Annotated in this window: 97 protein-coding genes, 1 tRNA gene and 3 pseudogenes (1 of these 101 only partly in view); 55 read left to right on the forward strand and 46 right to left on the reverse strand. The window is 71.2% G+C overall.

Translation table 11 applies throughout. The features are described from left to right. Positions 1–176: 176 nt before the first annotated feature. The 5 genes from ACWCRJ_RS22290 to ACWCRJ_RS22310 all read left to right on the forward strand — a co-directional run bounded on the left by ACWCRJ_RS22290 (position 177) and on the right by ACWCRJ_RS22310 (position 4,557). Positions 177–1,019, forward strand: a complete 843-nt coding sequence (locus ACWCRJ_RS22290; protein WP_450940909.1) for an ECF transporter S component — start codon at positions 177–179, stop codon at positions 1,017–1,019. A 348-nt stretch (positions 1,020–1,367) separates the two neighbouring features. Further along, the gene (locus tag ACWCRJ_RS22295) at positions 1,368–1,778 is read left to right on the forward strand and encodes an aggregation-promoting factor C-terminal-like domain-containing protein (RefSeq protein ID WP_450940910.1); all 411 of its coding nucleotides are present in this window, start codon (positions 1,368–1,370) and stop codon (positions 1,776–1,778) included. Positions 1,779–2,001: 223 nt separating this feature from the next. Continuing rightward, on the forward strand, positions 2,002–2,583 hold the full coding sequence (locus ACWCRJ_RS22300; RefSeq protein ID WP_450940911.1) for a hypothetical protein: 582 nt from the start codon (positions 2,002–2,004) through the stop codon (positions 2,581–2,583). 211 nt (positions 2,584–2,794) lie between these two features. After that, positions 2,795–3,238: a hypothetical protein gene (locus ACWCRJ_RS22305; protein ID WP_450940912.1), complete on the forward strand. Its 444-nt coding sequence runs from the start codon at positions 2,795–2,797 to the stop codon at positions 3,236–3,238. Further along, on the forward strand, positions 3,235–4,557 hold the full coding sequence (locus ACWCRJ_RS22310; RefSeq protein WP_450940913.1) for a patatin-like phospholipase family protein: 1,323 nt from the start codon (positions 3,235–3,237) through the stop codon (positions 4,555–4,557). Before ACWCRJ_RS22305 ends, ACWCRJ_RS22310 begins: the two co-directional genes overlap by 4 nt. A gap of 57 nt (positions 4,558–4,614) precedes the next feature. Here the strand turns inward: ACWCRJ_RS22310 and ACWCRJ_RS22315 are convergent, their stop codons facing one another. Together ACWCRJ_RS22315 and ACWCRJ_RS22320 are read right to left on the reverse strand one after the other, a co-directional pair. Then, positions 4,615–8,412, reverse strand: coding sequence for an nSTAND1 domain-containing NTPase (locus ACWCRJ_RS22315; protein WP_450940914.1), 3,798 nt, complete (start codon positions 8,410–8,412; stop codon positions 4,615–4,617). A 797-nt stretch (positions 8,413–9,209) separates the two neighbouring features. Continuing rightward, entirely contained in the window at positions 9,210–10,379 is a 1,170-nt protein-coding gene (locus ACWCRJ_RS22320) for a steroid 3-ketoacyl-CoA thiolase (RefSeq protein WP_450940915.1), read from the reverse strand. A 236-nt stretch (positions 10,380–10,615) separates the two neighbouring features. Here ACWCRJ_RS22320 and ACWCRJ_RS22325 point away from each other — a divergent pair, with 236 nt between their 5' ends. Further along, complete coding sequence (locus ACWCRJ_RS22325) at positions 10,616–11,851, forward strand: cytochrome P450 (protein ID WP_450940916.1); 1,236 nt, start codon at positions 10,616–10,618, stop codon at positions 11,849–11,851. An 82-nt stretch (positions 11,852–11,933) separates the two neighbouring features. Here the strand turns inward: ACWCRJ_RS22325 and ACWCRJ_RS22330 are convergent, their stop codons facing one another. Beyond that, positions 11,934–13,976: a bifunctional glycosyltransferase 87/phosphatase PAP2 family protein gene (locus ACWCRJ_RS22330; protein ID WP_450940917.1), complete on the reverse strand. Its 2,043-nt coding sequence runs from the start codon at positions 13,974–13,976 to the stop codon at positions 11,934–11,936. A 268-nt stretch (positions 13,977–14,244) separates the two neighbouring features. On the opposite strand from ACWCRJ_RS22330, the gene ACWCRJ_RS22335 reads away from it, so the two are divergent. Both ACWCRJ_RS22335 and ACWCRJ_RS22340 read left to right on the forward strand, forming a co-directional pair. Beyond that, positions 14,245–15,558 (forward strand): DUF2330 domain-containing protein, encoded by a 1,314-nt coding sequence (locus tag ACWCRJ_RS22335; RefSeq protein WP_450940918.1) that lies wholly within the window; start codon positions 14,245–14,247, stop codon positions 15,556–15,558. A 114-nt stretch (positions 15,559–15,672) separates the two neighbouring features. Further along, a complete protein-coding gene (locus ACWCRJ_RS22340) occupies positions 15,673–16,344 on the forward strand; it encodes an O-methyltransferase (protein WP_450940919.1) in 672 nt (223 codons plus the stop codon). Between the two features lie 19 nt (positions 16,345–16,363). Here ACWCRJ_RS22340 and ACWCRJ_RS22345 read toward each other — a convergent pair whose 3' ends face one another. Then, the gene (locus tag ACWCRJ_RS22345; RefSeq protein ID WP_005478697.1) at positions 16,364–16,759 is read right to left on the reverse strand and encodes an FHA domain-containing protein; all 396 of its coding nucleotides are present in this window, start codon (positions 16,757–16,759) and stop codon (positions 16,364–16,366) included. Positions 16,760–16,877: 118 nt separating this feature from the next. On the opposite strand from ACWCRJ_RS22345, the gene ACWCRJ_RS22350 reads away from it, so the two are divergent. Beyond that, on the forward strand, positions 16,878–17,312 hold the full coding sequence (locus tag ACWCRJ_RS22350; RefSeq protein WP_450940920.1) for a DnaJ family domain-containing protein: 435 nt from the start codon (positions 16,878–16,880) through the stop codon (positions 17,310–17,312). Positions 17,313–17,393: 81 nt separating this feature from the next. Here the strand turns inward: ACWCRJ_RS22350 and ACWCRJ_RS22355 are convergent, their stop codons facing one another. Together ACWCRJ_RS22355 and ACWCRJ_RS22360 are read right to left on the reverse strand one after the other, a co-directional pair. Further along, a complete protein-coding gene (locus ACWCRJ_RS22355; protein ID WP_450940921.1) occupies positions 17,394–17,978 on the reverse strand; it encodes a hypothetical protein in 585 nt (194 codons plus the stop codon). Positions 17,979–17,983: 5 nt separating this feature from the next. Further along, the gene (locus tag ACWCRJ_RS22360; RefSeq protein WP_450940922.1) at positions 17,984–18,724 is read right to left on the reverse strand and encodes a hypothetical protein; all 741 of its coding nucleotides are present in this window, start codon (positions 18,722–18,724) and stop codon (positions 17,984–17,986) included. Between the two features lie 159 nt (positions 18,725–18,883). Here ACWCRJ_RS22360 and ACWCRJ_RS22365 point away from each other — a divergent pair, with 159 nt between their 5' ends. After that, on the forward strand, positions 18,884–19,426 hold the full coding sequence (locus ACWCRJ_RS22365; RefSeq protein ID WP_450940923.1) for a GNAT family N-acetyltransferase: 543 nt from the start codon (positions 18,884–18,886) through the stop codon (positions 19,424–19,426). Here ACWCRJ_RS22365 and ACWCRJ_RS22370 read toward each other — a convergent pair. Further along, entirely contained in the window at positions 19,407–21,647 is a 2,241-nt protein-coding gene (locus ACWCRJ_RS22370; RefSeq protein ID WP_450940924.1) for a DHA2 family efflux MFS transporter permease subunit, read from the reverse strand. The two genes, ACWCRJ_RS22365 and ACWCRJ_RS22370, sit on opposite strands and share 20 nt — an antisense overlap. A 209-nt stretch (positions 21,648–21,856) precedes the next feature. Here ACWCRJ_RS22370 and ACWCRJ_RS22375 point away from each other — a divergent pair, with 209 nt between their 5' ends. Next, positions 21,857–23,065, forward strand: coding sequence for a peptidoglycan-binding domain-containing protein (locus tag ACWCRJ_RS22375; RefSeq protein WP_450940925.1), 1,209 nt, complete (start codon positions 21,857–21,859; stop codon positions 23,063–23,065). Between the two features lie 118 nt (positions 23,066–23,183). Further along, positions 23,184–23,504, forward strand: coding sequence for an antibiotic biosynthesis monooxygenase family protein (locus ACWCRJ_RS22380; protein WP_450940926.1), 321 nt, complete (start codon positions 23,184–23,186; stop codon positions 23,502–23,504). A gap of 305 nt (positions 23,505–23,809) precedes the next feature. Here the strand turns inward: ACWCRJ_RS22380 and ACWCRJ_RS22385 are convergent, their stop codons facing one another. After that, the gene (locus ACWCRJ_RS22385) at positions 23,810–24,178 is read right to left on the reverse strand and encodes a winged helix-turn-helix transcriptional regulator (RefSeq protein WP_450940927.1); all 369 of its coding nucleotides are present in this window, start codon (positions 24,176–24,178) and stop codon (positions 23,810–23,812) included. 69 nt (positions 24,179–24,247) lie between these two features. On the opposite strand from ACWCRJ_RS22385, the gene ACWCRJ_RS22390 reads away from it, so the two are divergent. Further along, on the forward strand, positions 24,248–25,195 hold the full coding sequence (locus ACWCRJ_RS22390; protein ID WP_450940928.1) for an NAD(P)-dependent oxidoreductase: 948 nt from the start codon (positions 24,248–24,250) through the stop codon (positions 25,193–25,195). 80 nt (positions 25,196–25,275) lie between these two features. Here the strand turns inward: ACWCRJ_RS22390 and ACWCRJ_RS22395 are convergent. Together ACWCRJ_RS22395 and ACWCRJ_RS22400 are read right to left on the reverse strand one after the other, a co-directional pair. Next, positions 25,276–25,945: pseudogene (locus ACWCRJ_RS22395) on the reverse strand (HAD-IA family hydrolase). Positions 25,946–26,123: 178 nt separating this feature from the next. Next, a complete protein-coding gene (locus ACWCRJ_RS22400; RefSeq protein ID WP_450940929.1) occupies positions 26,124–26,711 on the reverse strand; it encodes a TMEM165/GDT1 family protein in 588 nt (195 codons plus the stop codon). A gap of 600 nt (positions 26,712–27,311) precedes the next feature. On the opposite strand from ACWCRJ_RS22400, the gene ACWCRJ_RS22405 reads away from it, so the two are divergent. From ACWCRJ_RS22405 to ACWCRJ_RS22425, 5 genes are all read left to right on the forward strand, one after another. Next, complete coding sequence (locus ACWCRJ_RS22405) at positions 27,312–27,956, forward strand: HNH endonuclease family protein (RefSeq protein ID WP_450940930.1); 645 nt, start codon at positions 27,312–27,314, stop codon at positions 27,954–27,956. A 136-nt stretch (positions 27,957–28,092) separates the two neighbouring features. Continuing rightward, complete coding sequence (locus tag ACWCRJ_RS22410; protein ID WP_450940931.1) at positions 28,093–29,757, forward strand: alkaline phosphatase D family protein; 1,665 nt, start codon at positions 28,093–28,095, stop codon at positions 29,755–29,757. 195 nt (positions 29,758–29,952) lie between these two features. Then, complete coding sequence (locus ACWCRJ_RS22415; protein ID WP_450940932.1) at positions 29,953–31,911, forward strand: FAD/NAD(P)-binding protein; 1,959 nt, start codon at positions 29,953–29,955, stop codon at positions 31,909–31,911. Between the two features lie 85 nt (positions 31,912–31,996). Then, the gene (locus tag ACWCRJ_RS22420; protein WP_450940933.1) at positions 31,997–32,452 is read left to right on the forward strand and encodes a DoxX family protein; all 456 of its coding nucleotides are present in this window, start codon (positions 31,997–31,999) and stop codon (positions 32,450–32,452) included. A gap of 218 nt (positions 32,453–32,670) precedes the next feature. After that, positions 32,671–33,282, forward strand: a complete 612-nt coding sequence (locus ACWCRJ_RS22425) for a DedA family protein (RefSeq protein WP_050398276.1) — start codon at positions 32,671–32,673, stop codon at positions 33,280–33,282. 286 nt (positions 33,283–33,568) lie between these two features. Here ACWCRJ_RS22425 and ACWCRJ_RS22430 read toward each other — a convergent pair whose 3' ends face one another. Continuing rightward, positions 33,569–33,796 carry a DUF2277 domain-containing protein gene (locus tag ACWCRJ_RS22430; protein WP_005478730.1) on the reverse strand — a complete coding sequence of 76 codons (228 nt, stop codon included), beginning with the start codon at positions 33,794–33,796 and terminating at the stop codon, positions 33,569–33,571. A 180-nt stretch (positions 33,797–33,976) separates the two neighbouring features. Here ACWCRJ_RS22430 and ACWCRJ_RS22435 point away from each other — a divergent pair, with 180 nt between their 5' ends. Then, a complete protein-coding gene (locus ACWCRJ_RS22435; protein ID WP_450940934.1) occupies positions 33,977–34,894 on the forward strand; it encodes a ketopantoate reductase family protein in 918 nt (305 codons plus the stop codon). Between the two features lie 39 nt (positions 34,895–34,933). Here ACWCRJ_RS22435 and ACWCRJ_RS22440 read toward each other — a convergent pair whose 3' ends face one another. Beyond that, positions 34,934–35,854: a LysR family transcriptional regulator gene (locus ACWCRJ_RS22440; RefSeq protein WP_450940935.1), complete on the reverse strand. Its 921-nt coding sequence runs from the start codon at positions 35,852–35,854 to the stop codon at positions 34,934–34,936. Between the two features lie 144 nt (positions 35,855–35,998). Between ACWCRJ_RS22440 and ACWCRJ_RS22445 the strand changes: the two genes are divergently transcribed. Further along, a complete protein-coding gene (locus ACWCRJ_RS22445) occupies positions 35,999–36,325 on the forward strand; it encodes a hypothetical protein (RefSeq protein WP_450940936.1) in 327 nt (108 codons plus the stop codon). A 120-nt stretch (positions 36,326–36,445) separates the two neighbouring features. Here the strand turns inward: ACWCRJ_RS22445 and ACWCRJ_RS22450 are convergent. Then, a tRNA-Val gene (locus ACWCRJ_RS22450) sits at positions 36,446–36,517 on the reverse strand. A 162-nt stretch (positions 36,518–36,679) separates the two neighbouring features. On the opposite strand from ACWCRJ_RS22450, the gene ACWCRJ_RS22455 reads away from it, so the two are divergent. After that, entirely contained in the window at positions 36,680–37,474 is a 795-nt protein-coding gene (locus ACWCRJ_RS22455) for a DUF4097 family beta strand repeat-containing protein (RefSeq protein WP_450940937.1), read from the forward strand. Positions 37,475–37,543: 69 nt separating this feature from the next. On the opposite strand, the gene ACWCRJ_RS22460 is transcribed toward ACWCRJ_RS22455, so the two are convergent. Continuing rightward, a complete protein-coding gene (locus tag ACWCRJ_RS22460; RefSeq protein WP_450941035.1) occupies positions 37,544–37,858 on the reverse strand; it encodes a zinc ribbon domain-containing protein in 315 nt (104 codons plus the stop codon). Positions 37,859–37,881: 23 nt separating this feature from the next. Continuing rightward, positions 37,882–38,916 (reverse strand): annotated as a pseudogene (locus ACWCRJ_RS22465) (RNA-guided endonuclease InsQ/TnpB family protein); the annotation flags it as partial. Between the two features lie 274 nt (positions 38,917–39,190). Here ACWCRJ_RS22465 and ACWCRJ_RS22470 point away from each other — a divergent pair. Then, complete coding sequence (locus ACWCRJ_RS22470) at positions 39,191–40,645, forward strand: hypothetical protein (RefSeq protein ID WP_450940938.1); 1,455 nt, start codon at positions 39,191–39,193, stop codon at positions 40,643–40,645. Between the two features lie 99 nt (positions 40,646–40,744). Then, entirely contained in the window at positions 40,745–41,395 is a 651-nt protein-coding gene (locus tag ACWCRJ_RS22475; protein WP_450940939.1) for a DUF4383 domain-containing protein, read from the forward strand. Between the two features lie 27 nt (positions 41,396–41,422). Here the strand turns inward: ACWCRJ_RS22475 and ACWCRJ_RS22480 are convergent, their stop codons facing one another. The 3 genes from ACWCRJ_RS22480 to ACWCRJ_RS22490 form a co-directional block, all read right to left on the reverse strand. Further along, positions 41,423–42,565 (reverse strand): amidase domain-containing protein, encoded by a 1,143-nt coding sequence (locus ACWCRJ_RS22480; protein ID WP_450940940.1) that lies wholly within the window; start codon positions 42,563–42,565, stop codon positions 41,423–41,425. A gap of 115 nt (positions 42,566–42,680) precedes the next feature. Next, positions 42,681–43,970 (reverse strand): hypothetical protein, encoded by a 1,290-nt coding sequence (locus ACWCRJ_RS22485; RefSeq protein ID WP_450940941.1) that lies wholly within the window; start codon positions 43,968–43,970, stop codon positions 42,681–42,683. A 47-nt stretch (positions 43,971–44,017) separates the two neighbouring features. Then, positions 44,018–46,144 carry a transglycosylase domain-containing protein gene (locus tag ACWCRJ_RS22490; RefSeq protein ID WP_450941036.1) on the reverse strand — a complete coding sequence of 709 codons (2,127 nt, stop codon included), beginning with the start codon at positions 46,142–46,144 and terminating at the stop codon, positions 44,018–44,020. A 470-nt stretch (positions 46,145–46,614) separates the two neighbouring features. Here ACWCRJ_RS22490 and ACWCRJ_RS22495 point away from each other — a divergent pair, with 470 nt between their 5' ends. After that, on the forward strand, positions 46,615–46,836 hold the full coding sequence (locus tag ACWCRJ_RS22495; RefSeq protein ID WP_005478746.1) for an FmdB family zinc ribbon protein: 222 nt from the start codon (positions 46,615–46,617) through the stop codon (positions 46,834–46,836). A gap of 156 nt (positions 46,837–46,992) precedes the next feature. Next, a complete protein-coding gene (locus ACWCRJ_RS22500) occupies positions 46,993–47,721 on the forward strand; it encodes a DedA family protein (protein WP_450941037.1) in 729 nt (242 codons plus the stop codon). Between the two features lie 18 nt (positions 47,722–47,739). Here ACWCRJ_RS22500 and ACWCRJ_RS22505 read toward each other — a convergent pair whose 3' ends face one another. Genes ACWCRJ_RS22505 through ACWCRJ_RS22515 form a run of 3 tightly spaced genes read right to left on the reverse strand, consistent with a single transcriptional unit; the run spans position 47,740 to position 52,522 of the window. Continuing rightward, entirely contained in the window at positions 47,740–48,558 is an 819-nt protein-coding gene (locus ACWCRJ_RS22505) for an HAD family hydrolase (RefSeq protein ID WP_450940942.1), read from the reverse strand. Further along, positions 48,558–51,335 carry a phosphoribosyltransferase domain-containing protein gene (locus ACWCRJ_RS22510; protein WP_450940943.1) on the reverse strand — a complete coding sequence of 926 codons (2,778 nt, stop codon included), beginning with the start codon at positions 51,333–51,335 and terminating at the stop codon, positions 48,558–48,560. Before ACWCRJ_RS22510 ends, ACWCRJ_RS22505 begins: the two co-directional genes overlap by 1 nt. A 20-nt stretch (positions 51,336–51,355) precedes the next feature. Beyond that, complete coding sequence (locus ACWCRJ_RS22515; protein ID WP_450940944.1) at positions 51,356–52,522, reverse strand: HpcH/HpaI aldolase/citrate lyase family protein; 1,167 nt, start codon at positions 52,520–52,522, stop codon at positions 51,356–51,358. A gap of 190 nt (positions 52,523–52,712) precedes the next feature. Between ACWCRJ_RS22515 and ACWCRJ_RS22520 the strand changes: the two genes are divergently transcribed. Beyond that, complete coding sequence (locus tag ACWCRJ_RS22520; protein ID WP_450940945.1) at positions 52,713–53,540, forward strand: TerD family protein; 828 nt, start codon at positions 52,713–52,715, stop codon at positions 53,538–53,540. A gap of 21 nt (positions 53,541–53,561) precedes the next feature. Here the strand turns inward: ACWCRJ_RS22520 and ACWCRJ_RS22525 are convergent, their stop codons facing one another. From ACWCRJ_RS22525 to ACWCRJ_RS22550, 6 genes are all read right to left on the reverse strand, one after another. Then, positions 53,562–54,302: a TerD family protein gene (locus tag ACWCRJ_RS22525; protein ID WP_450940946.1), complete on the reverse strand. Its 741-nt coding sequence runs from the start codon at positions 54,300–54,302 to the stop codon at positions 53,562–53,564. A 113-nt stretch (positions 54,303–54,415) separates the two neighbouring features. Continuing rightward, entirely contained in the window at positions 54,416–55,561 is a 1,146-nt protein-coding gene (locus tag ACWCRJ_RS22530) for a DUF475 domain-containing protein (RefSeq protein WP_450940947.1), read from the reverse strand. Between the two features lie 125 nt (positions 55,562–55,686). After that, the gene (locus tag ACWCRJ_RS22535; protein ID WP_005478759.1) at positions 55,687–56,262 is read right to left on the reverse strand and encodes a TerD family protein; all 576 of its coding nucleotides are present in this window, start codon (positions 56,260–56,262) and stop codon (positions 55,687–55,689) included. A 172-nt stretch (positions 56,263–56,434) separates the two neighbouring features. Continuing rightward, on the reverse strand, positions 56,435–57,010 hold the full coding sequence (locus ACWCRJ_RS22540; protein ID WP_152168395.1) for a calcium homeostasis/redox stress adaptation protein: 576 nt from the start codon (positions 57,008–57,010) through the stop codon (positions 56,435–56,437). 114 nt (positions 57,011–57,124) lie between these two features. After that, positions 57,125–57,583, reverse strand: coding sequence for a peroxiredoxin (locus tag ACWCRJ_RS22545; protein WP_046912576.1), 459 nt, complete (start codon positions 57,581–57,583; stop codon positions 57,125–57,127). Between the two features lie 120 nt (positions 57,584–57,703). Beyond that, positions 57,704–58,141: a DUF3052 domain-containing protein gene (locus ACWCRJ_RS22550; protein WP_020115348.1), complete on the reverse strand. Its 438-nt coding sequence runs from the start codon at positions 58,139–58,141 to the stop codon at positions 57,704–57,706. Positions 58,142–58,554: 413 nt separating this feature from the next. Here ACWCRJ_RS22550 and aceE point away from each other — a divergent pair, with 413 nt between their 5' ends. Then, positions 58,555–61,302: a pyruvate dehydrogenase (acetyl-transferring), homodimeric type gene (gene aceE / locus ACWCRJ_RS22555; protein WP_450940948.1), complete on the forward strand. Its 2,748-nt coding sequence runs from the start codon at positions 58,555–58,557 to the stop codon at positions 61,300–61,302. A 71-nt stretch (positions 61,303–61,373) separates the two neighbouring features. Further along, complete coding sequence (locus tag ACWCRJ_RS22560; RefSeq protein ID WP_450940949.1) at positions 61,374–62,135, forward strand: potassium channel family protein; 762 nt, start codon at positions 61,374–61,376, stop codon at positions 62,133–62,135. A gap of 123 nt (positions 62,136–62,258) precedes the next feature. Here ACWCRJ_RS22560 and ACWCRJ_RS22565 read toward each other — a convergent pair whose 3' ends face one another. Next, positions 62,259–62,564: a small hydrophobic protein gene (locus tag ACWCRJ_RS22565; RefSeq protein ID WP_450941038.1), complete on the reverse strand. Its 306-nt coding sequence runs from the start codon at positions 62,562–62,564 to the stop codon at positions 62,259–62,261. Positions 62,565–62,837: 273 nt separating this feature from the next. Beyond that, a pseudogene (locus ACWCRJ_RS22570) lies at positions 62,838–64,476 on the reverse strand (MFS transporter); the annotation flags it as partial. Between the two features lie 100 nt (positions 64,477–64,576). On the opposite strand from ACWCRJ_RS22570, the gene ACWCRJ_RS22575 reads away from it, so the two are divergent. The 3 genes from ACWCRJ_RS22575 (at position 64,577) to ACWCRJ_RS22585 (ending at position 67,502) form a co-directional block, all read left to right on the forward strand. After that, positions 64,577–65,248 (forward strand): TetR/AcrR family transcriptional regulator, encoded by a 672-nt coding sequence (locus tag ACWCRJ_RS22575; RefSeq protein ID WP_450940950.1) that lies wholly within the window; start codon positions 64,577–64,579, stop codon positions 65,246–65,248. 115 nt (positions 65,249–65,363) lie between these two features. Further along, positions 65,364–66,572 (forward strand): alpha/beta hydrolase, encoded by a 1,209-nt coding sequence (locus ACWCRJ_RS22580; protein WP_450940951.1) that lies wholly within the window; start codon positions 65,364–65,366, stop codon positions 66,570–66,572. Positions 66,573–66,647: 75 nt separating this feature from the next. Next, entirely contained in the window at positions 66,648–67,502 is an 855-nt protein-coding gene (locus tag ACWCRJ_RS22585) for a DUF4429 domain-containing protein (protein WP_450940952.1), read from the forward strand. 33 nt (positions 67,503–67,535) lie between these two features. Here the strand turns inward: ACWCRJ_RS22585 and ACWCRJ_RS22590 are convergent, their stop codons facing one another. Beyond that, entirely contained in the window at positions 67,536–68,552 is a 1,017-nt protein-coding gene (locus ACWCRJ_RS22590) for an aldo/keto reductase (protein ID WP_450940953.1), read from the reverse strand. Then, complete coding sequence (locus ACWCRJ_RS22595) at positions 68,549–69,043, reverse strand: MerR family transcriptional regulator (protein ID WP_450940954.1); 495 nt, start codon at positions 69,041–69,043, stop codon at positions 68,549–68,551. The genes ACWCRJ_RS22590 and ACWCRJ_RS22595 overlap by 4 nt, the downstream gene beginning before the upstream one ends. Positions 69,044–69,139: 96 nt before the next feature. On the opposite strand from ACWCRJ_RS22595, the gene ACWCRJ_RS22600 reads away from it, so the two are divergent. From ACWCRJ_RS22600 to ACWCRJ_RS22610, 3 genes are all read left to right on the forward strand, one after another. Beyond that, positions 69,140–69,610 (forward strand): GNAT family N-acetyltransferase, encoded by a 471-nt coding sequence (locus tag ACWCRJ_RS22600; protein WP_450940955.1) that lies wholly within the window; start codon positions 69,140–69,142, stop codon positions 69,608–69,610. Between the two features lie 19 nt (positions 69,611–69,629). Further along, positions 69,630–70,457: a serine hydrolase domain-containing protein gene (locus ACWCRJ_RS22605; RefSeq protein ID WP_450940956.1), complete on the forward strand. Its 828-nt coding sequence runs from the start codon at positions 69,630–69,632 to the stop codon at positions 70,455–70,457. Between the two features lie 125 nt (positions 70,458–70,582). After that, positions 70,583–72,433: a serine/threonine-protein kinase gene (locus tag ACWCRJ_RS22610; RefSeq protein ID WP_450940957.1), complete on the forward strand. Its 1,851-nt coding sequence runs from the start codon at positions 70,583–70,585 to the stop codon at positions 72,431–72,433. Between the two features lie 7 nt (positions 72,434–72,440). Here ACWCRJ_RS22610 and ACWCRJ_RS22615 read toward each other — a convergent pair whose 3' ends face one another. Further along, positions 72,441–73,100 carry a pirin family protein gene (locus ACWCRJ_RS22615; RefSeq protein ID WP_450940958.1) on the reverse strand — a complete coding sequence of 220 codons (660 nt, stop codon included), beginning with the start codon at positions 73,098–73,100 and terminating at the stop codon, positions 72,441–72,443. 479 nt (positions 73,101–73,579) lie between these two features. Between ACWCRJ_RS22615 and fasR the strand changes: the two genes are divergently transcribed. From fasR to fabF, 5 genes are all read left to right on the forward strand, one after another. Next, positions 73,580–74,782 (forward strand): fatty acid biosynthesis transcriptional regulator FasR, encoded by a 1,203-nt coding sequence (gene fasR / locus ACWCRJ_RS22620; protein ID WP_005478789.1) that lies wholly within the window; start codon positions 73,580–73,582, stop codon positions 74,780–74,782. Between the two features lie 89 nt (positions 74,783–74,871). Next, the gene (locus ACWCRJ_RS22625) at positions 74,872–75,801 is read left to right on the forward strand and encodes an ACP S-malonyltransferase (RefSeq protein WP_450940959.1); all 930 of its coding nucleotides are present in this window, start codon (positions 74,872–74,874) and stop codon (positions 75,799–75,801) included. Positions 75,802–75,814: 13 nt separating this feature from the next. Continuing rightward, entirely contained in the window at positions 75,815–76,846 is a 1,032-nt protein-coding gene (locus tag ACWCRJ_RS22630) for a beta-ketoacyl-ACP synthase 3 (RefSeq protein WP_450940960.1), read from the forward strand. A gap of 103 nt (positions 76,847–76,949) precedes the next feature. Continuing rightward, a complete protein-coding gene (locus ACWCRJ_RS22635; RefSeq protein WP_200307446.1) occupies positions 76,950–77,198 on the forward strand; it encodes an acyl carrier protein in 249 nt (82 codons plus the stop codon). Positions 77,199–77,295: 97 nt separating this feature from the next. Beyond that, a complete protein-coding gene (gene fabF, locus ACWCRJ_RS22640; RefSeq protein ID WP_020115354.1) occupies positions 77,296–78,567 on the forward strand; it encodes a beta-ketoacyl-ACP synthase II in 1,272 nt (423 codons plus the stop codon). Positions 78,568–78,665: 98 nt separating this feature from the next. Here the strand turns inward: fabF and ACWCRJ_RS22645 are convergent, their stop codons facing one another. After that, on the reverse strand, positions 78,666–79,160 hold the full coding sequence (locus ACWCRJ_RS22645; protein ID WP_037704450.1) for a DUF3145 domain-containing protein: 495 nt from the start codon (positions 79,158–79,160) through the stop codon (positions 78,666–78,668). A 276-nt stretch (positions 79,161–79,436) separates the two neighbouring features. Here ACWCRJ_RS22645 and ACWCRJ_RS22650 point away from each other — a divergent pair, with 276 nt between their 5' ends. Both ACWCRJ_RS22650 and ACWCRJ_RS22655 read left to right on the forward strand, forming a co-directional pair. Next, positions 79,437–80,336, forward strand: coding sequence for an SGNH/GDSL hydrolase family protein (locus ACWCRJ_RS22650; protein ID WP_450940961.1), 900 nt, complete (start codon positions 79,437–79,439; stop codon positions 80,334–80,336). A gap of 33 nt (positions 80,337–80,369) precedes the next feature. Next, positions 80,370–81,359, forward strand: coding sequence for an aldose epimerase family protein (locus tag ACWCRJ_RS22655; protein WP_450940962.1), 990 nt, complete (start codon positions 80,370–80,372; stop codon positions 81,357–81,359). On the opposite strand, the gene ACWCRJ_RS22660 is transcribed toward ACWCRJ_RS22655, so the two are convergent. Then, positions 81,335–83,806, reverse strand: a complete 2,472-nt coding sequence (locus tag ACWCRJ_RS22660) for a glycoside hydrolase family 3 protein (protein WP_450940963.1) — start codon at positions 83,804–83,806, stop codon at positions 81,335–81,337. The two genes, ACWCRJ_RS22655 and ACWCRJ_RS22660, sit on opposite strands and share 25 nt — an antisense overlap. Positions 83,807–83,930: 124 nt before the next feature. Between ACWCRJ_RS22660 and ACWCRJ_RS22665 the strand changes: the two genes are divergently transcribed. Both ACWCRJ_RS22665 and ACWCRJ_RS22670 read left to right on the forward strand, forming a co-directional pair. After that, complete coding sequence (locus tag ACWCRJ_RS22665) at positions 83,931–84,512, forward strand: TetR/AcrR family transcriptional regulator (protein WP_450940964.1); 582 nt, start codon at positions 83,931–83,933, stop codon at positions 84,510–84,512. Between the two features lie 168 nt (positions 84,513–84,680). After that, positions 84,681–86,027: a pyroglutamyl peptidase gene (locus tag ACWCRJ_RS22670; RefSeq protein WP_450940965.1), complete on the forward strand. Its 1,347-nt coding sequence runs from the start codon at positions 84,681–84,683 to the stop codon at positions 86,025–86,027. A 45-nt stretch (positions 86,028–86,072) separates the two neighbouring features. Here ACWCRJ_RS22670 and ACWCRJ_RS22675 read toward each other — a convergent pair whose 3' ends face one another. The 4 genes from ACWCRJ_RS22675 to ACWCRJ_RS22690 form a co-directional block, all read right to left on the reverse strand. Further along, positions 86,073–86,891: an EI24 domain-containing protein gene (locus ACWCRJ_RS22675; RefSeq protein WP_450940966.1), complete on the reverse strand. Its 819-nt coding sequence runs from the start codon at positions 86,889–86,891 to the stop codon at positions 86,073–86,075. Between the two features lie 44 nt (positions 86,892–86,935). After that, complete coding sequence (locus ACWCRJ_RS22680; protein WP_450940967.1) at positions 86,936–88,138, reverse strand: GDSL-type esterase/lipase family protein; 1,203 nt, start codon at positions 88,136–88,138, stop codon at positions 86,936–86,938. A 65-nt stretch (positions 88,139–88,203) separates the two neighbouring features. Beyond that, positions 88,204–88,782, reverse strand: coding sequence for a TetR/AcrR family transcriptional regulator (locus tag ACWCRJ_RS22685; RefSeq protein WP_450940968.1), 579 nt, complete (start codon positions 88,780–88,782; stop codon positions 88,204–88,206). Between the two features lie 79 nt (positions 88,783–88,861). Beyond that, the gene (locus ACWCRJ_RS22690; protein WP_450940969.1) at positions 88,862–89,917 is read right to left on the reverse strand and encodes a protein kinase family protein; all 1,056 of its coding nucleotides are present in this window, start codon (positions 89,915–89,917) and stop codon (positions 88,862–88,864) included. A 226-nt stretch (positions 89,918–90,143) separates the two neighbouring features. Between ACWCRJ_RS22690 and ACWCRJ_RS22695 the strand changes: the two genes are divergently transcribed. Then, positions 90,144–91,328, forward strand: coding sequence for a serine hydrolase domain-containing protein (locus ACWCRJ_RS22695; protein ID WP_450940970.1), 1,185 nt, complete (start codon positions 90,144–90,146; stop codon positions 91,326–91,328). A gap of 111 nt (positions 91,329–91,439) precedes the next feature. On the opposite strand, the gene ACWCRJ_RS22700 is transcribed toward ACWCRJ_RS22695, so the two are convergent. Further along, the gene (locus ACWCRJ_RS22700; RefSeq protein WP_450940971.1) at positions 91,440–92,462 is read right to left on the reverse strand and encodes an NADP-dependent oxidoreductase; all 1,023 of its coding nucleotides are present in this window, start codon (positions 92,460–92,462) and stop codon (positions 91,440–91,442) included. Between the two features lie 126 nt (positions 92,463–92,588). On the opposite strand from ACWCRJ_RS22700, the gene ACWCRJ_RS22705 reads away from it, so the two are divergent. Beyond that, complete coding sequence (locus ACWCRJ_RS22705; protein ID WP_450940972.1) at positions 92,589–93,026, forward strand: MarR family winged helix-turn-helix transcriptional regulator; 438 nt, start codon at positions 92,589–92,591, stop codon at positions 93,024–93,026. Positions 93,027–93,143: 117 nt separating this feature from the next. Then, positions 93,144–93,566 (forward strand): GNAT family N-acetyltransferase, encoded by a 423-nt coding sequence (locus ACWCRJ_RS22710; RefSeq protein ID WP_450940973.1) that lies wholly within the window; start codon positions 93,144–93,146, stop codon positions 93,564–93,566. Between the two features lie 70 nt (positions 93,567–93,636). Here the strand turns inward: ACWCRJ_RS22710 and yjfF are convergent, their stop codons facing one another. From yjfF to ACWCRJ_RS22740, 6 genes are all read right to left on the reverse strand, one after another. After that, positions 93,637–94,671, reverse strand: a complete 1,035-nt coding sequence (gene yjfF / locus ACWCRJ_RS22715) for a galactofuranose ABC transporter, permease protein YjfF (RefSeq protein WP_450940974.1) — start codon at positions 94,669–94,671, stop codon at positions 93,637–93,639. After that, positions 94,671–95,801, reverse strand: a complete 1,131-nt coding sequence (locus tag ACWCRJ_RS22720) for an ABC transporter permease (RefSeq protein WP_450941039.1) — start codon at positions 95,799–95,801, stop codon at positions 94,671–94,673. The genes yjfF and ACWCRJ_RS22720 overlap by 1 nt, the downstream gene beginning before the upstream one ends. Before the next feature lie 11 nt (positions 95,802–95,812). Further along, positions 95,813–97,345, reverse strand: a complete 1,533-nt coding sequence (locus ACWCRJ_RS22725) for a sugar ABC transporter ATP-binding protein (RefSeq protein WP_450940975.1) — start codon at positions 97,343–97,345, stop codon at positions 95,813–95,815. Positions 97,346–97,446: 101 nt separating this feature from the next. Continuing rightward, complete coding sequence (locus ACWCRJ_RS22730) at positions 97,447–98,457, reverse strand: ABC transporter substrate-binding protein (RefSeq protein WP_450940976.1); 1,011 nt, start codon at positions 98,455–98,457, stop codon at positions 97,447–97,449. A gap of 141 nt (positions 98,458–98,598) precedes the next feature. After that, complete coding sequence (locus ACWCRJ_RS22735) at positions 98,599–99,633, reverse strand: LacI family DNA-binding transcriptional regulator (protein ID WP_450940977.1); 1,035 nt, start codon at positions 99,631–99,633, stop codon at positions 98,599–98,601. 426 nt (positions 99,634–100,059) lie between these two features. After that, positions 100,060–100,908, reverse strand: coding sequence for an SCO2400 family protein (locus tag ACWCRJ_RS22740; protein WP_450940978.1), 849 nt, complete (start codon positions 100,906–100,908; stop codon positions 100,060–100,062). A 258-nt stretch (positions 100,909–101,166) separates the two neighbouring features. On the opposite strand from ACWCRJ_RS22740, the gene ACWCRJ_RS22745 reads away from it, so the two are divergent. The 8 genes from ACWCRJ_RS22745 (at position 101,167) to ACWCRJ_RS22780 (ending at position 111,538) form a co-directional block, all read left to right on the forward strand. Continuing rightward, positions 101,167–102,324: a mandelate racemase/muconate lactonizing enzyme family protein gene (locus tag ACWCRJ_RS22745; protein WP_450940979.1), complete on the forward strand. Its 1,158-nt coding sequence runs from the start codon at positions 101,167–101,169 to the stop codon at positions 102,322–102,324. Further along, a complete protein-coding gene (locus ACWCRJ_RS22750) occupies positions 102,321–103,361 on the forward strand; it encodes a zinc-dependent alcohol dehydrogenase (protein ID WP_450940980.1) in 1,041 nt (346 codons plus the stop codon). The genes ACWCRJ_RS22745 and ACWCRJ_RS22750 overlap by 4 nt, the downstream gene beginning before the upstream one ends. 122 nt (positions 103,362–103,483) lie before the next feature. Next, positions 103,484–104,452 (forward strand): hypothetical protein, encoded by a 969-nt coding sequence (locus tag ACWCRJ_RS22755; RefSeq protein WP_450940981.1) that lies wholly within the window; start codon positions 103,484–103,486, stop codon positions 104,450–104,452. Positions 104,453–104,588: 136 nt separating this feature from the next. Next, positions 104,589–105,701, forward strand: coding sequence for a multiple monosaccharide ABC transporter substrate-binding protein (gene chvE, locus ACWCRJ_RS22760; RefSeq protein WP_179860129.1), 1,113 nt, complete (start codon positions 104,589–104,591; stop codon positions 105,699–105,701). Between the two features lie 43 nt (positions 105,702–105,744). After that, positions 105,745–107,295 (forward strand): multiple monosaccharide ABC transporter ATP-binding protein, encoded by a 1,551-nt coding sequence (gene mmsA / locus ACWCRJ_RS22765; protein WP_450940982.1) that lies wholly within the window; start codon positions 105,745–105,747, stop codon positions 107,293–107,295. Then, the gene (gene mmsB / locus ACWCRJ_RS22770; RefSeq protein ID WP_450940983.1) at positions 107,292–108,536 is read left to right on the forward strand and encodes a multiple monosaccharide ABC transporter permease; all 1,245 of its coding nucleotides are present in this window, start codon (positions 107,292–107,294) and stop codon (positions 108,534–108,536) included. The genes mmsA and mmsB overlap by 4 nt, the downstream gene beginning before the upstream one ends. Continuing rightward, positions 108,533–109,651, forward strand: coding sequence for an aldose epimerase family protein (locus tag ACWCRJ_RS22775; RefSeq protein WP_450941040.1), 1,119 nt, complete (start codon positions 108,533–108,535; stop codon positions 109,649–109,651). Before mmsB ends, ACWCRJ_RS22775 begins: the two co-directional genes overlap by 4 nt. A 186-nt stretch (positions 109,652–109,837) precedes the next feature. After that, positions 109,838–111,538, forward strand: a complete 1,701-nt coding sequence (locus ACWCRJ_RS22780; protein ID WP_450940984.1) for a pyridoxal phosphate-dependent aminotransferase — start codon at positions 109,838–109,840, stop codon at positions 111,536–111,538. 182 nt (positions 111,539–111,720) lie between these two features. Here the strand turns inward: ACWCRJ_RS22780 and ACWCRJ_RS22785 are convergent, their stop codons facing one another. Beyond that, on the reverse strand, positions 111,721–112,632 hold the full coding sequence (locus tag ACWCRJ_RS22785; RefSeq protein ID WP_450940985.1) for a calcium-binding protein: 912 nt from the start codon (positions 112,630–112,632) through the stop codon (positions 111,721–111,723). Positions 112,633–113,119: 487 nt separating this feature from the next. Between ACWCRJ_RS22785 and ACWCRJ_RS22790 the strand changes: the two genes are divergently transcribed. Further along, on the forward strand, positions 113,120–113,469 hold the 5' portion of the coding sequence (locus tag ACWCRJ_RS22790) for an ABC transporter substrate-binding protein (protein ID WP_450940986.1). The gene runs 886 nt beyond the window's last position; 350 of the gene's 1,236 nt are visible here — the first part of the coding sequence; its start codon is at positions 113,120–113,122; the stop codon falls past the right edge of the window.

Here is a 113,469-nt window from a genome sequence, read left to right on the forward strand (position 1 = left end):
GCGCGCCCGGTGGGGTTCTCGCCCGGGCGGCGGGCGGGGGCGCGGGCGGGGGGGGCGGCCCGCGCGGGGGGGGGGGGCCCGCGCCGGCCGCCCGGGGGAGCCCGGCGGGCCGTCGCCGCACCGGAGAGCCTCGCCGCGCCCGGCGCCCCCGCCCCGCCCCACCCCGAGGAACGGCCATGAGCGACCCCTCCCCCGCGAACCCCAGGCGCCGCCCCCGCCCCGTCCCCCTCTCACCCCGCACCGTCGCCGCCCTCCTCCTCGTCGGCCTCGTCGGCGCGGCGGCCTTCGGCTGGCCCTTCTTCGCGGACCCCGGCTCGCAGGTCACCGCGCACGCGCAGGACGCGCCCTGGTTGTTCGCGGGGCTGCTCGTGCTGCTGGTCGGTGTGGTCGGCGCGACGCTGTCGGAGGCCGGGCTGGGCGCGAAGGCGGTGGCGATGCTGGGGGTGCTCGCGGCGACCGGTGCCGCGCTGCGCCCCGTCGGGGCCGGAACCGCCGGCATCGAGCCCATGTTCTTCCTCCTGGTGCTCAGCGGCCGGGTCCTCGGCCCCGGCTTCGGCTTCACCCTCGGCGCGGTGACGATGTTCTCGTCCGCGCTGCTCACGGGTGGTGTGGGGCCGTGGATGCCGTTCCAGATGCTGGCGATGGGATGGTTCGCGATGGGTGCCGGGCTGCTGCCGGGCGCGCACCGCCTGCGCGGCCGCGGCGAACTGGCCCTGCTCGCCGCCTACGGCTTCGTCGCCGCCTTCGCCTACGGCACGGTCATGAACCTCTACGGCTGGCCCTTCATCGACACGCTCGCCTCGGACATCGCCTTCGACGCGTCGGCGGCCCCGGCCGCGAACCTCGCCCGTTTCGTCGCGTACTGCCTGGCCACGTCCCTCGGCTGGGACCTGGGCCGCGCGGTCGTCACCGTCGTCCTGACCCTCACCCTCGGCACCCCGCTCCTGAAGGCGCTGCGCCGGGCCACCCGCAGGGCCGCCTTCGAGAGCGCCGTCACGTTCGAGCCGCCCTCGCGGTGAACCCCCTGTGAGGTCCGGGCCACCGTCCGTCGCGTGAGCCGTGAACCACCCCACAGGACCCACATCACATACGAACCGGGGTCGTAGATCGAAGTGCATGGCATGCACATGAAGAAACCCGCGCCGACCTGCGCATTGAGAGCCACGTCACAGACACGGCCTCGGGCACGGATACGACCACAACTAGCAAAAGGGGTCATTGCGGACGGCCGCTCGGGCTGTTTCTCTGGATGAGTCGCACGGCGCCGACGAGCCCACCCGGGCCTCGGCGCCGACGTACGCCCCCACCGCACACCCCGTGGTGAAGGCATGCCCGCGACGGCCCTGTCCCCGTAGAAAAGGATCCCCGTGACCCGCTCCGCTCTCCGCCGCATCGCCTCCCCGAAGAAGGCCCTCGCCGGTGTCACCCTGGCCGCTGCCGCCACCGGTGCCCTGCTCGTCGCCGCGCCCGCCCAGGCCGCGTCGGAGGCCTCTCAGGCGCAGGCTGTCGCGAAGAAGATGATCGCGGACTCGGCCCAGTACACGTGCTTCTCCCACATCGTCGACCACGAGAGCGACTGGAACATCCACGCGACGAACTCGTCCTCCGGCGCCTACGGCCTGGTCCAGGCCCTCCCCGGCTCGAAGATGTCCTCCGCGGGCTCCGACTGGAAGAACAACGCCGCCACCCAGATCAAGTGGGGCGTGGACTACATGAAGGACCGCTACGGCAGCCCCTGTGGCGCGTGGAACTTCTGGCAGGCCAACAACTGGTACTGATCCGGCGCGCCGGCACCACCCGCACCCCCGCGTCACCAGCACCACCAGCGTCACCGGCACCACTAGCACCACTAGCACCACCCAGAGCGAAGGCGGCGGCCCCCGATCCCCGGGGCCGCCGCCTTCTTCGTCGTCCCCGTCCCGGATGCGGTGGCCATGACCGGGGCGGAGAATGGAGGGAGTCCCCGAACTCCCTCCCACGCCACGCGCATCGGGAGCCGTGATGGACCGAACGGAACTCTTGACGGTGTTCTACGGCGAGGGACCCGTCCCTGTTCTCTGGGCGACCGACTGTCCCGTGCACTTCGACGTGTGGCTGGCGTTCGCCGAGTCTCCGCCGTCCTCGCATCCGCCGCCGCATCCGCACTCGTCGCCCTCGTCGTCGTACCGGCAGGATCTGATCCTCGCCGTACGTGAGGAGTACGGCGTCGAGCGGGCCCTCGAACGGTTGCAGGGGCTGCGGTTGACGGACGCGTGCCGTCCGGTCGCGGCCGGGAGCTTCGTCGTGGCGCAGGTGACGCTGGAGGAGTTGGTGACGGCGTTGCTGCCGCTGACCAGTCTCGCGGGAGTGGTGCGGGTCGCCCACGAACTCGCCGTCGAGAGCGGGGCGGAGGGGATCGAGGCGGCACTCGCGGGGCACATCCGGGCACCGGCGACCAGCGAGATCCACGACAACATGCAGCGCCGGCAGGAACGCGGCCGGCAACTCACCTGGTTCCTCAACCTGCTGGCCCACGTCGTGGCGGAGGCCGGCCCGCCCGCCGGCGAACAGGACGGTCACCGCCAGCTACAACCAGGGCCGTGACATCCGCAACGCGGCCGCCGCCCTGCACCTGGACGGCAACGCCCCCTTCCGGGGCCCCCTCACCGAGGGTGCCGAGGCGACCCTGCACGACCTGGACGTCACGGTCGTCGCGCCGGACGAGGGCGCGCTGGCCGAGCTGGCGGAGAAGTGGCGCGAGGCGAAGCGGCGCGGCGACCCGGAGGTCATCTCGGCGGCGTACGCGGACGATTCGGTGCCGAACCTCTCCAGCATCGTGCTGCTCCTGCGGCACGCGGAGGGCACCGCGCTGCTCACCGGCGACGCCCGCGGGGACCACGTCCTCGCCGGACTGCGCGCCCTCGACCTGCTCGACGACGCCCCGCTCCACGTGGACCTGCTGAAGCTCCCGCACCACGGCAGCGACCGGAACGTGGAGCCCGGCTTCTTCGAACGGATCCGGGCCGACCACTACGTCGTCTCGGCCGACGGCGTCCGTCACCACCACCCGGGCGAGGACACCCTGCGATGGCTCGTCGAGTCCCGCGCGCCCGAGGACGAGTACGTCGTCCACCTCACCAACCGCATCCCCTTCGCCGAGGAGGCGCTGGCGCGGCTGCGCACGGACAGGGCCTTCGAGGTCGAGGTCAGGGGGCCCGCCGACCAGGCTCTCGTCATCACGATCGGAGACCGGCCATGACCAAGTCCCGGCACGCGCAGGACACGTTCACCCGACCCGCCCCGGACCCCGCCCCACCGCTCGCCGACCCCTCCCGGGAGACGCGCACCGGCCCGCCCGACGGCCCGATGTGGGCCGTGGACTCCCCCGCCCTCGGCACCGGCCTGACCGTCCGGCCCTGCGGCGACCCGCTCCGCCCGGCCGAACCGCCGCCCGCCGCCGGCATCCCGGTCGCCCTCGCCCTCTCCGGCGGAGGCTTCCGCGCCACGCTCTCCGCCCTGGGCTTCGTCCGTCTGCTGGCCGGCACCGGGCTGCTCCGCCACCTGCGCTACTCGTCGTCCGTGTCCGGCGGCTCGCTGGCGAACGGATGCCTGGCCACCGCCTGGCCGGCGCTGCGCGAACGGGACTTCACCCCGCGGGCCGTGGACGAGCTGGTGATCGCCCCCTTCGTCGACCGCGTCTCCTCCCACTCCCTCAAGCGGACGCTCCTGCGCGACATCTGGCGCACCCTCGGCCCCACCACCCGCACGGACCTGCTGGCCCGCCGCCTCGACGACTGGCTCTACGACGGGACCGAGCTGGAGAACCTGGATCCCCAGGTCCGCTGGATCGTCAACGCCGCCAACCAGACCACCGGCGTCCGCTTCACCTTCGAACGCGACGTGTACGGCGACTACTCCATCGGCCTCGCCCGCACGAACGGCACGGGCCTGCGCCTCAGCCGGGCCGTCTCGGCCTCGGCGGCCGTCCCCGGCGCATTCCCGCCCGTGGTCCTCGACGCTTCACCCTTCCCCTGCGCCACGCACCGCCCCGCCCTTCTGGACGGCGGTACGTACGACAACACCGGCCTCGAAGCCATCGACGGCGACACCTACCGGCACACGTTCCTGTGCGCGCTCAACGCGGGGGGCCTGCTGCGTCCCGGCATGTACGGCCGTGTCCCGGTGATCCGGGACCTCGCGCGAGCCAACTCCCTCCTCTACCGCCAGAGCACGGCTCTGCGCACCCGGGCCACCGTCGAACGCTTCCGGCGCGCCGCGGCACTCGGCCCCGTCGGCGAACTCCCGCCCGGGGCCCGCCGGGGCATCCTGGTCCAGCTCGCCACCGACTTCCCGGCCGCGGACCCGCTCCCCCACGGCTGGCGCGCGACCTTCCCCGAACACCGCACGCACGACGGCCGCGACCTCGCCCTCGTCCCCACCGTCTTCGACCGTCTCAGCCCGTCGCTGTGCCGGGCCCTGGTCCACCGGGGCTGGTGGCTCGGCGGCGCCGCCCTCGCCGCCCACCACCCCGAACTGCTCCCCTCCGACCTGACGACCCTCGATCCCCCGGAGCTGTGAGCGTCACCGACGGCCACGGTCCTGGCCCCGCCCCCGCCCCCGCCCCCGCCCCCGCCTTCAGCAGACCCGGCCCGGTTCCCCGTCCGGCAGATACAGCGCCCGTTCCTGCTGGGTGAGGTCGCGGTGAATCGCTCGGCAGATGCCGGTGACCGCCTCGGCGGGGAGCGGCAGTTCCGCGTCCCACAGGCTCAGACGATCGCGGTGGTCACCGACCGCGAGGGTGCGGCCGTCGGGGCTGAACGCCAGCCTCGCCACGCCGTCCAGGCCGGGGAAACTCGCGCGCGCGTACCGCGTGGCGGTGTCCCACAGCCGCACCGCGCTGCCGCCGGCCGTGGCGAGGGTGCGGCCGTCGGGGCTGAACGCCAGCTCGATGGACCCCTCCGTGAGGCTGACGGTGAGCGTGGCGTCGAGGTGCCCCGTGTCGGTGTTCCACAGCCGTACCGTGCCGTCGAACTCGGCGGAGGCGAGAGTGCGGCCGTCGGGGCTGAACGCCATCGAGTCCACCTGCCGGTAGAACATGGGCAGGTCGCCCCTCGCCCCTTTCGGCGAGGCGCTGCCCTCGGGTTCGCCGAGCGTGGACCGCACCCGCCCGGTGACGGGATCACGGAGCCGGATGTCCCAGTTCCGGCCCCCGGTGGTGGCGAAGACCTCGCCCGTGGGACTGAACGCCAGCGGCGAGCCCTCTTCGGCCTTGGGGAGTTCGACGCGGGGCCGCCCGGTGCGGGCGTCCCACAGCACGAGGCCGTCGCCCACCGTGACCAGGGTCTTTCCGTCGGGACTGAACGCCATCCCGTTGACGAAACGAACGGGCAGAGTGGTCCGGGGCCGCCGGGTGGCGACGTCCCACAGCTGTCCTCTCGGGCTGTCGCTGATGGCCAGGGTCCTGCCGTCGGGGCTGAACAGAAGAGACCCTCCGCCGGTCAGCCCGTCGGCAAGGGTCGCTCGCGCACGGCGGGTGGCCGTGTCCCACAGCCGGACCACCCCGTCGGTCCTCGCGTCCCGGGCGGACATCCGGACACTGCTGGTGGCGATGGTGTCGCCGTCGGGGCTGAAGGCCACCGACTGCAGATCCCCGCCGGGCACGTCCAGCGTGGCGCGGGGGCGGTTCGTGCCCACCTTCCACAGCCGGACCCCGACATCGCCGCCGCCGGAGCCGTCGGCCTCGTCGCCCGTGGCCAGTTCCGTGCCGTCGGGGCTGAACGCCACCGACATCACGGGGCTGGTGTGGCCGGTGAGGGTGGTGGCGGCGCGGCCGGTGGCGAGGTCCCACAGGCGTACCGTGCCGTCGTAACTGCCGGCGGCCAGGGTCTTGCCGTCCGGGGCGAACGCCATGGACTCCACGCGGCTGCTGGCGCTGGTGAGGGTGGTCCGCTGCCTGCCGTCGGCCGTGTTCCACAGGTGGACGGTGCCGTCCTCGGTGCCGGTGGCGAGAGTCCTGCCGTCGTGGCTGAAGGCCAGTGAACTGACCACTCCCGTACGGCTCCTGAGGGTGAACAGCACACGTCCGGTGGCCAGGTCCCACAGGTGCGCGGTGTGGTCCCGGGTGCTGGTGGCGAGGGTGCGCCCGTCGGGACCGAACGCCACCGCCATCTCCAGGCCGGTGGGGCCCCTGAGGGTGGTCGTGACGCGGCCGTCGGCCACGTCCAGCACCTGCCCGCTCTCCGTGACGGCCAGCGCGCGCCCGTCGCGGTCGAAGCCGACCGCCGCCATGTTGTCGTCGTCGGGTTCACGGACGGCGACCGAGGCCCGGACGCGCCCGGTGTCCATGTTCCACAGCCGCGCGTCGTCGTTGCCGCTGGTGGCGATGGTCCTGCCGTCCGGGCCGAAGGCGAGGGAGCGTACGAAAGCGGGGTCGTCCTTGTCCTCGGGGCCGGCGACCGTCTTCCGGGTACGGCCGGTCGCCGGGTCCCACAGCCGTACCGTGCCGTCGAAACCGCCGCTGGCGAGGGTCTTCCCGTCGGGGCTGTAGGCCAGGGTCGACACGGTCGAGGTGTGTCCGGTCAGCCGGTGCCGCAGCGGGACGGCCGCGGCCGCGTACAGGCTCCGGGTGGCCTCGCGGGTGGGGCTCGTCCGGTAGGCCTTGATGGCCAGGAGCGAGGCGAGATCGGTGTCGCTCTCCAGCAGCGCGGCGGACTGGGCGGCCAACTGACGTGAGAGTCCGTCGCGTTGGGCGTCCAGGGCGCTCTGCCGCTGCCAGTAGGCGACGGCCGTCGCGGTGAGCGCGAGGGCGAGGAGACAGGCGAGGGAGCCGACGAGGACGCGCAGACGGCGGGTGGTCCGGGCGCGGGCGCGTTCCTCCTGGTCGAGGGCGGAGATGCCGGCGGTGAGGAACGCGGCCTCCCGGTCGGTCAGCTCGTCGGTGTGGCGCGGCCCCCCGAAGTACTCCCGTGCCGTGGCGAGCCGGCTTCCCCGGTACAGCGCGCCCGCGTCGCGGCCCAGCTCCTCCCAGGCGCGGGCCGCCTCGGTCAGCTGCCGGTGGGCGCGCAGGCGGTCCCGGTCCTCCTCGATCCAGCCGCGCAGCCGGGGCCAGGCCGTGATGAGCGCCTCGTGGGCGAGGTCGACGGTCGGGCCGTCGAGGGTGAGAAGGCGGGCCCCGGCCAGGGCCTCCAGGACCCGGGCGGCCTCCGCCCGGCCGGTGCCCGTGGTCTCCAGCTCGGCCCGGTCGGCGGGCCTGCGGGTGTCGGGCGTGCCGTCGCCGGGGGAGATCAGCCGCAGCAGGACCCGGCGGGCCGTCACCGCCTCACCCTCGGTGAACCGGCCGTACGCGTCCTCGGCGGTCTTGGCGATGGCCCCGTCCAGCCCGCCGGCCGCCTCGTACCCGGCGAGGGTCAGCGTCTTGCCCCTACGACGCCGCCATGTCTCCAGCAGGACGTGCGAGAGCAGCGGCAGCCCGCCGGGCGCGTCGGTGATCTCCTCGACCAGCCGTGTGGTCAGCGCCCGTTCCACGGTCAGTCCGGCGGCCGCGGCGGGCTTGACGACGACCTCGCGCAGCTCCGCCGGACTCATCGGCCCGGCCAGCAGATTGGCGTCCCCGAGCGCTCCGGCAAGTTCGCGGTGTTCGGCGCAACGGCCGTAGAAGTCCGCGCGCACGGCGACCAGGACCCGCAGCCGGCTCTCCGGGTCGCGTGCGGTCAGCAACAGGTCGATGAACCGGGTCCGTTCGGCCACGTCGTGGCAGAGGGTGAAGACCTCCTCGAACTGGTCGACGACGACGAGGGTGTCGCCGCCGGTGCCGTCGCCGGGCGCGATCGCCTCGCGCAGCAGTTCATGGGTGCGGGCGAGTTGGTCGCCGGGGGTCAGGATCCGGATCCCGGACAGCCGCGGGCCCTGTTCCGGGGATTCCCGCGGCTCCGGCGACTCCCGCGACTCCCGGAGAACGGGTATCAGGCCGGCGCGCAGCAGGGAGGACTTGCCGATCCCCGACGGACCGAAGACCGCCGCGAACCTTCGGCGGCGCAGCAGCCCGGCCAGCTCGGCGGTGAGGCGGTCCCGGCCGAAGAAGAGTCCGCTGTCGTCGGTCTCGAACCGGGCCAGCCCCCGGTACGGCGGCCGCGCGTCCCCGCCGTCGTTCTCCGGATCGAAGGCGGCGGCCTCCTCGACCGCCTGGTGCCAGCGACTCTCCCACTGCGCCAGGTCGCCGCCGCAGGCCCGTGCGAAGGCCAGGGCCACCGGCAGCGTGGGCAGCTGCTCGCCGCCGGCCGCCTGGGAGAGGGTGGTGATCGAGTAGCCCGCCCGCTCGGCCATCGCCCGGTAGGTGAGGCCGCCCGCCTCGGTCCGCAGCTTCCGCAACTCGAACGCGAACCGCTGCACCGGCCCGGCCCCCGGATCGACCGGCACCTCACGACGACCCGCCACCGCGCTGATTCCCCTCTCGCACCCGTACTGTCCCGGACACCCCACCGTACGCATCCGGCCACCTAAGCGGAGAGATCGCGTCCGGCCATTGTTTGGCAGGCCCGACCCCCCTGCCTGACAATGCTCGACCCGTTGGAATAGGTGCTGCGGGCGGTACGGCCACGGGGGACATGCCGCCCACGGGGGAACGGGGCGGCACGACCGGCCGCCACGGGGGAAAGAGGCGGCACGGGGGACTTGCCGCACGGGGGAAGGCCCTGCTGGTCGCGGGACGACCAGCGGGGCCACCTCTGTCTTCGGGCCCACCGGACGGCCGGCCGGCGAGGAGCGACAGCCGGGCGGGGCACGGACCCACTGCCGGGCGGGGCACGGGCCGTCGGCCGGACGGGGCACGGGCCGTCGGCCGGACGGCCCCGACTGGCCGGCCGGCCGAGGGCAACGACCCGCTACCGGACACCGGCAGGCACCGGACTGCCACGGGCCGACAAGCGGACGGCTACGGCCTCACAGCCGCGGGGGCAGCCGACGCGCAGCCGTACGGCCGTCGGCAACCGGGCGGCGGCCACGAGACATCGGCCGTCACGCACCGGCCGTCACGCACCGGCCGTCACGCACCGGCCGACACGCATCCGCCGTTGGGCGTCGGCCGGCAGCCGTGGGGCGGCACGTCGGCCATCAGCGACAAGGCACCAGCGGTGCACGGGGGCGAGGCGGACGGAAGCGGTGGAGCCTCCTCCGTGCCTCCCAGCCGTCACCCCGCACGCCACCCCACCTCACACCCTCTGGATCACCCCACCTCACAACCGCTGGATGATCGTCCCCGTCGCCAGCCCCCCACCCGCGCACATCGTCACCAGCGCGAACTCCTTGTCCGTCCGCTCCAGTTCGTGCAGGGCGGTCGTGATGAGCCGTGCGCCCGTCGCGCCCACCGGGTGGCCGAGGGCGATCGCCCCGCCGTTGACGTTCACCTTCGTCAGGTCCTGGTCGAAGACCCGCGCCCAGCTCAACACCACCGACGCGAAGGCCTCGTTGATCTCGACCAGGTCGATGTCCTTGAGGGACATCCCCGCCTTCCCCAGCACCGCCTTGGTCGCGTCGATCGGCCCGTCGAGGTGGAAGTGGGGGTCGGAGCCGACCAGCGCCTGGGCGACGATCCGCGCCCGGGGCCGCAGCTTCAGCGCACGCGCCATCCGCTTCGACGCCCACATGATCGCCGCCGCGCCGTCGCTGATCTGGGAGGAGTTGCCCGCCGTGTGGACCGCCGTCGGCATGATCGGTTTCAGTCGGGCCAGCGCCTCGAACGACGTGTCCCGCAGCCCCTCGTCGTGGTCGACGAGCCGCCACATGCCCTGCCCGGCCCCCTGTTCCGCCTCGGTCGTCGGCACCTGGACGGCGAACGTCTCCTTCTTGAACCGCTCCTCGGCCCACGCGGCGGCGGCCCGATCCTGGGAGAGCAGCCCGAGCCCGTCCACGTCCTGCCGGGTGAGCCCCCGGTGCCGCGCGATCCGCTCCGCCGCCTCGAACTGGTTGGGCAGGTCGACGTTCCACTCCTCCGGGAACGGCTTGCCGGGCCCGTGCTTGGACCCCGACCCGAGCGGCACCCGGGACATGGCCTCGACCCCGCAGCTGATGCCGACGTCGATGACACCGGCGGCGACCATGTTGGCCACCATGTGTGAGGCCTGCTGCGATGAGCCGCACTGGCAGTCGACCGTGGTCGCGGCCGTCTCGTAGGGCAGGCCCATGGTCAGCCAGGCCGTGCGCGCGGGGTTCATGGACTGTTCGCCGGCGTGGGTCACCGTGCCGCCGACGATCTGTTCGACGCAGTCGGCGGGGATGCCGGTGCGGCCGAGGAGTTCACGGTAGGTCTCGCCCAGCAGATAGGCGGGGTGCAGGTTGGCGAGCGCGCCACCGCGCCTGCCGATGGGGGTGCGTACGGCTTCGACGATCACGGGTTCCGCGGCCATGGGGATTCCTCTCAACGGTTACCCGCGCGGCGCGGGGCGTCCCGGCCCGGCCCGCCACGCAGAACTAGTACGCGTTCTAGTTCTCCTCAGCAGTCTGCTGAGCGCGACTCCGGGACCGCAAGGGGCGTGCGGCAACTGAAAAGCCGACCGAAAGCCCCGTACCCCTTGCTTGTTCTAGAACCCGTTACTACGGTCACCGCAATTCCCTCTATCTGATGGTCCGTCAGGAGTGGCCGATGCCCTGTCCAGCGCTGCCCGACGGGTTCGACTTCACCGACCCCGACCTGCTGCACCACCGTGTCCCCCTCCCGGAGTTCGCCGAACTGCGCCGCACGGAACCGGTCCACTGGATCCCGCAGGCACCCGGCATCGCGGGCTTCGCGGACGAGGGCTACTGGGCCGTCACCCGGCACGCGGACGTCAAGTACGTCTCCACGCACCCGGAGTTGTTCTCCTCGACGGTCAACACCGCGATCATCCGCTTCAATGAGCACATCGAGCGCGACGCGATCGACGCCCAGCGGCTGATCCTGCTCAACATGGACCCGCCGGAGCACACCCGGGTCCGGCAGATCGTGCAGCGCGTCTTCACCCCGCGGGCGATCCGCGCGCTGGAGGACAACCTGCGCCACCGCGCCCTCACCATCGCCCGGGAGGCGGGCGCCCACGCCGGGCCCTTCGACTTCGTCACCGAGGTCGCCTGCGAACTCCCGTTGCAGGCCATAGCCGAGCTGATCGGCATCCCGCAGGAGGACCGCATCCGGATCTTCGAATGGTCGAACCGGATGATCTCCTACGACGACCCGGAGTACGCGATCACCGAGGAGGTCGGCCAGCAGTCGGCGATGGAACTCATCGCCTACGCCATGAACATGGCCGCCGACCGCAAACAGTGCCCGGCGAAGGACATCGTCACCACGCTCGTGGCCGCCGAGGACGAGGGCAACCTCGCCTCCGACGAGTTCGGCTTCTTCGTGCTGATGCTGGCGGTCGCCGGCAACGAGACGACCCGCAACGCCATCACCCACGGCATGCACGCCTTCCTCACCCACCCCGACCAGTGGGACCTCTACAAGCGCGAACGCCCGGCGACGGCGGCCGAGGAGATCGTCCGCTGGGCCGCACCGGTCAACTCCTTCCAGCGCACCGCCACCCAGGACCTCGAACTCGGCGGCAAGCAGATCAGGAAGGGGGACCGCGTCGGCATCTTCTACGCCTCCGCCAACCACGACCCGGACGTCTTCACCGACCCCGACTCCTTCGACATCACCCGTGACCCCAACCCCCACCTCGGCTTCGGCGGCGGAGGCCCGCACTTCTGCCTCGGCAAGTCCCTGGCCGTCCTGGAGATCGACCTGATCTTCAACGCGATCGCCGACGCGATGCCCGGCCTCCGGCTGGCCGGCGAACCGAGCCGGCTGCGCTCGGCCTGGATCAACGGGGTCAAACACCTCCAGGTGACCACCGCCTGACCGCCCCACCCCCGCAGTGCTCGGGCCGACGGCCTCCCGGCGCCGTCGGCCCGTCCCGATGGAGGCAGGGGCGCACACCCCCCTACGCCCCGCCCCTGCCTCCGTCGTTCTGCCGGGAGGCCGGCGACAGGCCGCGGTCCGCCGGCGCCGGCCCGTCCGGTTCTCCGGGCACCTGCCGGGGCCCGGTCCTCGGTCCCGTCAGGAGGTACGTCAGGCCGAAGCCCGCGCCCACCACCGCCGCGCCGCCGACCGCGTCGAGAATCCAGTGGTTGCCCGTCGCCACGATCGCCAGGACCGTGAAGAAGGGATGCAGCAGGCCCAGCACCTTCATCCACATCCGGGGCGCGACCAGCGCGATCGTGAGCCCGCACCACAGCGACCAGCCGAAGTGCAGGGACGGCATCGCCGCGTACTGGTTGGCCAGTTCGGTGAGCCTGCCGTAGTCCGGCCGGGAGAAGTCCTGGACGCCGTGGATGGTGTCGATGATGCCGAGGCCGGGCATCAGGCGCGGCGGCGCCAGCGGGTAGAAGAAGAAGCCCACGAGCGCGAGGAGCGTGGTGAAGCCGATGGCCGTACGGGCCCAGCGGTAGTCGGCGGGGCGGCGCCAGTAGAGGACGCCGAGGACGGTCAGCGGGACCACGAAGTGGAACGACGTGTAGTAGAAGTCGAAGAAGTCCCGCAGCAGGGCGATCCCGACGACCGTGTGGTTGACCCAGTGCTCGATGTCGAGGAACAGCGCCTTCTCCACGGCGAGGATCTGCCCGGCGTGCTCCTCGGCGGCGGCCCGGCTGCCGGTGGCCTCCAGCCGGGTGCGCTGGTAGGCGGCGTACGTGACGCGGATCAGCAGCAGTTCCAGGAGCAGGTTGGGACGGGTCGCCACCCGGCGCAGCAGCGGGGCCCAGCTGAAGCGGGTCTCCGCCTTCGGGGCGTACTCCGTGGGGACCGGCGCCCGGTAGTACTCCGAGGTGCGGGACAGGAACGGCACGACGAGCGCGGCGGCGAGCGCGCCCAGCAGGACCACGTCGTCCCGGACCGGGTGGAGGACGTCGACGTTCGGCACCATCATCTTCGCGGGCAGCGTCGTCACCAGGACGACGGCGACCGGCCACACGTACCGCGACGAGGCCTTCCTGCCGACCCGGCCGACCGCCGCGAGCAGCACCCACAGAAGCTGGTGCTGCCAGGACGTCGGCGAGACGGCGACCACGACACAGCCGGTGAGGGCGACCGCGAGCAGCAGCTGACCGTCGCGGGCGTAGTGGACGGCCCGTCGCAGGCCGAGCACGGCGACGGCGGCGGCCAGCGCGAGCAGGACGGCGATCTCCAGCGGGCCTTCGAGGCCGAGCCGGAGCAGCGCGCCGTGCAGGGACTGGTTGGCGAGGCCGTCCGCCCGGCCGCCGAGGCCGACACCGGCGAGGTGGTGCACCCAATAGGTGTACGAGTCGTGCGGCATCGCGGCCCAGGCGAGGCCGGTGGCCCCGGCGAACGTGATGCCGGTGCCCGCGGCGGCGCGCCTGCGGCCGGTGAACCACAGCAGCGGCACGAACAGCAGCACGGTCGGCTGGAAGGCGGCGGCGAGCCCGACGCAGACGCCGCTGGCGCGCTCGCCCCGGACGACGAAGCAGCCCACGAGGACGAGCAGGACGGGGAGGACGCTGGTCTGGCCCAGATAGAGCGTGTTGCGCACCGGCAGCGACAGCATCAGCAGGGTGACGGCGACGGGGGCCGCGAGCAGGGCCGTCCGGCGGGTGACGGGCGGGGGCAGGGCGCGGGCGGCGACGAGGCCGAGGGCGACGACCAGCAGGAGGGTCCCGAAGGTCCAGCCCCAGCCGAGGGCCTGTTCAGCCGTTCGGGTGAGGGGCTTGAGGACGAGGCCGGCTAACGGGGTGCCGGTGAACTGTGTCGAGTCGTAGAGGGAGCCGTTCACATGCAGGACGCCGTCGGCCCCGACCCAGGTCTCCAGGTCCGTGAGCCGCTCGCCCCTGGGTGTGCGCAGCACGACGGCGATCTGGCGCGCCGCCAGGATCGCGGCGACCAGCCACAGCACGGCGCGTACCGTCCCCAGCCTGCCCGCCGTCGGGCCCGCTCCGGCGGCACCGCCCGGTCTGCTCCGCTCCGTCGCCACGCGCTGTCGTCCTCCCGACCCGTCGACGTCCCCGGGAGGCTCGCACCGCCCCCGTCGTAGGACACGGGCAACCCTCTCTTCACCTGAGAGCCGCCCCTGTTTTGTCCGGATGACGATAGTGCGCGGAGAGCCGCCCCCACGCTCAAGGGCGCGACGTGGATCACGGATGCGCATCACGGGCGGGGTCGTGACAGGGCACTGACAAACACCTGAAAGCATGGCCGTCGGCATGAACGCACGGCAGCGCACGGCGGGGGGAGCACGGGGGATGAACGGTCGCGTACGGGGGCGCGGACGGCTACTGGTCGTCGTACTCGCCCTGCTGGGCTTGCAGCTGGCGTCGCTCGTGGCACCGGCGTACGCCTGCGGCTGCGGTGCCATGGTGCCGGACGACCGGCGGAACGTGTACGTGAGCCGCGAGAGGTCCGTCGTGCGCTGGGACGGCCGCGCGGAACAGATCGTGATGAGCCTGACGGTCTCGGGTGACGCCCGCACGGCCGCCTGGATCATGCCTGTGCCGAACCGGGCGACGGTGAGGCTCGGTGACGCGGCCGTCTTCGAGCGGCTCGACGAGGAGACCGCGCCCGTGTACGAGAGGCGGGAGTACTTCTGGCCGCGCTCGGACGACTGGCCGTTCGACATGTTCGAGAGCGACGGTACGGCGGGGGACGCCGCGCCCCGGAGTCCGGGCGCCCCGGTGGATGTCGTCGGCCGCGAACGGCTCGGCCCGTTCGACGTGGCCCGGCTGACCGCCACCGACTCCGGCGCGCTCGGCGACTGGCTCGACGACAACGGCTTCGCGCTCCCGGACCGCCTGGACACGGCCCTGGAGCCGTACGTCCGCCAGGAGTGGGAGTACGTGGCCGTCCGGCTGGCCCCCGAGGACACCGCCGCCCGTCTGCCGCTCACGGGCACGCTGGACCCGCTCCACCTCACCTTCGCCAGCGACGAGTTGGTCTACCCGATGCGGCTGTCGCGGCTGGCCACCACCCCGCAGGCCCTCGACCTGTACGTACTCGCCGGGCACCGGATGGAGCCCGGCTCCTCGATCGGCGGGGACGAGCCGGTGGTGACGTTCGCCGGGCGCCTCGGCAGGCAGTCCGGCCCGCTCGGCGATCTCACCGGCGGCGGTACCGACTTCCTCACCGCCGTCGAGCAGGACTTTCCGCGGCCGGAGCTGATCTCCGGCGATCACACGCTGCGGCGGGCCGCGGCCGACGACACCTATCGAAAGGTCATCCACGTGGATGAGATGTGGACCGTGTGGGGCATCCCCGGCTGGCTGGTGTCGTTCGGCATCGGCATCGCCGTGCTGGCGATCAAGGCGGTGGCCGTCGCGTTCGTGCTCAGACGCAACGCGAAGCGGCAACTGCCGCCCGTGCCGCCGCCGGGCGCGGCCCTGTACCCGCCGGGCGCCCACCCGCAGGCCGCCGGCCCCTACCCGGCGGGAGCGCCCGGCCCTTACCCGCCGGGGGCACCGGGGCCGTACCCGCCGGGGCCGTACCGGCCGGAGGCGCCCGCCGCCCCGGCAGACCCGAAGCTCGGACCCCGCCCGGGACCGAACCCCGAACCGAACGGCTGAAACACGCCCCGGGAACCGCTGACAGGGAGGCCACCCCGCGCCTATATTCATTAGCGCACCTACTTAGCTGATCTAAGTAACTGTCCTGATGAAAGGCGCGGGAGGCACAGCTTCATGAGCGAGTCGCGGACCTGGGACGACGTCGACACCTACTTCACCACCCACCTCGCCCCGAACGACGAGGCCCTGGAGGCGGCGCTGCGCGACAACGAGGCGGCCGGGCTCCCGGCCATCGACGTCGCCGCCAACCAGGGCAAGTTCCTTCATCTCCTGGCCCGGATCCAGGGTGCCCGCCGCATCCTGGAGATCGGCACCCTCGGCGGCTACAGCACCATCTGGCTGGGCCGGGCGCTGCCCGCCGACGGCCGGCTGATCTCCCTGGAGTACAGCGCCCGGCACGCGGAGGTCGCCTGCCGCAACATCGCGCGCGCCGGACTGGAGGGCATCGTCGAGGTACGGGTCGGCCCCGCCCTGGAGTCGCTGCCCAAGCTGACCGACGAGAACCCCGAGCCGTTCGACCTGGTCTTCGTCGACGCGGACAAGGCCAACAACCCGCACTACGTGGAGTGGGCCCTGCGCCTCACCCGGGCCGGCAGCGTCATCGTCGTCGACAACGTCGTACGCGGCGGCCGGGTCGCCGACGCCGGCAGCACCGAGCCGGACGTGCGCGGCACCCGGGCCGCCATCGAACTCATCGCCACGCACCCGAGGTTGAGCGGCACGGCGATCCAGACGGTGGGCAGCAAGGGGTACGACGGGTTCGCGCTGGCCCGGGTGCTGGACTGACCTCGGCCGGGGGTCCCCGTCAGGCCTCGTGGTAGAAGCCCACGTTGACGCTGCGGGGGCCCGTACGGTCGTAGATGACGAGTTCGCCGGAGCTGCCGTGCGGGAGCTTCGCGGTACCGCCGTACGGGAGCGGCGAGGGCTGGTGGCCGAGCAGGGTCAGCCGCACCTCGGAGGAGGGGTCGGCGTGGGAGCCCCGCAGCCAGGTGACCTGCCAGCTCCCGTCGGGGGCGCACAGGAACTCCAGGTGCACGCGGGAGACGAAGAGCCAGTCGTCCGGTGTCGCGAGCCGGCACACCGCCCGATCGCGGCCCACCCGGAGCACGCCGCCCGGCTCGCTGGGCGCGTCGGCCATCTGCATGCCGGCCGTCGCCCCGGCGTCCGCCTCGGAGACCGAGGCCATGGTGAGTTCGAGCACGTACCGCTCCTAACGGGTCAAACTCCGATTGTCGCTGCGCACGGCGCGTTTGCGGTGCCGCCGCCGCATGATAATTCGCCGGATCGTCCTGTTGTGCGGGCTCCGGCACAATGGACGCATGACCGAGCGCAAGCCCCCCGGTGTCAGCTTCGAGTCCTTCGTCGACAAACAGATCCGCGACGCGGAGGCGCGCGGCGACTTCACGACCCTCCCCGGCGTCGGCCGTCCCCTGCCGGACGACAACACCACCTACGACGAACTCTGGTGGATCAAGCGGAAGATGGCCCGCGAGGGCCTCTCCGTCCTGCCCCCGACCCTGGCCCTGCGCAAGGAGGCGGAGGACGCCCTGGCGACCGCCGCCGACGCCCCTTCCGAACACGCCGTCCGCAAGATCATCACCGAGATCAACACCAAGATCCGCGACATGATGTTCAAACCGCCCCCGGGCCCACCGCTCGGCCTGAAGCCGTACGACGTGGAAGAGGTGGTACGGCAGTGGCGGGAGGGACGGGAGCGGCGCGAGGGACGTGACCCGGCGAACGCCGGTGAATGAGGGTCCCGCCCCCGCCCACGCAGGAGGCCGCGCCCCGGTGCACGAACCGGGGCGCGGCCTCGTCTGTCGCTGTCCGCGGTGTTACAGCCGCAGCAGCCGTTCGGTCAGCTCCCGGTAGTCGCGCAGGGCGAGGCGGAGCTGTTCGGTGTCGGTGGATCCGCGGTCGTCCGCCGTGGTCTCCCAGGAGGTGCGCAGGGTGCGGCGGCGCTGGGTCATCGCGTCGGTGAAGCGGGCGGTGACCTCTTCGAGGACATGGTCGGCCTCCTCGACGGCGGACCGGGGCTCGTCGACGAACCCGCCGACCGCGTGCTGCAGCCGCGTCGTCAGCTTGTCGGTCTCGTCGTGGGGCAGGAGATCGGCGCCCCCGGAGTGGGAGCCGCCGGAGGCGGTGCCCCTGGTGCGGTCCTCGCCGCGGTCCCGGCCGGGCTCGTCGTCGGCGCCCAGCGTCCGGCCGATACGGTCGTCGGTGCGGCCCTTGGTGGTGTCGTGCCCCGCGACGAGCGGGGCCCCGGTACCCGTGCCGGCCGCCGAGCCGGTCGCGTCGGCCGCCCGCGTGCCCGGCGAGATCCCGTTGCCCCGGACCCCGTCACGCCTCGGGTCCGTGCCCGGTGTCTCGCGCGCGGCGCGTTCCCGGATGTTGTCGCTCCTGGTCGTGTCGTCAGTCATCGTCCTCAACTCCCCTTCGCGTGGCGCCTGGTGAGCGCCCATGGCAGATGGGACCGGTGGTGGCCGTCGTCGGCCGCTCCGTCGCGCTCGTCGTGCCGCACCGCGCCGTCGCGGTGGGCCGGGTCCTGTCGCCCGGCGGTGTCGTGACGGTCCGCGCGCGTGTCCCGGCGGCCCGGTGTCACCAGGTCCTCGAACAGGGCGCGGGCCTCGATCATGGCCTCGCGCATCTCCTCGGTGCCGGTGCCGGCGACGTCCCCGGTACGGCCTTGGGTGCCGTCGCCGGTGGTGTGCGCCGCGAGGTGCACCCGGCGGTAGCCGTGCACATGGTGGGCGTGGTGGACGGACAGCGCCTCCACCTGGGTCTCGTACTGGCCGCCGTCCGGGAAACCGCGCGCCGCGGCCACCTCGGAGAGCAGCCGGTCGGCCTCGGCGACCGCCTCACGGGGCGAATCGACGAAGCGTTCCTGGGCGGCCGCCCAGCGGGACTCGTAGCGGTCGCGCTCCGCGCTCGGCAGCGCCCGCTTCTCCATCGAGCCGTGCCGCTTCACCCGCTCCGCGAGCTCCCGGGCGGCGGCCCGCTCGTCGCCGTCATGGCGGGTCACGGTCCGGTCGTACTCCGGTCCGAACCGCCGCTTCAGCGATCCGCCGCCACCGGTACCCGCACGGGCACGCCGGGCCAGGACGGCCGCCACAACGACCACGACCGCTACGATCACGATCAAAGCGATGATCAAGCCTGTGGACATGAATGCCTTCCAGAGTCCTCGGCCCGGGCGTCTCGCCCCGTCGGGCCGTTTCGGACCGGGTTGCCCGAACCCGTTCGTTCAAACGGCAAGCGCGTGGAAGGCGGACAACGGCGTAAATCGTTTGCGGACCACCCGCCCCCGCTTCCGACAATGACCGCCATGACCCACATCGCCCCCGTCCCCCACCTCGCTCGCACCGCCCCCACGCCGCCCGGCTGGTCCGTGGCCGAGGAGCCGTACGACTCCCCCGTCGCCGCCGCGCTCTGGCGGGCGTACTACACCGAGGTCAGCGACCGCTGGTACCTGCTGCACGAGGGGCACGCCACCGACCCGGACGAGCTGGAGCGGGAGATCGCGGCGGACACCGGGGAGTATCTGGCGCCGCCGGGCGGGCTGCTGCTGGTGGCGCGGTACGGGGGCGAGCCGGCCGGGACGGCCGGGGTGCGGCTGACGGACGCCGCGACGGCCGAGCTGAAGCGGGTCTTCCTGCTGCCGCGGGCGCGCGGCAGGGGCGGTGCCGCGCTCCTCGTGAGCGCGGCCGAGGACGCGGCCCGCGCGCTCGGCGCCGAGCGGATCGTCCTCGACACCCGCGGCGACCTGGTCGAGGCCCGCGCGCTGTACGCCCGGCTGGGTTACGAGGAGAGCGCCCCGCACAACGACCAGGCGTACGCGGAGCACTGGTTCACGAAGGCACTGACGTAGACGTGTCGGACGCGGGGGGCGGCGTGGGCGGCGTACCCGGGGTCGTCCCGCCCGACGGCCGTCGTGTGATCGCCCCGTCGTCGTGCGGGCGTTCCGCGTCCGAGCCGCACAGCTCGGCGTTGAGTTCCCCGACGAGGCGGACGAGGTCGGTGGGGCGGTCGGGCCCCCACCAGTCGCCGAGAAGTTCCGCGAGGGAGTCCTCGCGGGCCTGGGCGAGCCGGTCGGCGGCCTCGTGGCCGGCGTCGGTGAGGACGAGGTCGATGCCGTCACGGCGGGCGAGGCGGCGCTCCTCGACCTGCCGCGTCGCGGCCATGATCACATCGAGCGGCACGGTGCTGCGTTCCGCGAGCACGGCCGGTTCGGCCCAGCCGTACCGCCGGATCCGCAGCAGCAGCCAACTGGTGGCGGGCAGCAGGTCGTAGCCGGCCCGTGCGGTGATCTTCCGGTAGACCTCGCGGCGGCCCTCCCGCGACCCGAGCACCGACAGCGCCCGGCACACCTCGTCGTACGACGACCGCTCGACCGGGTTGCTGGCGAGCGTCTCCGTGGCGTCGGGCGCCGTCACGGAGGCCCGCAGCCGGTCCTCGCGCAGGAACCAGGCGAGGACGAAGCCGAGCAGGGCGACCGGGGCCGCGTAGACGAAGACGTCGGTGATGGAGGAGGCGTACGCGTCGAGGACGGAGGGGCGCAGCGAGGCCGGAAGCCGGCCGATCTCGCGCGGGTCGGCCTGCAGCCCGTCCACGCTCACGCCGGAGGGGAGCGCGGCCCCGTCGAGCGCGTCGGTGAGCTTGGCGCCGAGATGCCCGGCGAAGACCGTGCCGAAGACGGCGACGCCGAACGAGGCGCCGATGGACCGGAAGAAGGTCGCGCCGGAGGTGGCGACGCCGAGATCCTCGTACGGGACGGCGTTCTGCACGACCAGGACGAGGACCTGCATCACGAGCCCGAGCCCGAGCCCGAAGACGAAGAGGTACGCGCTCATCTCGCCGGTGCCGCTGTCCGCGTCGAGCTGGTGCAGGAGCAGCAGACCCAGCGTGGTGACGGCCGTGCCGGCCACGGGGAAGACCTTCCAGCGGCCCGTGCGGCTGACGATCTGCCCGGAGACCGTCGAGGACAGCAACAGCCCGAACACCATCGGCAGCATGTGCACACCCGACATGGTCGGTGACACGCCCTTCACGACCTGGAGGAACGTCGGAAGGTAGGTCATCGCGCCGAACATCGCGAAGCCGACGACGAAGCTGATCACGGCGGAGAGGGTGAAGGTGCGGACGCGGAACAGCTTGAGGGGCAGGACGGGTTCGGCGGCCCGCCGCTCGACGGCCACGAAGACGGCGACGAGCAGCACGGCCAGGACGGAGAGGCCGATGATCTGCGGTGAGTCCCAGTCCCAGGTGGTGCCGCCGAGGGAGGCGACCAGGACCAGACAGGTGGCCACGGAGGCGATGAGGAAGGTGCCGAGGTAGTCGATGACATGCCGTTCGGCCCGGCGCGGGATGCGCAGCACGGCGGCGATGACGAGCAACGCCACCGCTCCGACGGGCAGGTTGACGTAGAACACCCAACGCCAGCTCAGATGCTCGGTGAACAGCCCGCCGAGCAGCGGACCGAGCACACTCGTCGCGCCGAAGACCGCGCCGAACAGCCCCTGGTAGCGCCCGCGTTCGCGGGGCGGGACGAGATCGCCGACGATCGCCATCGACAACACCATCAGCCCGCCGCCGCCGAGCCCCTGCAGGGCCCGGAACCCGATCAGCTGCGGCATGTTCTGCGCCACCCCGCACAACGCCGACCCGATGAGAAAAATCACGATCGCCGTCTGGAAGAGCCGCTTGCGGCCGTACTGGTCGCCGAGCTTGCCCCACAGCGGGGTCGCCGCCGTCGCGGCCAGCATGTACGCCGTGACCACCCACGAGAGGTGCTCCAGCCCGCCCAGCTCGCTCACGATCGTGGGCAGCGCCGTCGAGACGATCGTCTGGTCCAGCGCCGCCAGCAGCATGCCCAGCAGCAGGGCCCCGATGGAGACCATCACCCCGCCGGGCACCCCCTCGGCGACGGGAACGCCCTGGCCACGGGGGCCGGGCGGAGGCGTGCCCCCGGCGGCGAGACCGGCGCCACCGGTGCCGTCACCGGTGCTCACGGAGCCGGCACGCGCGTCTGCGGCGGCGTGCGCGGGCTCGTCGCCGCCGTCGGCGGGGGCGTGGCTGGTGTCGTCGGTCATGCAGACCTCCCGTGGGGCCGAGGGTCTCCTGCGGCGTGCTCGTACAACGTCCTTGGGTTTCCTCTTCCTCCATGTCCATTCCATCGTGGTCGGTGTGACCGGTTATGGCCTGTCGAGCTGTTCCGGAACCCTTGATTCCAAGGGCATCTGGGAGATTCTGTGTCGGCCATTTGCTTAAACTCTGGAGTCTTCACGGGGAGGAACGACACGTGAGTGAACCGACCAGTCACATATGCCCGGAATGCTCCACCCCCCGGGCCTCGGACGGCACGCCGTCCTGCGCGTGCGGCCGCCGCGCGTCCGAGGCCCTGCTCGAAACCCGTACGGCCGAGGCGGCGGCCGCGGAGGACTTCGACCCCCTCCGGATTCGCCCCTACGTGGAACTGGGCGAGGAGCGCGACGCCTCGGCCGTCGCGGCGGGTGACGGACGGGGGCCCGACCGGACGTCGACGATCGCCATGCCGATGACCACGGCGGCGACGGCGTCGACGACTCCCCGGCTGGATCCGACCGACACACGGGCGTTCGGCCGACGGGGTGAGGGGGCGGGCGGGGCGGGATTCGGCGTGTGGGGCACGTCGAATACATCCGGCAGGCCCAGTGCCCCGGCGCCAGGTGCGCCGGGTACACCAGGTACGCCAGGCGCGTCGCACTCCGCCGCTTCGACCCGGGCGCCGTTCCCGGCACCGCCGCCGCAGCCATCGACGCACGCCTCCTCGCCGGACGCCGCCGCCGGGCACCCCGTACGTCGTCGGCGACGCCGCCGCCGTGCGGGGATCGCCGTCGTCCTGGCCGGGACCGCCGCCGCGGGGGTGATGGCCGCCGCCGGGTTCGCGAGCGGACTGTTCTCGTACAACGCCCCGGAGCGGGACCGCGCGCTGCCGGACGACCTGCGGGCGAGCGCACCGGACGCGTCGCCGGACGGGGAGGCGTCGCCGGCGGGGCCGTCCGGGGAGGGCGGGGGCGGCGCGCCCGCACCGGCGCCGCCGGGTGGTGGCGCGGGCACGGCGGTCACCCCGAGCCCTACGCGGAGCCCGTCCCCTTCGCCCTCGGCGTCGGAGGCGTCCGGCTCGCCGTCGCCGTCGGTCTCGGCCGACCCGACGCAGAGCGGCTCTCCCAGCGCCGGCGCCTCCACCGGCTCGTCGGCCACCGGCGCGGACGGGTCGAAGGACAGCCGCATGGTCGCGCCCAAGACGCTCCGCCCGGGTGACGACGACCCCGAGGTCACCGAACTCCAGCTGCGACTGCGTCAGTTGGGCCTCTACACCGGTGACATCGACGAGAACTACGACGACCAGGTCGAACAGGCCGTCCTCTTCTACCAGAGCAGCCGCGGCATCACGAAGGACCAGGACGAGCCGGGCGTCTACGGCCTGGTGACCCGGGAGCGACTGGAGTCCGAGACGAAGCAGCCGTGACCGAGGGGGCGGGGCGGAGCCGGGGGAGCGACGGGGGTGACGGGTGCCGAGCACGACCGACCGGGTGGCGCGGGGTTCGGCGGACGCTCTCTCGTCGTGGGTGATGCAGGATGAGGACATGAGCATCGTCAAGATCAATGTCCTCGCTGTTCCGGCGGAACAGCGCGAGGTGCTGGAGAAGCGGTTCGCCTCCCGCGCCGGAGTGGTCGAGAACTCCGACGGCTTCCAGTGGTTCGAGCTGCTGCGTCCCGTCGACGGCACCGACAACTACCTCGTCTACACCCGCTGGCGCGACGAGGCCGCCTTCCAGGCGTGGATGGACGGCCCCATGAAGCAGGCCCACCAGGGCGGCGGCGACCGTCCCCGGCCGGCCGCCTCCGACTCGTCCGTCTGGACGTTCGAGGTCATCCAGCAGGCGGGCGCGAAGGCCGCTTCCTGACGGACACCGTCACCGGTACCACCAGCCCTCCCCACACCCACCCCCTCGCCCCCGTCCGACGGCTGCGCAAGCGCCGCCGGACGGGGGCGAGCCGGTCCGTTGAGTACCCACCTTTTTGTGGGTACTTGGCGAGCGGAGCCCGTCGGGCGACCCTTGTGGAGAAGGCGCGGCCGAGAGGTCGCACGGCACGGACCAGGGGACCGAAGGCGAACGCGATGAACACGACGGCGACGGCGATGACGGCCACGACGGCGATGACGGCCATGACGGCGACGAGGCAACGACGATGACGACGGCGTGAGGCGTCATGAGGCCGGGCGGCACACGGTCTCGTCCTCGACCCCCGTGAGGGTCTCCAGGCGCCGGTGCCCCCAGTCCGACAACGGCCCCAGTGCCTCGGAGAGTTCACGGCCGAACGGGGTCAGGCTGTACACGGTCTTCAGCGGCAGCACGTCGTGCACCTCCCGGTGCACGAGCCCGTCGGTCTCCATCTCACGGAGTGCCTGAGTCAGCACCTTCTCGCTGAGGCCCGGCAGCATCCGGCGCAGTTCACCCGGGCGGTGCGGGCCGGACTCCATCAGCCAGAGCAGCGACGTCTTCCACTTGCCCTCGATCACGGCGATCGCCGCGGTCACCCCGCAGACATTCGGGTCCTCGGCACGCTTGCGCGACATTCTCGCTCCCCCTCGCCCCGTTCGTGGCGAATCGACAACCCACCTATTTTCCACAGGAGTTACCGAGTCATGCCCGCACACACCGTAGAGCCCACCAGCAGCGCCACCGGTACGGCCACCCCCGCCCCCAGCGTCACCGTACTCGGCCTGGGCCCGATGGGCCGTGCCCTCGCCGACGCGTTCCTCGACGCCGGGGTGCAGACGACGGTCTGGAACCGCACGCCGGGCCGGGACGCCGAACTGGTCGCGCGGGGCGCGGTCGGCGCCGGGTCGGCCGAGGAGGCGGTGGCGGCGAGCGCGCTGACCGTCGTCTGCGTCGTGAACTACGACGCCTCGGACGCGATACTGCGAAACCCGGCGGTCACCCGGGCGCTCAAGGGCCGCACGGTGGTCAACCTGACCGCCGACATCCCGGACCGGGCCCGCTCCACCGCCGGCTGGGCGGCCGAGCACGGCGTCGACTACCTGGACGGGGCGATCATGACGCCGACGCCGACCATCGGCACGCCGGACGGGGTGTTCCTCTACAGCGGGGCGGAGGACCTCTACAACGCCCACCGGCCCGTGCTGGACGCGCTCGACGGCACCCACACCCACCTCGGCGAGGAGGTCGGCCGGGCGGCGACGTACGACATCGCGCTGCTCGACCTCTTCTGGACCTCGATCGCGGGCTACACCCACGCCCTGGCGCTGGCCCGTGCGGAGGGGGTCGGCGCGCGGGAGCTGACCCCGTTCGCCCAGGGGATCGCCGCGATCCTCCCGGCACTGTTCGAGGCGGGTGCGGAGGAGGTCGACAGCGGCCGGCACTCCGGCGAGGGCAATCCGCTCACCTCGGCGGTATCGACCATGGCCCACATCGTCCAGGTCTCCGAGTCCCACGGCATCGACGCGAGCGTCATGCGGTCGGCCGAGGGCTTCGCCCGCCGAGCGATAGCCCGAGGCCACGGCACGGACGGCTTCACCCGCCTGACGGACGTCCTCGACGACCCCGAGCCGATCGCCCCCGGCCGGCACTGACGGGAACGGGCGGCGGCCGACGGCGTCCGGGGAGCCGGCACCGGCATCACCGACAGAGGCGCGGGCGCCCCACATCCACGTCAGCCGCGCACGTGCAGCCGTACCGCCCCGTCGCCCGCCGCCTCGACCCGCACCGCCGTCAGGTCGGGTGCCACCACGTCCGGGGCGTGGGGACCGTGCGCGCTCGCCGATGCCGACGACCCGCATCCCCGCGGCGCGCCCCGCCGCGATGCCGGCCTCGGAGTCCTCGAAGACGACGCAGTCCTCGGGCGCGACGCCCAGTTCGGCGGCCCCCTTGAGGAAACCCTCGGGGTCCGGCTTGCTCGCGCCCACCGACTCGGCGGTGACGCGCAGTTCGGGCAGCGGCAGCCCGGCCGCGGCCATCCGTGCCGTGGACAGCGGGACGTCAGCCGAGGTCACGAGGGCGTGCGGCACGCCTCCGGCGACGAGGGCGGCGAGGAACTCCGGCGCGCCGGGTATCGGGACGACACCGTCCACGTCGGCGGTCTCCTCGGCCAGCAGCCGCGCGTTGTCCGCGAGGTTCTCCGCCATGGGCCGGTCGGGCAGGAGGACGGCCATGGTGGCGTACCCCTGGCGGCCGTGGACCACCTTCATGATCTCGGTGCCGTCCAGCCCGTGCCGCTCGGCCCAGCGCCGCCAGACCCGCTCGACGGCGGCGTCCGAGTTGACGAGGGTGCCGTCCATGTCCAGCAGGAGGGCGCGGGCGGTCAGAACGGTCGTGGCCGTCATCAGCAGCTCCAAAACGCGAAAGGCGAGCGGGGGCCGCGGACGATCGGGCCCGGCGAGGCGGCCCGCAGGGACAAGGCGGCCCCGCCCACCGGTCAGGGAATGCGGGCGGGAGCCACTTTGTTCACCCACGGTACAAAACAAACGGGGTTCCCCGCCACCCCGTCACCCACCCGGCCCCTCATCCCGTCACGGCCTCCCACAGGCTCCACACGCCGAGCCCCAGCATCAGCACGGCCGCGACCTGCGTGATCAGCTTCAGCGGCACCCGCTTCATCAGCGCGTTGCCGCCCAGGATGCCGAGCCCCGCGACGGCCCACAGGGCGAACACCGCGCCGAGCCCGACGGACAGCGGGTCGTCGTACCGGGCGGCGAGGTTCGCCGTCATGATCTGTGTGAGATCGCCGAACTCGGCGACCAGGATGAGCATGAATCCCGCCCCCGAGACCTTCCAGAAGCTCTGGTCCTCGGGCCGCCGGACCTCCGCGTCGCCGTCGGCCCCGCCCTTCGTCCTGAGCAGCACCGCCGCGCCGCCCAGGAACAGCACGCCGGTCAGCGCGTGCACGATCTGTTGCGGCAGCAGGGTGAGGACGCTGCCCGCCGCCACCGCGAGCACCACGTGCACGGCGAAGGCGGCGGCGACACCGGCGAAGACGTACGAGGCGCGGTAGCGGGTACCGAGGACGAGACCGGCAAGCGCGGTCTTGTCGGGGAGTTCCGCCAGAAAGACGACGCCGAAGACGAGCGCCGTGACACTGAAGCTGATCAAGGTTCCTCAGACGGTCGGGCCACCCCACCGAGAGAAATCATCCGCTGACGCGACATCGACACCTCGGCACGGCAGCACACGGACGGCCCGTGCCGGGCGGCACGGACGGTGCACTGCTTGCCGAAGGTCTCGCTGGCCGGTTCCGGTCGACGGAACCTGCCTCCGGGCGCCGGCTCAGACGAGCTGAGCAGTATGTCGACGGTCCGGCGAAGAGCTACTCCCCTTCTGCGCCGTCCATGGTACGCCGGTCGCCCGGGGGGCGGGTGCGTCGGGGGTACGACGCAGCCGACCGCGGGCACGGTGGGGCTTCGAAAAGCACGGGGCGCAGCCCCTGCTTCTCAGGGGCGCGGGGAACTGCGCGACCAGCCCCCACCGGACCCGCACCCGCACGCCAACCACACGCCACCCGACGCCTCCCCCGCGCCCACGCCGGAGGCCCCGGCATCAAATCACCGCCGCACCCCTTGTCGTGTCATGCACACGTCACTAGCTTCTCACCAGACGCACATCCGCCGGTAACACAACGACGCGACCCTTCAATCGCTCGCACCCCCCACCGCCCCGCCCCGCTCAACATCCCCGGCCCCACAAGGAGTTCACATGCGCAGGTTCTACGCGCGTCGACGAGTCAGCATACTCGCGGCGCTCAGCGGATTGATAGCCTCCGTCGCGCTCTTCAACGCCCCCACCGCCTCCGCCGCGCTCCCCACCCCGGTCAGCGCCGCCACGGCCCGCTCCTACCTCGCCACCCTCACCGTGGCGACCGAGGACCGCACCGGGTACGACCGGGACCTGTTCAACCACTGGATCACCATCAGCGGCACCTGCAACACCCGCGAGACGGTCCTCAAGCGCGACGGTACGAACGTCGTCACCAGCTCCGCCTGCGCCGCCACCAGCGGCAGCTGGTACTCCCCCTACGACGGCGCCACCTGGACCGCCGCCGCCGACCTGGACATCGACCACCTCGTGCCGCTGGCCGAGGCCTGGGACTCCGGCGCCGACAGCTGGACGAGCACCCAGCGCCAGAACTTCGCCAACGACCTCACCCGCCCCCAGCTCATCGCCGTCACGGACAACGTGAACCAGTCCAAGAGCGACCAGGACCCGGCCGAATGGATGCCCTCGGTCACGTCCTACCGCTGCACCTACGTCCGCGCCTGGGTGCAGGTGAAGTACTACTACGACCTCTCGGTCGACTCCGCCGAGAAGAGCGCCCTCACCAGCTACCTGGCGAGCTGCTGACCCACCCGCCCGGCGGGCCGCCGTCCTGGGCGAGTCTCCGGATCCGGCGAACAATGTGGCCCGGAAACGGTCCGGAACCTCGCCGATCACCTCCGTCGTTCCGTACCGTACGGGGCGACGGAGGAAGGTGATCGCGATGACCGGGCTACGCCTGGGACCACTGCTTCGCTATGTGGACGGCTCGTCCGCGACCGTGTGGATCGAGGCGAGCCGTCCGTGCGTCGCCGAGGTGCGGTGCGCCGGCGGCGGGCGCGGCGAGGCCCGCACGTTCCAGATCGCCGGCCACCACTACGCGCTGATCACGGTGACGGGCCTCACGCCGGGCACGGCCTCGGCGTACGAGGTCCTCCTGGACCGCGCGCCGGTGTGGCCGCAGCCGGACTCCCCCTTCCCGCCCTCCGAGATCCGCACCCCGGCCGAGGGCGACACCGTCCGGGTCGCCTTCGGTTCCTGCCGCTGGGCCGCGCCGCCCGCCGGCGAGCCCGACCCGGTGGGCCCCGACGCGCTGGACACCCTGGCGGTCCGGCTGGCCGCCGCACCCGAGGCCGAGCGCCCCGACGTGCTCCTCCTCCTGGGCGACCAGGTCTACGCCGACGAGACCTCCAAGGCCACCCGCCGCTGGCTCGCCGCCCGCCGCGACCTGAAGGAGCCGCCGGGCGACCAGGTCGCGGACTACGAGGAGTACACCCACCTCTACTACGAGTCCTGGCTCGACCCGCAGATCCGCTGGCTGCTCTCCACGGTCCCCAGCTGCATGATCTTCGACGACCACGACGTCATCGACGACTGGAACACCAGCGAGTCCTGGCTCACCGACATGCGGGCCACCCCCTGGTGGCGCGAGCGGATCCTGAGCGGCCTGATGTCGTACTGGGTCCACCAGCACCTCGGCAACCTCTCCCCCGGCGAACTGGCCGCCGACCCCCTGTACGCCGCCGTACGCGCCACCCCGGACGGCACGGACGCGCTGCGCGCCCACGCCGCCACGGCCGACGAGGACCCCGCCTCGGTCCGCTGGAGCTACCGGCGGGACTTCGGACGCGTACGCGTGCTGATGCTCGACAGCCGGGCCGCCCGCGTCCTCGACGAGCGCGACCGCTCGATGCTCAACCCCGGCGAGGCGCAGTGGCTGCGTACCCAGGCCCTGGACGCGCGCGGCTCGTACGACCATCTGCTCATCGGCACTTCCCTGCCCTGGCTCCTCCCCCACCTCGTGCACGACGCCGAGGCGTGGAGCGCGGCGCTGTGCCGGGGCGAACGCGGGGAGCGCTGGGCGCGGTTCGGGGAGAAGCTGCGCCGGGGCGCCGATCTGGAGCACTGGGCGGCCTTCCCCTCCTCCTTCGAGGACCTGACCCGGCTGATCGCCGAGGCCGGTACGGGCGACGACGCCCCGGCGACGGTGCTCGTGCTCTCCGGGGACGTGCATCACGCGTACGTCGCCGAACCGTCGTGGCCGAAGGACGCCCCCGGCGGCGCCGGGCGTCCGGGAGCCCCCGACGCGCGGGTCCTCCAGCTCACCTGCTCCCCGGTGCACAACTCCATCCCGCTCTCGATAAAGCTCGGTTTCCGCTTCGGCTGGAGCGGGACGGGGCGGGCGCTCGGCCGGTGGTTCGGGCGGCACGGGCGGGGTGCACGGCCGTCGATCGACTGGCGCCGGACGGACGGCCCCTGGTTCGGCAACCACCTCATGACGCTGACGCTGCGGGGCCGTTCGGCACGGCTGCGGCTCGACCGCGCGCGGGCCCGGCGGGACGGCGGGGCGCGGCTGGAGACGGGATCCGACTCGATGCTCGCCCCTTGATCGACCCCTTGCGCGCGGTTGTCACCCCTGTTGTCCGAGATGCCCGTGAGGCATCCCACACCTGACGCGCCCAGGGGTTTCAGAGCTCTGTTCCCGTGACGTACGGCGGCATGATGAGGCGGACCGTCCGCTTCCCGGCGGGCGGTCCGCCGCGCCGCGCCCCACCATGCGCCCCACACGCACGGGAGTTGCCCCTTGCCGGACATTCCAGGTTCCCCAGGGACCAGTGACATCGGCGTCGCTCTCGTCGGCGCCGGCCCGCGCGGCACCAGCGTCCTGGAACGCCTCTGCGCCTCCGCCCCCGAACTGCTCCGTCCCGGCACCCGTCTGACCGTCCACGTCGTCGACCCCGCGCCGCCCGGCCCCGGCCAGGTCTGGCGCACCGACCAGTCCCCCCACCTGCTGATGAACACGGTGGCCTCCCAGGTCACCCTCTTCACCGACGACAGCGTGGACTGCTCGGGCCCGATACGGCCGGGCCCGAGCCTGTACGCGTGGGCGGCCGGCCGGGAGGGGGACACCCTGGGCCCCGACGACTATCCGACCCGGGCCCGGTACGGGCGTTATCTGGAGTGGGTCTTCGCCGAGGTGGTGCGCGGCGCGCCGCCCGGGGTCCGGGTCGAGGTGCACGGCACCCGCGCGGTCCGCCTCGACGACGATCCCGAGGACGCCGGCGGCGGCCAGCGACTCACCCTCGCCGACGGCCGCGTGCTCACCGGCCTCGCCGCGGTGGTCCTCGCCCAGGGCCACCTGCCCACCGTCCTGGACGGAGCCGAGGCGGACCTGGCCGCCCACGCCGCGCACCACGGCCTGCGCCACTTCCCGCCGGCCAACCCGGCCGACCTGGACCTCTCCCCCGTGGCCCCGGGGGAACCGGTCCTGTTGCGCGGCCTCGGCCTCAACTTCTTCGACCACATGGCCCTGTTGACGACCGGCCGGGGCGGCCGCTTCGTACACGATGCCTCGCAAGGGAGCCTGCGATACGTCCCCTCCGGCCGGGAGCCCCGTCTGTACGCAGGTTCCCGGCGCGGTATCCCGTACCAGGCACGCGGGGACAACGCCAAGGGTCCCTACGGCCGCCACACCCCGCTCGTCCTGACCCCCGAGGTCATCGCGGCCTTCCGCAAACGCGCCGACTCCGGCGAGGCGCCCGACTTCCTGGCGGAGATATGGCCGTTGGTGGCGAAGGAGGTCGAAACCGTCTACTACGAAGGGGTGTTGAGGGCGCACCGCTCCGGCGAGGTGCGGGGATCAGGAGCGGACCTCCCCTTCCGCGACCGTTTCCTCGCCACGCCCCACCGCTCCGCCCAGGAGTCCGCCGTTCTGGACGAGTGCGGGGTCGCGGAGGCGGACCGGTGGTCGTGGGACCGGATCGCGCGGCCGTACACGGGGCGGGAGTTCGCGGATGCGGCTGAGTGGCGGGAGTGGCTGCTGGAGTATCTGCGGCAGGACGCGGCGCACGCCGCGCTCGGGAACGTCGACGGGCCGGTGAAGGCCGCGCTGGACGTGCTGCGGGACCTGCGGAACGAGCTGCGGCTGATCGTGGACCACGGCGGGCTGGCGGGCGCGTCGCGCCGCGAGCATCTGGACCGCTGGTACACGCCGCTGAACGCCTTCCTGTCGATCGGCCCGCCCCGCAGCCGTGTCGAGGAGATGACCGCGCTGATCGAGGCCGGTGTGCTGACCGTGCTCGGCCCCCGGCTCGACGTACGGCCCGAGGGCGGGGCCTGGCTGGCGCGCTCGCCCGAGGTGCGGGGGTCGGCGGTCCAGGTGACGACGGTCGTCGAGGCCCGGCTCCCCGAAGCGGACCTCCGCAGGACCGCCGACGGTCTGCTCGCCGGACTGCTCGCGACGGGAGGGTGCCGACCGCACCGGACGAACGGGTACGAGACGGGTGGACTGGACGTGACCCCGCGCCCTTATCACCTGATAGACCGTCAAGGTCGGCTGCACGCACGGAGGTTCGCGTTCGGTGTGCCCACGGAGGGCGTGCACTGGGTGACGGCGGCGGGCGCGCGCCCGGGAGTTGATTCGGTCACACTTTCGGACGCCGACGCCGTGGCGCGAGCGGTTCTACGTGCGGCGACGCCTGGGACGACGCCCGGTGGGCAGGTGCAGAGCTGGCCAGATGTTGAACTTGTAAGCATCGATTAGGCCTGCCTACCGTGGGTGACTCACCGGTAAGAACCGTCCCCACTGGTCCCACAAGGACCGGGTCACTACCGAAGGAGTCCCCCACATGACCGGACGCCTCAACAGCGCCCAGCCATACGTCCTCGGGCTGTTCCGCATCGTCATCGGCCTGCTCTTTGCCTGCCACGGCGCCAAGAGTCTCTTCGGCATCCTCGGCGGCGTGGACGGACAGGGCGCGACCGCCGCCGCGGGCACCTGGCCCGGCTGGTACGCGGCCGTGATCGAACTCGTCGGCGGCACGCTGGTCCTCCTCGGCCTGGGCACCCGCGGTGCGGCGTTCATCGCCTCGGGCGCCATGGCCTACGCGTACTTCAAGGTCCACCAGCCGCAGGCCCTGTGGCCGGTCGAGAACGGCGGGGAGGGCGCGGCCCTGTACTGCTGGGCCATGTTCCTCCTGATCTTCACCGGCTCGGGCGCGTTCGGCCTCGACCAGCTCCTCGCCCGGCGCCAGGCCGCGTCCGCGGGCAGGGCCGACAGGAGCAAGGCCCCCGTGGCGGCCTGACCCGCCCCGGTCACCACCGGCACGAACGGGCCGCCGGGGGTACCACTCGCCCCCGGCAGCCCCACCCGCCCCCTCCCCCGCGCCCCCGATCCGAGCCGGTCCGATGAACACGGTGTGACGGACACATGAGCCCCAGCGGGCCTTCTGTGATACCCGGGGCGTACGCTGTTCGGCTGTCACGGGTTACGTGACGCCGGGGGAAAACAGGAGAGTGCGCGGTGCTTGAGAGTCTGGGCTGGCTGGCCGTCGGCCCATGGATCTATGCCGTCGTGGGCGTGTCCATCGTGCTGGACGTGTTCCTCCCGGTCCTGCCGAGCGGCGTGCTAGTCGTCACCGTGGCCACGGCGGCCGCGGCCGAGACGGCGGCGGGCGCGATGGCCCGCGAGGTCCCCGACATCCTGGTGCTTCTGCTCTCGGCGGCGACCGCGTCCGTGCTCGGTGACCTCGTGGCGTACCGGCTCGCCTGGCGGGGCAGTGCCTGGCTCGACCGTGCCATCGCCCGTTCCCGGCGCCTGACGACGGCGCAGGAACGTCTCGGCGCCGCGCTCGCCCGGGGTGGGGGCCTGCTGGTCGTCGTCGCCCGCTTCGCCCCGGCCGGCCGTTCCGTCGTCTCCCTCGGTGCCGGCGCCGCCCGCCATCGTGCCCGCGACTTCCTGCCCTGGTCCGCCGTCGCCGGTCTCGCCTGGGCCGCCTACAGCGTCGCCCTCGGCTACCTCGGCGCGCAGTGGCTCGGCCCGACCTGGCTCGCGACGGCGGTCTCCCTGGCGGCCCTCTTCGGCGCGGGCGCCGGCGCGGCGTACTTCATGCGCCACCCTCGCACCACGGACTGACGTCCGGGCGGGTGCGCGTACATCGCCGGGCGCGGGCCGGTGGGGGCTGATCGCGCAGTTCCCCGCGGCTCTGAAAGCAGGGCTGCCCCCACGCCCTCGGTACGTGCACGCGCCGAGGCCCCCGAGCCCCTCGCCACCCAGCCCCGCCCGACCCAACCGCCGGGCCCACAGGGCCTGAGCCTCCAGGGGCGCGGGGAACCGCGCGACCAGCCCCCGGCCCGCAGGCAAAGACCGCACCCGCCCCAGGGGCGGCCGAGCCCGCCAAGTCGAAGGCAGGGCCGGGGAGCTACCCGGCCCGCCGCGGAGCGCCCCGTACCTCCAGGCCGTCCAGCAACTCCGCCGTCGCCGCCGCGATCACCTCCACCGCGTGGTCGAAGACCTCACGGTTGTGGGCGGCGGGCGCGCGGAAGCCGGAGACCTTGCGGACGTACTGGAGGGCGGCGGCACGGATGTCGTCCTCGGTGGCCTCTTCGGGCAGGACGGGCGGACGAAGGGTCTTGATGCTGCGGCACATGCACCCAGTCTCGCGCGTACGACCACGCAACCCCAGCCCGACCGCCCAGGTCACCGCCACAACAAAGCGTTTCCTTGGGCATCGGCAAGTTTCCCCGAGGATTGACTCCACGATCCCCCCTTGTGATCATCACCGAGCCCGCCTCGACCCCACCCGGCGGCGGACAGAAACGAGGGGATCATGACGAACGAACGGCTCACGGTGGCGGTCCTGGGCCCCGGCGGCGTCGGCGGCCTGCTCGCCGCGCTGCTGGCCCGCGCCGGGAACCGGGTCATCTGCCTGGCCGGGGAGACCACCGCACAGGTCCTGCGGAGAGACGGCATCGAGGTCACAAGCGCCCGCTTCGGCGAGTTCACCGCCCGCGTCGAGACCGCGACGGAACTCGGCGAACCCGTCGACGCGGCCCTGATCGCGGTGAAGCACACCAGCTTGGCGACGGCCCTGGACCGGCTCCCGGCACCGGCCCTGGGCCCCGGCACCCTGGTCGTACCGTTCCTGAACGGCGTCGAGCACCCGGCACTCCTGCGCGCCCACTACGGCGACACCGTCCCCGTCGCCCCCGCCACCATCCGCGTCGAGTCCACCCGCGTCGCCCCCGGCGTCATCGAACACGGCAGCCCCTTCGCGGAGGTCGACCTGACCGGCGACTCGGTCCCCCGCGACCGCCTCAACTCCCTCGCCGGGGCCCTGGAATGGTCCGGCGTGGGCGTCCGTGTCCTCGCGGGCGCAACGGACGAGACGGCGGTGCTGTGGGCGAAGATGTCGTTCCTCGCCCCGTTCGCCCTGCTGACGACCCGCCACGGCCTGCCCCTGGGCGAGATCCGCACGCACCACCGTGCGCAACTGACCGCCCTGGTTCAGGAGACGGCGGCGGTCAGCGCGGCCGCCGGGGCCCCCGTGGACCCGGCCGAGGCCCTGCGCCGCTACGACGCCTTCCCGCCCGCCACCAAGTCCTCCATGCAGCGCGACGCCGAGGCCGGCAGGCCTCTCGAACTGGACGCGATCGGCGGCGCGTTGCTCCGCGCGGCCGAGCGGCACGGCGTCCCCGTACCCGCGACGGCCGAGGTGGTGGCGGAGCTGCGCGCGGCGGGTCACTGAACGACCACCGGACGACCAGCCGCGTCGGCCGGTGGCCGCCTACACCCCCCGCACCCCACCCCCCACCCGTACCGCGTGCCGGGCCACCGTGTCGGCGAAGGCGCGGGCCGGTGGTGACAGCGCGTCCCAGCGCCGTACGGCCCAGCCGACGGTGAGCGGGGGCAGATCGGGGACCGGGACGAAGCGCAGCCCGGGGCGGCCGGGGCCGGTCCAGCCCGGGAGCGCGGGGACGACGGCGGGTCCGACACCCAGTTCGGCGAGGAGGATCGCGGTGTCCCAGTCGGCGACACCGGCGCCGGAGGTACTGACGGAGATGCCCAACTCCCGGTAGGCGGAGTCGAGATGGGCGTACGAGGTGGAGTTCTCCGGCAGTCCGATGAGCCGCATCCCGTCCAGCTCCGCGCCCGCCACCCGCTCGCGCCCGGCGAGTTCGTCGTCGGCGCGGACCGCGAGCACCCAGGGCAGTTCCGCCACCGGCCGCTGCTCGATGCCGCGCACGGCGGGTCCGAGGGTCAGCCAGGACAGGTCGAGGTCGCGCGCCGGGTCGGCCAGGGCATCGCGGCACCCGGCGCTGGACCGTACGGTCTGGAACTCCAGACCGACGTCCGGGTACGCGCGCCGGAAGTCGACGATGCCCTGGGCCATGAAGTGCCGCACGGTCGTGCCGCCGGTGGCGATCCGTACGACACCGCCGTCGCCGCGCACCATTTCGGCCAGCCTGCGCAGCGCGAGGTCGAGGCCGGCGATGCCCTCGGCCGCCGCTTCCTGGAGCACGCGTCCGGCCCGGGTGGGCACGACCCCGCGGGCCTGCCGTTCCACGAGCCCGACGCCGGTCTCACGCTCCAGCCGCCGCACGTGCTGGCTCACCGCCGACTGGGTGCAGCCCAGGTCACGGGCCACCGCGCTGAGACTTCCGGCCCGGCAGACGGCGACGAAGACACGGAGATCGTCGAGGGTCACGCGGAGACGATATCCAAGGTCGAGCTTGGGCGAGAACCCCGATCCCCAGGGCCTCCTTCCCCGTCTCACCCGTTCGCATGAAGCGGAGCGCGAAGTGCCAGAAGGAACTCGCATCCCAAAATCGAACAGGCGTAGCATTGCCGTGTGGCTAAGACCTATGACTTCCCCAGCGACCTCCTCGCCGGTCAGGAGGAGCTGCATCAGGTCCGGGCCGAGCTCCTGGCACTGCTGAAGCGGCTGCCCTGGTCGGTCGAACCCCTGGACGGTTTCAGTGACGACAACGGCTGGCGGAAGATCGAGCGCCCCGCCTCCCCGGGCTGGACTCCCGACGAGCAGGCCGAGGTGGAGAAGCTCCGCGAGCGCGAGCGTGAACTGGCGGTCTTCGTGAGCTGCCACCGCTTCTGGGCCGAGGTCGCCACCGACGAGAAGGTCGACGCCCGGACCCGGCTGAAGCACACCCGCGAATCCTGAACCACAACCGCGCACGACCGATGACCGACGACCGACGACCGACGGAGAGCCGAACACGCCTCGGCACGCCCGGACATGACGAAGACCCCGGCCGATCGGCCGGGGTCTTCGTCTGCACGGTGGGCATGGACGGTTTCGAACCGCCGACATCCTGCTTGTAAGGCAGGCGCTCTACCCCTGAGCTACACGCCCGAGTACGAGTCGACAGCCTACATCGCGCGGGCCGGTGCCCGGCAAACCGATAGTCGGGGGTTACCCCCACCCTTGTTCCGGGAGCGGCCCGGATCCCCCTGCGGACCCCCACTCCGTACGGTCGCAAGGACAGCGCGGGACCAGGCCCAGGGGGAGATCGTCATGGCACGCACGGCACACACGGATCGTACGCATCGGAGCTCACGCAGGGGCGCGGTGGCCGTCGCCGGTCTCGCCGTCGCGCTCATGGCCTCCGTCGCCGCGTGCGGGGCGGACGCCGGGGAGGACAGGGACCCGGAGCACCGGAGCTTCGCCCTGGAGGGCCGCACGCTCACGGTCGACTCGGACGACTCCGCGCTCGAACTGGTCGCGGCGGACGTGGACGAGGTCGAGGTGACCCGGTGGTTCGAGGGCCGGGTCATGGTCGGCGGGAAGCCGCGGGTGACGTGGGAGATGAAGGACGACCGGCTGAAGCTGCGGCTGGAGTGCTCGGGCATGGTCGCCGACTGCGCGGCCAAGCACCGGATCGAGGTGCCGCGCGGGATCGCCGTCGCGGTGCGCAGCGACGACGGGAGTGTGACCGCGAAGGGCTTCGCGGAGCCGCTGGAGGTCCGGTCGGCCGACGGCGGTGTGCGGGTGAGCGACTCCACCGGTCCGCTGGAGCTGCACACCGACGACGGTTCGGTGCGGGCGCTCGGTGTCGCCTCGCGGAGCGTCAGGGTGAGCACGCAGGACGGCTCGGTCGCACTCGAACTCGGCGTCGTACCGGACCTGGTGGAGTCCCGCAGCGACGACGGCTCGATCAGCATCGCGCTGCCGCGTGACACGTCGTACCGGGTGGAGACCGGCAGCGACGACGGCTCCGTGGACGTGTCGGTGCCCCGTGACCGGGACAGCTCCCACGTGGTGAGCGCCCACACCCAGGACGGCTCGGTGAAGGTGCGGACCACGGACTGAACACCGCCCCGCCGAGCCCGAACCGATCGCCCCGTGTTTTCGTCCTTGACCGTTGGCATCCTCCTCCTCTTAATAGAGGGGGATTCCAACCCGTTTGGGTTGAGGTTCACGGACGCTCGCTCCCTTGCGGGGTGTCGTCCCTCCGGCACCGGCTGTTCGCCGGGGGCGGGGGATCCCGCCCTGTCCTGCCGCGACGTTGATACTCGCGTTGGTGTCCGCGTTGCAGGTGAAGCCGCAGGAGGAACAGCAGAACTCGGCTTGGCTCTTGCGCGAGTTCTTGTCGATCCATCCGCAGGCGCTGCACCGCAGACTCGTGTAGGGGCGGGTACATCCTCGACCCGGCCAGGGGCTTTGTGCTCGGTGCGCTGCCGCAGGAGGCCCCAGCCCTGGGCGAGGATCGCCCGGTTCAGCCCGGCCTTGGCTGCCCGTCCGTTGCTGAGGTACTGGCCGGGCAGGTCGGGATCGGGCTTCGCCTTGGCCCTGGCGGTCATCGTCTTGATGTTCAGCTTCTCGAACCGCACAAGGTCGCAGGTGCGGGCGAGCATGGTCGAGGTCTTCTCACACCAGTCCTTGCGCCGGTCGGCTTCGCGCGCCTTGAGTCTGGCGGCCTTGTCATACTCGGCGGTCTTCCGCTCGCTGCCCTTGGGCGCGCGTGCCGCGCGCCGCTGATGCTTGCGGATCTTCGCCCGCTCACGGGTGGTGAGCTGCGGGCAGTTCAGCCTGCGTCCGTCGGAGAGGGCGGCGGTGACGGTCACGCCCCGGTCGATGCCGATGACCTCACCTGTACCGGGCGCGTCGATAGGGTCGGGGATGACCGCGAAGGCGATGTGCCACCGCCCGTTCTTGAGGGTGACGCGGTACGTCTTCGCGGACGGCAGTCGGGCGCCTTTGCCCTTGGCACTGAGACGGAAGCGGACCCATCCACAGCCGGGTACCTTCACCTGCGCCCAGCGGCGGTTGAGTCTCTGCATCACGACCGAGCGACCCATGATCTGCTTGCCGGTCTTCGCGTTCAGCTTCGGGCTGCCGTCCGTCTCGTACTCGGGCACCCGGTCGTCGCCGATGACGCGAAAGCCTTCGTGCCTGAACTTCTTGCGCCAGGTCGGTTCACCGAACCCGGAGGTGAAGCGGGCGTTCTTGGCCCTGGCGAAGTCCTTGAGGGCCTGGGCCTGGACGGTCTGATTCCCGGCGCGCAGCCACTCGGACGCGGCGCGGGCTTCGGTGAGCTGTCGGCACTGCTCGGCGAACGACGGGGCCGCCCTGCGGCCCTTGCGCCAGTGCGCGTGCTGTTCGACGGCGAGGTTCCAGATGTACCGGGCGTGCGTGCAGTGCAGCAGCATCTGCTGTTCCTGCTCACGTGTCGGGTACATCCGGAAACGACTCATGGTCCCATAGTAGCTCCATCTTGGGTCCGGTGCCAGAATGGTCCCGTGACGAAGCATGTGAACCTCCGCCTCCCTGACGACGTACACGCCATGGCCGTGGCCGCTGCCTCCGCTGACGACCGCTCTCTGAACTCATGGCTGATCTCCGTAGTGCGACGCACTGTCGAGTCGAGCGGTACGCCGGATCGCCCTGGCGGCGATCCGGCTACCCCTGCCCCGCTACGCGGGAACGGTCATTCACCCCAGCCCTGAAGGACCGGCCACCCTGCCCGGCGAGACCGGTGGGAGAATGGCAACCCGGTCAGGGTCGATGACAGCACGGGAGAGGGAAGTGACGGCGACACCTGCACAGCCGTACACGCCGATGGTGCCGAGCGCACCGCAACCCCACAGCCGTGCACCGCAACCCCCCAGCCGTGCACCGCGACCAGAAAGCCGTCCCCCACGGCCGGCCGGAGCCCCCTCGGCCGGCCGGGACGCGCTCGCCCTGCTCGCTCTCCCCCTCCTCGCCCTTCTCGTCGTGCCCGGCGCCTTCGCCGGCGGGGGTACCCGGCGGTGGTTCGGGGGCCGGGCCGAGGGACAGCGGGCCGAGGCGCAGGCGGCCAAGGACGCGGCGGCGGCCGCGTTCTACGAGCTGGACACCGCGCAGCGCGACCTGCGGATCTCGATAGAGACGATCACGGCGGTGGACGACTCCCCCGGCGCCCGCCGGGCGGCCGACGGCTTCGAGGCGCTGGGGCGGCGCATCAACGAGGTCAGCCAGCAGTACATCAACGCCGTGGACGCCCACGACCTGGACCGGGACGACCTGGAGGCCTCCGTCGCCGCCCGCGCCCGGACCGAGCTGACCGCGGCCAAGGAGGAGCTGGGGCGGGTCAAGCAGGAGCTGGACCGGTTCGCCGAGGGGCTCGGGCCGCTGCTCGGCACGGCCGAGACCCAGCTGGCCCGGCTGGTCCCGGCGGTGGAGCGCGCCCGGCAGGGCCTGCTCGCCGCCTCCGACGCCCTGGACGCCGTACGGGCCTCCGAGCTGAAGGCGGACGACCTCGCCGCCCGGCTGGCGGCTCTCGCCCCGGAGCTGACCAAGCTCAACCAGGGCGCCGGGCAGCACGGCGTACGGGAGACGCTGGAGCGGGCCGACCGGGTGGTGCGCGAGGCGGAGGCGGTACGGGCGGACGCCGAGCGGCTGCCGGAGAGGGCCGCCGAGATCGATCACCGGCTGGTGTCGCTGCGCACCCGCGCGGAGGCACTGGGCACCCGGGCGGGCCAGGTGCCGCAGGTGCTGAGCGAGCTGCGGCGGCGGTTCGTGGCGGCCTGCTGGCAGGATCTCCAGCAGGTGCCGGACCAGGCCGCACAGGACGTCGAGCAGGCCCGGGTGAAGCTGCGCGAGGCGCGGGCCGCGCGGGACGCCCAGCGCTGGCCGGACGCGACCGCGCTGCTGTCGACGGTACGGGCGCTGCTGAACCACACCGACGAGGCGGTCTCGGCGGCCGGTGACCGGCTGCGGCGGCTGAACGCCGTGCAGAAGGACCCTCAGCAGGAGATCGACCGGACCCGGTTCGCGATCCGGGACGCCCAGCGCCTGGCCATGACCGGCCGCTCCACCCCGGATCCGCGTCACGCCCGCCCGCTGGACGACTCCGTGGGCCGGCTGGACCGTGCGATCGCCTCTCTGGAGGGGCGCCACCCCGACTACTGGCACTTCCTGACCGAGACCGAGGCCGTACGGCAGAACGTGGCCCGGGTCGTCGACCAGATCCGCAAGGAGCGCGGCGCGGGCGCCCCCTGAGACGTACCGCCACGCCCCGGCCGAGGTTGCCCGGCGGGATGCCCCGACGGATGCTGAAGGGGTACGCAGGCCTCCGCTCACACCCGATGGGAGGCGGACATGGCCACGCACGCCACGCACACGCCGCGTCCGAAGGGCCGGCACGCGGGTCCCCGGCGGCGGATCAGCATCGACGAGCATCTGCCCGTCGACCACCGGCTCAGCAGGGTCTACCGGTTCGGGGCGGGCCTGATGGGTCTGTTCCTGCTCGTCTTCGGCATCCTGGGCCTCATCGACAAGGTGGGCTGGTTCGACACCCGGGGAGACGAGGTCGTGGGGCTGAGCACCAACGGCACGCTGAGCGTGCTGTCGATCGCGGTGGGGCTGCTGCTGCTCGTCGGCATGGTGATCGGCGGCAACTTCGCCTCCACGCTGAACATGACCCTGGGCGTGCTGTTCATCCTGAGCGGCTTCGCCAACCTGGCCCTGCTGGACACCGACGGCAACTTCCTGGCGTTCCGCATCCAGAACGTCCTGTTCAGCTTTGTCGTCGGCGTCCTGCTGATGACGTTCGGAATGTACGGCAGGGTCGGCACGGCGCTGCCGCACGACAGCCCGTACTGGCGGGCCCGTCACCCGGAGGAGGCCGAGCGCGAGACGCGGCGCAGGGCCGCTGTGGGGATGGCGAAGCTGGAACGCGCCGACGCCCTCCCCGGGTCCGGGCCGGGATCCGCATCGGGATCCGGGTCGGACGGGAAGGGCGCCGGCTGACACCTGCGAGGGCCCGGAGACCGTGGATCAGGTGCGGTACGCGTAGTAGTACGAGTTCGGGTACGAGGCGATGATGCTCTGCACCGAACGGCGGTAGGTGTCCGCGTCGTGGTACGTCAGGTACGGCACACCGCTGGAGCTGCGGTAGGTCGTCATCATCGAGTGGTCCTTGTCGCCATCCCGGTTGAAGTCGACCTGCAGCACGTCACCGACGTCCATCTGGTAGACGTTCGCCAGCGGGGTGGTGCGCTTGGCGGTCTGGGTGAACCAGGACCACTCGTTGACGCCGATCCAGGCGTCGGCCGTACCGTTCGAGGCGTAGTACCAGGTGTCGTACTCCTCCGGCGTGACCTTGGATATCTGCGTCCAGCCGCCCGCCAGGAGGCCCTGGCTGAGGTAGTTGGTGCAGTCGCCGCCGAGCGAGTTGTACTTGCGGTACGCCGTGTTGTAGTTCTTCCAGTACTTCTCGGTGTACGCGGCCATCGCCGTGTAGTTGTACTTGCCGCCGTTGATCGTCTTCGGCGCGGCGGCCGCGGGCCGGCTGGTGGCCGCCTTCGGCGCCTGGTGCACGGCCATCGGCGTACGGCTCAGCTTGGTGTCCGCCGCCGGGACCACCGGGTCGTTGATGCGCGAGGCACCGCCGTCGGTGGAGCGCATGGCGGTCAGCTGCCACGTGCCACCGGCCTGGGCGGTGAAGACCAGCTCGTGGTGCGCGTCGAAGCCCGTGGAGGCGGGCTCGTCGCCACGTATCTTCTTGTACTTGAGGCTGGTGGTCTCGGTGATCTTGACCGTGGCCTTCTTGCCCTTGAGCTTGGCGCTGTCGACGCTGACCTTGGTGTCGGCCGAGCTGTAGGCCTCACCGAGGGCGTCGAGACGGGACTTGGTGCCCTTCAGGGCGGTCAGCTTGCCGTCCTCGGCCTTCTTCTGGCCGGACGACAGCGACACGCCACCGGTGGGCTTCAGCGCCTTGCGGGCGGCCTTGCCGCCGAGCAGCACGGCCGTGCGGTCGGTCAGCACGTTGTCCGCGACACGGCCGAAGGCGTCCTTGGTCGCCTTGGTGACCTTGGGCGTCGACGCGGCGGCGTTCGCGGCGGCGACGGGCAGCAGTGCGGAGGCCACCACGGCTGCCGCGAGGGTCGAGCCTGCGAGGCTCAACGTCCTTCTTCTCACTGGGAATCTCCTTGACCCCGAGTTGGTCGTACCCGGGAACGAATCTTTACATGACCTCCTCAAGCGAAGTGAGGTCAGGGGGTGTAACAAGTGAGCAACATGGGTATCTGTGGGGCTATTTCACGACCGATGCCCAGTCGGCCGGTGCCTGGGCGGGGTCGAGTCCGCGCAGGTTCGCCAGGGTCTGCGGCGACTGGACGTCCATCCAGTCGGCCAGCTCGTCGAAGGACACGCACTTGACGTCCTTCTTCACGCACACGTTCTTGATGACCTCGTCGACGGCGTTCATGTAGATGCCGCCGTTCCACTGCTCGAAGTGGTTGCCGATGAGCAGGGGTGCCCGGCTGCCGTAGTAGACGCGGTTGAAGCCGGCCATGTAGGTGTCGGTGGTCTTCTGCTGCCACGCCGGGTACTGGGCGGGGTCGCCCTCGGTGGAACCGCCCGACTGGTTGTGGAGGAAGTTGAAGTCCATCGACAGCGCCTGGTACTCGTCGTCGTACGGGAGCAGTTGCAGCGGGAAGTCCCAGATGCCGTTCTTCTTGCCGGGCCAGACCTGGTAGGCGCCCGGAGAACTGGCGTCGTAGCGGTAGCCGAAGTCCTTGATGGCCTTCAGCAGGTTGTCCTGGCCCTCCAGGCAAGGGGCCCGGCCGCCCTTGACGGCGTCGACGGTGAAGGGCAGCGGGTCGAGGTCGGTGTCCCCGGTGTTGGTCTTCCAGTTCGCGAGGAAGCCGTTGAACTCCTTGATCTCCTGCTTCCACTCCGCGACACTCCAGTCGCCGCCGCCCTTGGGGCCACAGAAGTGTCCGTTGAAGTGGGTGCCTATCTCGTTGCCCTCCTTCCAGGCCTTGCCCAGTTCGTCCAGCGTCGTGCGGATGTGCTCGTCGGTGGGGTAGCTGATCGCGGCGGCGCCCTTGTCGTGCTGGGGCGGGTCGTAGAGGTCCCGCTTCGCCTTGGGCAGCAGGTAGATGCCGGTCAGGAAGAACGTCATGTGGGCGTTGTACGTCTTCGCCATCTGCCGGTAGTGCTCGAAGAGGTTGTCGTCGCCCGCGAGGGCGCCGTCCCAGGAGAAGACGACGAACTGCGGGGGCTTCTCACCCTTCTTGAGCGGTACGGCCTTCAGCCGCCCCTTCTGCGGGCCCGTGTAGGAGGTCGAGCCGTCCCCGATGACCTTGGTCTTGCCGTCCCACACGGGCTCCTTCTTCGCGGACCCCTTGGTGTTCCCGCTGCCTGCCGAGGAGGCGGTCGGCGCGGTGTCGGCCGTGCGGTTCAGCACCATGTAGCCGCCGACCAGCGAGGCGACCACGAGGAGCGCGGCCAGGGTCAGGAACTGCGGGCGGGTGGTACGGCGACGCTGCGGGCGTGCCTTGCGACGGCGGCCCTTGTGCGGCTTGCTGCCAGGGTTCATGTGCGGCTCATTCTGCGAGGGTGGCGGGTGCGGGTGCTCATCGGTGGTCAGCCGATACGCATCGCACGGGACCAGATGTCGTAGGGGACCCCGGCATTGGGTGTTCCGGCGATCCCGTCGAGCCGCAGCGGCTCCAGGCTCTTGGTGAGGTCGATGCGGTAGACGACGACGGCGGTCGAGACGTCGTCGGCCGTTCCGACGTACCAGGCGGCCTTGTCGTCCTGGGTGGTGCCGCCCTTGGCGGCCACCTCGTAGGAGGCGGCGCCGGGCGAGGTGGGGTGGTCCGCGCGGAAGGCGTCCGTGAGCGCCGAGGTGACCTCGGCGGCCACCTTGGAGCCCACCGCGCGCCGGGGCTTCGGCGTGTTCAGGGGGACCCTGGACCCGTTGTGGGTCATCTTCCGCACGGAGTACGGCTCGGTGTGCTTGCCCAGGGCGGCGAAGGTGCTGTACCCGCTGGCCATACGGATCGCGCTGGGCGTGGCGCTGCCCACCGACAGCGCGGGCACCTGGGCCCCGAAGCTGGAGGAGAGCAGTCCGGCCGCCTCGGCGGTCCTGCGCACCTTGGCCAGTCCGGTGTCCATGCCGAGCTGCATGAAGGGCGTGTTCACCGATCCGGCGAGCGCGTCGTGCAGGCTGATCGGTCCCCAGGACTTCTTGCCGTCGTTGTGGGCGGAGACCCGGTCGCCGTCCCGGTCCCAGTACGGCCCCTCGGGCGTCGTCACCGGGACGCCGTCGTTGCCGTCGTAGACCGTCTGCGGGGTGACAGGTGTAGCCTCGCCGCCGCGCTCCTTGACGACGCCGTGTTCCAGGCCGGCGGCGTAGACGAACGGCAGGAAGGCCGAGCCGGACGGGACGGTGGTCGCGTTCGACTCGTTGTAGCCCTGTCTGCGGTGGTCGGGGCCGCCGTAGACGGCCAGGATCCGTCCCTCGGCGTCGACCGAGGAGGCGCCGAAGTGGGCGGCCTTCGCCTTCTTCGGGTTCTTCTTGGTCACTTCCTTGCGCGCCTTGGTGACGGCGTCGGTCAGCCCGCTCTGCCGGCCCTTGTCGAAGGTCGTGTAGATCTGATAACCGCCCCGGTCGAACTCCTGGGCGGTGACGTTCGCGGCCTTCTTCGCGTACTGGGAGGCCAGCTCCACCAGGTAGTCGCTCTGCTTGCCGGTGTCGTACTGGTTGGACTGGTCGAGCGGCTCGGGGAACTTCGTGTACTTGGCGCGCTCGGCCTTGGACAGCTTCCCGATGTCCACCATCCGGTCCAGGATCCAGTTCCAGCGCACGACCGTCCGCGCGTGGTTGGCCTTGCTGAGGGAGGGGTCGTAGAGGCCGGCGCCCTTGAGGAGGGAGGCGAGGACGGCGGCCTCGCTGACGTTCAGCTCGCTGACGTCCTTGCCGTAGTACGCCTGGGAGGCGCGCTGGATGCCGTAGGTGCCGCGGCCGAACCAGCTGGTGTTGAGGTAGCCCTCCAGGATCTGGTCCTTGCTCATCTTGTTGTCGAGCTTGAGGGCGATCATCGCCTCGTCGAACTTGCGTCCGAGCGAGCGGTCCTGGGAGAGGTACACGTTCTTGACGTACTGCTGGGTGATCGTCGAGCCACCCTGGGTGTCTCCCTCGCCGACGGTGCGGACCAGGGCGCGGGTGATACCGCTGACGGATATGCCGGGGTCGGAGTAGAAGCTCGCGTTCTCCGCCGCGAGGACCGCCCAGCGCACGTCCTCGGGGACGTCCTTCAGCGGCATCGCCTGGCGCCGCACCCAGCCGGTACGGGCCATGGGCGTACCGTCGGACCAGAAGTACACATTGTCCTGCTGTGTGGCAAAGGTGTTGAGGTCGGCCGGTATGTCCGTGGCGGCGTAGGCGACGGTGAGGAACATGCCGCTGGCGCCCACGGCCAGACCGGCGGCGCCCAGCGACTGCCGCCAGGACGGCACCCAGCGCCGCCAGTCCGCGCGGCCCGGGCGCGGGTACTGCGGGCGCATCCGGCTGACGAAGGGGGCGAACGGGGCGAGTCGCGCACCGGCGACGGCGGTGAATCTGGCCAGAACAGACGGCCTGGGCGCCTTGCGCCGACCGCGTCCGCCCGGTTTCGGCTCCTCCTGCGGAAGGTCGAACGAGCCGGGCTCGGGCAGCCGCAGCTGCATGGTCTCGTCCGCCGGGGCAGGGGGAAGTTTCAGCTGCATCGTGAGGTCGGACTCCCGGACCTCCTCCGACCGCCCCTCCCCCGGGGCACGCCGACGGCGCGCGCGGTCCTCGCCCTCGGAACCGCCCGGGTTCCTCCGGCTAGCCAAGGCGGACCCCCTCGTACCGGCGGCCCGAGCGATGCGCGGCAACAATTCGGCGGTGCGCGGCAACCTTTCGCCCGCGCACGGCAACTGTTCGACCGGGAGACGTGGCTCCCGACCGACAAAGGACAGCGGTCATGACTGTCCCCCCTCCCCATTTGGCATCGCCCGTGCGGTCGGTCACAGCCGCCACTCGCGCGACCATGAGCCCCCTGTCCCCCCAGCCTTCCGGCCTCCACACGGCGACCACAAATTATCAGTCACTTTCACAACTGCTTCTGTCAGAGGCGTGAAAATCTGGCCAGTGTGACCGACCAGCCATTGTGCAGGACCCTTGCCGCCGCGCGGACGCCGGTTAGCCTGAGCCCATGCCTCGCTACGAATACCGCTGCCGGACCTGCGGCGACACCTTCGAACTGAGCCGCCCGATGGCCGAGTCGTCCGCCCCCGCGGACTGCCCCGACGGCCACTCCGACACGGTCAAACTCCTGTCGACGGTCGCCGTCGGAGGGGCGGCCGCCCCGTCCGCACCCGCGCCCCGGGCGGGCGGTGGTGGCGGAGGCTGCTGCGGTGGCGGCTGCTGCGGTTGATCAACACACTCCGATCAACGGTCACCGCCCCGGGAGCGTTCACCGGTCCCCCGTGGCACTGACCGTTCAAGCATACTTTCAGCCAGGCTCCCTGGTGTTCACCGTCCCCTCAGGCTCTCTTCAGCTTCGCTCACCTAGCGTGCCCCCATGACAGCCATGCAAGAGGAGTCGATGAGCGGCGCGCCCCTGTGGATCATCGGTCTGATGGATCTGCTGGGCGCGCCGGGCGCGGGCATCGCCGTCGCGCTGGAGAACCTCTTCCCGCCGATCCCCAGCGAGGTGATCCTCCCCCTCGCCGGCTTCGCCGCGAGCACCGGGCAGATCGGCCTCCTGGCGGCCCTGCTGTGGACCACCGCGGGCTCCGTCGTGGGCGCTCTCGCCCTCTACGGCGTCGGCGCCCTCCTCGGCCGCGACCGCACGGTCGCCCTCGCCGCCCGGCTGCCCCTCGTCAAGGTCTCGGACATCGAGAGGACGGAGGCCTGGTTCCTCAGGCACGGCACCAAGGCGATCTTCTTCGGGCGCATGATCCCCGTCTTCCGCAGCCTGATCTCCGTACCGGCCGGCGTGGAGCGCATGCCCCTGCCCGTCTTCACCCTGCTCACCACCCTGGGCAGCGCCCTGTGGAACACGGCGTTCGTCCTGGCCGGCTACTTCCTCGGAGCCAACTGGACCGAGGTGACGGCGATCGCGTCGACGTACTCGAAGATCGTGCTGGCTGGGGCGGCCCTTGCGGTCCTGGCATTCGCACTGGTCCGCTTCCTGAGAAAGGACCGCGGCAGCCAGGGTCAAGGGGCGCGGGGCGCTGACATATGCGGCTCCGCCGCGCGGGCGCGACAAGCCACGGACGACCCGCGGCCCGAAACGCACCGCACCCCCACCCCCTGACCGGAACCGGAGAGAACCTCACCGCTCCCGTGACGCCCGCAGGAACTCCCGAAGAATCCGCTCCCCGGCCAGCACTCCCCGCTCGGGCAGCGCACTCACCCCGGGCCCCATGAACCCCTCGTCCGCCAGCTCCCCGTGCCCGGGCCGCCAGGCCCGGTCCGCCGCGAGCAGCAGATCCGCGTCGAGCAGCGAGTCACCCGCGGCCAGGGTCAGCTCCACCCCGGTCCGCCGCGCGACCTCCCGCATCGCCGCCGACTTGGTGAGCGGCTTCGGCACGGCGTAGATCTTGCGCCCCTGGAGGGACACGGTCCAGCCCCGGTTCTCGGCCCACACTGCGAGATCCTTCACCCATTCCTCGGGCAGCAGCTCACGCTCGACGACGAGGTAGACGAAGAGATCCTCCGCGACCCGGTGCTTGCGCACCCACAGCGGGTCCGCCGTGGCCTCCAGATGCGCCCGCACCTCGGCGAGCGGCGCGCACTCGTCCGCGAGCCGGGCGGTGACCCGCTCGTGCCAGGCGACGTCCGTGACGCCGTCCACGAGCAGATGCCCGCCGTTGGCGCAGATCGCGTACGCGGGCGGCGGTCCCGGCAGGTTGATCCGCTGGTACTGCTTGCGCGTGCGGGTGGTCGTCGGCACGAACACCGCCGCGTCCCCCAGCTCGGCGAGCAGCCCCGCGGCCGTCTCCGTCATGTACGACAGCGGTCTGCTCTCGTGCACCTCGACGGTGAGCAGCCGGGGCGCCCGCGCGTCCGGCATGGTCAGCGCGAGCGCGGCGGCCGAGTAGATGAGCGTACGGTCGAGATCGCTCGCGACGAGAACCCGAGGACCCGGCATCAGACCGCCACCGCCCTGCCGTCGGCGCCGGTCGCGCCCCGCGTGTACTGCGGGTGGATCAACCCCACGCATGTGTACGGCAGTTCGGCCACCTCTTCCACCGGAACCCCTCTCTGTTCGGCGAGCAGGCGTACGTGGTCGAGGTCCGCGCCCGCCCCGGCTCGCGCGAGGATCTTCCACGGTACCCGGCGCAACAGCACCCGAGTGGTCTCGCCGACGCCGGGCTTGACCAGGTTCACGTCGTGGATGCCGTACTCCTCGCTGATGCGCTCGACGGCCGCCCAGCCCTCCCAGGTGGGCGTGCGGTCGGCGGCGAGCAGCTCCTCGACGCGGGCGTCCACGGCGTCCCGGACGTCACCGAAGCGGTCGGAGACGGCGTCCAGGAAGGCCACCGACACATCCACACCGGCCAGCTCCCGGTAGAACTTGGCCCCGTGGAAGTCGTCGGGCCCGACGAGGTCCGCGCGCAGCACGGTCCGCGATATCAGCCCGGAGACGGTGGAGTTGAGGCAGGCGGACGGGATGAGGAAGTCCTCCCGTGTGCCGTACGTCCGCACGCACGACCCCGGGTCGGCGAGCACGGCGATCTCCGGGTCGAACCCGGTGACGCCGTCGGTCTTCTCGAACTCCAGCAGCGCGGCGGCGAGTTCGCGGGTGATCGCGCCCTTGCCGGTCCAGCCGTCGACGAACACGACGTCGGCGGGGTCGTGATGAGCCGCCAGCCAGCGCAGCGCGTTGGCGTCGATGCCGCGTCCCCGCACGATCGACACGGCGTAGTGCGGCACCTCGACGCCGTGCCGGTGGCGCGCCCACCGCCGCATCAGCACACCGACCGGCGTCCCGGCCCGGGCGAGCGACACGAGGACGGGCCGCGCGGACCGCTCGGCCAGCACGGTCTCGGTCACCACGCCGACGGCCGCCGCGATCCGCTCGGCGGAGGTGTCGAGGGCGCTGTGGAAGAGGGCCTGGTACTGCTCGCTCGGCTGGTACTCGACCGGCAGGGACTCCGCGTAGTGCGCGCCCCCGCTCTGGATGGCCTCCTCCCGCTCCTCGGTGGGTGCCTCCAGCGTCACGTCCGAGAGGTCCCGCAGCAGCCAGCCCACCTCGTCGGCCGCGTAGGAGGAGAAGTCGGGACCGCGCAGGGGGTCGGGCAGCATGGAGGGCCTTTCGGTGAGGTGCGGGTCGGCGGGCGCCGGCGCGGGGTGTCCGGTGGTACGGGTGGCCGGCGCCGGTGTCCGGCCGGGCGGCGCGGACCCGGGTGTTCCGGGCACGGCGGACGCTTTCGAGGTCGCCGCCCCGGCCGGCCCGATCGCGTCGGTGGACCCGCTCGCGCGGGCCTGCGCGTCCGGGAGCGCGGGCTCCCCGGCGTCCGCCGGCCCCCGGGCTCCGGCGTCCGCGGACCGCCACTGCCCCTCGCCCACCGCGCCGGTGCCCGGCAGGGGCCGGCTGCCGGGGCGGGGCCGGGACTGCGGGACGTACGACGGCACCACGGCGAGCAGCACGGCGGATGTGTGGGCGGCGAGGGTGGCCAGCAGGCCGTCGGCGGCGTGCAGGGCGGGGGTGTCGGCCGTCGAGTCGACGACGGCGACGACGGCGTCGAAGCCGCCACCGGCCACGTTGTAGGCGTACCGCTCCCCCGGCCCGTCCGCGGGGTCGTCGTGGGCGGGGAAGACGAGGCGGCTGCGTATCGCGTAGCCGGGGTCGTCGACGGCGAGGACGGGTGACCGCGTGGTGGTGGAGAACCGTATCTCCGTCCTGGCCGCCCGCCCCTCCACCAGCCGTTCCAGTTCGCGGGCCAGCGCCAGCGGCGCGTACATCAGCTCCTCGAAGCCGAGCACCAGCACGCGCCGGGCCCCCGGCGGCAGGGCCTCGGCGAGGCGGGCGGCCATGGCGGGCAGCGCGCCCTCCAGCCGGGCGCGGTGCGCCGGGGTGAAACCGTGCCGCCCACCGTCGGGCAGACCCTGCGGCCACCCCAGCTCGACCCGGGTGACCCGCGCGGCCCCGCCCCTCCCGGCCGGCCCGGCGGACGCGGTCTCGTACCGCTCGACCAGCGCCTGCCCCTTCTCCAGCACGCCCTCCGGCAGCCGCACGGTCCCCTTCGCCGCGGTCACCAGGTCCACCCGCGCCCCGATCTCCCGGGCGAACTCGGTGAGCCGCCCCTGGTCGGCGGCCGACCGCATGTCGACCAGCGCCACGACGACGTACCGCTCGCGGGGGTACCGGTCGTGCAAGGACCGGATGGTGTTGAGGACCGTGTTGCCGGTGGAGAACTCGTCGTCGACGAGCACCAGCGGGCCCCGCCCCGCGAGCAGGGTGGGGTCCTCGGGCAGCAGCAGATGGGAGGTCGCGTGCGAGTGGGACTCCTCGAAGCCGCCCGCCCGGTGGACGCCCTCGACCGGGCGGCGGGTGGAGTGGAGACAGGGCGCCTCGCCCAGCCCGTCCGCGACCGAGTGCCCGAGGCCGGTGGCCGTCTCGGCGTACCCGAGGACGACCGCGGTCCGCGCCCCGGCCTCCCCCAGCAGCTCCCGCACCCGGCGGCCGAGCGTGAACCCGTACCCGTGGACGACGGCCGGCGACTGCGGCACATGCTTGCCGAGGACGTTCGACACCAGCAGGTGCGCCCGCTTGGGGTTGCGCCGCAGCGCGAGCCCCAGCAGTCCGCTCAGCTCCGCGTCCCCGACCAGTTCGACCCCGAGCCGCGCGCGGACCCAGGTGCCGGACCAGACCCCGCCGGACGGGTCGGGCGTACCGGTCGTGTCGTTCGCTGCGTTGATCATCGATTCCTCAGTCGTGGCGGTCAGTCGGGCAGACCCGCGGCCAACAGGTCCACGAACCCGATGTCCTCGTTGGCGACACCGAACACCTCGGCGCGCTGCAGAACCCTTTCTGCCCAGGCGCGGTGCGGTTTCACCTCGTTCATCTTGTTGCGGGACGCGGAGCGCAGTACGCCACCGCCGTGGCGGTCGGGCCGCACGATGTCCTGGGCGTCACCGAACTCCTCGTGGCTGACCACGGACAGCGCGTGCACCGGCAGGACGTGCGAGGGGTGGATGCAGGTCTTGCCGAGCAGCCCGTTGGCCTGGTCCAGGGAGATCTCGCGCAGCAGGCCGTCCAGCGCGTGCTCGATGAGCGACTCGCGCAGCTGACCGGCCCGGTTCGCCAGGAAGGGGCTCGTGCGCAGCTGTGGCTTGAACATGCGCTCCTGGACCCGGAAGTACTCCCACACCGGCCCGGTCACCGTGAACCCGGTGCCGTCGGCCCGTCCGAGCACGTTCACCACGTCCGCGATCACGGAGGCGACGATCTGGACGTCGTAGGCGGTCATGTCGGGCGCCCGGCGCAGGGCGTAGGAGGAGCAGAAGTCGGTGACGCCGAGACGCAGTGCCAGGACCCGGTCGCGGTACTTGTCGACGGTGTGGGCAATGCCCTGGAGTGCCTCTACGCGCGTCTCCCTGTACATCAGTTCCGGCGACTCCAGCACCGGCATACCGAACAGCCGGCGCCCGCTCGCGGACTCGGCGGCGGTGAGCGCCTCCAGGAACGCCACACCCCGCTCCTCGGTGAACTTCGGGAACACGAACCCGGACAGCAGGCGTGCGGACGGGCCGAAACGGCGAACGAGGTCGGGGATCTGCTCGGGGAAGCGGACCCTGATGAACAGCAGCGGAAGCTCGGCGTCCGGCCGCTCGGCGAGGTCGGCGAACTGCCGGACGAGGTTCTCCTCGGCGTCCACGACCTCCTCGTCACCGATGGAGTCCTCCAGGCACAGCACCATGGAGACCACACCGCGTCCGGCCTGCTTGACGACGTCGTCGGCCAGCCGCTCCCGGGTGGCCGGGCTGTAGAGCGTGGCGCCGAGCGCGGCGGCGAGCACACGGGCCGGGGAGTCGGCGTCGAAGACTCCCGGCTCCCGGTAGAACAGACGCTGGCGCTGCTCAGGGGCGATGTGCCCGAAATGACGCATGTGGTTCCCCCGTGGCTGCTGGGCGTCCGGTCACGATCGTGGCCGGTAATAGTACGTACAAATGTGTGACATCAGTTTCCACCGGGCGTGAAGTTCTGGTAACCCGGCCATGTCGGGTGCTGAACGATTCCACCGGCGGTTCGCCGCCCCCGCGTTGTCGTGATCAGGACCGAGAGGGCAGGATGACCGCATGACGCACGCGATGCTGAAGGGGTCGAACATCCCGATCGAGGCCACGGCGGTCCGCGCCGTGCTGCGCTGGGCGCCCGGGCAGGGCGTCCCGGTGGTCGACGCCTCGGCGCTGCTCCTCGGCCCCGACGGCCGCGTACGGTCCGACGAGGACTTCGTCTTCTACAACCAGCCGCGCCACCCCTCCGGCAAGGTGTGGCGGCTCGGCCAGAAACGGGTGGCGGAGGGCCCCACGGACACGATCCAGACCGACCTGGCCGGTGTCGAGTCCGCTGTCAGCCAGATTCTCCTGGTCGCCTCCGCCGGGGACGTCGCCTTCGACCGCGTACCGTCCCTGCGCATCCTGCTGTACGACGCCACGGTCGCCGACGCCGAGCCGCTGGCGTACTTCGACGTCAAGCCCGAGACCGGCGAGGAGACCGCCCTGATCTGCGGCGAGCTGTACCGCCGCGGCGGCGGCTGGAAGTTCCGCGCCCTGGGCGAGGGGTACGTCAACGGCCTGGAGGGTCTCGCCACGAACTTCGGCATCATGGTCGACGAGACGACCGCCGCGGGGGCCGACCAGACCGCCGCCCGGCCCCCGTCCCCCGAGACCTCCGCCCCGCTGCCGCCCGAGCAGCCCCCGGCCGGCGTCCCGTCCCAGCCCGGGTACGGCTACCCTCCGGCGGCCCCCACGCAGCCCAGCCAGCCGGCCTATGGCTATCCGCACCCCCAGCCGACCCCGGCCACCACCAACGGCCCGGCGTACGGCTACCCCCAGCACACGGCGGCGGCATTGGACCCCGACTTCCGTCTGCCGCCGCAGGGACCGCAGTTCATCGGCCGCTGACGACGGGGGCGCCGGGATTCCCTAGGAGCGCTCGGCCTTGCTTTTGTACCCGCGCCCCCACTGCAGCCCCCACCCGTACAGCCGGTCCAGCTCGGCCTGGAAGCCGTAGACGAACTTCACCTCCCGGCGCACGGTGATCTCCCCCTTGACGTTCTCGATCATCACCACGGCGCACGACCGGGCCTGCGGGTGCCTCTCGTCCAGGCCTATCTCGATGCGCGGACCGTTGCTCGGGTACAGGGTGACCACCGCGTGCGTGCGGTCGAACGCCGGCGTCTGGTCGTAGATGTAGACGAACACCAGCATCCGCCGGAAGGCCTCGCGGTGGTCCAGGTTGATGTACATCGTCTCGCCGGACCCCGACCCGAACCGGTCGTCCCCGCTGAGGCGCATGTACGGCGGCTCGTTGATGTCACCGAGGAAGCCGCCCAGCGGCTGCACGACCCCCTTCGTCCCGTCGGCCAGCTCGTACAGACAGCCGAGGTCGAGGTCCACGTTCACCATGCTCTGGCTGTGCGCCTGGACCTCCTCCGGCCGCAGTGCCCTGAACGGGTGCCGCAGCACGCTCTGGCGCTTCGGTCCGCCGATGTCGGAGGTCCGCATCCGCCAGGACAGGTTGACGCGCAGATGGCCCGCCGCGGCGTTCTGTTTGGAGAGGGACACCTTCTGGTGCCGCTTGGTCAGCTCGATCGCGTTGGTCGCCGCGTTGCCCGCGTCGAACTCCGAGGCCCGCCCGCGCCACAGGTTGTCCAGGAAACTCATGCCCGCCCGCCCCACAACTGCCGTGTCGTCATGTCAACCACCAGCGGGGCGGCCGACGAGGACGAGTCCTCGTCGGCCGCCCCGCTCAGAGCCTGCCCTCACCCTGCGGGTGATCACACCCCGGAGGAGACCTCCGCCTTGTCGGCGGAGTCAGCTTTTCCCTCTTCGGCCGCAAGAGCCTTGTTCCGGCGGACGGAGGACCAGAAGGACCAGCCGATCAGGACGACACCGATGAGACCGGTGATGATCTCGTTGATCTCGTACTGGATGGTGATGAGGAGAATCGCCGCGAGGGCGCCGATCGCGTAGTGCGCGCCGTGCTCCAGGTAGACGTAGTCGTCGAGGGTGCCCTGACGGACCAGGTACACGGTCAGCGACCGGACGTACATCGCGCCGATGCCGAGGCCCAGCGCCATCAGGACGATGTCGTTGGTGATGGCGAAGGCGCCGATGACTCCGTCGAAGGAGAAGGAGGCGTCCAGGACCTCCAGGTAGAGGAACATGAAGAACGCGGCCTTGCCGGCGAGGGCGACGGCCGAGCGCGGCTTGCCGGTGCGCGCCGCCTCTTCCTCCTCCTCGTGCTCGCGCTCCTCTTCCTCCTCCAGCTTGTTCTCGAAGTAGCCGGAGAGGCCGCCCACGATGAGATAGGTGATGAGGCCCGCGAGTCCGGAGATCAGGACGGTCTGCGCCTTGTCGGCATGGGTGCCGCCGTGCTGGTGGGCCTGGGTCGCGAAGGTCATCGAGGTGATCAGCAGGACGATCATCGCGATGCAGGCCGACAGCATGTCGATCTTGCCGAGCTTGGACAGCGGGCGCTCCAGCCAGCCCAGCCACTTGATGTCCCGGTCCTCGAAGATGAAGTCCAGGAAGATCATCAGCAGGAACATACCGCCGAAGGCCGCGATCGACGGGTGGGCGTCGGTCACGTACTGCTGGTACTGGTCCTTGTCGGTGAGCGCCAGGTCGACGGCCTCGATCGGCCCCAGTTTGGCGCTGATGGCGACGATGACGACGGGGAAGACCAGCCGCATACCGAAGACGGCGATCAGGATGCCGATGGTGAGGAAGATCTTCTGCCAGAAGGCATTCATCTTCTTCAGGATCCCGGCGTTGACCACCGCGTTGTCGAACGACAGCGAGATCTCCAGGATCGACAGGATCGCGACGAGCCCGAGCGCCGTCCATCCGTCGTAGAGAACCGCTGCTACCAAGCCGAGCGCGGTGACCGCGAACGACCAGCCGAAGGTTTTCAGAACCACTGGCTACCCAATCGTGTGTGTACGGGGTTCCCCCGCGCCGCGCGCGGCTTTACGAAACTTTGAACCCGAAGTCTAGTCGGGTACCCCTCGCACCCCACACGGCCCCGGCTTTTGCGCATATAGCGCTACGAGACGTTCACACCGAAGTCGAGTGCGATGCCCCGCAGACCGGACGCGTACCCCTGCCCCACCGCTCGGAACTTCCACTCGCCGCCGTAGCGGTAGACCTCGCCGAAGATCATCGCGGTCTCGGTGGAGGCGTCCTCGGACAGGTCGTAGCGGGCCAGCTCCTGGCCGTCGGCCTGGTTGACGACCCGGATGAAGGCGTTGCTGACCTGGCCGAAGGCCTGGCCGCGGTTCTCGGCGTCATGGATGGAGACCGGAAAGACGATCTTGTCGACGGTGACCGGCACCCGGGAGAGGTCGATGATCAGCGACTCGTCGTCGCCGTCGCCCTCACCGGTGAGGTTGTCACCGGTGTGCTCGACCGAGCCGTCGGGGCTCTTGAGGTTGTTGTAGAAGACGAACCACTCATCGCCCAGCACCCGGCCGCCCTGGCACAGCAGAGCGCTGGCGTCGAGGTCGAAAGGGGCTCCGGTGGTGGTTCTGACGTCCCAGCCGAGTCCGACCAACACGTGAGTGAGGTTCGGCGCGGCTTTGGAGAGGGAGACATTGCCTCCCTTGGCGAGTGTGACGCCCATGGTGCTGGTCCTCCCCGATTTTCGAGCTTCAGTTGCTCAACTGTTCAGTTGTGTGCGTACGCGCGTGGACGGCCCGCCCCCGTCGTACGAGCGCGTCCGGCGCCGCCGTCGGTGACGACAGCGGCGCCGGACGTGGTGAGTCGGCAAGTCCAGGGGGGTACTCCCCCGCGACTCAGACGTTCACACCGAAGTCCTGGGCGATCCCGCGCAGACCCGAGGCGTAGCCCTGGCCGATGGCGCGGAACTTCCACTCGGCGCCGTGCCGGTACAGCTCGCCGAAGACCATGGCGGTCTCGGTGGAGGCGTCCTCGGAGAGGTCGTAGCGGGCGATCTCCGCCTCGCCGGCCTGGTTCACCACACGGATGAACGCGTTGCGGACCTGACCGAAGGACTGCTGGCGGTTCTCGGCGTCGTAGATCGAGACCGGGAAGACGATCTTCTCGATCTCGGCCGGGACGGTCGCGAGGCTGACCTTGATCTGCTCGTCGTCGCCCTCGCCCTCACCGGTGAGGTTGTCACCGGTGTGCTCGACCGAGCCGTCCGGGCTCTTCAGGTTGTTGAAGAAGATGAAGTTGGCGTCGCTGCTGACCTTGCCCGACGCGTCCAGCAGCAGGGCACTGGCGTCCAGGTCGAAGTCGGTGCCGGTCGTGGTGCGGATGTCCCACCCCAGTCCGATGATGACCGCGGTCAGGCCCGGCGCCTCCTTGGTCAGCGATACGTTGCCGCCCTTGCTGAGGCTGACTCCCACGAAGTCCTCCGTTTGGTTTCAGGGGCGGGGAGCCCCTGCGTTGCGTTGGTGTCGGATCAACGTGTCGATCCTAGTGACGGGTTCCCGATCCCCGTAGGTCCTGGAACCGAAGAATCACAGGGTGTCGAGGGCCGCGAGGTACTCGTTCAGGTCGCGCGCGTCCGGCAGGGCGTTGACGACCGACCAGCGGACGATGCCCTCCTTGTCGACGATGAACGTGCCGCGCACCGCGCAGCCCTTGTCCGCGTCGAACACGCCGTACGCCCGGGAGACCTCGCCGTGCGGCCAGAAGTCCGACAGCAGTGGGTACTCCAGGTTCTCCTGCTCGGCGAAGACCCGCAGCGTGTGGATCGAGTCGTTCGACACGGCCAGCAGCTGCACGTCGTCGTTGACGAACTTCGGCAGGTTGTCCCGCAGCTCGCACAGTTCGCCGGTGCAGACCCCGGTGAACGCGAACGGATAGAAGAGCACCACCACGTTCTTCTCGCCGCGGAAGTCCGCGAGCCGCACGGTGGCCCCGTGGTTGTCCTTCAGCTCGAAGTCGGGAGCCTTGTCGCCGACCTGGATCGCCATGATGTTCCTGAGTCCCTTCATGGGCCGTTCGGGTGGCCCAGCCTACGCAGGGGAAACGGCGCGCCCCTGGAGGGGTGGCCCCCGTGGGGGCCCTCACTCCAGGGGCGCGGGTTCACGTCACTACTTCTTCGACTTCGCCGCCTTCGGCGTCACCAGCCGGCTCCCACTCCAGTCCTTGCCGACGCTGACGCTCTTCGACGCGGACAGCCCCGCGGTCGTCGCGGCTTCGGAGATGTCGCTGGGCTCCACATAGCCGTCCCGCCCGGTCTTGGGCGTCAGCAGCAGGATCGAGCCACCTTCCTCGATGTACGTGGTGGCGTCCACCAGTACGTCGGTCAGGTCGCCGTCGTCGTCTCGGAACCACAGCACGACGGCATCGGCCACGTCGTCGTAGTCCTCGTCGACGAGCTCACTGCCCACGACTTCTTCGATGGACTCGCGGAGCTCCTGGTCGACGTCGTCGTCGTAGCCGATCTCCTGGACCACCTGCTCGGGCTGGAACCCCAGCCTTGCGGCAGGGTTCGTCCGCTCCTCCGCGTGGTCCGCGGTCGCGCTCACGGGTTGCCTCCTGATCATGTTCGGGTGGGGTCGCCCCCTGGGGAATGAGCCACGCGCGTGCGCGAAGCAATGGCCGTAGTCCACACGGGCGGGACCGATCGCGCAAGTACCCAGCCTTCCAGACCGCCGAAACGGTGACGATCCGGGCCGTGTCACCGCAACTCTCTGCGCCGATTCACCGCCTCACGTGACGCACGCCACACCGTTTTGCCCGTTTTGCGCATTCGGCAACCATCCGGGGGTACGAGCATCGAATACCTTTACTACCTTTGTCGAGCGGAAGACCGCCCTGGTTACCTCTCGGTAGAGGTGACGTTTACGTCCTTGAGGTACACGATGGGGGCGGTGCAGGCACCTAGAGAACACCCTTGCAGAACCCCTGAAGAGCGGCCCTCTGACAGCTAAGGAACAGCGTGGCTTCCGGATCCGATCGCAATCCGATCATCATTGGCGGCCTTCCGAGTCAGGTCCCTGACTTCGACCCCGAGGAGACCCAGGAGTGGCTCGACTCGCTCGACGCCGCCGTGGACGAGCGCGGCCGTGAGCGCGCGCGCTACCTGATGCTCCGGCTCATCGAGCGGGCCCGTGAGAAGCGCGTGGCCGTGCCCGAGATGCGCAGCACGGACTACGTCAACACCATCCCGACCAAGGCCGAGCCGTTCTTCCCGGGCAACGAGGAGATCGAGCGGAAGATCCTCAACGCGACCCGCTGGAACGCCGCCGTGATGGTGTCGCGCGCCCAGCGGCCCGGTATCGGCGTCGGCGGCCACATCGCGACCTTCGCGTCCTCCGCCTCCCTCTACGACGTGGGCTTCAACCACTTCTTCCGCGGCAAGGACGAGGGCGACGGCGGCGACCAGATCTTCTTCCAGGGCCACGCCTCCCCCGGCATCTACGCCCGCGCGTACCTGCTGGACCGGCTCGACGACCAGCAGCTGGACGCCTTCCGCCAGGAGAAGTCCAAGGCGCCCTACGGCCTGTCGAGCTACCCGCACCCGCGCCTGATGCCGGACTTCTGGGAGTTCCCGACCGTGTCCATGGGCCTCGGCCCGCTGGGCGCGATCTTCCAGGCGCGGATGAACCGGTACATGGAGGCCCGCGGCATCGCGGACACCTCCAAGTCCCATGTCTGGGCGTTCCTCGGCGACGGCGAGATGGACGAGCCGGAGTCGCTCGGCCAGCTCACGATCGCCGCCCGTGAGCACCTCGACAACCTGACCTTCGTGGTGAACTGCAACCTCCAGCGCCTCGACGGCCCGGTGCGCGGCAACGGCAAGGTCATCCAGGAGCTGGAGTCGGTCTTCCGGGGCGCCGGCTGGAACGTGATCAAGCTGGTCTGGGACCGCTCCTGGGACCCGCTGCTCGCCCAGGACCGCGACGGTGTGCTGGTCAACCGGATGAACACCACGCCGGACGGCCAGTACCAGACGTACGCCACCGAGACCGGCGCGTACATCCGGGACCACTTCTTCGGTGACGACCACCGGCTGCGCGCGATGGTCGAGAACATGACCGACGACCAGATCCTGCACCTGGGCCGTGGCGGTCACGACCACCGCAAGATCTACGCGGCGTACAAGGCCGCCTACGAGCACAAGGGCCAGCCGACGGTCATCCTGGCCAAGACGGTCAAGGGCTGGACGCTGGGCCCGAACTTCGAGGGCCGCAACGCCACGCACCAGATGAAGAAGCTGACGGTCGCCGACCTCAAGGGCTTCCGCGACCGCCTCCACCTGCCCATCTCCGACAAGGAGCTGGAGTCCGGCGCGCCGCCGTACTACCACCCGGGGCGGGACTCGGAGGAGATCCAGTACATGCACGACCGCCGCAAGGGGCTCGGCGGGTACGTCCCGACGCGTGTCGTGCGGGCGAAGCCTCTGCCGCTGCCCGAGGACAAGACGTACGCGAGTGTGAAGAAGGGCTCCGGTCAGCAGTCCATCGCCACGACCATGGCGTTCGTACGACTGCTGAAGGACCTCATGCGGGACAAGGGGATCGGCAAGCGGTTCGTGCTGATCGCCCCCGACGAGTACCGCACCTTCGGCATGGACTCGTTCTTCCCGAGCGCGAAGATCTACAACCCGCTCGGCCAGCAGTACGAGGCGGTCGACCGCGATCTGCTGCTCGCGTACAAGGAGTCGCCGACGGGTCAGATGCTGCACGACGGCATCTCCGAGGCGGGCTGCACGGCCTCCCTCATCGCGGCCGGTTCGGCGTACGCGACGCACGGCGAGCCGCTCATCCCGGTCTACGTCTTCTACTCGATGTTCGGTTTCCAGCGCACCGGCGACCAGTTCTGGCAGATGGCCGACCAGCTGGCACGCGGCTTCGTCCTGGGCGCGACCGCCGGGCGTACGACACTGACCGGCGAAGGTCTGCAGCACGCCGACGGGCACTCGCAGCTGCTCGCCTCGACGAACCCGGGCTGCGTCGCGTACGACCCGGCGTTCGGGTACGAGATCGCGCACATCGTGAAGGACGGTCTGCGCCGGATGTACGGCGAGAGTGCCGACGGCAAGCCGGGCGAGGACGTCTTCTACTACCTCACCGTCTACAACGAGCCGATCCAGCACCCGGCCGAGCCGGCGGACGTGGACGTCGACGGCATCCTCAAGGGCATCCACCGCTACCGGGCGGGCGAGGCGGGCTCGATCCCCGCGCAGATCATCGCCTCCGGCGTGGCCGTGCCGTGGGCGGTCGAGGCGCAGCGGATCCTCGCCGCCGACTGGAACGTGAAGGCGGACGTCTGGTCGGCGACCTCCTGGAACGAGCTGCGCCGCGAGGCCGTGGAGGTCGAGCGGCACAACCTGCTGCACCCCGAGGAGGAGCAGCGCGTTCCGTACGTGACGAAGAAGCTGAGCGGCGCCGAGGGGCCGTTCGTGGCCGTCTCCGACTGGATGCGGTCGGTGCCGGACCAGATCTCGCGGTGGGTGCCGGGCACCTACCAGTCCCTGGGCGCGGACGGCTTCGGCTTCGCGGACACCCGGGGCGCGGCCCGGCGCTTCTTCCACATCGACGCGCAGTCGATCGTGGTGGCCGTCCTGACGGAGCTGGCGCGTGAGGGCAAGGTCGACCGCTCTCTGCTGAAGCAGGCCATCGACCGCTATCAGCTGCTCGACGTAGCGGCGGCGGACCCGGGCGCCGCCGGAGGCGACGCATAGCATCCGTTTCGCGGTCAAGGGGTGGTGAACCGGTGGGTTCACCACCCCTGCACGTTTTCTACTATGCGCCCATGAAGCAGCGAGCGGTCTCGGCTCAGGTCCGGTGGGAGCAGCACACTCAGCGGCCGCTGTTCGTTCTGGCGGCCCTGTTCGCGGTGGCGTACGCCGTGCCGATCGTCCGGCCCGACGTGAGCACGGACGCGAGGTGGTGGTGCGATCTCGTCGAGTGGGGGGTGTGGGGCGCGTTCGCCCTCGACTACCTCGTGCGGCTCGCGCTCACCGACCGGCGCCGGGAGTTCGTGCGGACGCGGTGGCTGGACCTGGCGGCCGTGGTGCTGCCGATGATCCAGCCGCTGCGGCTGCTGCGGGTGGTGGCGACGCTGCTGCTGGTCGGGCAGCGGGCGCGGATGGCCTCGCAGATACGGCTCACGACGTATGTCGGCGGGGCGGTGATCGGGCTGCTGATGTTCGGCTCGCTGGCGGTGCTGTCCGTGGAACGGGACGCGCCCGGCGGGAACATCCACACGCTGGACGACGCGGTGTGGTGGTCGTTCACGACGATGACGACCGTGGGGTACGGGGACCACGCGCCGACGACCGGGCTGGGGCGGGTGCTGGCCGTCGGGCTGATGCTGTCCGGGATCGCCTTGCTGGGTGTGGTGACGGCGAACATCGCGGCGTGGTTCATAGCGCGGTTCGAGAAGGACGACGCGGAGGAGCGGCGACAGACGGCCGCGATAGCGGAACTGGCCGAGGAGGTGCGGCTGTTGCGGGCGGAGGTGGCGTCGTTGCGGCCCGTGGAGGTGGAGGGGGTGCCGGAGCAGCGCCGTTGAGTTCGGGGGTGCGTTGCCGGGTGCGGGTGCGTCGTGGCTGGTCGCGCAGTTCCCCGCGCCCCTGAGAAGCAGGGGCCGCGCCCGCCGCTTCTCAGGCCGAACGGCCCCCGCGTACCCGCACCGTCAGAACAGGCCGGTACCCGGCCCGGTGGCGCCGGCCAGCCAGATGACGGCCAGGAGGGTGTCGATGGCGCCGAGCACGACCGCGACGACCGCGGGGACGGGGCGGGTGCCGGACCAGGTGCGGTTCATCGCCAGCCAGCCGCAGAGGATCGCCACCGGGCCGAGGATGATGCCCAGCACGAAGAATCCCGCGACCGCGCAGATGACTCCGACGATCCCGAGGGTCGCGCGATCCGGCCCGGTCTGTGACCACGTCCGGCCACGTGCCCGGGGGTGCCTGCGCGTACCGTGTCCGAAGCCCGTCATCGTCAACAACTCCCTGAACCTCGCGGTCAGTTCGCGTACAGAAAGACGGGTACCCCTGCGGAGTGGTTGAAACCGGGGGGTGTTGGCGGAACCGGACCGGCGCGCCGCCCCCCTCCGGCGGCGCGCCGCAGATCCCCCGGGTCTCCCCGCCGGCAACGGCCATGCCGTGCGGAGGACTTGACCCACTGTGACCTGCGGCGCGTACCGGGTGGAAGCGAGCTTGAGCGTTGTCACCCTGATAGGCGAACGCGGGCGAAAACCCGCGCGTGAAGCGGCGGTGGAGCGGTCAGATGTGCGCCGCTCCGGCGCCCGCCTCCGCGTTCTCGCCGCGCTTGGTCAGGAACGCCACGAGGACGGCGACGGCCGCCACTCCGGCGGCCACGAGGGACGCCAGGCCCATGCCGGACATGAACGTGGCGTGCGCGACCGTGGCGATCTTCGCCGCGACCTCCGGCGGGGTGCCCTCGGCGACCGGCGGGACACCGACCTGGACGGCCTCGGAGGCCTTGCCGAGCTGGGCCTCGGTGAGCGGCGGGAGACCGGCGTCCGTCCAGTTGCCCGGAAGGTCGCCGTCGACCTTGGAGGCCATCACGGCACCGAGGACGGCGGTGCCGAGGCTGCCGCCGATCTGCATCGCGGCCTGCTGGAGACCGCCGGCGACACCGGACAGCTCCAGGGGCGCGTTGCCGACGATGACCTCGGTGGCGCCGACCATGACCGGGGCGAGGCCGAGGCCGAGGAGCGCGAACCAGAGGGACATCACGGCGCTGCCGGTGTCGGTCTCCAGCGTCGACATGCCGTACATGGCGATCGCGGTGAGGGCCATGCCGCCGGCCAGCGGGATGCGCGGCCCGGCCTTGGTGATGATCGCGCCCGCAAGCGGCGAGCCGACGATCATCATGCCGGTGAGCGGGAGGAGGTGCAGACCCGCGTCGACCGGGCTCATCCCGTGCACGTTCTGGAGGTAGAACGTCACGAAGAACAGGCCGCCCATGAAGGCGATGGCCATCAGGACCATCAGGACGACACCCGCGGACAGGGGTACGGAACGGAAGAGGCCCAGCGGGATCAGCGGTTCCCTCACCTTCGTCTCCCAGAGGGCGAAGAGGCCGAACCCGGCGACGGAGGCGGCGACGAAGGTCCACGTCAGACCGTCGCCCCAGCCCCACTCCGGGGCCTTGATGAGCGCCCAGACCAGGCAGAACATGGCTCCGGACAGCAGGGCTATGCCCAGGATGTCGAAGGAGCGCGGGGCGTTCTCGGCGCGGTGGTCCAGCAGGATCCAGGCACCGAGGACCAGGGCGAGGACACCGACGGGGACGTTGATCCAGAACACCGACTGCCAGCTGACGTTCTCCACCAGGAAGCCGCCGAGGATCGGGCCGCCCGCGGTGGAGGCGCCGATGACCATGCCCCAGATGCCGATCGCCATGTTCAGCTTCTCGGCGGGGAAGGTGGCGCGGAGCAGGCCGAGCGCGGCCGGCATCAGCAGCGCGCCGAACAGGCCCTGGAAGACGCGGAAGGTCACCACGAAGGCGACCGAGTCCGACAGGCCGATGGCGCCGGAGGCGGCGGCGAAGCCGACCACACCGATGAGGAAGGTCTGGCGGTGGCCGAAGCGGTCGCCCAGCTTGCCCGCGGTGATGAGGGTGACCGCCAGCGCGAGGAAGTACGCGTTGGTGATCCACTGGACCTCGGCGAAACTCGCCTTGAGGTCGTCCGCGATGACCGGGTTGGCGATCGCCACGATGGTGCCGTCGAGGGCGACCATCATGACGCCGACGGCCACGGTGAGGAGGGTGAACCAGGGATGGCCGCGCAGGCCCCGGCCCTGGTTCGTCGTCGGGTCCGACGGGACGCCTGGCGCCTTGTCCCCCGGTCCCGTCTTGTCGACAGTGGTCTGACTAGTCATACGCGCGAGACTAATGACAGCGACTGACAGTTGACAAACCAGTTCACAAGTCGGTAACTGTCACGTCACTCGCCGCAGGGGCGGGTGGAGACGAGGGTTCATGGAGACGGCTGCCACGGCGGCGACGGACCGGGAGCGGCCGGGGCTGCGCGAGCGCAAGAAGCAGCGCACCCGCGACGCGCTGCTGCGGGCGGCCCTGGAGCTGTTCACGACCCGGGGATACGAGACGACGACGGTCGACGAGATCGCCGAGGCCGTCGACGTCTCCCAGCGCACCTTCTTCCGCTACTTCGCGGGCAAGGAGGAGGCGGCCCTCGCGCTCATGGACCTCACCCAGGCGCACTTCCTGGCGGCCGTGCGCGCCCGCCCGGCGCACGAGGCGCCGCTGGAGGCGCTGCGCAACGCCGTGCTGGAGGGCTGGGACGCCATCGGCGAGGCCATCGACCGGGTCGTTCCCGTCGACCTCTATCTACGCGCCTACGGCATGGTCGAGTCGACGCCGGCGCTGCTGGCCGCCCATCTGCGCCGCTCGGACGAGGTCGCGCGGGAACTGGAGGGAATCGTCGCCGAGCGCGAGGGGCTCGACGTACGCACCGACCCCCGGCCGCGCGTGGCGGTGGCCCTCTTCGGCGGGGTGATGCGGGTGACCGAGCGCATGTGGGCCCAGGGCGGCGACCTCAGCAAGGACGCGATGCGCGCACTGACCGCCGCGCATCTGGACGCCGTACGACCGACGTTGGCCGAAAAGTGGCGCACTGACGGAAAAGCGTAAGGAACGGCATCATCGGGACCTTCTGTGCTTGGCACACGGAAGGTGTGTGATCGAAACGTGATCCCTCTCACTTGGTTAACGCGAGACCCTTCCGTTCTCTTAGTGTGTCCTTTCAGTGACTTCCTTCGACTCCTCCCCGCAACTGAACGTCTGGCGCGCACTGCTGGCGCTGGCCGTGGTTTTCGTGATGCTGGCGACCACCGGCTGGACCGCGATCCGCAGCCAGCGTGAGGAGTCGCCGCTGCAGGCGTCGCTCTCCGCGTGGCAGCGCGGACACCTCGACGGCCGCGAACTGCCGGACGCCGACACGGCCCCGCACCGCCTGACCGCCTTCTTCGCCTCGCTCACCGCGCACCAGCGCGGCAGGCTCGCCCACCGCTATCCACTCGCCGTGGGCAACATGGCCGGCGCTCCCGTGGAGCTGCGCTACCGGGCCAACCGCCTCGCGCTCAAGCAGCAGAGCGCGCGCGAACGCGAACGCATGCACGACCAGCGGCTCTCCGACACCGGCCGGTACGAGGCCGGCCGCCGGATGCACCGCTTCGACATGCTCGCCGTGCAGAAGCGGCGCATCCTCGCCTTCGACCCCGAGGGCGACGGCCGGGTCGCCGAGGTCTTCGGCAGTCTCGACAAGGCCGAGCGCGTCTCGGTCGTCGTCCCCGGCGTCGACACCAACATCATCAACTTCCAGCGCACCAACCGCCGGTTCTCCGCACCCGTCGGCATGGCCGAGTCGCTCTACGACGCCGAACGCTCGGCCGACCCCGCCACGCGCACGGCCGTGATCGCCTGGGCCGACTACACCGCGCCCACCGGCCTCGGCCTCGACTCGGCCACCGCGCTCCGCGCCGAACAGGGCTCGGTCCGGCTGAACGCGCTGGTGCGCAGCCTGCCCGGCTTCTCCACCGTCGCGCTGGTCTGCCACAGCTACGGCTCCGTCGTGTGCGGGGTCGCCGCGTCCTCGCTGCCGTCCCGGGTCACCGACATCGCGGTCGCCGGCAGCCCCGGCATGCGCGCCGAGACGGTCGGTCAGCTGCGGACGGGGGCCCGGGTGTGGGCCATGCGGGACGCCGACGACTGGATCCAGGACGTGCCCTACCTGGAGGTCGGCGGGCTCGGCCACGGCGCCGACCCGGTCTCCTCGGAGTTCGGGGCGCGCATCCTGTCGGCCGCCGACGCCCACGGGCACAGCGGCTATTTCGAGCCGGGCACGGAGAGTTTGTCCAACTTCGCCGAAATCGGCATCGGCGCCTACGCGTCGGTGCGCTGTGCGCGGGAGGACGACGCCTGTCTGGCGGGTCTGTCCGACAGCGCTGCGGCCTGACGCGCGTAGAGAGGGGTAGAAGTGCGCTTCGCCACGGTCGGGACTTCCCCGCGTCGCCCGCATACGATGAGCCGCATGGGTGACGTACTGGCCGGATTTCATGCCGCCTGGGAGTTCGAGTCCGACTCCGTGCTCATCCGCTTCGAACGGGGGATTCGCACGCCGAAGCTCTTCCAGGCGCTCGGTGAGCGGCGCGTCCCCCTGGAGGCGATCGCGGGGGTGACACTGACGCCCGGGAAGCGGGGCACCGTCGTCCTGCGTGCCGTGCCGCGACCGGGCGCCGATCCGCTGATGGAGGCGGCGGCCGACCAGCTCAAGGAGGGCTCCGACCCGTACCGGCTGGTGCTGCCGGCCGAGCGGGAGACGCTCGCGGAGTACTACGCCGACGAGCTGCGGGCCCGGTTGACCGGGTCGGGGCCGGCCGACCGGTTCCTGGTGGCGGCGCCCGAGGTGCCGCTGCAGTTCAAGGCGTACGACGGGAAGGCGTCGTTCGACGGGCGGTCGGTGTCGTTCCGGTGGTCCTGGACGGGTGCGTCCTCGGCGAAGTGGAAGGCCGGGGACCAGAGTTTTCCGGTGAGCGCGCTCAGCGGGGTGGAGTGGCGGTCGCCGGAGGTGTTCGAGGGGTATCTGCGGCTGCTGCGGCGCGATGCCGCCGGCGAGCGGGCGGCTCAGCCGGATCATGATCCGGCCGCCGTCGTGTTCGGGCTGGGATACGGGCCGGTGCACGAGTCGTTGCCGTTCGCCGCGGCGGTGCTGGCCGCGGTGCGGTCCCGCTCCGCGGGGGGTGCGGAGACGGTCGAGGCGGGGCCCCGGCGGGATCCGGCCGACATCGCCGACCGGATCCGGCATCTGGGGGAGTTGCACGAGGCGGGGCTGGTCACCGACGAGGAGTTCAGTGTGAAGAAGGCGGAGTTGCTGGCCGAGTTGTAGCCCGCGCTCCCCCTGCCCCGGCGGAGTTCGGCGCTACTCCCTGCCCGCGGAGGTGAACCGCATGTCCGCGTAGCGGTCGCCCGCCACCTGGGCCGCTATCGGTTCCAGCAGGGACATGTCGTCCTCGCCGAGGACGATCCGCGTGGCCGCCGTGTTCTCCTCCACCCGGCCCGGCTTGCGGGTGCCCGGGATGGGGACCACGGGAAGGCCGTGCAGGGGTGCCTGTCGCTGGACCCAGGCCAGGGCGATCTGGCCCGGGGTGGCGCCGTGGGCCTCCGCGACCTTGCGGACCGGGTCCAGCAGGGTCGCGTTGGCGGTGGCGTTGTCGCCGGTGAAGCGGGGCTGCTGACGGCGGAAGTCGTCCGCGGTGAGGTCCTCGGCCTTGGCGAAGGAACCGGTGAGGAAACCGCGGCCGAGGGGCGAGTAGGCGACGAGGGTGACGCCGAGGTCCCGGGCGGCGGGGACGACGCTCGCCTCGATGTCGCGGCTGAAGAGGGACCACTCGGACTGCAGGGCGGCGATGGGGTGCACGGCGTGGGCCGCGCGCAGTTCGGCGGCCGTGACCTCGCTGAGGCCCAACTGCCTGACCTTGCCCTCGCGGACCAGGTCGGCCATGACGCCGACGCTCTCCTCGATGGGCACCTCCACGTCACGGCGGTGCATGTAGTACAGGTCGATCACGTCGACGTCGAGGCGCCGCAGGCTGCCCTCGACGGACTCCCGTATGTGGGCCTCGTCGTTGCGGATGATCCGCCTCGCCGGGTTGTCGGGGTCGATCGCCAGACCGAACTTGGTGGCGATGACGACCTCGTCGCGGTGCGCCTTGAAGAAGGGGGAGAGGAACCTTTCGTTCTCCCCGGCGCCGTACGCGTGCGCCGTGTCGTAGAGCGTGACGCCCAACTCCAGGGCGCGATCCAGCGTGGCCCTGGACTCCGCCGCGTCCGAGGGGCCGTACGCGAAGCTCATGCCCATGCAGCCGAGGCCCTGTACACCGACCTCGGGGCCGTCGGCGCCCAGTCGTGCCTCGGCGATCCTGCCGTCGTCCGTCATGAGGCCCTCTCCGACGCCAGGGCCTGCCCGGCGTCAGCGTAGAAGTTGATCTTTCGGTCGAGCACGTTCAGGGTGTCCTGCAGCTCCGCGATCCGGGACAGGACGTCGTCCCTGGTCGACTTGAGCAGGTCGAAGCGCTCGGTGTAGGTGTGGTCGCCCTCGCGTACCAGCTCCGCGTAGCGGACCATGTCGGCGACCGGCATGCCGGTCAGCCGGAGCTTGCCGACGAGGTCGAGCCAGTCGAGGTCACGGTTGCGGTAGCGGCGCTGCCCGGTGTGGGAGCGGTCGATGTGCGGCATCAGCCCGATGCGCTCGTACCAGCGCAGCGTGTGCGCCGTCAGACCGGTGAGGTCCACGACCTCGCTGATCGTGTACCTGTCCTGCCCGTCCGGCCGCCGGGGCTTCAGCGGCGGACCGGCGCAACTGTCGGTACCGGCAGCACTCGTGGCACTCGTGGCACTCGGCGGACTCGTGGTCTCCATCACCGTCATGCCCCCCACGCTAAAACCTTGGAGTGCGCTCGAAGCAAGCGAATCCGGTGAGAAAACACGAGGACGTGACGTGATCCCACTGGTTGGCGTGCGGGCATGAGTCTCGTACGACGTGCCACGGCCGAGGACGCCCGGGAACTGCTCAGGCTGCGGCAGGTGATGATCGACTCCATGCGGGGTGCGGACCGCTCCACCGACTGGCACACCGAGTCCCTGCCCACCGTACGCCGCCGACTCGGCGACCCGGACGGGGACTTCGCGGCCTTCGTGGTCGACCGTCCGGAGCGGCCGGGCGCGCTCGCCGCGCTGGTGGCGGGCACGATCGACTACCGGATCGGGCGGGCCGGGAATCCGCACGGCGCGGTCGGTCACGTCTTCAGCGTCGCCACCGACCCCGGCGCCCGCCGCCGGGGGTACGCCCGCGCCTGCATGGACGCGCTCCTGGACTGGTTCCGTGAACGGGGGGCCGGTCACGTCCACCTCACCGCGTCCCCCGAGGCGGAGCCGCTGTACGCGTCGATGGGCTTCCGGCGCAGATCCGACCCCTTGATGCAGCTGGACCTGTGAGCCGCCTAGGCTCGTAGGCATGTCTCTGCAGAGCCTCGCCTTGATCGAGAACTGGCCGGTTCCCACGGCCGCCGCGGCCGTCGTACGGGCGGACGGAACCGTCCTCGGGACCCACGGTCCCCTCGGGCACCGCTTCCCGCTGGCCTCGGTCACCAAGCCGCTCGCCGCGTACGCCGCGCTGGTCGCGTACGAGGAGGGGGCGATCGAGCTGGACGAGGCGGCGGGCCCGGCGGGGTCGACCGTGCGGCATCTGCTGGCGCACACCTCGGGGCTGGCCTTCGACGAACACCGGGTGACGGCGGTGCCCGGGGAGCGGCGGCTGTACTCCAACGCGGGGTTCGAGGCGCTCGGGGACCATGTGGCCAAGGCGGCGGACATCCCGTTCGCGGAGTACGCGCGGCAGGCGGTGCTCGAACCGCTGGGGATGACGTCCACCTCCCTCGACGGTTCCCCTGCCAAGGACGGCGTCTCGACCGTCGAGGACCTGACGCGGTTCGCCGCCGAGGTGCAGGCGCCCCGGCTGCTGGACCCGCGCACGGTCGCGGAGGCGATGACCGTGCAGTACCCGGGCACGAAGGGCGTGCTGCCGGGCTACGGACACCAGAACCCCAACGACTGGGGGCTCGGCTTCGAGATCCGGGACTCCAAGGCGCCGCACTGGACGGGGACTTCGTCGTCGCCGGGGACGTTCGGGCACTTCGGGCAGTCGGGGACGTTCCTGTGGATCGATCCCGTGGCGGGGGTGGCGTGTGTCGCGCTGACGGACCGGGCGTTCGGGCCGTGGGCGGTGGAGGCGTGGACGCCGTTCACGGACGCTGTGCTCGCCGAAGTCGGGAAGAGTGCCTGATTCGTGAAGGAAGCGACAACTCTTCGACGGAATGCCCCGCCGCCCGGTCCGGTCGGCCCCAGGCGGCGATCCGTCCGCTAGCCTCCCCCGTGCACATCGGCCGCACAGCTTTCGGGGGGAGAACAATGGGCGAGGTTCGCGGGGGCGGGCAGTTCAGGCCGCTGGAGGCCGGTGACCCGAGGACCGTGGCGACCTACCGGCTCGCGGCACGGCTCGGGTCGGGCGGCATGGGCACGGTGTACCTGTCGTACACGCCGGGCGGCCACCCCATCGCGCTGAAGACGATCCGGCCCGAACTGAGCGAGGACCCCGAGTTCCGGCGCCGGTTCAAGCAGGAGGTGCAGGCCGCCCAGCGCGTGCAGGGCCTCTACACCGCCCCCGTCCTCGACCACGACACCGAGGGCTCACAGCCCTGGCTGGCCACCGCCTACGTCCCCGGCCCGTCCTTGCACGCGGCCGTCGCCGAGCACGGCGCGCTGCCGCTGAACTCGGTCCTGCTGCTGCTCGCCGGGGTCGCGGAGGCGCTGTCGGTCATCCACGGCGCGGGCATCGTGCACCGTGACCTGAAGCCCTCCAACGTGCTGCTCGCCGCCGACGGGCCCCGGGTCATCGACTTCGGCATCGCGCGCGCCGCCGACGCCACCGCCCTGACCGGTACCGGTGTCTCCATCGGAACCCCGGCGTTCATGTCGCCCGAGCAGGCGGCCGGGAAGCCGGTCACGCCCGCGTCGGACATCTTCGCGCTCGGCCAGGTCGCGGCGTTCGCGGCACGCGGGTCCGGCGCGTACGGCGACGGCCCCTCGCACGCGGTGCTGTACCGGATCGTCCACGAGGAGCCGGACCTGAGCGGTCTTCGTGACGAACTGCGGTTCATCGAGCGCTGCCTGGCCAAGGACCCGGCGGACCGCCCCTCCCCCGCCGAGGTCGTCGCCCTCTGCCAGGAGGCGTCGCCCACCCCGCTGGTCCAGTCGGGGTCCTGGCTGCCGGAGGCGATCGGCGCCGACATCACCCGGCGGGTCTCGGCGTCGGCGGACCTGCTGGCCGCACGCGACAAGGCCGCGGAGGGCGCGGCCACTTCGGCGGCCCAGGCTCCGCCGGCCACCGCGCCGGTGACCCACCTGAGCACGCCGTCCGTGGACCACGGCGCGCCGACGATGCACGCGGGGCCGACGCCGCACGCCGGGCCGGCGACCCCGCCCCCGCCGGGTCCGCCCTCGGCGCCGTACCACCCGCAGTCGGGGCCGCACACCGTGCCGACCGGGCACCAGGCGCCGTACCCGCAGCCCGGCGGCTGGCAGCAGCCGTACCCCCAGGGCCATCCGCAGGGACATCCTCGTCCGCTGCCCCTCCCGCCGCCGCGCAGCAAGGTCGGCAAGTGGATCGGCATCGGGGTGGCGGCGGTGGTCGGCCTGGGAGTGCTCGGGAGCTGCGCCTCGCTCGTGAAGGGCCTCACGGATTCGTCGAGCAGCTCCTCCGGCGGGACGTCGGCCGGCGGCAGTTCCTCCGGGTCCTCCGGCTCCTCCGGCTCCTCTGAGTCCAAGCCGAAGGCCGACCCGAAGCCGGTCACGTTCAAGGGCGTCAACATCCCCGGCAACTACTACGTGCGCTTCGCGGACTCCCCGCCCAAGCCCCTGGACAGCGAGATGGGCGTCTCGTACGAGGACGACGGGGACTTCTACTACTACTCGGACAGCCTGTTCGGGGAGAAGAAGCTGGGCAGCAGCAGCGAGAAGCTCGTCCTGCTGAACAACTCCCAGAAGGGCTCCCTCGAAACCTGCCGGAACGAGACCCGGTACACGGCCTCCGTCAAGCTCGGCCAGGTCGCCAAGGGCTCCCAGATGTGCGTGCGCACCAACTCCGGGCACATGGGGCTGGTCACCTTCCAGGGCGCGGCCGCGAGCGGCGACCCCAGCGACTACGTCTCCGTGGACATCACGGTGTGGCGCAACGCGGAGGAGCCGACCACCGAGAACTGACGGGACGTCAGTCGCCGAGCTCCCACACCAGCACCTCCGCCGCTTCCGACCCTCCGACGAGCTCCAGCCCCTTCTCGCCCGCCACCCGCACCGAGTCCCCGGGCCCCAGCCCATGCGGCCCGAGCCGTACGGCACCCCGCACGACGTGCACGTACGCCCGCGCCGCGTCCGGTACCTCGGCCCGCTCCCCCGCCGCGCCGAGCCGCCGTACGTGCAGCATGGCGCCCGCCTCCGGGACGGCGTACGGGGTGGAGTCGGCGATGCCGCGGACGATCTCGTACGCGGGGTCGCCGCCCGGGTCCAGGGGGGCCAGCCACATCTGTACGAAGGTGAGGGGCGCGCGGCCGTCGTTGCGCTCGACGTGCCGCACCCCGCCGGCCGCGCTGAGCCGCTGGACGTCACCGGGGCGGACGACCGTCTCGTGGCCGGCGGTGTCGCGATGGGTCAGCTCGCCCTCGACGACCCAGGTGACGATCTCGGTGTGACTGTGCGGATGCTCGTCGAACCCGGCACCGGGGTCGAGCCGCTCCTCGTTGCAGGCGATCACCGCGCCGAACCGGAGGTTGTCGGGGTCGTAGTGCGCACCGAAGGAGAACGCGTGCAACGAGGCGATCCCGGCCTCCGGATCCCCCCCGGGGTAGCGCGCCCCGGCGCGCCGCAACTCCATCACCCCTCCACGGTATCCCTCCGGTCGGTCCGTCGGTGGTGGTCGGTGTATGGAGGGCTCGCTTGGTGTGGGCGGTGCATGAGGCTCGCTTGGTGGTGGTCGGCGTATGTAGGGCCCCTCGGTGGCGGGCGGCCGATGTGGGGCTGGGCGGCATACGCGGGCCGGCGGCTCGCCGGGGGCGACGGCAGGCATCCTGGCTGACGGCACATCCGCCCGGGCGACGCGTCCGGGCCCACGGCGTACCGCGGCGCACCCGGGCCCACGGCATACGGGGGCCGGCGACGCGGCACACCGCCCTGGCGGTACGCCCGGCCCCGGCCGCCACCCCCAGCCCGTCCGGCGATCGAGGACGAGGCCGCAGGCCGACAGCGGGGGTCCGGGGGCGGCAGCCCCTGGCACACCCACCCCCCGGGCAGACTCGCACACCCGGCCCACACCCTCCGGCACAAGCGAGCGCAGCGATAAGGCAGTCTTGTCCCGTGCCCGAACCCGAAACCAGCAGGCCCGCATCCACCCCGCCCGTCCACGCGCACGTCGCGACCCTGAGGCGGCTGGAGAAGTCGTCCGGCAGTCTCGCCGCGCAGGCCATCGCGCGGATGGACGAAACGCTGCCCTGGTACCGGGCGATGCCGCCCGAGAACCGGTCGTGGATCGGGCTGGTCGCCCAGGCCGGTATCGCCGCGTTCACGGAGTGGTTCCGGCATCCGGACGCCCCGCAGGCCATCTCGACGGACGTGTTCGGGACCGCGCCGCGTGAACTGACCCGGGCGATCACGCTCCGGCAGACCGTGGAGATGGTGCGCACGACCATCGAGGTCATGGAGTCCGCCATCGACGAGGTGGCCGCGCCCGGCGACGAGAGCGTGCTCCGCGAGGCGCTGCTCGTCTACGCGCGGGAGATCGCGTTCGCGACCGCGCAGGTGTACGCGCAGGCCGCCGAGGCACGCGGCGCCTGGGACGCCCGCCTGGAGTCACTGGTCGTGAACGCGGTGCTCAGCGGTGAGGCCGACGAGGGCGCGGTGAGCCGGGCCGCCGCGCTCGGCTGGAACTCCCCCGACCATGTCTGCGTGGTGCTCGGCACCGCCCCGGACGGCGACAGCGAGCTGACCGTGGAGGCCATCCGGCGCGCGGCCCGGCACGCGAAGCTGCAGGTGCTGACCGGTGTGCTGGGCGACCGGCTGGTGGTGATCGCCGGCGGCGACAACAACCCGTTGCAGGTCGCGAAGTCGCTGATCGGGCCGTATGCGGCGGGGCCGGTGGTGGCCGGGCCGATCGTTCCCGACCTGCTGGCCGCGACCCGGTCCGCGCAGGCGGCGGCCGCCGGACTCAAGGCGTGTACGGCGTGGCAGGACGCGCCCCGCCCCGTTCTGGCGGACGATCTGCTTCCGGAGCGCGCGATCGCGGGGGACCCCAGTGCGCGCGAGCAACTGGTGGAGGAGATCTACAGACCGCTGGAGGAGGCCGGCTCCGCTCTCCTGGAGACGCTCAGTGTCTATCTCGAACAAGCCTCAAGTCTTGAGGGCGCGGCCCGCATGCTGTTCGTCCATCCCAACACCGTGCGCTACCGGCTCCGACGTGTGACTGACGTCACCGGCTGGTCACCCTCGGATGTACGCTCGGCCTTCACCTTGCGGATCGCGTTGATCCTGGGGCGTCTGGTCGATGGGGAACCCCAGCTCTAGGGTTTTGTCGAGGTGCTACAAAACCCCTACGTGTTCTTCGTCCCTGTCCTCACGGGCGGCCCGAGCCGTCCTCAAGAGAGAGTGTGAGAGTGCTCGTACTCGTCGCTCCCGGCCAGGGCGCCCAGACGCCCGGCTTCCTGACTCCTTGGCTCGACCTCCCCGGTGCCGCCGACCGCCTCGCCACATGGTCGGACGCCATCGGGCTGGACCTCGTCCACTACGGCACCGAGGCCGACGCCGACGCGATCCGCGACACATCCGTGGCCCAGCCGCTGCTCGTGGCGGCCGGTGGACTGTCCGCCCTCGCCCTCGGGAAATCCATCCTCGGGGAGGTGACCCCCGGCGCGGTCGCCGGGCACAGCGTCGGCGAGATCACCGCGGCCGTGTTCGCCGGTGTCCTCGACGAAACGTCCGCGCTGACCCTCGTACGCAAGCGGGGCCTGGCCATGGCCGAGGCCGCCGCGATCACCGAGACGGGTATGTCCGCGCTGCTCGGCGGCGACCCCGAGGTGACGATCCCGCACCTGGAGAAGCTGGGCCTGACCCCGGCGAACGTGAACGGCGCGGGCCAGATCGTGGCCGCCGGCACCCTGGAGCAGCTGGCCGCCCTGGAGGCGGACAAGCCCGAGGGCGTACGGCGCGTGGTCGCCCTCAAGGTCGCCGGCGCCTTCCACACGCACCACATGGCCCCCGCCGTGGACACCCTGGCCAAGGCCGCCGAGCAGCTGTCGCCCAAGGACCCCACGGTCACCTATGTCTCGAACAAGGACGGGCAGGCCGTCGCCACCGGCGCCGAGGTGCTCTCCCGTCTCGTCGGTCAGGTCGCCAACCCGGTCCGCTGGGACCTGTGCATGGAGACCTTCAAGGAGCTGGGCGTGACCGCGATCGTCGAGGTGTGCCCCGGCGGCACGCTCACCGGTCTCGCCAAGCGCGCCCTGCCGGGCGTGGCCACGGTCGCGCTCAAGACACCCGACGACCTCGACGCCGCTCGCGCGCTCATCGCCGAGCACCAGAATTAGGAGCCCTGGACCTATGTCGAAGATCAGGCCGAGCAAGGGCGCCCCGTACGCACGCATCCTCGGCGTGGGCGGCTACCGCCCGGTCCGGGTGGTGCCCAACGACGTGATCCTGGAGAAGATCGACTCGTCCGACGAGTGGATCCGCTCCCGCTCCGGCATCGAGACCCGGCACTGGGCGAACGACGAGGAGACCGTCGCCGCCATGTCGGTCGAGGCGTCCGGCAAGGCCATCGCCGACGCCGGGATCACCGCCGAGCAGATCGGCGCGGTCGTCGTCTCCACCGTGTCCCACTTCAGCCAGACCCCGGCCGTCGCCACCGAGATCGCCGACAAGCTCGGCACGGACAAGGCCGCCGCCTTCGACATCTCGGCCGGCTGCGCGGGCTTCGGCTACGGCCTCACCCTCGCCAAGGGCATGGTCGTCGAGGGCTCCGCGGAGTACGTCCTCGTCATCGGGGTCGAGCGGCTGTCCGACCTCACCGACCTGGAGGACCGGGCCACGGCCTTCCTCTTCGGTGACGGTGCCGGCGCGGTCGTCGTCGGCCCCTCCCAGGAGCCGCACATCGGCCCGACGGTCTGGGGCTCCGAGGGCGACAAGTCCCAGACGATCAAGCAGACGATCCCGTGGAACGAGTACCGGATCGGCGACCTGGAGAAGCTCCCGCTCGACAGCGAGGGCAACGTCAAGTTCCCCGCGATCACGCAGGAGGGCCAGGCGGTGTTCCGCTGGGCCGTGTTCGAGATGGCGAAGGTCGCGCAGCAGGCACTGGACGCGGCCGGGATCACCTCGGACGACCTGGACGTCTTCATTCCCCATCAGGCCAACGAGCGGATCATCGACTCGATGGTGAAGACACTCAAGCTGCCGGAGCACGTCACGGTCGCGCGTGACGTGCGCACCACCGGCAACACCTCGGCCGCCTCGATCCCGCTCGCGATGGAGCGGCTCCTGGCGACCGGTGAGGCGAAGAGCGGCGACACCGCGCTCGTCATCGGCTTCGGGGCGGGTCTCGTGTACGCAGCGACGGTCGTTACCCTCCCCTAGGCACCGCTGCCGGATCTTCGGTTCCGGCGCGGGAAAAACGCACAACCTGCCGCTGACGCGGCGGGCCGCCCACCCTCTGGAAACCAACGAAGGAGCGCCCGACATGGCCGCCACCCAGGAAGAGATCGTCGCCGGTCTCGCCGACATCGTGAACGAGATCGCCGGCATCCCGGTCGAGGACGTCCAGCTGGACAAGTCCTTCACCGACGACCTGGACGTCGACTCCCTGTCCATGGTCGAGGTCGTCGTCGCCGCCGAAGAGCGCTTCGACGTCAAGATCCCGGACGACGACGTCAAGAACCTCAAGACGGTCGGCGACGCGACCGCCTACATCCTCAAGCACCAGGCCTGATCCGCGGATCGGGTCGGACCGGTCCCTGACCGGGCCGTTTGCCCCGCCACCCGGCGGTGGCGCCGCTGAATCCTCGTAACCGTTGGAGAAAATTCCCGTGAGCTCGACCAATCGCACCGTGGTCGTCACCGGTATCGGCGCAACCACACCGCTGGGTGGCGACGCGACTTCCACCTGGGAGGGTCTGGTCGCCGGCAAGTCCGGCGTCGGTCCCCTGGAGCAGGAGTGGGCCGCCGACCAGGCGGTCCGCATCGCCGCACAGATCGCCGTGGAACCGACCGAGGTCATCCCCCGGCCGCAGGCCCGCCGTCTGGACCGCTCGGCGCAGTTCGCGCTGATCGCGGCCAAGGAGGCGTGGGCCGACGCCGGTTACACGGAGACCTCGGCCGACGACGGCACCGTCGACGCGGACCGTGTCGGCGCGGTCATCGCCTCCGGTATCGGCGGAGTGACGACGCTGCTCGACCAGTACGACGTGCTGAAGGAGAAGGGCGTACGCCGCGTCTCCCCGCACACCGTGCCCATGCTGATGCCCAACGGCCCGTCCGCCAACGTCGGTCTGTACGTCGGCGCGCGTGCCGGTGTGCACACCCCGGTCTCCGCCTGCGCGTCGGGCGCCGAGGCCATCGGCTACGCCATCGAGATGATCCGCACCGGCCGCGCCGACGTCGTGGTCGCCGGTGGCACCGAGGCCGCCATCCACCCGCTGCCGATCGCCGCGTTCGGCAACATGATGGCGATGTCCAAGAACAACGAGGACCCGCAGGGCGCCTCCCGTCCGTACGACACCGGCCGTGACGGCTTCGTCCTCGGCGAGGGTGCCGGTGTCGTCGTCCTGGAGTCGGCCGAGCACGCGGCGGCGCGGGGTGCCCGGGTCTACGCCGAGGCCGTGGGCCAGGGCATCTCCGCCGACGGCCACGACATCGTGCAGCCGGAGCCGGAGGGGCGGGGCATCGCCCAGGCCCTGAAGCACCTGCTGGAGAACACCGACCTGGACCCGGCGGAGATCGTGCACGTCAACGCGCACGGCACGTCGACGCCGGCCGGTGACATCGCCGAGCTGAAGGCGCTGCGGAAGGTGTTCGGTGACGACACCGACCACTTCGCGGTGTCGGCGACGAAGTCCATGACCGGGCATCTGCTCGGTGGCGCCGGCGGCGTGGAGACGGTGGCGACGGTGCTCGCGCTGTACCACCGGGTGGCTCCGCCGACGATCAACGTGAACGACCTGGACCCCGAGGCCGAGGCCAACGCGGACATCGTCCGTGGGGAGGCTCGGAAGCTGCCGGTCGAGGGCCGTATCGCCGCGCTCAACGACTCGTTCGGGTTCGGTGGGCACAACGTGGTGCTGGCGTTCCGGACGATCTGATTCGTTCGCCACGCGCGTGTGGCCCGGGTCCCTTTCAGGGATTCGGGCCACATCTGTGTGTGCGTCGTGTGTGCGTCGAAAGATGGAGAACCGGGGGGTCAGACCACCTGGTGCAGCCAACGCACCGGGGCGCCCTCTCCCGCGTACCGGAAGGGCTCCAGCTCGTCGTCCCAGGGCTTGCCGAGGAGCTTGGCGATCTCGGCCTCCAGGTCGGTCTCGCCGCGCTGGGAGCGGGTCAGGGCGGCCCTCAGGCGGTCCTCGGGGATGAGGATGTCACCGTGGATACCGGTGACGGCGTGGAAGATGCCGAGGTCGGGGGTGCAGCTGTAGCGCTCGCCCTCGGCGGTGGCGCAGGGCTCGGCGGTGACCTCGAAGCGCAGGAGGTGCCAGCCGCGCAGCGCGGAGGCGAGTTTGGAGGCGGTGCCGGCCTGGCCCTGCCAGGAGAACTCGGAGCGCCAGGTGCCCGGCGCGGCCGGCTGCCGGATCCAGTCGAGGTTCACGCGGGTCCCGAGAACGCCCGCGACGGCCCACTCGACGTGCGGGCACAGCGCGCGCGGCGCGGAGTGCACGTACAGGACTCCACGTGTCGTCACCGGGGCCTCCACAGAGCAGGACGGTTCGCTATTCGACGGATCGGCGGTGGCAGGGCGGCCACGTGGCGAGGCTACCGTGCGGCGGGGCAAGGAGTGTGACGTACCGTCGGAGCAGGGGTCAGGATGAACGCGGGTTTCACCCGAGGGGACGCCTGTGCGGATGGAACAGTTGCACCTTCCGTCGCGACGAACACCCGGCTCCGCCTTTCCGGGAACTCCCGCGCGTTGTCATGGGTGGGAGCTTGCACGTGTAGGACCGACCGAGGGGACCAGGGGATGCGGAAGCGACGCCACCGTTCGAGGGCGGTGTTCGGCGCGGCCTTGGCGGCGGTCCTGCTGGCCGTGTCGGGATGCGACGCCACCGGTGGCGACTCCCCCGGCCCCGAGGGAACGGGGTCGCGGGCGAAGCCCTCCCCCTCTCCCACCCCCGCCTGGGACAGCAGCCCCGAGTCGCTGGCCGCCGTCGGCGACTCCATCACCCGCGGCTTCGACGCGTGCCAGGTGCTCTCCGACTGTCCCGAGGTGTCCTGGGCGACCGGCACCGACGCCTCGGTCGACAGTCTCGCGTTACGGCTGCTGGGCGCGTCGGGGGCGACGCGCCGGAGCTGGAACTACGCGGTGACCGGGGCGCGGATGGCCGATCTGCCGAGCCAGGTGGCGCGGGCGGTCTCCCGTGAGCCGGAGCTGGTCACGGTGATGATCGGCGCGAACGACGCGTGCCGGGCGAGCGCCGCGGCCATGACCCCGGTCGCCGACTTCCGCGCCGACTTCGAGGACGCGATGACCACCCTGCGGGACAGCCTGCCCAAGACGCAGGTGTTCGTGGCGAGTGTGCCGGACCTGAAGCGGCTGTGGTCCGAGGGCCGTTCGAACCCGGTCGGCAAGCAGGTCTGGAAGCTGGGCATCTGCCCGTCCATGCTGGCCGACCCCGACCTCCTCACCACGGCGGCGGGCGAGCGGCGCGATGCCGTCCAGAGCCGGGTGGAGGCGTACAACGACGTGCTGCGCGAGGTCTGCGAGAAGGACCGTCACTGCCGCTACGACGGGGGCGCCGTCTTCGACTACCGCTTCGGACAGGCCCAGCTCAGCCAGTGGGACTGGTTCCATCCGAGTGTGGACGGGCAGGCCCGGCTGGCCGAGATCGCGTACCGGATCATCAGCAGGAAGGGCACGTGACCTGGGGTTCTGCCGTGGCCTAGGGTTTCGCTCATGAGTGAACTTTTCGGCACACTTCCCGACGGCACGCCCGTGCACCGCTGGACTCTGGAGCGGGGCGGCGCCCGGGTGCGGATCCTGACGTACGGCGGGATCGTGCAGTCGGTGGAGGTGCCGGACCGTCACGGGCGGGCGGCGGACGTGGTGTTGGGGTTCCCGGGCCTCGACGGGTACCTCCGTCACCAGGGGCCGTTCTTCGGAGCGCTCATCGGCCGGTACGCCAACCGGATCGCCCAGGGCCGGTTCACCCTCGACGGGCGCGTGTACGAGCTGGAGCGCAACAATCCGCCGAACTCGCTGCACGGTGGCTCCCGCGGTTACGACAAGCGCGTGTGGGAGGCCGAGGGGGTCGGGGGCGGGGCCGGGGTGCGGCTGACGCGCGTGAGCCCGGACGGGGAGGAAGGCTTCCCCGGGCGGCTGGAGGTCTCCGCGACGTACACGCTGGAGGAGGACGGGAGCGCGCTGCGGATCGCGTACGAGGCGGTCACGGACGCGCCGACGGTGGTGAACCTCACGAACCATGCGTACTGGAACCTGGGCGGGGCCGCGTCGGGCGCCGCCGGAGGGCACGAGCTGCGGATCGCCGCGTCGCGGATCACCCCGGTCGACGCCGATCTGATCCCGACCGGTGAACCGGCGGAGGTGACGGGGACGCGGTTCGACTTCCGGACGGCCCGGAAGGTCGGGAGCGGGTACGACCACAACTTCGTGCTCGACAAGGGGGTCACGGGGAGCGCGGAGGCGGTGGCCGAGCTGTGGGAGCCGGGGTCGGGGCGGGTGCTGAGCGTGGCCACGACCGAGCCGGGGATGCAGCTCTACACGGCTGACCATCTCGACGGGCCCTTCGGCCCCGGGGACGGGATCGCGTTGGAGACACAGCACTTTCCCGATTCGCCGAACCGGCCGCAGTTTCCCAGTACGGAGCTGCGGCCGGGGGCGGTATACCGGTCGGAGACGGTCTACGGGTTCGGGGTGCGTGCGTAGTTCACCGTCGCCCTGACGCGGCGGTCCTCGATCGAGCGGCCGGCCTCCACCTCGTACGAACCCTCCACGCACACCCATGTGTTCGCCGACTCGTCCCAGATCTCGAAGGCGCGGCGCGGAAGTCGGACGACGGCTTCCCGCGTCTCCCCGGGCGCCGCGCTCACCGTCGCGAAGCCCGCCAGCCAGCGGGTCGGGCGGTTGTCGTCGGGCGTCGTGGGGGCCAGGTAGAGCTGGACGGTCTCCCGGCCCTCGCGGATGCCCGTGTTGCGGACGCGTACCGTCGCCGTCGTGCCGGTGACGTCGAGGGACTCGTAGGTCCAGTCGGTGTAGCCGAGGCCGTGGCCGAAGGGGTACGAGGGTGTCGCGGAGTGCTTGTCCCAGGCGCGGTAGCCGATGAAGACGCCCTCGTCGTAGGGGAGTTCGCCGCCCGTGGGGGCGACCCGGGTGACGGGTGCCTCGGCCAGGGAGCCCCAGGTGGTGGGGAGCCGGCCGCCGGGCTCGTGGGCGCCGGTGAGGACGTCGGCGAGGGCGACGCCGCCCTCCTGGCCGGGGAACCAGGTGAGGAGGACGGCGGCGACGTCGTCGCGCCACGGGAGTTCCACCGGGGAGCCGGCGTTGATGACCACGACGGTGTCGGGGTTGGCGGCGGCCACGGCGCGGACCAGGTCGTCCTGGCGGCCGGGGAGGCGGAGGTCCTTGCGGTCGAAGCCCTCGGACTCGACGCGCTCGGTGGTGGCGACCACCACGACGGCCGTGTCGGCGGCGCGGGCGGCCTCGACGGCCTCGGCGATCAGCTCGTCGGGGTCGCGCTGAGGGTCCTGGTGGCACAAGGAGAAGGCGATGGCCTTGAAGAGGGCGTCGGCGGGAAGTGCCGTGACGTGGGTGAGGGAGACCTCGACGGGGGTGTCCGCCGTCAGCTCGACCCGGGCGCGGGGGACGGGGGCGCCGAAGAACGTCACGAAGGGGTCGTCCGTGTCGGTGGTCTGCACGTCGTCGAAGACGGTCGTGCCGTCGACGGTGAGGGTGAAGGCGCCCAGGCCCTTGATGCCGAAGGTGTGCGTGCCGGTCTCGCGCGGGGTGAAGGTGCCGGTCAGCTCGACGGTGTGCAGGGCCTCGTGGGTGACGCCCTCGGGGAGGTCCGCGCCCATCCACTGGAGCTGGCCGCTCGGTACGGAGCCGGTGCCGAGGACCGTGCCGGTGGTGTCGCGGCAGACGGCCCGAAGGGTGAATCCCTTGTCGGCCACGCCGAGTTCCTCGTTGGGGTCCGCGCCGACGGCGTAGGTGAGGGCGCCGTCGGGGAGGGCGGCGGTGAGGCCGTCGAGGGGGGAGACGACGCGGGAGGGGAAGACCGTGGCGGAGCCGCCGCCGAGGACGCGTGCGTCGCGGGCCGCCGCGCCGATGAGGGCGACCTTCGCGCCCGGCTTCAGGGGCAGGGCCGCCCGGCCGTCCCGCACGTCGTTGCGGACCAGGACGAAGGAGCGGCGGGCTATCTCGCGGGCCAGCGCCTCGCCGTCGACGGGGGCGGGCAGTTCGGTGACCACCGGGTCGGCGCCCTTGAGGATGCCGACGCGGGCGGCCAGGCGCAGGACCCGGCGGACCGCCTCGTCGACCTCCGACTCCGCGACCTCGTCGGCGCGGACGGCTGCCGCCAGGGGCTCGCCGTAGACGGTGACCGGGCCGGGCATGGCGACGTCGAGGCCGCCGGTGAGGGCGTCGGCCGTGGAACGGGCGGCCATCCAGTCGGAGACGTTGAAGCCGTCGAAGCCCCACTCGCCGCGCAGGACCTCGTTCACGAGGTAGCGGTGCTCGCTCATCGTGGTGCCGTTGACCGTGTTGTAGGCGGTCATGATGCCCCAGGGGTGGGCGTTCGCCACGATCGCCTCGAAGGGGGCCAGGTACAGCTCACGCAGGGCGCGTTCGGAGACCAGGTTGTTCACCGTGAAGCGGTCGGTCTCGGCGTCGTTGGCGACGAAGTGCTTGACGGTGGTGCCGACCCCGCCGGCCTGCACGCCGGTCACATAGCCCGAGCCGATCTCGCCCGTGAGGTAGGGGTCCTCGCTGTACGCCTCGAAGTGGCGGCCGCCGAGCGGGGAGCGGTGCAGGTTGACCGTGGGGGCGAGGAGGACGTGGACGCCCTTGCGGCGGGCCTCCTGGGCCAGCAACACCCCTGCCCGGCGGGCGAGTTCGGGGTCCCAGGTGGCGGCGAGAGCGGTCGGGGACGGCAGGGCCACGGACGGGTCGTCGGCGGTCCAGCGCACTCCTCGCACACCGATCGGACCGTCGGACATGACGAGGGAGTCGAGCCCGATCTCGGGCAGCGCGGGCAGGGTCCACATGTCCTGGCCGGAGAGCAGCCTCGCCTTGGCGTCGAGGTCGAGCTTGGCGAGGGCCGCCTCGACGGCCGCCTCACGGGCCTCGTCGGCCGGATCGGGGTGTGTGCCCGCCATGGGGTCCTCCTGGGTTCGGGTCCGTTCGGTCCGTGCGGTTCGTCCGTGAACCACCCCCATCGTGCATCCGTTACCTGTAGAGCGGTAGGTTTCGTTATCTTTACGTTACTTTCAGGCCTGGGGGATGTCGTACGGTGGCGCCATGAACGCCAGGGCCAGGAGTGTGGAGCGGCGGGCGGAGATCGTCCGGGCCGCCCTGGAGGTGATCGCCGAGCGCGGCTACCGGGGGGCGAGCCTGGCGGCCGTCGCCGAGCGGGTCGGGCTCACCCAGCAGGGGCTGCTGCACCACTTCCCGACGAAGGAGGCACTGCTGGTCGCGGTGCTCCACGAACGCGACCAGTGGGACGCGGTGCCGAACACGGCGTGGCGGCTCGATCTGCTGGCCTCGCTCGTGGAGTACAACGCGATGCGGCCCGCCATCATCCAGACCTTCTCGGCGCTGCTCGGCGAGAGCGTCACGGAGGGGCATCCGGCGCGCGAGTACTTCACCGAGCGCTACGACCGGGTCCGCGCCACCATGGTGCAGGTCCTGCGCGACGAGTACGGCGACCGGCTGCCGAGCGGACTGACGCCCGAGCGCGGGGCGCCGCTGCTGGTGGCCGTGATGGACGGCCTGCAGTACCAGTGGCTGCTGGACCCGGGGTCCGTGGACATGCCGGGTGCCTTCCGGGACTTCCTGACACTGCTGGGCGAGGACGTGGGCTGAGACCGGCCGTTGTGGCGCGGGCGGGGCACACCCCTGGGTACCGAACCGCGTACGACCGGACATCGCATCCCCGCGCCGCATGGCGTACGCCCCTTCCGTCACGCGATACTGCCGCCGTCCGGAGCGACACCCCCCACGGCACGACAGCGACGGAAGGACCCGACTCCCTTGATATCCCCACTGACCTCCCGACGGGCACGCGCGGCGGCGACAGGTCTGGCGGCCCTGCTGGCCGGTCTCTGCGCCCCCGTCTCTCCCGCCTCGGCATCCGCCGCGCCCTCGGCCGATTCGGCGGCGTCCCCCACCGTCGAGGAGCGGCGGCTGGAGCGGGCCGTGCCCCAGGAGATCCTTCGGCGCTCCGGATTCGACGCCGTGGCACCGGAGTTCGGGCGGGCCCTGGCCGGCGCGCGGTCGTACGCGCAGGCCGAGCGGATCGTCGTACGCCAGGGTGCGCGGTTGTGGACGCGGGCCGTGGACCGGGCGCAGGGGCGTGGGCCGGCGGGCGGCGATCTGAGCCGGGACGACGACCGGCCGCTGTACTGGGCGCGGTTGGGGATGACGCGGGAAGTGCGGGGGTGGGAGCCGGAGTTCGGGCTGTCGGACGGACAACGCGCTGCGCTGCTGGGTGACTTGGAGCGGGCCTCGCGCGGCCAGGACTCCGTGCGGTACCCGCAGGGCGGCAAGGGGATGAAGCGGCTTCTCGTCACCGGCTTCGACCCGTTCACGCTGGACCGGGACGTGCGGATCTCCAACCCGTCCGGGGCCACGGCGCTCGCTCTCGACGGCACGGTGATCCGGACCGCCGACGGGCCGGCGCGCATCGAGACCGCCGTCTTCCCGGTCCGCTGGCAGGACTTCGCCGACGGCACGGTCGAGCGGACCCTGCGGGGGTCGTTGCCCCGCGTGGACCTCTTCGCGACCGTCAGCCAGGGCCGGGTGGGCCGTTTCGACATCGAGCGGACCAACGGGGCCTGGCGCGGCGGCTTCGCCGACAACGACAACATCGGCCGCACCGGAACCGTCCCGGTGACCGACCCCGCCACCCAGCCCCAGTGGACGACCACGACCCTGCCGTACGCGGACATCGTCGCCGCGGACACGGGCCGCTTCCCGGTGTACGACAACACGAGCGTGACCGAGATCCCCGCGGGCGGCACGGCGGCGGTCGTACGGCCGGACGGGCCGACGCCGGGCTCGACCGCGCGGGCCGGGGGCGGCGGCGACTACCTCTCCAACGAGATCGCCTACCGGGCGACGCTCCTGCGCGACCGGCTGGGGCTCGGTCCCCGGCTGCCGGGCGGGCATGTGCACACGCCCGTCCTGCAGTTCGGCGCCGGCAACACGGACCCGGCGACCGGGGCGGTGACCGATCCGGAGTTCGTGCGGAACCGGCTGGACATCATCGCGCAGGTGCGGGCGATCGTGACGGTCGCGATGGACGCCGGCGCGACGGGATCCGGCGCAACGGATTCCGGTACGACGGATTCCGGTACGACGGGGGGTTCGCGAGGCTGAGGCCTCCGGCCGTGCGGGGGGACACGGCGACCGCGAGGGGCTCGTTCAGGCACCGACCCCGGGCTTGCGGAACATACCGCGCTGCTCCGGGACCTGGTTGCGTTCGTCCTCGCCGGTCGTCTCCTCGCCCAGCAGGTCGCGGGCCATGAGGGTGGCGCCCGCGACCGCGCCCGGCATCAGGAAGACGGCGACGAACGGCACCAGGAAGGCGATGCCCAGTGGGGTGCCGAAGCCCCAGATCATGGTCTTGCGGGAGCGCAGGAGGGCGAGGCGGGCGCGGAGTTCGACGCGGCGGCGCTGGAGGGCGACGGCGGTCAGTTCCTCGGTGAGGAAGAAACCCGTCACCATGAAGCCGATCACGGGGACGACCGTCTGGCCGACGAACGGGACGAAGCCGAGGCCGAACAGCAGGAGGGCCCACAGCAGCGCCCGTACGACGATACGGAGGCTGTCCCGGCCCGAGATCCACAACTCCCGCCACAGCGGCAGGCCGGACTCCGGGGCGGTGCCGTCCGGGGAGACGTCCCGGTCGACCTTCTCCGAGAGGTTCTCGTAGAAGGGCTGGCCGATGAGGAGGGTCACGGCGGTGAAGGTGATGACCGCGAGGGCCAGGGCGAGGGCGAACAGCACGGCGGTGAGCAGGCCGCGGAAGAGGCCGGCCCAGGGGCTGGACCAGTCGTCCGCGAAGGGGGTGGCCCAGGTGACGAAGTCCGGGCCCCAGACGCCGAGTGCCACCAAGGCACCGAGGTAGAGGACGAGTGTGACCAGGCCTGGGATCAGGCCGAAGCCGTACTGCTTGCCGTGCCTGGCCACCCAGCGTTGGCCCTGCACGAGGTACTGGAAACCCACCCCGAAATCACGCATGGGGCAAATTTTACCCAGCGGGGTTCCTTCGGGGTCCGCGGCCCTCAGGGAGCGAAGGCTCCCTGAGGCGCGAAGGCCAGCTTCGCGAAGCGTTCGCCGATGAGGCGGTGGGTCTCGGCGTCCGGGTGCAGGTCGTCCGGGAGCGGGAGGGTGGCGGCGTCGGACTCGCCGTAGAGGCTGAGGCCGTCGAGGTGGTGGAGGGCGGGGTCCTCGGGGGCGCGCCGGGCCACGATCGCCGCGAGTTCCTCGCGGATGACCCGGAGGGTGAGCCTGCCGGGGGTTATGTCGTCCGGGTCGCCCATGGCGCGGAAGCGGAGCAGCCCCTCGGCGAGGTCGGTGAAGTCGGGGGCGCTGGGGCCGGGGGTGTCCTCGTGGATGGGGCAGAGGATCGGGGAGACGACGAGGAGGGGCGTGGTGGGGTGGCCGTCGCGGATCGTGTCCAGGAAGCCGTGGACGGCGGGGGCGAAGGCGCGCAGCCGCATCACGTCGTGGTTCACGAGGTTGATGCCGATCTTGACGCTGATCAGGTCGGCGGGGGTGTCCCGGATGGCGCGGGCGGTGAAGGGGTCGAGCAGGGCGCTGCCGCCGAGGCCCAGGTTGACGAGGTCGACGTCGGCGAGGGAGGCGGCGTGGGCGGGCCAGATCTCGGTGGGGCCGGCGGCGTCGGAGCCGTGGCTGATCGAGCTGCCGTGGTGCAGCCAGACCCGGCGGCCCCGGTCCGGGGCGGGCTCGACGGGGGCGTCGGTGCGCAGGGCGAGGAGTTCGGTGGTCTCGTTGTGCGGGAGCCAGATCTCGACCGTCTTGGCGCCGGCGGGGAGACCGGTGAAGGCCACGGTGCCGGGTGGGCCGGGGCGGTGCTCGGACCGTCCGGTGGTCATGTCGAGGGTGATGGTGTTGCCGTCGGGCACGCTCGCGCGGGCGGTCAGCCGGCCGTCGACGAGAAGGTCGTACAGGCCGTCCGGGCGGGGCGGGGCGCCCACGTAGGCGCGCTTGGTGCGCAGGGCGTCCAGTTCGACGGCGGTGGCGCGGGTGCGGAAGACCAGGCGTACGCCGGAGGGCTGGGACTCGACCACGGCCAGCTGCGGATCGGTGCACTGGGCGCGGGCCCGGGCCGGCAGCCGGTGGGGCAGCACGCCGTGCTCGGTGCGCTCCAGCTCCAGGGCGCCGCGCAGGAGGTCGGCGGTGATGGGGGTGGTGATCCAGTGGGGGTTCGGGGGGTGCTCGGGGTTCTCGGAGTGCGTGGGCATGACCTGACCTGACGATCGGTGGGGTGGGGGGTCCGGCGGTGCGTGACGTGGGGCCGTCGCGCGGATCAACCGGGTGGCGGGACCGGCCAGTTGCGCAGGAGGGCGTCGAGGGCGCCGAGGATCCGGTCCCAGCTCTCCTGCGAGCCGGGGGCGCTGTGGGCGAAGCCTCCGGCAGACTCCAGGCCGACGTAGCCGTGGAAGACGCTGCCGAGCAGCCGGACGGCGTGGGTCTGGTCCGGTTCGCCGAGGTCGTAGCCGCGCAGGATCGCCCGCGTCATCTGCGCGTGCCTGCCCCCCGCACTCGCCGCGGCCGCCTCCGGGTCCAGCCTCAGCTGGGCCGCCGCGTAGCGGCCGGGGTGCGCGCGGGCGTAGTCGCGGTACACGTTCCCGAGCGCCGCCAGCGCGTCCTTCCCGGCCCGTCCGGCGAGCGCGGTGGCACCTCGGTCGGCCATCTCCTCCAGGGCGAGCAGGGCGATCCGGGTCCTGAGGTCCTGGGAGTTGCGCACATGCGAATACAGACTCGCGACCTTCACGTCGAACCGCCGGGCGAGCTCGGAAACGGTCACCTCCCCGAAGCCGATCTCATCGGCCAACTCCGCCCCCGCCTGGGCGAGCCGCTCCGGGGTGAGCCCTGCGCGTGCCATGACCGTCCTTCGTTCGGCGACGAGATCGACTTGACGAGTATGCAGTTGCCTAAACCTTGTAGGCAAGAGACTTCTACCTTTAGGCAAGAGCGCTCAGGCACCGGAGAAGCTCCTCCTCGGGGTAAGGAGTGCGCCTGGACTCGTTCTCGAAACGCCGGAAGAAGTCCGCCATCACCCTGGCGAGCGGGGCATAGCGGGTGATCACCGCCTCGGCCTCGTCCGGGATGCCGGTGGGACGCTCCCCCTGGGCATACGCGCGGATCCGAACCTCCCGTTCCTCGCGATCGTGGTCGTAGAGGTCTTTGAGCAGCCAGTTCACCAGGTGACTCAGGGAGTAGCAGCGGTCGTAGCCACGATGGCGGTCGAGAAAGGCACGCTCCTGCGGGGCGAGGTCGAAGCGGGAGGAGAGCGCGAGGCCGTAGTCGGTGAAGTAGAGGCGGTGGCCGTCGGTCAGGATGTTCTGGAAGTGAGCGTCGAAGTGGACAAGGCCTCGGCTGTTCATGAACGCGACACCGGCGGCCAGTTCGCGTTCCACCAGGGCGCAGGCACGGTCGGCGGCCCCGGCGTCGGCGCGGGTCTGTTGGGCGAGCCAGTCGTGGAGAGTGCGCGGGATGTACTCCAGGAACAGTGTGACGCTCGCCGAGGACTTGCCGCGGGCCTCGATGCGCTCGCGTACGCCCGGGCCGCCGCCCCAGTGGGCGACGGCCCGTTCGATGTCGGCCAGTTCCCCGGGCAGAGGCGGGGAGTCCGGCAGCACGCGCCAGTGGTGCATGAGCGGGAAGCCGTCGTACTCCCCCGCGAGCGCCCAGTTCGTCGTCATCGTATGGACGGCGAGTTCACGCCAGGCGCCGAACCCGGGGCTGCCCACGCCGCCGACGCCGTACTGGCAGAAGGGCGGGAGCCCGAAGAGGTTCGCCGTGGAGTGGACGTTCTCCGGTCGTCGCTCCAGGTCGGTGAGGGGTACCCGCTTCACGAAGACCGGTGTCCCGTCGACGTCCAGCAGCACCGACGCGCCGCCGATGCCGGAGCCCAGCGGGCTGGCCGTGTCGAGGAGGCGGATCAAGGAGCGGTCGCTGTGCAGGGCGAGGGTGGTCGAGGCCGCGTGGTGGGCGGTCAGTCGCGCGCCCCGTGACATGCCGGAAGGGTTCATCCCCGATGCGTAGCACCTCAAGGGGTTCCGTCGCCGGAGAAGAGTGATCGGGGCGGTCGTGCCGTCTGTGCCCTCCCGCCGGCCGGGAGTCGGACAGGTCGACCACGTGTGGTCTCCGGGCACCGGTGCTGCCCGAAGGGGGAACTCCCGTAGGTGGCGCGGGCGTTGCTGACCGTGTGGGTGTAGCCGGAGTCGAGGAACAGGAGCGCGCATGACCGAGGGGACCCGAACGGCTGCCGTGTACGGCGGTGTCGCCGACGGCTTCGAGGCGGTGCGTGAGGAGTTCGCCGTGTTCGTGGCCGGTGAACGGGCCGACTACGAGGGGCAGTTGTCCGCGTATGTGCGCGGGATACGGGTCGTGGACCTGTGGGCGGGCCCCGAGGCGGAGGCGGAGAGGGGCGGTGACACGCTGCACGGCGTGTTCTCCTCCACCAAGGGCGCCGCGCATCTCGTCGTCGCGCTGCTCGTCCAGGACGGCGTACTGGAGCTGGACCGTGAAGTCGCGTACTACTGGCCGGAGTTCGCGGCCGAGGGCAAGGGCGCGCTGACCCTGCGGGAGCTGCTGGCGCACCGTGCGGGGCTCGTCGGCACCGATGCCGGGTTCACCCTGGAGGAGCTGGCGGACGACCGTGTCATCGCCGAGCGCCTGGCCGTCCAGCGCCCGTTCTGGCGCCCCGGCGCGGCCTTCGGCTACCACGCGCTCGTCATCGGCGCGCTCACGGGAGAGGTCGTACGGCGGGCGACGGGCCGCACGTTGCAGGAGGTGTACGAGGAGCGGATACGCGCCCCGTACGGGCTCGACTTCTTCCTGGGTCTGCCGGAGGAGCACGAACACCGTTTCCGCAGCGTGCTGCCGATGACACCGACGCCCGCGCAGCGGGCCGAGCTGGACGCCGCACCGAGCGGCCCGCACACGCTGGCGTCGATCGCGTTCAACTCCCAGGTGCCGGAGCCGGGAGAGCTGACGGACTTGCCCAACGCCCGTGTCGTACGCGCGAAGGGGCAGTCGTCGGCGGGCGGTGTCGCCTCGGCGCGCGGGCTCGCCGGGATGTACGCGGCGGCCATCAGCACGGTGGACGGCCGGCCACCGCTGCTGAAGCCGGACACCGTCGGCGAGTTCGGCCAGATCCACTCCGTCGGCCACGACCTGGTGGCCCGCGCCCCCAAGGCGTTCTGCCTCGGCTTCCAGGCGACCGCCGAGAACCTCTACCCGTTCCTCGGCGCAGGCACCTTCGGCCACAGCGGCGCCGGCGGCTCCCAGGCCTTCGCCGACCCCCGCAGCGGCCTCGCCTACGGCTACACACGCCGCCGGATGGCCTTCCCCGGCGGGGCGGCACCGGAGAACACGGGATTCGTCCAGGCCGTGCACACGGCGGCGCTGGCGTCGGCGCTCTGAGGCACCGCACGCGACGGAGTCCGCACATGGCGGAGTCCGCACCCCACGTCCAGGGGTGCGGACTCCGTGATGTGCAACGAACGTGAGCGGGCGTCCGTCACGGGGTGGGGATCAGAGCTTGACGATCATCTTGCCGGTGTTGTCGCCGCGCAGGACGCCGAGGAACGCCTCCAGGTTGTTCTCGATGCCCTCGACGACGGTCTCGCGGTACTTGAGCGCGCCCGAGGCGACCCAGGGGCCGACCTCCTGGACGAACTGGGGCTGGAAGTCGTAGTGGTCGCCGACGAGGACGCCCTCGACGCGCAGGCGGTTCTGCAGGATCTTGACCATGTTGCGCGGGCCGGGAGTCGCCTCGGTCGAGTTGTACTGGGAGATCATGCCGCAGATCACGGCCCGGCCCCGCAGGTTGAGCGCGCCGATCGCGGCCTCCAGGTGCTCGCCGCCCACGTTGTCGAAGTAGACGTCGATGCCGTCGGGGGCCGCTTCCTTGAGCTGCTCCCACACCGGGCCGTTCTTGTAGTTGAAGGCGGCGTCGAAGCCGTACTCCTCCACGAGCAGCTTGACCTTCTCGTCGGAGCCGGCGGAGCCGATGACCCGCGAGGCGCCCTTGAGCTTGGCGATCTGGCCGACCTGGCTGCCGACGGCACCGGCGGCGCCGGAGACGAACACGGCGTCGCCCTCCTTGAAGGCGCCGACCCGCAGCAGACCCGCGTAGGCGGTGAGGCCGGTCATGCCGAGGACGCCGAGGTAGGTGGAGAGCGGCGCGGCGTCCGGGTCGACCTTCACGGCCTGCTTGGCGTCGAAGGTGGCGTACTCGCGCCAGCCGCCGAAGTGCAGCACGTGGTCGCCGACGGCGATGCCGTCCGCCGCCGAGGCGACGACCTCGCCGACCGCACCGCCCTGCATGACCTTGCCCAGCTCGAACGGGGCGACGTACGACTTCGCGTCGCTCATGCGGCCACGCATGTACGGGTCCACGGAGAGGTACTTGTTCCGTACGAGGACCTCACCCGCGCCGGGCTGCCGGATCTCCGCCTCGACCAGGGCGAAGTCCTCGTCCTTGGGCCAGCCGACGGGGCGGCTCAGCAGGTGCCATTCGCGGCTGGTGGCGGGGAGGGCGGGGGTGTCGGACATGGGGGTGTGCCTTCCTGCGGGTGCGTGGTGCGAGCGGTGGTGCATACCGCACGGTTACTTCAGTGCCTGAAACAACCATGCGCTTTAATATTTCATGTTGTCAAGTAAAGAGGTAGCCTCGACCCCATGCCCACGCAGAAGACGACCCCCCGCATCGACCCCTTGACCATGGAGGTCGTCGAACTCATCGGCACGGTGGTGGCCCGCTACCACGAGGAGTACGAGGACGCCGCCGCCGAGCACACGCTCACCGGCGCCCAGGCCCGCCTCCTCGGTCTTCTCTCCCTGGAACCGCTGCCCATGCGCCGCCTCGCCCAGAAACTCCGCTGCGAGCCGTCGAACGTGACCGGCATCGTGGACCGGCTGGAGGCCCGGGGCCTGGTCGAGCGCCGCCCCGACCCCGGCGACCGCCGCGTGAAGCTGGCGGCGGCCACGGCCGAGGGGCGCCGGGTGGCCGGCAGCCTGCGGGACTCCCTGGACTTCGCCCGGGAGCCGCTGGCGGGACTGAGCTCGGCCGAGCGGGAGGTGCTGCGGGATCTGCTGCGGCGGATGGTGGGGGCGTGAGACGGCCACGCACCCGGGCGAGGCCATCGTCAGGCCGCACCCGGGTCACCGCCGGCCCGCACCCGGGCCACCACCGAGCCGCACCCGGGGCAGGCCCGGCCCGCTATCGTGTAATGCATGCCCACCCAAAGTGACCCTTACGAGCTGACCGTGGGCGTGCCCTCCGTCGAGGTCTACCGCCGACTGCGCACCGACGCCGGCCTGTCGGACAAGGCCCCCGAGGCGGTCGCGCTCGCGCTGCCGCACACCTGGCACGGGGTGGTACTCCGCCACGCGGGCCAGCCCATCGGCATGGGGCGGGTCATCGGGGACGGCGGTACGGCGTTCCAGATCGTCGACATCTGCGTACACCCCGCCCACCAGGGCCGCGGCCTCGGCAGGCGCATCATGGCCGCGCTCACGGAGGAACTGGAGCGCCGGGCGCCCGCCACGGCGTACGTCTCCCTCATCGCGGACGGCCCCGCCCGCTTCCTCTACGAGAAGTTCGGCTTCGCCGACACCGCCGCGCACGGTTCGATCGGCATGTACCGGGTGCTGTGAGGGCCGGAGAGAAACGAGAAAGGGGACGCCCGCCCTTCCCGGGCGGACGTCCCCTGCTGCTCAGGAGCACTCAGGCTTTCTTGCGTGCCGTCATCGCCCGCTGGATCAGGATGAACGCGCACAGCAGCACACCCGTGGCGATCTTCGTCCACCAGGAGCTGAGGGTGCCCTCGAACTGGATGATGCTCTTGATCAGGCCCAGGACGAGGACGCCGAACAGGGTGCCGACGACGTAGCCGGAGCCGCCCGTGAGCAGCGTGCCGCCGATGACGACCGCGGCGATCGCGTCGAGTTCCATGCCGGTGGCGTGCAGGGGGTCACCGGACTGGATGTACAGGGTGAACAGCAGGCCCGCCAGGGCCGAGCAGAAGCCGGACACCGTGTAGACGGCGATCTTGGTGCCGCCCTGCGGGAGGCCCATCAGCATCGCGGACTGCTCGTTGCCGCCGATGGCGTACACCCGTCGGCCGAAGCGGCTGTAGTGGAGGATGTAGAACGCCGCGGCCAGGACCACCAGCGCGACGATCGCGCCGACGGACAGGAAGCCGACCCCCAGCTGCGCCTGCGCCTGCGCCAGGCTGCTCACCGTCGGGTCGTCGATGGCGATGGACTCCTTGCTGATGACCAGGCACAGGCCCCGGAAGAGGAAGAGGCCGGCCAAGGTCACGATGAAGGGCTGGATCTCGTAGTTCTGGATCACGTAGCCCATCAGGAAGCCACCCAGGGCGCCCACGGCCAGGGCCAGGGGGATGACCGCCAGGATCGGCAGGCCCTGGCGTTCCACCAGCCAGGCCGTGAACATCGTGGTGAACCCGATGACCGAGCCGACGGACAGGTCGATGCCGCCGGAGAGGATCACGAAGGTCGCGCCGACGGCGGCCACCAGCAGGTAGCCGTTGTCGATGAACAGGTTGAGGAAGACCTGCGGTTCGCCGAAGCCGTAGTTCTGGTAGCGGCCCAGGCCCGTGATGTACATCGCGAGGAAGAGCACGGCGGTCACCAGGACGGGCAGCCGCCGGTCGGCGAGCAGCGCCGAGACCTTGGACGCGGACACCGGTGCCGTACGGCTGTCCTGGGACGGCGGGGTCTTGGTGGTCGCGGTCATCACGACACCTCCATCTTCGGGGCCGCGTCGGCGGGCGTCGTGGCGGTCTTCGCCGGGGCCGCGGGGGTCGTGCCGCCGCCGGCCGCGCCGGGCTTGGAGCCGAAGCGGGCGCCGAAGACCTTCGCGCGGAACTTCGGGGACTGGAGCAGGCAGACGACGATGACGACGGCGGCCTTGAAGACCAGGTTGGTCTGGGTGGGCACGCCGATCGTGTAGATCGTCGTGGTGAGGGTCTGGATGACCAGGGCGCCGACGACCGTGCCGCCGATGGAGAACCGGCCGCCCAGCAGCGAGGTGCCGCCGATCACCACGGCGAGGATCGCGTCCAGCTCGATCCACAGACCGGCGTTGTTGCCGTCCGCGGCCGAGGTGTTGGAGCTGATCATCAGGCCCGCGATGCCCGCGCACAGGGCGCAGAAGACGTAGACCATGATCTTGATGCGCATGGACCGGATGCCGACCAGACGGCTGGCCTCGGCGTTGCCGCCGACCGACTCGACGAGGAGGCCGAGGGCGGTCCGGCGGGTCAGGGCCACCGTGATGGCGACGACCGCCGCGACGACGAAGATCGAGAAGGGCAGCGTCAGCCAGTAGCCGCCGCCGATCAGCTTGTACGGCTCGCTGTTGATGGTGATGATCTGGCCGTCGGTGATCAGCTGGGCGACGCCCCGGCCGGCGACCATGATGATGAGGGTCGCGATGATGGGCTGGATGCCCATCCGGGCCACCAGGAAGCCGTTCCACAGGCCGCAGACCACGGCGGCCACCAGGCCGATGCCCATGGCCAGGAAGACCCCCGCCAGCGCGTTCTGGTCGGCCTGGTCGCTGATGTACGAGCAGGTCAGCGCGCCGGTGATGGCGACGACCGCGCCCACGGAGAGGTCGATGCCGCCGGTGGCTATGACCAGGGTCATGCCGACCGCCACCAGGATCAGGGGCGAGCCGAACAGCACGATCGAGACGAGGCTGCCGTAGAGGTGCCCGTCGGTCATCTTGATCGCGAAGAAGTCGGGCGTGAAGGGCACGTTGACGAGCAGCAGTGCCACCAGGACCGCGACCGGCCAGAAGAGGTGGTGGTGCGTCAGCGCCCGCCAGCGGGCCGCCGTGCCGGTCGTGGCCGTCGTCGCCACGGGTGGGGTGCTCACTGGTGTTCTCCGCTCGCGATGGTCTCCAGGATCCGACTGGTGGTGATCTCCGGCCCGTTGGTGAGCTTCGCCACCAGCTTGCGGTCGCGCAGCACGCCGATGGTGTGGCTGAGGCGGAGGACCTCCTCCAGCTCGGCCGCGATGTAGAGCACGGACATGCCGTCCTCGGAGAGGGACACCACGAGCTTCTGGATCTCGGCCTTGGCGCCGACGTCGATGCCGCGGGTGGGCTCGTCGAGGATCAGCAGCTTCGGCTGGGTGATCAGCCAGCGGGCGAGCAGCACCTTCTGCTGGTTGCCGCCGCTGAGCTGGCCGACCCGGGCCTCGGGGTTGGCGGGCCGGATGTCGAGGGCCTTGATGTACTTGGCGACCAGTTCGTCGCGCTGGGCGGCCGGGATGGGCCGGGTCCAGCCACGGGAGGCCTGGAGGGCCAGGATGATGTTCTCCCGGACCGTCAGATCGGGGACCAGACCCTCGGTCTTGCGGTTCTCCGAGCAGAACGCGACCCCGGCGCCGATGGCGTCGTTCGGGGCGTGCATCGGGACCTGCTTGCCGCCCACGGTGACCTTGCCGCTGTCGGGCTGGTCGGCGCCGAAGAGCAGCCGGGCGAGTTCGGTGCGGCCGGAGCCGAGCAGTCCGGCGAGGCCCACGACCTCGCCCTTCTTGATGTCCAGGTCGAAGGGGGCGATCCCGCCCGTGCGGCCGAGGCCCTCGGCGTGCAGCAGGGTCTCGCCGACGTCGGCGTGCAGCTGCTGCTCGTGCAGCTCCTCCAGCTGGTCCAGGTCCTTGCCGATCATCAGCTGGATGAGGCCGACCTGGTCGAGTTCGCTGACCATGTGCTCGCCGACGAGGGTGCCGTTGCGCAGGACGGTCATGCGGTCGCAGATCTCGTAGATCTGGTCGAGGAAGTGCGAGACGAAGAGGATCGCCACGCCGTCGTCCTTCAACCGCCGCATCAGGCGGAAGAGTTCGAGGACCTCGTCGCGGTCGAGGCTGGACGTCGGCTCGTCGAGGACGAGGACCTTGGTGCCCTTGCCCTCCTCACCGCCGGTGCCCACCGACCGTACGATCGCGACCAGTTGCTGCACGGCCAGCGGGTACGAGGACAGCGGGGCCGTCACGTCGATGTCGAGGCCGAGCCGGTCGACCAGCTCCGCGGCCTCCTGGCGCAGCCGCTTCCACTGGATGCGGCCGTAGCGGGTGGGTTCGCGGCCGATGAAGATGTTCTCCGCCACCGACAGGTTGGGGCAGAGGTTGACCTCCTGGTAGACCGTGTTGATCCCGGCCTGCTGCGCCTGCAGCGGGCTGGCGAACCGCACGGACTCGCCGTCGAGGGTGATCGTTCCGCCGTCGAGGGTGTAGACCCCGGTGAGCACTTTGATCAGGGTGGACTTGCCGGCGCCGTTCTCGCCCATCAGAGCGTGTATCTCGCCGGGGAAGAGCCGGAAGTCGACGCCCGACAGAGCCCGTACCCCCGGAAACTCTTTGACTATGCCCGCCATCTCCAGGACGGGCAGCGGCTCTGCCATGGCAGTGCTCCTCATGGAATTCATCGAAGTCGTTCAGGCCCGCAGGGAGCCCCGGGACCGGGGGGTCCGGTCCGACGGGGACTCCCTGCCGGTGGGTGGGATCAGTACTTGCGGGTGGGGAGGGCGTCCTTGGCCTGGTCCTGCATGAAGTCGCTCTCCTTGGTCTTGATCCAGCGCTCGACCTTCTCGCCGTTCTTGACCTTCTCCACGACCTCCATCAGCTGGGGGCCGAGCAGCGGGTTGCACTCCACGATGGCGTTGATCTTGCCCTCGGACATCGCGATGAAGCCGTCCTTCACGCCGTCGACCGTGACGATCAGGATGTCCTTGCCGGGCTTCTTGCCGGCCGCCTCGATGGCCTGGATGGCACCGATGCCCATGTCGTCGTTGTGCGCGAACAGCACGTCGATGTCCGGGTTGGACTGCAGGAAGGCCGCCATGACCTGCTTGCCGCCGGCGCGGGTGAAGTCACCGGTCTGGCTGACGACGATCTTCCAGTCGTCCTTGTGCTCGGCGTCCATGACCTCCTTGAAGCCCTTGGCGCGCTCGATCGCGGGGGCGGCACCGGTGGTGCCCTCCAGCTGGGCGATCTTCACGTCGCCCTTGTGGCCGGCCTTCTCCAGGACCTTCTCCAGGATCTTGGCGGCGCGGCGGCCCTCGTCGGTGAAGTCGGAGCCGACCAGGGTGACGAACAGGGACTCGTCGGAGGTCTCGACGGAGCGGTCGGTCAGGACCACCGGGATCTTCTTGGCCTTGGCCTCCTTCAGCACCGCGTCCCAGCCGGTGACGACCACCGGGGAGAAGGCGATGACGTCCACGCCCTGGGTGATGTAGCTGCGGATCGCGGAGATCTGGTTCTCCTGCTTCTGCTGCGCGTCGGAGAACTTGAGGTTGTACCCCGCCTCCTTGGCCGCCGACTTGACCGAGTCGGTGTTGGCGCTGCGCCAGCCGCTCTCCGAGCCGACCTGGGAGAAGCCGAGGGTGATCTTCTTGCTGTCGCCACCGCCGGAGCCGGAGGTCCCGGAGGAGCTGTCCTCCTTGGCGCAGGCCGCGAGGCCCGTCGCAGCCGCCACGCCGACCGCCGCGGTGAGGAAGTTACGTCTGTTGAGCATGTCTTCTCCTTTGAAGAGCCGGTCCGGGAACGGACCGTTGGTACTCGTGCTGGACCGGCCGCACTGCGTCCAACCTGTCGATCATTGTTCGAAATGTCGGCCACGCTGAGAGAGGGAAAGTGTTCGGTTGTCGATGCCGCGTCAGCCCGGCGGGGGCAGGTACGGGAAGGTACTGGCGCGGACGACGAGTTGGGGTTCGATGGCGATGGAGGACGCTCCGGCGGGGGTCCGCCCCTCGATCAGGTCGAGCAGCAGGGCGATGCTCCGCTGGCCCACCGTCGCGAAGTCCTGCCGGACGGTGGTGAGCGGTGGGGCGAAGAACTCCGACTCCGGAATGTCGTCGAAGCCGACCACCGCCACGTCCTGCGGCGTGCGTACGCCCGCCTCCCGCAGCGCGCGCAACACCCCCAGCGCCATCTGGTCGTTGGCGACGAAGACCGCGGTCAGCCCCCGGCCCACCCAGCCGGCCAGTTCCTGGCCCGCCCGGTAGCCCGACAGCGGGCTCCAGTCCCCGCGCAACGGCTGCGGCGGTTCGATGCCCGCCTCTTCGAGGGTGGCCCGCCAGCCGACGGTCCGGTCCGCCGACTCCTGCCAGTCCTCGGGTCCGGCGAGGTGCCAGACCTTGCGGTGCCCCGCGGCGAGCAGATGGCCGGTGGCCAGCCGCGCGCCCAGCTCCTGGTCCACGTTGACGCTGGGGACCTCCGAGCCGGAGCCGGTACCCACGGCCACCACCGGGAAGGGGAGCCGCAGTTCGGCCAGGGCCGCGACCGCCGACCGCTGCGGGGCGAGGGCGATCACTCCGTCCACGCCGCCGTCGCTGAGGCGGTCGACGGCCTCGGAGAGCGTCTCCACGGTCAGTTCGCGCAGACTGACCGTCGAGACGAGGTACCCCTCGGCCAGGGCCGCCTCCTCCAGCGCGAACAGCGTGCTGGCCGGCCCGTAGAGCGTGGTGTTGGAGGCGACCACGCCCAGTGTCTGGGTGCGCCGGGTCACCAGGGCCCGTGCGGAGGAGTTGCGACGGTAGCCCATCTCCTCGATCGCGCGCTGCACCCTGGTCCGGGTCTCGTCCCGCACGTTGGGGTGGTCCCCCAGGACGCGCGAGACGGTCTGGTGGGAGACACCTGCCTGGCGTGCCACGTCGGCCATGGTGGGCGGCCGGAGCTGCGAGTGGGTCACGGCCGCACCTCCTCGGTGGTCGACGGTGGACGGATCCTGCGCTGCGGGTGGTGCGGTACTGCGGGTAAGTCCTGTGGCGGCGACGGTTCCCGCGCCACGGACGGGCCCTGTGCGGCGGGCGGATGGTTCCGCGCCGTCGGCTTCACGCCGGGGTCCAGGAAAACCCCAGGTCGGCCGCTGGTAAGGCGAGTCGGGGCGGTGCCGGCAAGACGCTCGTACCTCCTCGGATGCCCTGGGGCGTCGACTGGTGAATGCGGAGGTCATTGTGAGCGCTAACAATTCATGGCGGTCAAGAGGGATGCGTCAGGGAAGTCGTCACGGTTGAGTAACGCGGCCGTCCGCGAGACCCCCGGAGGGGGCCGCCGGAGCATGCCGGAGCCCCCGGGCACGGACTCTGCCCCGGGGGCTCTGACCTGCGTGTTCTCCCTACGAGCACCACCACAGGAACTGCTTGCACGTCGCCGAGGGACTGGGCTGCGGGGCGGGTTCGTCCGCGGTCGGTCCGGCGGTCGGGTCGTCGGCGTCCTCGGGGTCCGGGGTCGGGTTTCCCGCCGAGGGGGCGGGGCTCACCGTCGCCTTGGACGCCGAGCGGTCCGCGGGCTTGTCGTCGTCCACACCGGCGTCCTCGTCCCCGGATTTCTCCGACTCGGAGGCGGAAGGGGAGGCCGACTTGTCCGGTTTCTTCCTGTCCTTCTCGGTGTCGGCCGGCCCGTCCGGACCCTCGCCGGCCTCCTCGGCGCCGTTCGCCGAGGCCGTCGGGGAGGCGTCGGAGACGTCGTCGACGGAGGCGGCGCGCGGCTCCTTCGGTGGCGCCTCCATGCCGAGTTCGGCGAGGCTCAGCCCGCCGGCGGCGAGCAGCAGACCGGCCCCGATCATCAGCACCCGCCGACGTCGTCGCCGGTGCGCGGCAGCCTTGCGGTCCCGCCGTCCGGCTCGCGCGTCCCGCCCGCGGCCACGGCCCCGGGACCGGCCGGGAGGCCTGTCGGCCTCCGGATCGTCACCCCCGATGACCTGCTCGGACGCGCCGGCGTGGTCCACGACCGGGGCCTGCCGCGCGGCCCGCGCACCGCGACCACGGCCCCGGGCGCGGCGTCCGCCCGGACTCGCGGGGACGGTTTCGGCGGGCTCGAACGGACTCTCGTACGCGTCCTCGACCGTGTCGTCCCCGGCGGACAGGGCGTCCGGATGGGTGCGGCACTCTTCGGCCGACGCGCCGCACCCCGAGCAGGAGAGGGCGCCATTGAGGTGCCGTTGGCACGGGTGGCAGTAATCCATGACGCCGGAAGATTATGTTCCGCACCGGTGACGTTCCCGGGTGGGCCCGTGAAAGTTGTGTAGGAACCTCGTGGACCGGCGCACAACGGCGGAACGATCAGGGCCATTTGCCCGCCGTCGAGCCGTTCAACCCCCATGGACCCGAAACCGTTGTGCGTTCGACCCATTGACACTCAGACCGGGTCGTCCTTACTGTCGCGACCAGCATTTCGAACGAGCGACGAAATTTCGAACAGACCACAAAGGACAGGGAGTACCGTGCGCATCACGGGAATCAGCACGCACGTGGTCGGGACGCCGTGGCGGAACCTGACCTACGTACAGGTGCACACCGACGAGGGACTCACCGGCGTCGGCGAGACCCGCATGCTGGGCCACACCGACGCGCTGCTCGGCTATCTGCACGAGGCACAGACCAATCACATTCTCGGGTCGGACCCGTTCGCTGTCGAGGACCTCGTCAAGCGGATGAAGTACGGCGACTACGGCCGGGCCGGCGAGATCGTGATGTCGGGCATCGCCGTCATCGAGATGGCTTGCTGGGACATCAAGGGCAAGGCCCTCGGCGTGCCCGTCTGGCAGCTGCTCGGCGGCAAGGTCACCGACAAGGTCAAGGCGTACGCCAACGGCTGGTACACCACCGAGCGCACGCCGGAGGCGTACCACAAGGCGGCGCAGGGCGTCATGGAGCGCGGCTACAAGGCGCTCAAGATCGACCCCTTCGGGACCGGCCACTTCGAGCTGGACCACGAGCAGAGCCTGTACGCCGTCTCGCTGATCGAGGCCGTGCGCGACGCCATCGGCCCGGACGCCGAGCTGATGCTGGAGATGCACGGCCGGTTCTCGCCCTCCACCGCAGTCCGTCTCGCCAAGGACCTGGCGCCCTTCAAGCCCGCGTGGCTGGAGGAGCCGTGCCCGCCGGAGAACCTGAAGGCGCTGGAGAAGGTCGCCGCCAAGGTCGACATCCCGGTGGCCACGGGTGAGCGCATCCACGACCGGATCGAGTTCCGGGAGCTCTTCGAGAGCCAGGCCGTGGACATCATCCAGCCCGACGTCGGCCACATCGGCGGCATCTGGGAGACCCGCAAGCTGGCCGCCACCGCCGAGACCCACTACACGCTGGTCGCGCCGCACAACGTGGGCGGTCCGGTGCTGACGGCGGCCTCGCTGCAGGTGGGCTTCACCTCCCCGAACTTCAAGATCCTGGAGCACTTCAACGACTTCGCGGACGCGGAGATCAAGAAGGTCGTCTCGGGGGCCCCGGAGGTCGTGGACGGCTACTTCCACCTGTCCGACAAGCCCGGCCTCGGTGTCGAGCTGGACGTGGACGCGGCGGCGGAGTTCCCGCAGCAGCAGGCCCGCTTCGACCTCTGGGCCGAGGGCTGGGAGCAGCGCAAGCCCAAGGGCAGCAAGTGATCGCCACCGCCGACGCGGCCGACGCCGGCACCCCGGGCACCGCCGTCGTCATCGAGGCTCCGGGCGAGCACCGTCTGGTGTCGCACGAGCCCCGGCAGCCGGCGGCCGGCGAGGCCCTGGTCCGGGTGCACGCCTCCGGGATCTGCGGCAGCGACCGCGAGGTCTTCCAGGGCAACAGGCCGGAGGGGTACGTCCGTTACCCCCTCACACCGGGCCACGAGTGGTCCGGGACGGTCACGGCGGTCGGTGACGGTGTTCCTTCAAGTCTTGTCGGCCGTAAGGTCGTTGGCGAGGGCTTCCGGAACTGCCAGGTGTGCGACCGCTGTCACGCGGGCGAGACCACGCTGTGCTCGGCGGGGTACGAGGAGACCGGGTTCACCCAGCCCGGCGCGATGGCCACGACCCTCACGCTTCCCGCTCGTCTGCTGCACGTTCTCCCGGACGACGCGGACCTGTCGGCGGCGGCGCTGCTGGAGCCGGCCGCGTGCATCGCGGCCGCCGCGCTCAAGGCGAACGCCGTCCCGGGCGAGCGGGTGGCCGTGGTCGGCACGGGAACGCTCGGCATGTTCGCCGTTCAGTTCCTGAAGGCGGCGTCCCCGGCCGAGCTGCTCGTCGTGGGCACCCGGCCGGACCGGGCGGAGCTGTCGAAGCGGTTCGGCGCCACGGACTTCCGTACCAAGGATCAGGAGCTGCCGGGCGACTTCGACGTCGTCATCGAGACCGCCGGGTCCGCGGACGCGGCGACCACGGCCGCCGCCCTGCTGCGGCGCGGCGGGCGGCTGGTCCTGACCGGCATCCCGGCGGCGGGCGCGGACGGGCTCGACCCGACCGACCTGGTCGTACGGCAGCTGGAGGTGCACACGGTGTTCGGCGCGGCGCCGGACGCGTGGGCCCACACCGTGCGGGTCTTCGGGGCCGGGCTGCTGGACCCGCTGCCGCTCGTCACGCACGAGCTGCCGCTGGAGCAGTTCCCGCAGGCCATCGAGCTGGTGGGGTCCGGCGATCCGACCGTCGGAAAGGTCCTGCTGCGGCCATGACACACCCCTGAGCCGTGCGCCGGTACGGGGTACCTGACGACTTCGTACCGGCGCACACCCAAGAGCTTTGTGCACCAAGAGCCGCGAACCTTGTCCGAAATATCGAACATGAAGGACAGCTTGTGACCGACACCACCGCTCCGGCGCCGCGCCGACCCGGCGAGCAGGCCCTCGCCGCGCTCGGGCTGAACGCACCCGCCCTCGACCCCTCCGACGCCTCCCCGCACTCCTTCCCCGGCGGCGGCCGCTGGCGCACCGAGGTGCCCTCCGTCGAGGGTCCCGAGGCACTCGGCGTGGTCCTCAAGGAAGCCTCGCGGCTCGACGTGCCGATCCACCGGATCAGCCAGGGCAGCGGCGTGTGGATGCTCACCGACGCCGAGATCACCGAGATGGTGGAGGCGACGGCCGAGCGCGACATCGAGCTCTGCCTGTTCACCGGCCCGCGTGGCACCTGGGACATCGGCGGCTCCACCCGTACCGACTCCAAGGGCGGCGGCCTGCGGGCCCGCGGCCACGACGCGGTGGCCGGGTGCGTCGAGGACGCCGTGCGCGCGACCGAGCTGGGCGTGAAGTGCCTCCTCGTCGCCGACGAGGGCGTGCTGTGGACGCTGCACCGGGCGCGGGTGGAGGGGATCATCCCGGCCGACACGACCTTCAAGGTGTCGGCGCTGATCGGACCGGTGAACCCGACCGCGTACGCCGTGTACGAGAACCTCGGCGGCGACTCGATCAACGTGCCGAGCGATCTGACGCTCGATCACCTCACCGAGATCCGGCGGGTGTCCGGCGCTCCCATGGACATGTACATCGAGGCGCCCGACGACCTCGGCGGCTATGTGAGGATGTACGAGGTCGCCGAGCTGATCCGGCGCGGCGCACCGATCTACCTGAAGTTCGGCCTGTCGAAGGCCCCCGGGATCTACCCCTACGGGCACCACATGCGGGACGTCACCCTGTCCACGGCCAAGGAACGCGTACGGCGCGGCCGGCTGGCCCTGGACCTTCTGGCGCGCCACGGAGCGGACGGCGACATGGCTCCGCTCGGTACCCGTTTGCCCGGAGATCTGCAGCGGTTCGGAAATCCCTCATAACGAAGCGGACAACTAGCTTCACAGAAGAAGACGCAGTCACACAGAATCCCCCACATCTCCTCTGGCTCCTTTCGGCTCATGAAGTGCCGTCCCCGCCAGAACGTACAGAGCCTTCAAGACATCAAGGATGATGATCATGCGTACTCGCCGAGCCGCACTCGCCGCCATAGCCTCCACCGCCTCCCTCGCCCTCACCCTGACCGCCTGTGGTCAGAGCGGTGAGGGTGGCAGCGAGGACAAGGGCGGCAGCACCGAGGGCGCCACCATCGGCATCGCGATGCCGACCAAGTCCTCCGAGCGCTGGATCGCCGACGGCAAGAACGTCGTGACCAACCTCGAGAAGATGGGCTACAAGACCAAGCTGGTCTACGGCGAGGACGACCCGGACCAGCAGGTCGGCCAGATCGAGAACCTGATCACGCAGGGTGTGAAGGCCCTCATCGTCGCCGCCATCGACAACAAGTCGATGAACAACGTGCTCCAGCAGGCCGCCGACGCCGACATCCCGGTCATCTCCTACGACCGCCTGATCCTCGGCACGAAGAACGTCGACTACTACGCGTCCTTCGACAACGAGAAGGTCGGCGAGCTCCAGGGCAACTACATCCTGGAGAAGCTCGGCCTGAAGGACGGCTCCAAGAAGGGCCCCTTCAACATCGAGCTGTTCGCCGGCTCCAACGACGACAACAACACCCGCTACTTCTTCCAGGGCGCCATGAACGTCCTGCAGCCCTACATCGACAAGAAGCAGCTCGTCGTCAAGTCCGGCCAGACCCAGCTGAACCAGGTCACCACCCTGCGCTGGGACGGCGGCACCGCCCAGAAGCGCATGGACGACATCCTGACCTCGGCGTACAAGAGCGACCCCGTGGACGCCGTCCTCTCCCCGTACGACGGCATCTCCATCGGCATCCTGTCCGCGCTGAAGTCGGACGACTACGGCTCCAAGAGCAAGCCGCTGCCGATCGTCACCGGCCAGGACGCCGAGGTCGCCTCGGTGAAGTCGATCATCGCGGGCGACCAGTCGATGACCGTCTACAAGGACACCCGTGAGCTGGCCAAGGTCGCCTCGAACATGGTCGACGCCCTGCTGAACGACAAGAAGCCCGAGGTCAACGACACCAAGACCTACGACAACGGCTCGAAGGTCGTCCCCGCCTACCTGCTGGAGCCGGTCAGCGTCGACAAGTCGAACTACAAGGAGACCGTCGTCGACTCCGGCTACATCAAGGAGAGCGACCTCAAGTAGTACGACGGCTTCCCCGACCGACCACTGATTGGAAGGCACGACCATGGCGGGACCCGTCCTGGAAATGCGCTCGATCGTCAAGACCTTTCCCGGCGTCAAAGCGCTGTCGGACGTCACACTGACCGTCCAGCAGGGCGAGGTCCATGCCATCTGCGGCGAGAACGGCGCCGGCAAGTCGACCCTCATGAAGGTCCTCTCCGGCGTCCACCCGCACGGCAGCTACGACGGCGACATCCTCTTCGAGGGTGGCCCTTGCGAGTTCAAGGACATCAGGGCCAGCGAGCAGCGCGGCATCGTCATCATCCACCAGGAGCTGGCGCTGTCGCCGTACCTCTCCCTCGCGGAGAACATCTTCCTCGGCAACGAGCACGCCCGGGGCGGGTTCATCGACTGGCGGGAGACGCTGCGGCACGCCACCGAACTGCTGCGCCGGGTGGGGCTCTCCGACCACCCGGACACCCGCGTCGCCGACATCGGCGTGGGCAAGCAGCAGCTCGTGGAGATCGCCAAGGCGCTCTCGAAGAAGGTGAAGCTCCTCATCCTGGACGAGCCGACGGCCGCCCTGAACGACGAGGACAGCGACAAACTCCTGGATCTCATCCTGGAGTTGAAGAAGCAGGGCATCACCTCGATCATCATTTCCCACAAGCTGAACGAGATCCGCAAGGTCGCCGACTCGGTGACGATCATCCGCGACGGCCAGACCATCGAGACCCTCGACGTGAAGGCCGCGGAGACCACCGAGGACCGGATCATCAGCGGCATGGTGGGGCGCGACCTGGAGCACCGCTTCCCGGAGCGCACCCCGCACGAGCCGGAGCAGGGCGCCTCGCCCGCCCTGGAGATCCGCAACTGGACCGTGCACCACCCGATCGACCAGCAGCGCAAGGTCGTCGACGACGTGTCGGTCCAGGTGCGGCGCGGTGAGATCGTCGGCATCGCGGGGCTCATGGGCGCCGGCCGTACGGAACTGGCGATGAGCGTCTTCGGCCGCACCTACGGCCGCTACAGCGGCGGCACGGTCCTCAAGGACGGCAAGGAGATCCGTACCAGGACCGTCCCCGAGGCGGTTGACAACGGTATCGCCTACGTCACCGAGGACCGCAAGCACTACGGCCTCAACCTCATCGACACCATCAACCGCAACATCTCGCTCAGCGCGCTGGGCAAGGTCGCCAAGGCCGGGGTCGTCGACGAGCACGAGGAGCGGAAGGTCGCCGAGCGCTTCCGCACGTCCATGAACATCAAGGCACCGACCGTCTTCGAGCCGGTGGGCAAACTGTCCGGCGGCAACCAGCAGAAGGTCGTCCTCAGCAAGTGGATCTTCGCGGGTCCCGATGTGCTGATCCTGGACGAGCCGACCCGCGGGATCGACGTCGGCGCCAAGTACGAGATCTACACGGTCATCGACAAGCTGGCGGCGGAGGGCAAGGCGGTCGTCTTCATCTCCTCCGAGCTGCCGGAACTGCTCGGGATGTGCGACCGCATCTACACGATGGCCGCAGGAAGGCTGACGGGTGAGTTCTCGCGTGCCGAGGCCACGCAGGAATCGCTGATGCGTCAGATGACGAAGGACAAAGAGGTAACCCGATGAGCACGGATGTGACCGCCAAGAGCCCGGCCCCCGCGCCGCCCGGCAAGAGCGGGACGGCGGCGGGCGGCGGCCTGCTCCAGCTGGTACTGGACGGCATGCGCCGCAACATGCGGCAGTACGGCATGCTGATCGCCCTCGGCCTGATCGTGGCGCTGTTCGCGGTGTGGACCGACGGTGACCTGCTGCTGCCGCGCAACGTCTCCAACCTGGTGCTGCAGAACAGCTACATCCTGATCCTCGCGATCGGCATGATGCTGGTGATCATCGCGGGCCACATCGACCTGTCCGTGGGCTCCCTGACCGCGTTCATCGGCTCGATGGCCGCCGTCTTCATGGTCGACAACGACATACCGTGGCCGCTCGCCGTGCTGCTGTGTCTGGCCGTGGGCGCCGCGGCGGGTGCCGCGCAGGGGTTCTTCATCGCGTATCTCGGCATACCGTCGTTCATCGTGACCCTCGCGGGCATGCTCGTCTTCCGCGGTCTCACCGAGATCTTCCTGAAGGGGCAGACCCTCGGTCCGTTCCCGGAGGGCCTGCAGAAGGTCGCCAACGGGTTCCTCCCCGAGGTCGGCCCGGACACCAACTACCACAACCTGACGCTGCTGCTGGGCTTCGCGGTCATCGGTTTCGTGGTGCTGCAGGAGTTCCGTGACCGGCGCCGGCAGCAGGAGTTCGCGCTCGACGTGCCGCCGATGAACCTGTTCGTCCTCAAGCTCGTCGCGATCTCCGCCGCCCTGCTCACCGTGACGATGCTGCTCGCCAGCTACAAGGGCGCCCCGATCGTCCTGCTGATCCTCGGCGCGCTGGTCGTCGGCTTCGGTTACGTGATGCGCAACGCGATCATCGGCCGCCACATCTACGCCATCGGCGGCAACCTGCCCGCCGCCAAGCTGTCCGGCGTGAAGGACAAGAAGGTCACCTTCCTGATCTTCCTGAACATGGGCATGATGGCCGCGCTGGCCGGTCTGGTCTTCGCCGCCCGCTTCAACGCGGCGTCCCCGAAGGCGGGCCTCAACTTCGAGCTGGAGGCCATCGCGGCCTCGTTCATCGGCGGCGCGTCGATGAGCGGCGGCGTCGGCACCGTCCTCGGCGCGATCATCGGTGGTGTCGTCCTCGGTGTCCTCAACAACGGTATGAACCTCGTCGGCATCGGCACCGACTGGCAGCAGGTCATCAAGGGCCTCGTCCTGCTGGCGGCCGTCGGATTCGACGTGTGGAACAAGCGCAAGGGCGGCAACTGACCGCACCGCAAGGGGGCCTCGCCGAAACGGCGGGGCCCCCTTTCCCATGGGAGAAAGGCGGGACGTCACCCGTGAAGGAACTCTTCGGCAAGCTCGCCGACGGCACCGAGATCCACCGCTGGTCGCTGGAGAACGGCGGCACCCGTCTCAAGGTCCTGTCCTACGGCGGGATCGTGCAGTCCCTGGAGACCCCGGACCGCGACGGCCGGTACGCGAACATCTCGCTGAACTTCGACAGCATCGAGGACTACGTCGCCGGATCGCCCTACTTCGGCGCGCTGATCGGCCGCTACGGCAACCGGATCGGCGCCGGGCGCTTCACGCTGGACGGCGAGACCCACGAACTCCCCGCCAACGACGGCGCGAACAGCCTGCACGGCGGGACGCACGGCTTCGACCGGGCCGTGTGGGACGTCGAGCCGTTCACGGACGGTCCGGACGTGGGTCTGCGGCTGTCGTACACCAGCCCCGACGGCGAGATGGGCTACCCCGGCACCCTGACCGTCCAGGTCCTCTACACACTCACCGAGCGGGGCGAGTGGCGGATCGACTACACGGCGACCACGGACCGCACCACCGTCGTCAACCTCACCCACCACGTGTACTGGAACCTCGCGGGCGAGGGCAGCGGCCCGATCCACGATCACCGGCTGACCATCGCCGCCGCCCGCTACACCCCGGTCGACTCCGGTCTGATCCCCCTCGGCGAACCGGCCGAGGTCGCGGGCACCCCCTTCGACTTCCGCACGGACAAGGCGGTCGGCGACGACCTCCGCAGGGCCGATCCGCAACTGCTGCACGCCAAGGGGTTCGACCACAACTGGGTCCTGGACAAGGGCGTCACGGCCGAGCCGGAATGGGCCGCCACCCTCACCGACCCGGCGTCCGGCCGCACCCTGCGGATCTCCACGACCGAGCCGGGGCTGCAGTTCTACTCCGGGAACTTCCTGGACGGCACGCTCGTGGGAGCCTCCGGGAGGATCTACCGGCAGGGCGACGCGCTGTGCCTGGAGACCCAGCACTTCCCCGACTCGCCGAACCAGCCGTCGTACCCGTCGACACTGCTGCGACCTGGGCAGACGTACCGGTCCACGACGGTCCACGCGTTCGACTGACAGCGGCTCGGCGGCTGCCCCCGGCGACCCTTCACAGATGGCTCACAAGTTCTTTCCGAAATCTCGGCGGTTGAACAGAGCCACCACAGCCTCCGTATGTAAGGGCGGCCCGCGCTCCCCCGCACGGGCCGCCCTTAGTCGTCGGACCCGGTCGTCCCCAACGGGTCCGCCCCCTACGGAGGTTCCATGGCCGACAACGTCACCTCGTTGTTCCGCAGCACTGCGGCGCACAGCCCTTCGATGGCTGCGCTGACGCGTGAGGGCGGCGACGGGGTGGGCCCGGTGGACTTCTGTATCCCGTGCAACCCGTACTTCCCCACGCCCGCCATGTTCGACGACATGGCGAGCAGACTGCGCGACATCATCACGTACTACCCGAGCAGCGCCGACACCATCACGGCCGAGCTGTGCAATCTGCTCCAACTTCCGCCGCAGTGCGTGGCGATGGGCAACGGCTCGACCGAACTCATCACCTGGCTCGATCATCTGATGGTCCGTGAGTCGCTCGCCGTGCCCGTCCCCACCTTCGGCCGCTGGACCGACCAGCCGATGGAGACCGGCAAGCGGGTCGACATGTTCCCGCTCCAGGAGTCCAGCGGCTTCGCCCTCGACCTCGCGCAGTACGCCGAGTTCATCCGGGCCCGCGGCACCCGGGTCGCCGTCATCTGCAACCCGAACAACCCCGACGGCGGCTTCCTGCACCGGCACGCGCTGGTGCAGTTCATGGACGCGATGGCCGACCTGGACCTGATCGTCATCGACGAGTCGTTCCTGGAGTTCGCCGACGCCGAGTCCGAGCCGTCCACGGTCCAGGACGCGGTCATGCGGCCCAACGTGGTCGTGCTGCGCAGCCTCGGCAAGAACTTCGGCCTGCACGGCATCCGCTTCGGCTACCTGGTCGCCAACCCGGCGCTCGCCGGCAAGGTCCGCTCGATGCTGCCGAAGTGGAACCTCAACTCCTTCGCCGAGCACGTGGTGTTCATGCTGAAGAACCACGGCCCCGAGTACATGGAGAGTCTGCACCAGGTCCGCCGCGACCGGCTGGACATGGCCCGCCAGCTCTCCGCCCTCCCCGGGCTGACGGTCTACCCGTCGCAGGGGAACTTCCTCTTCGTGCGCCTGCCCGTGGGCGCCGAGGGCACCGTGGTCCGCGACCGGCTCCTCACCGAGCACCGGGTCCTGGTCCGCGAGTGCGGCAACAAGGTCGGCTCGTCCAGTCGCTTCCTGCGACTCGTGGTCCGGCCCCAGGTGGACGTGCGTCGCCTGGTGTCCGGCCTGGAGTCGGTTCTCTACGGGTCCAGGAGGGGAGCCGCCGTACCCGAGCTGGGCACCGGGACCAGCTACAGCTCGGGTACGGCGGCCGTGGACCGGCTGATGAGCGAGACCAACGGCACCGGGATGCACAACCTCGCCGCGCAGGCCATGAGCATGCCCGCCCCGGCGCCCGCGTCCTCCATGCAGTTCGCCTCCCCCGCTCCGGCGCCCGCTCCCGCCGCCGCGTCCATGCAGTTCGCCTCCCCCGCTCCGGCGCCCGTCCCCGCCGCGTCCTCCATGCAGTTCGCCTCCCCCGCTCCGGCGCCCGCCGCGCCGATGCAGTTCCCGAACCCGGCACCCGCTCCGGCCCCGATGCCGATCCCCGCACCGGCACCGATGCCGATGCCGGTTCCCGCGCAGGCCCCGATGCCCGCCGCCATGCCGGTCCCCGGCCTGCAGCCCGTCGCCCAGACCGGCATGCCCGGCCTCGCGACCCCCGCCCAGGGCCGCCGCACCATGGGCGCGGCCCAGGGGCTCACCGCCGCCCAGGTACGCGGCCGCACCCAGCCGGACCCCCTGGAGGAGCCGCAGGGGTGGCCCGCGGCGGGGGCGGTCTACAACCAGGTGGGGTGAGCCCGGCTTCCCCCGGCTCCCCCTGACGGACCCCATGGGGCGACGCCCCCGACCGGCCTGTACGGGCCGCTGTCGGGGGCGTCGCCCTGTTCCCGTGCGACGGGGGCCGCCGGGTCGCGGACTCCGGCGCGGGGCGCCCGGTCGAGGGGCTCCGAGCGCGCGCTGCTCCTGGCGGCGCGGCGTCAGTTCTGGTGCAGCCGGTTGCGGCCGGGGCCGCCGGAGAGGGTGTCGTCGCCCCTGCCGCCGTACAGGACGTCGTTGCCGCTGTTGCCGTAGAGCTTGTCGTGGCCGTCCTCGCCGTACAGCGTGTCGTCGCCCTTGCCGCCGTGGAGGGCGTCGTCGCCGCCCCGGCCGCGCAGGGTGTCGTTGCCGGAGTCGCCGTGGAGACCGTCGGAGTCGGCGCCGCCGGTGAGGGTGTCGCGGTCTGCGCCGCCGTGGCACGCGTAGGCACAGCCGGTCAGGGTGTCGTTGCCGCGTCCGCCGAAGGAGCCGAGGCCCCAGACACCGCCGCCGCCCTCGATGCGGTCGTCGCCGTTCTCGCCGTGGAGGACGACGGATCTGTTGCCCAGGAGGATGTCGTCGCCGGTGCCGCCGTAGATCGTGGCGTACGCGGAGTTGGCGGCGGCGATCGTCACCGTGTCGTCGCCGTCGCCGAGACCCACGTCGTAGATGTCGGTGTCGTCGGAGTTCATCGGGATGGGGACCGCGCACTCGGCCACGGTGCGGTCGGCCGGCTCGGGGTACGAGCACTCCTTCGCGGCCAGCGTGATGACGTACCGGTCGTTGAAGGTCAGCACATAGTCCGCCTCCCACTCCGTGCGCTCCACGATCTTCGCGGACACCGTCAGGCGGTTCGCCTGCCCGGGTGCGGCCTTGAACCACAGCTCGCCCTTGTCGTGCACGAGGGAGGCGGCGGGTGCGGGGGCGGCCTGGGCGAGGGGCGCGGCGAGGAGGGTCCCGGCCAGGGCGAGGGTGAGGGCGGTGGTGACGGCGGCGGTCCGGGTGGTGGTGACGGCGGTGGTCCGGGTGGTGGTGACGGCGGCGGCTCCGTGCGCGTCGCGCCCGACCGGTCCGAGGATGCTGCTGATGGGCATGGTGAGGTAACCCCTTGGCAAAGCGCTGGAATCGAATACTGCCTACGACCCGGCGCCGGAACGGGGGGTTGTACCGAAAAACCCTCCTGAACACGCACAGAGCCGGTTTCATCCGGCGTTTCCCCGCGGGAGTCCCGGAGTTCACTCCGCGGCCAGGCCTTCGACCCGTCACCCTCGGGCCGGGTGAACGACGCTCGCGCCGGATCCGTACTCCCTGACGCCGGTGGGGCATCCCGGTCTCGCCGTCGGGCCGTCACACCGTCGGAATCAAAACGCAACGCCCCCGGCCCCGTGCGCGCCGGTGCGCGCCCTACGATCAAGCCCGTTCTCTGCTCCTTTACACATGTGCCAGGTACGACTGGCAGCCGGAAGTGGGTGGACCGTGCGTCGAGAGACCCGGCCGAATCAGCAGGTCCGGACGAGTCAGCGGGTCCGGACGAGCCGGGCGGCCCGGGGGGTCCCGACGAGCCGCCGGACCCGGGCGGTCGTGGCGGTCACGGCCGTGCTGGGGCTCGCGGTCGGCCTGTCCGGCTGCGGTGGCAGCGCGGACGCGGAGTCGAAACCGGTCTCCCTGACCGTCGTCGCGACCAATTACGGCGACAGCGTCCGCAAGAACTCCGAGGGCTACTGGGACCGCGTCACCCTGGCGTTCGGCGCCGAGCACCCCGGCATCGACGTGGATGTGCGGGTCTACGGCCCGGACGAGGTCGACAAGAAGGTCGCGGAGCTGGTCGAGCGGGGCGAGGCCCCCGACATCGTGCAGACGGACAGCTACTCCGAGTACGCCGCGCGGGACCTCCTCTACAGTGCGGACGAGGTGTTGTCCGTCCCGGTGCA

It is taken from the genome of Streptomyces sp. NPDC002324, from assembly GCF_053593335.1.

What these genes read in the sequence shown, in the direction of transcription:
- ACWCRJ_RS22385 (WP_450940927.1), bottom strand. Translation starts at nt 24,178, where the DNA reads ATGTCGCGCAAGCGTGCCGAGGACCCGAATGTCTGCGGGGTGACCGCG.
- ACWCRJ_RS22435 (WP_450940934.1), top strand. Translation starts at nt 33,977, where the DNA reads ATGACGAACGAACGGCTCACGGTGGCGGTCCTGGGCCCCGGCGGCGTC.
- chvE (WP_179860129.1), top strand. Translation starts at nt 104,589, where the DNA reads ATGCGTACTCGCCGAGCCGCACTCGCCGCCATAGCCTCCACCGCCTCC.
- ACWCRJ_RS22390 (WP_450940928.1), top strand. Translation starts at nt 24,248, where the DNA reads ATGCCCGCACACACCGTAGAGCCCACCAGCAGCGCCACCGGTACGGCC.
- ACWCRJ_RS22655 (WP_450940962.1), top strand. Translation starts at nt 80,370, where the DNA reads ATGAGTGAACTTTTCGGCACACTTCCCGACGGCACGCCCGTGCACCGC.
- ACWCRJ_RS22685 (WP_450940968.1), bottom strand. Translation starts at nt 88,782, where the DNA reads ATGGCACGCGCAGGGCTCACCCCGGAGCGGCTCGCCCAGGCGGGGGCG.
- ACWCRJ_RS22705 (WP_450940972.1), top strand. Translation starts at nt 92,589, where the DNA reads ATGCCCACGCAGAAGACGACCCCCCGCATCGACCCCTTGACCATGGAG.
- ACWCRJ_RS22630 (WP_450940960.1), top strand. Translation starts at nt 75,815, where the DNA reads ATGTCGAAGATCAGGCCGAGCAAGGGCGCCCCGTACGCACGCATCCTC.
- ACWCRJ_RS22365 (WP_450940923.1), top strand. Translation starts at nt 18,884, where the DNA reads ATGACCCACATCGCCCCCGTCCCCCACCTCGCTCGCACCGCCCCCACG.
- ACWCRJ_RS22520 (WP_450940945.1), top strand. Translation starts at nt 52,713, where the DNA reads ATGACGCACGCGATGCTGAAGGGGTCGAACATCCCGATCGAGGCCACG.
- ACWCRJ_RS22490 (WP_450941036.1), bottom strand. Translation starts at nt 46,144, where the DNA reads ATGCAGCTGAAACTTCCCCCTGCCCCGGCGGACGAGACCATGCAGCTG.
- ACWCRJ_RS22545 (WP_046912576.1), bottom strand. Translation starts at nt 57,583, where the DNA reads ATGGCGATCCAGGTCGGCGACAAGGCTCCCGACTTCGAGCTGAAGGAC.
- ACWCRJ_RS22510 (WP_450940943.1), bottom strand. Translation starts at nt 51,335, where the DNA reads ATGATCAACGCAGCGAACGACACGACCGGTACGCCCGACCCGTCCGGC.
- ACWCRJ_RS22370 (WP_450940924.1), bottom strand. Translation starts at nt 21,647, where the DNA reads ATGACCGACGACACCAGCCACGCCCCCGCCGACGGCGGCGACGAGCCC.
- ACWCRJ_RS22680 (WP_450940967.1), bottom strand. Translation starts at nt 88,138, where the DNA reads ATGCCCACGCACTCCGAGAACCCCGAGCACCCCCCGAACCCCCACTGG.
- ACWCRJ_RS22290 (WP_450940909.1), top strand. Translation starts at nt 177, where the DNA reads ATGAGCGACCCCTCCCCCGCGAACCCCAGGCGCCGCCCCCGCCCCGTC.
- ACWCRJ_RS22310 (WP_450940913.1), top strand. Translation starts at nt 3,235, where the DNA reads ATGACCAAGTCCCGGCACGCGCAGGACACGTTCACCCGACCCGCCCCG.
- ACWCRJ_RS22430 (WP_005478730.1), bottom strand. Translation starts at nt 33,796, where the DNA reads ATGTGCCGCAGCATCAAGACCCTTCGTCCGCCCGTCCTGCCCGAAGAG.
- ACWCRJ_RS22335 (WP_450940918.1), top strand. Translation starts at nt 14,245, where the DNA reads ATGAACGGTCGCGTACGGGGGCGCGGACGGCTACTGGTCGTCGTACTC.
- ACWCRJ_RS22725 (WP_450940975.1), bottom strand. Translation starts at nt 97,345, where the DNA reads ATGGCAGAGCCGCTGCCCGTCCTGGAGATGGCGGGCATAGTCAAAGAG.
- ACWCRJ_RS22710 (WP_450940973.1), top strand. Translation starts at nt 93,144, where the DNA reads ATGCCCACCCAAAGTGACCCTTACGAGCTGACCGTGGGCGTGCCCTCC.
- ACWCRJ_RS22350 (WP_450940920.1), top strand. Translation starts at nt 16,878, where the DNA reads ATGACCGAGCGCAAGCCCCCCGGTGTCAGCTTCGAGTCCTTCGTCGAC.
- ACWCRJ_RS22675 (WP_450940966.1), bottom strand. Translation starts at nt 86,891, where the DNA reads ATGCGTGATTTCGGGGTGGGTTTCCAGTACCTCGTGCAGGGCCAACGC.
- ACWCRJ_RS22575 (WP_450940950.1), top strand. Translation starts at nt 64,577, where the DNA reads ATGGAGACGGCTGCCACGGCGGCGACGGACCGGGAGCGGCCGGGGCTG.
- ACWCRJ_RS22730 (WP_450940976.1), bottom strand. Translation starts at nt 98,457, where the DNA reads ATGCTCAACAGACGTAACTTCCTCACCGCGGCGGTCGGCGTGGCGGCT.
- ACWCRJ_RS22525 (WP_450940946.1), bottom strand. Translation starts at nt 54,302, where the DNA reads ATGAGTTTCCTGGACAACCTGTGGCGCGGGCGGGCCTCGGAGTTCGAC.
- ACWCRJ_RS22420 (WP_450940933.1), top strand. Translation starts at nt 31,997, where the DNA reads ATGACCGGACGCCTCAACAGCGCCCAGCCATACGTCCTCGGGCTGTTC.
- ACWCRJ_RS22455 (WP_450940937.1), top strand. Translation starts at nt 36,680, where the DNA reads ATGGCACGCACGGCACACACGGATCGTACGCATCGGAGCTCACGCAGG.
- mmsA (WP_450940982.1), top strand. Translation starts at nt 105,745, where the DNA reads ATGGCGGGACCCGTCCTGGAAATGCGCTCGATCGTCAAGACCTTTCCC.
- ACWCRJ_RS22595 (WP_450940954.1), bottom strand. Translation starts at nt 69,043, where the DNA reads ATGACGGTGATGGAGACCACGAGTCCGCCGAGTGCCACGAGTGCCACG.
- ACWCRJ_RS22355 (WP_450940921.1), bottom strand. Translation starts at nt 17,978, where the DNA reads ATGACTGACGACACGACCAGGAGCGACAACATCCGGGAACGCGCCGCG.
- ACWCRJ_RS22585 (WP_450940952.1), top strand. Translation starts at nt 66,648, where the DNA reads ATGGGTGACGTACTGGCCGGATTTCATGCCGCCTGGGAGTTCGAGTCC.
- ACWCRJ_RS22690 (WP_450940969.1), bottom strand. Translation starts at nt 89,917, where the DNA reads ATGTCACGGGGCGCGCGACTGACCGCCCACCACGCGGCCTCGACCACC.
- ACWCRJ_RS22605 (WP_450940956.1), top strand. Translation starts at nt 69,630, where the DNA reads ATGTCTCTGCAGAGCCTCGCCTTGATCGAGAACTGGCCGGTTCCCACG.
- ACWCRJ_RS22515 (WP_450940944.1), bottom strand. Translation starts at nt 52,522, where the DNA reads ATGCGTCATTTCGGGCACATCGCCCCTGAGCAGCGCCAGCGTCTGTTC.
- ACWCRJ_RS22660 (WP_450940963.1), bottom strand. Translation starts at nt 83,806, where the DNA reads ATGGCGGGCACACACCCCGATCCGGCCGACGAGGCCCGTGAGGCGGCC.
- ACWCRJ_RS22380 (WP_450940926.1), top strand. Translation starts at nt 23,184, where the DNA reads ATGAGCATCGTCAAGATCAATGTCCTCGCTGTTCCGGCGGAACAGCGC.
- ACWCRJ_RS22475 (WP_450940939.1), top strand. Translation starts at nt 40,745, where the DNA reads ATGGCCACGCACGCCACGCACACGCCGCGTCCGAAGGGCCGGCACGCG.
- ACWCRJ_RS22405 (WP_450940930.1), top strand. Translation starts at nt 27,312, where the DNA reads ATGCGCAGGTTCTACGCGCGTCGACGAGTCAGCATACTCGCGGCGCTC.
- ACWCRJ_RS22785 (WP_450940985.1), bottom strand. Translation starts at nt 112,632, where the DNA reads ATGCCCATCAGCAGCATCCTCGGACCGGTCGGGCGCGACGCGCACGGA.
- ACWCRJ_RS22325 (WP_450940916.1), top strand. Translation starts at nt 10,616, where the DNA reads ATGCCCTGTCCAGCGCTGCCCGACGGGTTCGACTTCACCGACCCCGAC.
- ACWCRJ_RS22590 (WP_450940953.1), bottom strand. Translation starts at nt 68,552, where the DNA reads ATGACGGACGACGGCAGGATCGCCGAGGCACGACTGGGCGCCGACGGC.
- ACWCRJ_RS22565 (WP_450941038.1), bottom strand. Translation starts at nt 62,564, where the DNA reads ATGACGGGCTTCGGACACGGTACGCGCAGGCACCCCCGGGCACGTGGC.
- ACWCRJ_RS22600 (WP_450940955.1), top strand. Translation starts at nt 69,140, where the DNA reads ATGAGTCTCGTACGACGTGCCACGGCCGAGGACGCCCGGGAACTGCTC.
- ACWCRJ_RS22695 (WP_450940970.1), top strand. Translation starts at nt 90,144, where the DNA reads ATGACCGAGGGGACCCGAACGGCTGCCGTGTACGGCGGTGTCGCCGAC.
- ACWCRJ_RS22665 (WP_450940964.1), top strand. Translation starts at nt 83,931, where the DNA reads ATGTCGTACGGTGGCGCCATGAACGCCAGGGCCAGGAGTGTGGAGCGG.
- ACWCRJ_RS22535 (WP_005478759.1), bottom strand. Translation starts at nt 56,262, where the DNA reads ATGGGCGTCACACTCGCCAAGGGAGGCAATGTCTCCCTCTCCAAAGCC.
- ACWCRJ_RS22410 (WP_450940931.1), top strand. Translation starts at nt 28,093, where the DNA reads ATGACCGGGCTACGCCTGGGACCACTGCTTCGCTATGTGGACGGCTCG.
- ACWCRJ_RS22635 (WP_200307446.1), top strand. Translation starts at nt 76,950, where the DNA reads ATGGCCGCCACCCAGGAAGAGATCGTCGCCGGTCTCGCCGACATCGTG.
- ACWCRJ_RS22615 (WP_450940958.1), bottom strand. Translation starts at nt 73,100, where the DNA reads ATGGAGTTGCGGCGCGCCGGGGCGCGCTACCCCGGGGGGGATCCGGAG.
- ACWCRJ_RS22360 (WP_450940922.1), bottom strand. Translation starts at nt 18,724, where the DNA reads ATGTCCACAGGCTTGATCATCGCTTTGATCGTGATCGTAGCGGTCGTG.
- ACWCRJ_RS22485 (WP_450940941.1), bottom strand. Translation starts at nt 43,970, where the DNA reads ATGAACCCTGGCAGCAAGCCGCACAAGGGCCGCCGTCGCAAGGCACGC.
- yjfF (WP_450940974.1), bottom strand. Translation starts at nt 94,671, where the DNA reads ATGACCGCGACCACCAAGACCCCGCCGTCCCAGGACAGCCGTACGGCA.
- ACWCRJ_RS22505 (WP_450940942.1), bottom strand. Translation starts at nt 48,558, where the DNA reads ATGCCGGGTCCTCGGGTTCTCGTCGCGAGCGATCTCGACCGTACGCTC.
- ACWCRJ_RS22500 (WP_450941037.1), top strand. Translation starts at nt 46,993, where the DNA reads ATGCAAGAGGAGTCGATGAGCGGCGCGCCCCTGTGGATCATCGGTCTG.
- ACWCRJ_RS22610 (WP_450940957.1), top strand. Translation starts at nt 70,583, where the DNA reads ATGGGCGAGGTTCGCGGGGGCGGGCAGTTCAGGCCGCTGGAGGCCGGT.
- ACWCRJ_RS22320 (WP_450940915.1), bottom strand. Translation starts at nt 10,379, where the DNA reads ATGGCCGCGGAACCCGTGATCGTCGAAGCCGTACGCACCCCCATCGGC.
- ACWCRJ_RS22700 (WP_450940971.1), bottom strand. Translation starts at nt 92,462, where the DNA reads ATGTCCGACACCCCCGCCCTCCCCGCCACCAGCCGCGAATGGCACCTG.
- ACWCRJ_RS22340 (WP_450940919.1), top strand. Translation starts at nt 15,673, where the DNA reads ATGAGCGAGTCGCGGACCTGGGACGACGTCGACACCTACTTCACCACC.
- mmsB (WP_450940983.1), top strand. Translation starts at nt 107,292, where the DNA reads ATGAGCACGGATGTGACCGCCAAGAGCCCGGCCCCCGCGCCGCCCGGC.
- ACWCRJ_RS22300 (WP_450940911.1), top strand. Translation starts at nt 2,002, where the DNA reads ATGGACCGAACGGAACTCTTGACGGTGTTCTACGGCGAGGGACCCGTC.
- ACWCRJ_RS22650 (WP_450940961.1), top strand. Translation starts at nt 79,437, where the DNA reads ATGCGGAAGCGACGCCACCGTTCGAGGGCGGTGTTCGGCGCGGCCTTG.
- ACWCRJ_RS22780 (WP_450940984.1), top strand. Translation starts at nt 109,838, where the DNA reads ATGGCCGACAACGTCACCTCGTTGTTCCGCAGCACTGCGGCGCACAGC.
- ACWCRJ_RS22740 (WP_450940978.1), bottom strand. Translation starts at nt 100,908, where the DNA reads ATGGATTACTGCCACCCGTGCCAACGGCACCTCAATGGCGCCCTCTCC.
- ACWCRJ_RS22495 (WP_005478746.1), top strand. Translation starts at nt 46,615, where the DNA reads ATGCCTCGCTACGAATACCGCTGCCGGACCTGCGGCGACACCTTCGAA.
- ACWCRJ_RS22560 (WP_450940949.1), top strand. Translation starts at nt 61,374, where the DNA reads ATGAAGCAGCGAGCGGTCTCGGCTCAGGTCCGGTGGGAGCAGCACACT.